The following is an 80,905-nucleotide window of genomic DNA, read 5'->3' on the forward strand; positions in this document are numbered from 1 at the left end:
CTACCTGATTTTCGGTCAATTTTGCCACATAATCCCAAATCTCAATCGGCTCATCAATTTCAATTTCGGTAATGTCCGTCATTCCATTACCAATGCTGTTTTTAAATTCTATTTCTGTTAATTCTTGCGTCATTTTGGACATTATGCACAACTTTATAATATACTAACTTTTATTAACCATATCCAGCATACAAGTCAAGATATACGGACTTTTCACTTGTTAAACTCTTGTAAATCTAATTAAACTTTCATAAAAAATGATAAGTATGTCTAGTAGTTTTTAATGTATTTAGCCACCAAAAAGCTTTCTGTCTTCGGTTAGATATCATCAAAAATTTAGATATTCCACATCAAAATCACCGCCCAAAAGAGATCTTATAACCTCTGGATCACCATTAGTATAAAATTCATTTTTAGCGGGTATTAAGCTTGTGTTTAGTAAACTATTCTCGTTAAGAATAGCTTGAGTTTGTCGCGCTACAGCTGCACCAGAGTCAATGATTCTTACGTGATTAGGAAGTAATTCTGAGAGTATAGGGGTTAAATATGGGTAATGCGTGCATCCTAAAACTAAATAATCAATATTGGCCTTAATCATAGGCTCTAAATAAACGGTTAAAAGCGATTTCATGGTTTCCGAATGTAATTTTCCACGTTCAATAAGTTCCACAATGCCTTTGCCTTCACGTTCAATAACGTTTATATGTTGTGCAAACTCACCCGAAGTTTTAGAAAATAACGCACTACTTAATGTGCCTTTAGTAGCTAAAATACCAACCGCATTGGTTTTTGTGTGTAGCGCTGCAGGTTTAATAGCGGGCTCAATACCTATAAAGGGTACGTTATAGTGTTGTCGTAAATAATTAATGGCGTTAGTTGTTGCTGTATTACAAGCTACAACAATAAGCTTACAGCCTTTTTTAAGTAAGAGTTCGGTGTTTTTTATACTTAATGCTGTAATGGTCTCTTTACCCTTTGGGCCATAAGGCGCGTTTACACTATCTGAAAGATATATGGTATGTTCATGAGGTAATAATTGGTGGATTTCCTTCCAAATAGAAGTGCCACCAACACCAGAATCGAAAATACCAATAGGATTAGAACTCATAGGTAACAAAAATAAAAAAGCTACTTCGTTAAAAGCAGCTTTAAGTAAGTTATTTATGTGGGTAGATTAAATCCCTAAAGATTTTTTTACATCATCTAGTAAGTTTTTGCCATCTGCCATGATAGTAACACCTTGAGAGGAGTCTAATACATATTCATAACCTTGTGCTCTTGCTACTTCTAAAATTTTAGCTTTAGCTTTCTCTGTAATAGGCTTTAATAAATCAAACTCTTTTTTCTGTAAATCTTGTTGTGCTTTTTGCTGGTATTCACGGATACTTTGCTCCATAGTTTGCACCTCTTTTGCACGTGTAGTGTTTTCTTCCTTAGTTTTTGTTGCAGCTTCTTTATCATAAAGCTCCACTTTCTTTTGGAATTCTGCTCCTAAACTTTGTAACTCTGTTTGATACGTTTTAGAAAGTGTTTCTAATTGTGTTTTGGCTTGTGCCATTTCTGGCATAGCTTGAATTAGTTCTTGGGTGTTTATATGTGCAATTTTGCTTTGCGCCCCAACAAAACTAACCATACCTATACATAAAGCAGTTGCGAATAAAATTGATTTTAAATGTTTCATTTTCAAAATAGTATTAATGTGTTATAATTTTAGTTTATTTATTATTGTTTATGCTGTCTCTTTGTTTTTGTTTTGCCTCAAGTGCTTTTTTTCTATCTTCTATAATTTTCTTTTTCTTTGCTTCAAGAGCCTTTTTACGAGCTTCTCTTTCGGCTAACTTCTTTTTTCTGTTTTCTTCTATTAGTTCTTCTCTCGTTTTAGCCGTGGTATCTGTTGCTGTATTAGTAGTGCTGTCTGTTTTTGTAGCTTCATTATCTGTATTCGAGGCTGTTGCTTTATTTCTAGCATCTATTTTAGCTTGTTTTGCTTTTTCACGATCTTCTAATATTTTTTGGCGTCTTGCATCAGCTTCTTTTTTCTTAGCTTCTCTTGCCGCTAGTATTTCTTGTCTGCGTTTTTCAACTGCACTTTCTCTAGCAGCTTTTTTCTCTTCTAGAGCTGCTTCTCTAGCTTCTTGTTCTTCATTAATTTCTGGTACTGCTTCTTCTGCTTCAGCAGCTTTTCGTTCTGCCTTATTTTGCGTTTGTCTTCGTTTTGAAGATCTTGTTATAGCTCTTAAAACTTGTTCACTTATATCAAAACGTTCTGCCGAATATAACATTACTACATCTGCCGACTTATCAAAAATAAAATCATATTTCCTACTAGATGCCATATCTTGAACTGCAGCAAAAATTTGATCTTGTATAGGTTGCATTAATCGTTTTTGTTGAATAATTAAATCACCATTAGGGCCAAATCGTTTTTGTTGATAATCTAAAATTTCCTTTTCTTCAAAGGTGATATCTTCTTCACGTTCTTCAATAAGCTCGTTTGTTAATAGTACCTTCTCGTTACTTAAATCTTTACGTTTTTGAGAAATTTCAGAAAGTTTACCTTGAATTTCATTTTTCCATTTTTGAGCCTTGGTGTCTAATTGAGACATAGCTTCTTGGTATTCAGGAACGTTTTCTAAAATATACTCCGTATCTATATACGCTATACGTACACCGCGTTGTGCATTAACAGAAACGCTTAGCATAACAACTAATATCAATAAAAAAAGAACGTTTTTTTGCATCTGTGTAATAGTTTAATTTATAGTTTTATAAATTCTAAAAACGACAGATGATTTATGTTTTCCTGTCACTCCTTTGAATTGTATCTCCAAAATTAACGAAATTTAATCTTAAAAATTTTAATTCTCATTCAAATCATCAAAAGGTTATTAGAAAATATCGTGCCAAAGTATAATTTACATTAGAATTGTTGTCCGATTATAAAGTGTGTTTCCCAAGCACCACTTGATCCTGGTTGCCCTGGTATGTCATCAAAACGATGGCCAAAGTCTATACCAAGTAGTCCAAATGCTGGCATAAATATTCTTACACCTAAACCTGCAGAGCGTTTAATTTCAAACGGATTAAAGTCTCTAAAGTTATTATATGAGTTTCCGCCTTCTAAAAATCCTAAGGCATAAATTTTTGCAGAAGCTTTCAATGTTACGGGATATCTTAACTCTAAAGAGAATTTATTATAAATACTTCCACCATCTTGTGTAGATAAGGATTGGTTAGGGTATCCTCTTAACTGTACTATCTGTCTACCATCTAGCGCAAAATTTCCTAAACCATCACCACCTACAAAAAAGCGTTCAAAAGGAATAACACCTCTGTCGTTATTGTACGCACCTAATAAACCAAATTCTACACTTGGTCTTAATACAAAGTTTTTGGTTAATTCTGTATACCAATCTGCTTTAAAGTTGATTTTGTAAAATTCTAACCAATCAAAACGTTCTTGGTCTATTTCACTTATTCTTGCAGAAGCTTCGTTTCCTGCAGCAGTTTCTTGAGCTGTTGGATTTTGGTTTGTTCTTAAATTATTAATTATTTGTCGGTTTTCATTTTGTTCGTCTAGTAATGCTGAATAATCTACACCATCAAATAGAGACCAAGGCGGTGAAAACTTAGCTGTAACAGAAAAATTAGATCCTCCTGTTGGGAAAATAGGATCTATACGTGTGTTGTTTCTGGTTAATCCAAAAGTATATGATAAGTTTTTTGAACTACCATCACCAAAGCTAAACAACTGTGTATTAAAGTTATTTAAGTCATATACTTGATAACTTAAAGCTTGAGACAAGGTGAAAAAGTTATCAGGTACTGTTAGTCTTTTAGCTAAACCTAGCGTTATCCCTGTAATATTAAAACTTCTACTTCTGTCAGGCCTTCTGTTTCTCACGTTAGGATCAAATGCATTAAACTGAAATTGTTTAGTATGCGATAATGATACAGAAAATTGTACAGGACGTTTACCGCCTAACCAAGGTTCGGAAAATGAAAAACTATAGGTTTGGAAGAATTGACTAGCTTGTAAACGTAGTGCTAGTTTTTGACCATCTCCCATTGGAACTGGCCTATACGCTTTTTTATTAAAAATATCCTTAATTGAGAAGTTATTGAAAGATAACCCAAGTGTACCTATAAAGCCACCACCACCGTAACCACCTTGTAATTCAATTTGACTAGATCCTGTTTCTTTAACAGAAAATTCCATGTCAATGGTTCCTTCATTAGGATTAGGGTTTTTAAAATCAGGTGCAATTTCTTGGGCATCAAAAAAGCCCAATTGCCCTAGTTCTCGAACTGTTCTAACTACATCAGCTTTACTGTACAATTGTCCAGGTCTTGTTCTTAACTCACGGTAAACAACATGGTCATTTGTTCTGTCGTTTCCAATAACCGAAACATTATTAAAATAGGCTGGTTTTCCTTCAGAAATTCTAATTTCTAAATCTATAACATTGTTTTCAGCACTAACCTCAACAGGACTTATTGATGAAAATAAATATCCATTGTTTTGATATAAGTTTGCAATATCATCACCATCAGGCTTACTATTGTCCTGTATGCGTTTTTGTAACATAACGCCGTTGTAGGTTTCGCCTTCTTTAATTCTTATATATCTGTCTAATTGCTCGTCTGAGTAAACAGTATTTCCTATAAAATTAATTTTGCCAAATTTATAAAGATCACCTTCTTCTACTTTAATATGTAACGATATGGTTTTATCATCATTTACACTTATACTGTCTGAAAGTATACGTGCATCACGGTACCCGTTTTCGGCATATTTGTCTACAACACTAGCTAAATCTGCTTGATATGCTGAATCTATAAATTTAGAACGTTTTAAAATCCGTAGGCGGTTAATTTTTTTAGTGCTTTTCATAGCTTTTCTAAGCACTTTTTCTTTTAAAGCAGAATCTCCTTCAAATATAATATCTCTAATTTTTACCTTTTCGCCTTTATCAATGGCCACTACCATATTTACCCTTGCTTTTTGTATGGTGTCTTTTATTTCAATAGTATTTATGTTAACTTTTGCATTATAAAAACCATCTTTTCTGTATTTTTTCTCTAGGAAGTTTTTTGTAGTGGTTATTAGGTTTTCTGTAACTTTTACTCCTTTTTTAAGTTTGTTGTCTTTTATAATACCTTCAACCTTACCTTTTTTTACACCAGTAACTTTCACGTCAATTAGCTGTGGTAAATCAGACAACTTAATTTCTAAAAAAGCCGTATTTCCTTCTACATTTTTAAGGTATATTTCTATATCGCTAAAAAGTTTAGATCCCCATAGTTTTTTTATGGCATTTGCAATAGTTTCTCCGGGTATTTTAATTTGTTTTCCCTTTTTTAAACCAGAGTATGCTACAATAGTTTGCTCATTAAAGCTGGTGTCTCCAGTGGCTGTAACACCACCTATAGTATAGGTTTTGCCATTCTCAAATTCTATATCCTGTGCTTGTAGAGTAAAGCTAAGTGCAATAAAACATATTGCAAGGTATTGTTTTAGGTAAGTTTTCAAAAGAAATGTATTAGCTAAGTTGTTCACTTGTTTTCCCAAATCGTCGTTCTCTTTTTTGATATTCTATAATAGCTTTATACAAGTCTTGTTTTGTAAAATCTGGCCAAAGGGTATCTGTAAAATACAACTCTGCGTAAGCTATTTGCCAAAGCAAAAAATTACTAATACGTTGTTCTCCACTTGTTCTAATAAGCAAGTCTACGTCTGGTAAATTTTGCGTGTAAAGATGCTTATTTATAATGGATTCATCAATAGCTTCGGGCGAAATTATGTTATTTTTAACTTTATTACTAATTTCTTTAACAGTGTTTATTAATTCCTCTCTAGAGCCATAACTTAATGCTAAAGTTAAGGTCATCCTTGAATTATCCTTAGTATTGTCCATAACTTCAGATAGTTCTTTATGAACCTTTGTTGGTAGTAGGTTTAAGTTACCAATAGCTGTTAATTTTATGTTGTTATCTTGAAGTGTTTTTATCTCTTTTTTTAATGATGAAATTAACAATTTCATCAATGTTTTTACTTCTAGTTTTGGGCGTTTCCAATTCTCTGTAGAAAATGCATATAGTGTTAAATTTTGTATACCTAATTCTGCTGAGGTTTCAACAACATGTCTTACCGATTTTGTACCATTTTCATGTCCAAAAGCGCGCAACATGCCTTTTTGTTTTGCCCAACGCCCATTGCCATCCATAATTATAGCAATGTGTTTAGGTAAAGCTTCAAGTAATATATCGTTCTTTAAATCCATTAGTTAATACAATAGCAAGGGTTTTCTCCAAAGGTATAGGTAAGGGTAATGCCCGAAAATACATACCAGTCGTTATTATTTATGTTTCCAAAACGGAACTGTTGTCTAAAATCTGCATCAGGGATACTACCATCAATTTCATCAGAAAAAGTATAGCGCGCACCAACTTCTAAACCTATAATAAATTTATCAATTAAGCGTGCTTTAAAGCCTAAAACCATGGGTATACCATACGCCCAACTTTCACTATTTTCAGAAGTTAGAGTACCGTTACTAAAAAAGTTATTATCGTGCCTTGCTATGCTTATACCAGTATATAAGTAGGGAGTTGCAACGGGTTTTCCACTATGTAAGTTAAAATCTAAAAAGGTAAATTCCATACCTGCCGAAATTTCAAAAATACTATTATTAAAACTAAAACCGCGTTGTTGTCGCCTAGGGTCGTCAGAATTTAAATCAATGCCTTCAAGTTCAGAAAAAATCATAGAAACCCTGTAGGAATGTCTAGAACTTCTATTCCACTTATAAATTGCGCCAAAAGCCGCTTGGTTTGGAGAAATATAATCAGTAGCGCCAACATCTCCAATAAAGTTACTGCCTCCCACAAATACACCAATTTCATTGATTTGAGAGAAGCTGAGTTGTAGCGTTAACAAGCTAATTATTAATACGTTTACGTGCCGCATAGCTATTTAAAGTTTGCAAATATAATAAATAAGACGAGCCTATTACAATTTGATTGAAATAGTATAGGTGTAAAACAGATTTTATGTGCAATTATTGTTTATTAATACATTTAGGGTGCCTACCTACCCACGGTATCGCTGGTAAGTGAATCCCCAAGTTGTGGACTATCCACTGTAACACCTAGCACATTACTATCTGCTAGTAATACTACTTAAATCTAATTACGATTGTCTTCACCCCAAAGCATTTTTTTACGAAGGGTTTTTAAAAAGCTTTCATCTAATAAGTCAATCATTTTAATTTTAAAGTCCGCTTTTCTTATAGTTATAATTGTACCGTTATCTAATGTTGCTATTCTAGAGTCTAAAGACACTAAATGTTGCTCCTCACGACCACTAACTCTTAATTGAATTTCGGTAGAATCTGGTATAATTAAAGGCCTTGCGCTTAAATTATGTGGCGCAATAGGTGTTAAAACAAAACTATTTGCACCAGGGGTAATCACTGGGCCGCCACAACTTAAAGAGTAACCTGTAGAGCCTGTTGGTGTGGATACAATTAAACCATCACTCCAGTATGATGTTAAATATTGCCCGTCTAAAAGTGTTTCTACAGTAATCATAGAAGTCGTGTTTTTTCTACTTACTGCTATTTCATTTAATGCAAAATTTAACTCTAAGATATCACTATTTTCAGGTGCTGTTTCTACACTAAGCAAACTGCGTTCAGAAATTTTATACTTACCATCTATAATGTTTTGTACCGCTTTCTCAATATCTTCAACTTGTATGGTTGCTAAAAAACCTAGTCTTCCTGTATTTATCCCAACTATAGGTATATCTAACTCCATTACAAAAGTTATGGCTCTTAAAATAGTGCCGTCTCCACCAATGCTTACCAGTAAATCAAACGATTCGTCTAGTGTTTCAAAGGTTTCAAATGTGCTGTAAAATTTACGTTTTGTAGAAACAGATTTTATAAGTTCAGAAAATTCAGCTTCTATAAAAATATCTACATCTTTTTTTGATACATAGTTTAAAAGTGTATCTACAGATGTAAGTGTGTACTTATTATTAAAACGTCCAAAAACGGCTAACTTCATAATTACATGTTTAAATATTTATTCAAATAATCTGAACGCTCTTTTAAGCTTTGTGTAAAACTATCTTCTTCGTGTCCTGAGGCTATATTGTAACTATAGCGTCTAAAGGTTTGTATAACATCATTTAAACTGGTATTACTTATTTTTAAAGTAACCTGTACAATATCGTTTTGCATTTTAGAGATAAATGCGCCTAAGAGTTTTCCATTGTTAGATTCTACAATCTGACTTATTTCACTAAACGAATAATCATTAATACCTTTTTCAACCACTAAAACACCACCAGCTTCATAAAAAAATGGAGATTCATTAAATAAGCCAATAACATCATTAAGTTCATAATACCCAATATAATTTCCTTTTTCATTTAATACAGGCATAATATTGGCTGAGTTTTTAGCGAAAGCTTCTAAAACATCTAGCCACATTGTACTTTCTTTAACATAAAAATCCTCTAAACTATATAAATAATCACTTATCAATTTTTCACTATCAAAACAATGTACATCAGTCTCAAAAAAAGTGCCTGCAAAAACATCATTAGTGTCTTTAATAGGAATATGCGAATATGTAAGTTGGTTGAAGAGTTCTTGAAGTTCTCCTATTTTACTCCCACTACTTAAGGGTTTTATGTCGTTTATTAAAAATTCTTGAAGTCTCATGAATAAGGTTTAATACAATGCAAATTAATCAAAAAAAAGCTACTTAAGCCTGTTCTAGTTTGTATTTTTGTGCTTTAAAACATAATTAATGGCAAAGTTAAGTGTAAATATTAATAAGATTGCAACATTACGAAACTCTCGTGGTGGCGATGTGCCAAATGTAGTACAATTTGCAAAAGATGTACAGCGTTTTGGTGCAGAAGGTATTACAATACATCCACGACCAGATGAGCGACATATTCGTTATCAAGATGCGCGAGATTTAAAACCAGAAGTTTATACAGAATATAATATTGAAGGAAACCCAATTCAATCATTTATGGATTTGGTATTAGAAGTGAAACCAACGCAAGTTACTCTTGTACCTGACGCAGAGGATGCTATAACAAGTAATGCAGGTTGGGACACTGTTAAGCATAAAGATTTTTTAGTTGATGTGATTACAGAGTTTAAAAATAATGGGATAAGAACATCTATTTTTGTAGATCCTGTTTTACAGCAAATTGAAGGTGCGAAAGCTACAGGTACAGACAGAATAGAGTTATACACTGAGGGTTTTGCGCACCAATACGGTTTAGGTAATAAAAATAGTATAAAAGCATATACAGAAAGTGCAGTTTTAGCAAATTCATTAGATTTGGGTATTAATGCAGGACACGATTTATCACTAGAAAATATTAAGTTTTTTAAAGAAAACATCCCTGGGCTTTTAGAGGTTTCAATAGGGCATGCTTTAGTTGCTGAAAGTTTGTATTTAGGTGTGGAAAATGTAGTGCAAATGTATTTGCAAAAATTAAAATAAATTTAGCGTATTCGTGATAGAGAAACATATTTTACATTCAAATATATTAGGTGCAGGAAAACCATTTGTAATTCTACATGGGTTTTTAGGTATGAGTGATAATTGGAAAACTCACGGGAAAAATTTTGCCGAATTAGGATATGAAGTGCATTTGGTAGACCAACGTAATCACGGACATAGCTTTCATGATACAGCTTTTAATTATGAGGTGCTAGCAGAAGATTTAAAAAATTATTGTGAAGCTAAACAGCTTGAAGATATTATTCTTTTAGGCCATTCTATGGGTGGCAAAACCGCCATGTTATTTGTAACAGAATACCCAGAATTTGTATCAAAGTTAATAGTAGCCGACATTTCTCCAAGATTTTATCCTGTACATCATGATAGTATATTAAACGGATTAGCTGCGTTAGATTTTAATGAATTAAAAAGTAGGGGAGCAGCTGATAAGGCTTTGAGTAGCTATGTTTCAGAGGCTGGTGTTCGACAATTTTTATTAAAAAACTTGTATTGGGTAGAAAAAGGAAAACTTGGGTTGCGTATCAATTTAAAGGTGTTACAACATGAAGTTGCAGAAGTTGGAGAGGCTCTACCAAGCTATGCCAGATTTAAAAAAGAAACCCTGTTTGTGCGCGGAGACCGCTCAGAGTATATAGGAGCTGAGGATGAACGTATTATAAAAAATCATTTTTCAAATGTTGAAATTGCAACAATTTCAAATGCTGGCCACTGGTTACACGCTGAGAATCCTAAAGACTTTTTTGAAGCTGTATTAAATTTTGTAAATTCATAATCAAAATTAAAAACTATGAAGTTAATTTTAAAATTATTACTGAATGCCATAGCTGTTTTTATATTAGCACACTTACTCTCTGGTATAAATGTAGAGGGTTATGTTGGCGCTATAATAGTTGCTATTGTACTTTCTATCTTAAACTTACTTGTAAAACCTATTTTGGTAATTTTTACATTACCAGCTACAATAGTAACACTAGGGCTTTTTCTGTTGGTTATTAATGCCGTAATTATACTTATAGCAGATAAACTTATAGATGGTTTTTCAGTAGCTAATTTTTGGTGGGCACTTATTTTTGGTGTGTTACTGTCCATACTTCAATCTATACTACATTCGCTTTTAAAAGAAGATAAAAAATAGCTTAAAATCAGGCAATTAAAACTTTGTTGGGATGCAAAAAATATTATATTTTTGCATCCCAATTTTAATTAAGAAGCATAGGGGATTTAAACCCTATTATTAAACGCCTTAAAGGCTCATATTATTACTATGAATATTACAAGAGAAAACGTAGATGCATTAAATGCGGTAGTAAAAGTAGATATCGCTAAAGAAGATTATAGCGATAAAGTTGAAAAAATCTTAACAGACTACCGTAAAACAGCTAACATACCAGGATTTAGAAAAGGGCACGTGCCAATGGGAATGGTGAAAAAGCAATATGGTAAAGCAGTATTGGTAGATGAGGTAAACAAGTTGTTGCAAGATGCGTTAAATAAATATCTTACTGAAGAAAAACTAGACGTTTTAGGGCAACCATTACCAAAACCTCAAGATGATATAAATTGGGATGAAGATGGTTTTTCTTTTGAATTTGAATTGGGCTTAGCACCAGAATTTGATGTGAATTTAAAAGGAAAAAAATCAATTACGCATTATAATATTGTTGCTGATGATAAAATGATTGATGAGCAAATAGAGCGTATCCAAAAGCAATATGGTAAATTAGTACCACAAGATATTGTTGAAAAAGATAGTGAGATTACAGGTGCTTATAAAAACGAAGAAAGCGACATTGATAATACTGTAACGCTTACTTTAGATAAGTTTAAAGGTAAGGCAACAGCTAAGCAATTTGTTGGCGCAAAGGTTGGTGATGTTATTGTGCTACAAACAAAAGGATTGTTTGAAGATGATCATGATTTAATGCATGCATTAAAAATAGAGCATGGTGATGCTCATGGTTTAGACATTGAAGTAACATTTACAATCTCTGGAATTAACAAAAGAGAATTAGCAGATTTAGATCAAGAATTATTTGACAAGTTATTTCCAAATAAAGATGTAACATCTGTAACAGAATTAAAAACTAAAATAAAAGACGATGCTGAGAAGCAGTTCAAGCAACAATCTGACCAAAAGTTATTAAATGATGTTACTGAATATTTAGTAGAAAACACAAAATTTGATTTACCTGCGGAATTTTTAACAAAATGGATGCAAACTGCTGGTGAAAAAGAAATGGATGAAGCACAGGCAAAGGAAGAATATGAGAAATCTGAGAAGAGTCTAAGATATCAGTTGATAGAAGGTAAATTGATACAGGATAATAATGTTGAAGTCACTGTTGAAGATATAAAAGGACATGCCAAAGAAATGATTAAAGCACAAATGGCTCAATTTGGACAGATGAATCCAACAGATGAAGAGCTTGAGGGTGTTGCTGCAAGAGTGCTTGGAAATCAAGAAGAAGCTCGTAGAATTTCTGAACAATTAATAAGTCAAAAATTAATTGGAGTCTATAAAGAAAAAGCAAACTTAAAAGTAAAAGAATTGAGTTACGAAAAGTTTGTTAAAGAAGTTTACGGCGACAAATAATCAAATAATAATTCATTATATTTATGCGCTTGAATTATTTATAATTCAAGCGCATTTTATTTAAAAATATCTTACAATTAAAACGATAAGCCCTACTATGGATTACGCTAAAGAATTCGAAAAATTCGCAACAAAAGATCAAGGTATTAGTAGCACATATTACAATAAAATTATTAGTAGTATGTACCCTACCAATCTTACTCCAAATATTATAGAAGAGCGTCAAATGAATATTGCAATTTTTGATGTGTTCTCACGTTTAATGATGGATCGTATCATATTTCTTGGCACAGGAATTAACGATCAAGTAGCAAATATTATTCAAGCACAACTGCTGTTTTTAGAAAGTGTTGATGCTTCAAAAGATATACAAATTTACATCAACTCTCCTGGAGGTAGTGTTTATGCAGGTTTAGGTATTTATGATACGATGCAATTTATTAAACCAGATGTAGCTACTATTTGTACAGGAATGGCAGCTTCTATGGGAGCAGTATTATTATGTGCAGGCGAAAAAGGTAAGCGAAGCGGATTAACACATTCAAGAGTTATGATTCACCAACCAATGGGTGGTGCGCAAGGTCAAGCTAGTGATATTGAGATTACTGCAAAAGAAATTTTAACCCTTAAGGAAGAACTTTATCAAATAATTAGTAAGCATTCGGGGCAAGATTACGACAAAGTATATGAAGATAGTGATAGAGACTATTGGATGAAAGCCGACAAAGCTAAGGAATACGGCATGATAGACGAGATATTAGCAAGGAATTAAATAAAATCGTACTTTTACCAGTCCTAACGGTTGTAAAAATTAAAATTTATAGCTCTCAAATTTAATTGATTAATGGCAAAAGAAGAATTAGAATGTTCGTTTTGTGGTCGAAAAAAGCCAGAAACTAATTTATTAATAGCAGGTTTAGATGCACATATTTGCGATAGGTGTATAGAGCAAGCGCATGGTATTGTTGTAGAGGAATCTAAACAAAACGATACGAATGATTTGTCTGCTGAATTAAAACTTAGAAAGCCACAACAAATTAAATCGTTTTTAGACGAGTATATAATAGGTCAAGAGCTAACTAAGAAAGTGATGTCTGTTGCGGTATACAATCACTACAAACGTTTGTTACAGCCGCCTACTAATGACGATATTGAAATTCAAAAAAGTAATATTGTAATGGTTGGGCAAACCGGTACAGGTAAAACATTAATGGCTAAAACTGTAGCTAGAATGTTAAATGTGCCTTTAGCAATCGTTGATGCTACAGTACTTACAGAAGCAGGTTATGTAGGAGAGGATGTAGAAAGTATTTTAACGCGTTTATTGCAAGCAGCAGATTATAATTTAGAAAAAGCAGAAAAGGGTATCGTTTTTATAGATGAAATAGATAAAATTGCTCGTAAAAGTGATAATCCCTCTATAACAAGAGACGTTTCTGGAGAAGGCGTACAGCAAGCATTATTGAAACTTTTAGAAGGTACAGTTGTTAATGTACCGCCAAAAGGTGGAAGAAAACATCCTGATCAGAAATTTATTGAAGTGAATACTGAAAATATTTTGTTTATAGCAGGTGGCGCTTTTGATGGTATAGAGCGTGTTATCTCTAAGCGTTTAAATATGAAAGCTGTTGGTTACGCCGCATCAATGTCTGACGATGTTGTAGATCAAGAAAACTTATTACAATATATTATCCCTAAAGATTTAAAAGATTTTGGGTTAATTCCAGAGATTATTGGAAGGCTTCCAGTATTAACACACATGGATCCTTTAGACGCTAATACGCTAAGAGCAATTTTAACCGAGCCTAAAAATGCCATAATAAAGCAGTATAAAAAACTGTTTGCTATGGATGAGATTGAGTTTACCATAACTGATGGTGCTCTTGGTTTTATTGTAAATAAAGCTATAGAATACAAATTAGGTGCAAGAGGTTTACGCTCTCTTTGCGAAGAAATTTTAACAGATGCCATGTTTGAGTTGCCTAGTAGTAATGACAAGAAGTTAAATGTGACTAAAAGCTATGCCGAAGATAAGCTAACAAAAATAACGCTTAAAAAGCTAAAAGCAGTGTCTTAAGTATAAAGCCATATAAAATATACCTTAAAGCATTCTAATTTATTTAGGATGCTTTTTTACTTTTACCAAAAGTGAAACAGATGTGGAGATTTTTATTGAAATTATTTAAATCAGATACATCCAAAGCGTATCAAGATCCCATGAAAAAATTTTTAATTGTTGGTTTAGGAAACATTGGCGAGAAATATGAAGAAACACGTCATAACATAGGATTTAAAATCCTAGATCACTTAGCGAAAACTGAAGATTTTAGTTTTGAAACCCTAAAGTTAGGAGACGTTGCTACTTATAAATTAAAAGGGAAAACGTTTGTGTGTCTTAAACCTAGTACGTTTATGAACCTTAGCGGAAAAGCTGTTACATATTGGTTAACTAAAGAAAAAATACCTTTAGATAATCTTTTAATAATTACAGACGATTTAAATTTATCTTTTGGAAGCATTAGGTTAAAAACCAAAGGAAGTGATGGTGGACATAATGGTTTAAAAGATATTCAGGCTAAATTAAATACTACAAAATATAACCGATTTAGATTCGGGATTAGTGATGCATTTAGTAAAGGACGGCAAATAGATTATGTTTTAGGAGAATGGAGCAAAACAGAGCAAAGAGCATTACCAGAACGTTTAGATACTGCAGTAGAGCTAATAAAATCTTTTGCCCTAGCAGGTGTAAATAATACTATGAATAGTTTTAATGGGAAATAACACTTTTACTTTATAGCTATTCGTTTTACAAAAGTTCTAGTCTCATCACTTAAATACAAAATATACATACCAGATTGAGCATTTCGTAGATTTATAACTTCGTCTAATTTAGAAGTTTGTTTAAATTCTTGTTGATGTATCAATCTTCCTCTTACATCAAAAACTTCAATTTTTATATCTTTTCTGGCATGGGCAGCATCTACTTTTATAGTAAATTCCCCACCACTTGGGTTTGGGAATAGCTTGATATCTTCAAAAGAAAACTCTGTAACTTCTAGAGGTGCGCTTGTGGTTTGGCATACTTCAATAAACCAAGAATTTAATATCCCTGTATCTCCCGGAGCAAAATCACCAATATCAATAGTCCAATCTCCTGAAACAGTTTCGCTATTGAATAATTCTAAAACATCATTTATTGATTTTTGGGATATATTATTTGAGCTGTTAAAACAATTATAGCTAATGGCATTATCATCAAAAACACCTATTATATTTTCTTCAGAATCGCAATCATCTGACGTTTTTAATACAACTTCAGTATTACTAGGGCTTGTTATAACAATACCTAAATCTCCTATATAGCTATGTGTGATATTCATACCTATATTAATATCTTCTATGGTAGCACTGTCAGAAATAGTTATGGTGTGGCTTTGCGAAAAACTACTAGTATTATCAGTAATGTTAATACCTAAATTATCAGATGAGCTGTATTGCGTACATGTAGTGCTAACATTAAAATCAATAGAAAAGTCTTCAGAGTTAATGGCAAAAAAATTATTATTTGTAGGTGCAATCATAATTCTACAAGACTCTGCAGGCGTATTTGGCACGGTAAGAGTATGACTTCCGTTATTAGAAATATCGCTCACAATTTCAGTATAAGTTACGCCACCATCTACAGATAGTAAAATATTTACATTGGATGCTCCAGGTAAGGTGTTTGTGTTATTTACATTCCAAGTTATAGTTTCTGAAGTGCCGCTAGACCATGATATATTCGGTGTGTTTTGCGATGTTATTTCAAAAGGTCCAAAAGTAGGATCAAAAGTTATACGCATATCATCATGATTATTATTTGCGCCTCCTAATCTATTGTCCCTTACGGTTAATCTAAAATCTGCAGTTCTACTTACATTTGGTGCTTTTTCCCATTGGTTAGCATTTACTCCAAATTTTAAATCAGATAAATTCGGAATATATCGTGTTGGGCTTGTGTTGGGAGGAAAAGATCGTACTAAAACAGCATTGCTATCTCCAGAATTTGGATTGGGATAAATGGTATTAGCATTATTTTCATTGATTTGCTCCCAACAATAGGTAAGGTTGTCCCCATCACTATCACTACCAATTCCATTAAGCTTAAATGCAGTACCAATAGGTAATGTTAAGTCAGGTCCTGCATCTGCTATTGGTGTTGTATTGCCAGTATTAGTTTCTGTAGCACAAGTTGTTGTTTTTATAAAATTTGTAACCTGTTCAATAGATATGGCATGAAAATAAGGGTCGCTATTTAACTGGATGTTTGCAGATGCCGCAATACCAGCATAACCCATTACAGATGTGCCGCTTCCAGGTTCCATTTGTACATTTGTGCCCTCATTACCATCATGTGTCCATGTGTGGTTTGCACCAAATTGGTGTCCTAATTCATGCGCTACTAAATCAATATCAAAATTAAAACCACCTGGGTTGTCATCTGACGCGTACGCACTTCCTTTTTGTCCGTTAGTACATACACACCCTATGCATCCTGCATTACCATCAAAACCAATTGCAGATAAAAGGTGTCCAACATCATAATTAGCACTTCCAATTTCAGTATCTAATGTATTCTGTACCTCATTACTATAGTTATTAAACCCAGAATAAGGATCAGTATTTGAATTTAGGTAAATAACCTCATCATTATCAGCAGCAAGTTGTAAGGTTACATTAAAGTCGTTTTCAAAAACTGCGTTTACATTGGTTAATGTAGCAGCTAAAGCAGCATTAACTAGTGGTAAAGTGCCACCGTGAAAGCTAGAATATTCTCCAGTTACAGAAAGCGCTAATGTATAAAGCCTATGTATGCTGTCATCAGCGTCTTTTAAACTACTATTTTTGTTTGTTATAGTGGTGGCAACATCTAAAGTTTCACAATTAAAATCACCAATTTTACCTAAATCAGCTTTATCTTTTACTGAAAACTGTGTTGGTTTTCCTGGGTAAGGTTCAAAAACTTCCGTGCGTGTTTTTCCTAAAATAATACCGCAAAGGCCTTTATAAGGTGATATGCTAAACCTAAGATAAGCTGTGAGGTTGTCAATACCATACCCAATATAAGATTTAATTTCAGGGTATTTAGCTTGTAGGTCTGGATGCATTACAGAAGATTCAATAATGCGATAAGTTTCTAATTCACCTTCTATGTTTGGAAAATCAATTGTTATAGAAGTTGCTTTTGAAGCATATTTATCTGACGCTTTTTTAAGTGTTGCGCTTAACGCTTCATAATCGAATTGATAAGTACGGGTTGGCGTATCTAAAGCTTGTTCTAATTTATTTTCTTTTCGCTGATTTTCAACCTTTTCAAAAAAGTTGTTTTGCGAAAACATTGAAAAAGCAGTTAAAAATATGGCGGTTGTAAAAACATAATGTAGTTTTGTTTTCATAACTGTATTGGGGAATCTTTTAATAACAAATTTAGCTTATTTTAATGACATTAACAATTCTTAATAAAACCTATGGGTAAGGTAGTAAAAATTGAAAAGCATATTGCCTCGTCACCCTCAATCGTAACTATAGGAACTTTTGATGGTGTTCATGTTGGACATCAAAAAATATTAAACCGACTTATAGCCTTAGGAAATGAAGAGGAGTTAAAATCAGTTATATTAACTTTTTTCCCTCACCCTAGAATGGTATTGCAAAAAGACTCTAATATTAAATTGATAAATACTATAGAGGAACGTAGAAAAATTTTAGACACATTAGGATTAGACTATCTATTAATAAAAAAGTTTACAAAAGATTTTTCAAGGTTATCTGCTGAAGCATTTGTAAAACAAGTTTTGGTAGATAAACTAAATGCCAAAAAGGTAATTATTGGATACGATCATAGATTTGGGAGAAATAGAAATGCTGATATTAATGATTTAATTAAGTACGGAAAGGTATTTGGGTTTAAAGTAGAGCAAATTTCTGCACAAGATATTAACGAGGTTGCTGTAAGCTCTACCAAAATTAGAACAGCACTTTTAGAAGGCGATATTTTAAAAGCAAATAAATATTTGGGCTATCCATTTATGCTCACGGGTAACGTTATTAAAGGCAAAGGTATAGGGAAACAGTTAGAGTATCCTACGGCTAACATAAAGATAGAGGAAGCTTATAAAATAATCCCGAAACAAGGGGCGTATGTCGTATCATCTCGTATTGATGATAAGGTTGTATATGGTATGATGAATATTGGTATGAATCCTACTGTTAATGGTAATAGCGAATCTATAGAAGTGCATTTTTTTAATTTTGAAACATCTATTTACGGCAAAAATATACAGATTGATATTTTAGGTCGTATTCGGGATGAGCATAAATTTGAGTCTATTGAGGCTTTAAAATCTCAACTTAAAAAAGATAAATTATTTTCATTGAATTTTATTAATAATTACAATGCTTAATAATTGGTTGTTTAAACATATTGATAATGCACAATTAGTAATTTTTAGAATATGTTTTGGCTTACTTTGTTTCCTAGAATCTTTTGGGGCAATACTTACAGGATGGGTAACACGAGGCTTAGTAGCACCTAAATTTACATTTACATTTATTGGTTTTGAGTGGTTGCAGGTGTTTCAAGGTCAAGGTATGTACGTTTATTATAGTATTATGGCCGTTTTTGGCTTACTAATAATGGTAGGTTATAAATACCGCATTAGCATGATAAGTTTCACTCTATTGTGGGCAGGAAGTTATTTAATGCAAAAATCATCTTATAACAATCATTATTATTTGCTAATGCTTATAAGTGCTATCATGGTGTTTATGCCAGCGCATCATGATATTTCTGTAGATGCAAAACACAACGCTTCTATTAAAACTAATGCAATGCCTAATTGGTGTAAATGGGTGTTTATTATTCAGCTATTTATTGTGTATACTTATGCTTCTGTTGCAAAGTTGTATCCAGATTGGTTAGATGGTACAGTCATTGAAGTTTTAATGAAAGGTAAACGAAACTATTATTTAGTTGGAGATGTATTACAACAAAAATGGTTGCAAAATATACTACTGTGGGGCGGTGTATTTTTTGATGGATTAATTGTGCCGTTATTATTATTTAAACCTACCAGAAAGTGGGCATTTATTATATCTATTGGTTTTCATTTATTTAATTCAATAGTCTTTCAAATAGGAATTTTTCCTTATTTAGCTTTGGCGTTTTATCTGTTTTTCTTTCCACCAAAAACCATTAGAAATATATTTTTAAAAACACGGGTTTTCTATAGTGATGCAGAGGTTAAATATCCAAGTTTTAAAAAAGGATATACAGCTTTATTTCTATTATTTTTTAGTATTCAAATAGTGTTGCCATTACGACATCATACTTTTAAAGATGATGTATTGTGGACTGAAGAAGGCCATCGTTTATCGTGGCGTATGATGCTTAGAGCTAAATACGGTAAGATTACATATATAGTACAAGATAAAGAGACACAAGAAAAGCAAACTATTGCTTTAGATGATTATTTAACAAAAAAACAGCAACGTAGCGCCAGTACAAAACCTGATGTAATTTGGCAATTTGCACGTTATTTAAAAGAGGATTTTAAAGCCAGAGGACAAGATGTAGCAGTTTATGTAAATAGTAAGGTAAGTGTAAACGGAAAGCGTTTACAACAATTTATAGACCCCAATATTGACATTGCTAGTCAGCCATGGAAACCCTTATCACATAGCGAATGGATTTTACCTTCAAAAAGAGAGTAAGTCTAGCAGTATTTCTTAAATTTGTCGCTTAAAATTTGCAAAATCATGCTACAAGTTCCATTTATTAGAGACAACAAAGCAATTGTTGTTGAGCGTTTAGCAAAACGTAATATTGATGCCGCTAAATTGATTGATGAGGTTATTGTTTTAGATGAAAAACGAAGACGTCTTCAAACAGAATTAGATCATACTTTAGCAGAGTCTAATACATTGTCTAAAGAAATAGGGCATTTGTTTAAATCAGGAAAAGTAGAAGAAGCAAATGTATTAAAAGCAAAAACAGGAGCATTAAAAGAAACCTCAAAAACACTTACTGATCAGTTAAATACAACAGCTGAAAATTTGCAAGAAGTGTTGTTTCAAATTCCAAATGTACCTCATGAATCTGTTCCAGAGGGTAATTCTGAAGAAGATAATGAGGAGATATTTAAAGCAGGCGAAATTCCAACCCTTCATAAAGGCGCACAACCTCATTGGGAGCTTGCGAAAAAATACGACATTATAGATTTTGAGTTAGGAAATAAAATAACAGGTGCAGGTTTTCCTGTATATAAAGGCAAAGGAGCAAGATTACAACGTGCATTAATTGCTTATTTTTTAGATAAAAATACGGCAGCTGGGTATACCGAATACCAATTACCGCATTTGATAAATGAAGCCTCTGGAATAGGTACAGGACAATTGCCCGATAAAGAAGGGCAAATGTATCATGTTACTGAAGATAATTTGTATTTGATACCTACAGCGGAAGTGCCAGGAACTAATATTTTTAGAAATACAGTTTTAAACGAAACAGATTTGCCTGTCGGAATTACTGGATATACGCCTTGTTTTCGTCGTGAAGCAGGAAGTTATGGTGCACATGTAAGAGGTTTAAATAGGTTACACCAATTTGATAAAGTAGAGATTATAAGGGTAGAGCATCCAACCAAGTCTTACCAAGCTTTAGATGAAATGGTAAATCATGTAAAAGCTATTTTAGAAGACTTAAAATTACCGTATAGAATTTTACGATTGTGTGCAGGTGATACTTCGTTTGCGTCTGCATTAACTTATGATTTTGAAGTATTTTCAACCGCTCAAGATAGATGGTTAGAAGTATCTTCTGTATCAAATTTTGAAACCTTTCAGGCTAATCGCCTCAAATTAAGATTTAAAAATACCAACGGTAAAAATGAATTGGCACATACCTTAAATGGCAGTTCTTTGGCTTTACCAAGAATTTTGGCAGGAATTTTAGAGAATTATCAAACTGAAACTGGAATTTTAATTCCAGAGGTTTTAAAACCATACACTGGATTTGATATAATTTAGCGTATTTTTTCCTTCAATAAATAATAAATAATCGATTAAGTGTTTGTTTTTAAAGCTGTTTAACGATTATTGATTAATTTTCTTTGTGTTTCAGGTTATATTTTACAATTTTATGGTATCAAATCTTATTAACCTACTTAACATGAAGAATATTCTTCGCTTAATTCTATTTATAGCACTTGTTTTTATTGGCAGTTTAGTATTGTATTCAGATTTTAATACGGAAAAGTCTGATAATAAAGCAATAGCAGTTGTTAAAAAATAAAGCTAGCATTTAAAATAGAACTCTAATTTACTTTTCGTGAGTTTACAATTTTATTGTTATTTACTTAAGTAAAACCTAAAACATGAAAAACTTTTTTAGTTAAAAGAGTTGTCCCCAATCGAGTGATACTATCGTTTAATTTCGGTAGTTAAATTAATAAAATATTGATTTGATTGGTTATGCCCGAATGCAATATTCGGGCATTTTGGCGTTTAATATTATAGTGTTAACTTTAATGATATTCAGCGTGAGTTTAGAGTTGTGCATTTACTTTTTGCTGAATTAATAGTGCTGTGTTTTTAATATATCTTCGTTATATTTACCTCATGCGAATAATTCTATTTTTATGTTTACTTATATCATCAGTTTTGGTGGCACAAGACGATGTTTTGGCAAAAGAATATTATAAAAATGGTAATTTTGAAAAGGCTTTAATTGGATACCAAAAGCTGTATTCTAAATCAAAATCTAACATTACTTACATTAAACAAATTGTTGATATTCATCAGCAACTTGAGCAATATAAAAAGGCTGAGGCATTTTTACTCGAGATAATAGGTAGAACTAATTATCCAGCATTTTATGTTAATCTAGGGTATAATTATCAATTGCAAGATATGCCCGAAAAGGCCAACGAAAACTTTAATATTGCAATAAACAGTTTATCTGTAAACCCTAATAATGCATATGCTGTTGCACGAAGTTTTCAAGATTACGCACTGCTCGATAAGGCTGCAATTACCTATGAAAAGGCAATGGAATTAAAACCAACACTTAATTTAAAGCTGCCTTTAGCACAAATTTATGGCGAAAATGGAAACATTGAAAAAATGATGTTAAACTACGTAGATTTTGCCCAGAATAATCCAGTTTCAATAAATAATATTAAGCGTGCATTAAATAGTTTTATAAGCGAAGATAGTAATGCTGAGAGTAATGTAATTTTACGAAAATTACTCATCAAAAAAATACAACAAGAACCTAATGTATTGTGGAATGAGCTTTTAAGTTGGTTATTTATTCAGCAAAAAGATTTCAATAAAGCATTTGCCCAAGAAAAAGCTATTAATGCTAGAACTCAAGACGGGTTAGTGCGTATTATGAATTTAGGTAAAATTGCCGAAAAGGACACCGCACTAGACACAGCAACATCAATATATAATTATGTAATTGAAAATGCTCAAGATAGTGATACTAAACTTATGGCGTTTTACGATATGCTTCAAATTAAAACAAAGGAAGTACAACCAGACGATTTTAAAGATTTGCAGAATACTTATTTAGAGCTTTTTGATACCTACGGAAAGTTTGCACAAACACTAAATTTACAAATAGCGTATGCTCATTTTTTGGCCTTTTATATGAATGAAACTGATGTAGCTACTGCATTTTTAGAAGACGCACTAAAATTACCGCTTAATGCTACACAAAAAGCTGAGATTAAATTAGAACTAGGAGATATTTTGGTGCTAAAAGAGGCGTTTAATAAGGCGTTAATATACTATACCCAAATTCAACGAAATTTAAAGAATAGTGAGGTGTCTCAAATGGCGCGTTTTAAAGTGGCAAAAGCAAGTTACTATAAGGGCGATTTTAAATGGGCTGAGTCTCAACTAAAAATTTTAAAATCGTCAACCTCTCAATTAATAGCAAATGATGCTTTAGATTTAAAATTGTTGATTACAGATAATAAGTATGAAGATTCTTTGCAAACAGCATTAAAGCGTTATGCTAAAGCAGATTTGTTGGCGTTTCAAAATAGAAATAATGAGGCAATTGCATTATTAAATACAATTATAGAAGAGCACAAAACAGAACCTATAATTCCACAAGCATTATACAAGCAAGGGCAGCTTTTTGAAATCCAAAAAAAGTATGATAACGCTGCTGTAAATTATCAAAAAATAATTGATAATTACAATGATGGTATTTTGGTAGACAATGCCATTTATAGTCTTGCTGAATTATACTTGTACCATTTAAATATGCCAGAAAAAGCACAGGAGCTTTACAAAGTTTTGGTATTTAATCATGCAGATAGTATTTATTTTGTAGATGCAAGAAAACAATTTAGAAAGCTTCGTGGTGATGCTATTAATTAATTTATAATTTCATAAAAATGAGTTTTGATTTTAATGAGATTATAGGTTTTGGAGCTGCAGTTTTAACTACTATTGCCTTTTTACCACAAGTGTTTAAAACTTGGAAAACAAAAGATGCGTCTAGTTTATCTTTGCCTATGTTAATTTTATTCCTAATAGGCATTTTACTTTGGCTAATTTATGGTATTGTAAAGCATAGTCCTTCTATGATTTTTGCGAATGCTATTACAGTAGTGTCAACCCTATTATTGCTGTATTTCAAAATAAAATATACGAAGTAATCCTGTTTAATTTAACTATTTTGGTTTATAGCATATCTCTACGTCAATAGGTTTTAAATCAATATCTATTATAGAATTCTTAATGTATTGTTAAATTAAGTATGAAAAATTTATAAATAACAATGTATTTGTGTTTATTTTCAATTCAATGTTTTAATATTGCAACTTGTTTAAAACATATTAGATAATTAAAAAATTGATATATGAAAATTGGTGTTCCTATTGAAATAAAAAACAACGAAAATCGTGTAGGGATGACACCTTCTGGTGTTTTCGAATTAACAAAAAGAAATCACGCTGTGTACATTCAAAAAAATGCAGGATATAATAGTGGTTTTTTAGACGAAGATTATATAGATGCAGGTGCAACCATACTTAACACTATAGAAGAGGTTTACAGTATAGCTGATATGATTGTTAAGGTAAAAGAACCTATTGAAAAGGAATATAGTTTGATTAAGGAAGACCAAGTTGTATTCACCTATTTTCATTTTGCTTCAAGTGAAGTATTAACAAATGCTATGGTTGATAGTAAAGCTATTTGTATTGCTTATGAAACTGTAGAGGATAATGATGGTGCTTTACCGCTATTAATACCAATGTCTGAAGTTGCAGGAAGAATGTCTATCCAACAAGGTGCTAAATATTTAGAAAAACCTATTATGGGGCGTGGTATTTTATTAGGAGGTATCCCAGGAGTACCACCAGCTAAAGTATTAATATTAGGTGCAGGTATTGTGGGGATACAAGCAGCACGTATGGCTTCTGGTTTAGGAGCAAACGTATTTATTTTAGATATTAACATGAAAGCATTACGCCATGTAAGTGAGGTAATGCCAAATAATGTGATAAGTGAATTTTCTAGTGAATATAATATAAGAAGACATATTAAAGATGCCGATTTAATTATTGGTGGCGTTTTGATTAAAGGCGCAAAAGCCCCAAAGTTAATTACAAAAGAAATGCTTAAAGATATGCAACCAGGAACTGTAATGGTTGATGTTGCGGTAGACCAAGGTGGCTGTTTTGAGACTACAAAGCCTACAACACACCAAGATCCTACCTATATTATTGATGATGTTGTACATTACAGTGTAGCAAATATGCCTGGTGCAGTACCTTACACCTCTACTATGGGGTTAACTAATGTAACATTGCCTTATGTAATTAAACTTGCAGATATGGGTTGGGAAAACGCATGTAAAAAACATACAGATCTTGCCAAAGGACTTAATGTAGTAAAGGGAAAAATAGTATACAAAGAAATTGCAGAAGCGTTTGATTTAAAGTTTGAAGAACTTTAAAATTCGTTATGACAAAATTTCATATTATAAAAGTGGTGTAATTATTGTTATCTTTATTTCGAATTTAAAAATGAAATTATGTTTGGATATTATATATTAATTGGAGCCGTAATGCTTGCAAGTTGGGCTGTAAGTAATACTTTAAAACGCAAGTTTGCAAAATATTCTAAAGTTCAACTTAGAAACGGTATGAGTGGTGCTGAAGTAGCACAAAAAATGCTAGCAGACCATGGGATTTCTGATGTAGAAGTTATTTCTACACCAGGGCGCTTAACAGACCATTACAATCCTAAAAATAAAACAGTTAATTTAAGTGAAGCGGTATATAACCAAAGAAATGCTGCTGCAGCTGCAGTTGCAGCTCACGAAGTTGGGCATGCAGTACAACATGCACAAGCCTATAGTTGGTTACAAATGCGCTCAACCTTAGTGCCTATGGTAAGTGTAACTTCTGGAATGTCTCAGTGGTTAATTATTGGGGGTTTAGTTTTAGGTGGTGCTGCTGGTTTAGGTTTAGGCTGGTGGGTTGCTGTAGCTGGTTTAGTAATGATGGGAGCTGCTACATTATTTAGCTTTGTAACATTACCTGTAGAGTACGATGCTAGTAACAGAGCTTTAGCATGGTTAAAGAATAAAAATATTGTAACCCCAGACGAGTATAAGGGTTCTGAAGATGCACTAAAATGGGCAGCAAGAACGTATTTAGTGGCTGCAATAGGTGCGTTGGCTAACTTACTGTATTGGGCACTTCAAGTATTTGGAAGAGATTAATTTTAGAAATACATTTTATAAAAAGCTCTGAGTAAATTCAGGGCTTTTTTATTATTTTAAAGTTTAAGTTATAACATGAATATGTCTAATCCGCAAGAATATTATAATACACATTTAGAAAAATACAAATTAAAATCTAAAAAGCTATACACACAAATGGCTACTCTAAGTGTATTACGTTTAATGGTATTTTTAGCAACTAGCATTGGTATTTATTTTTGCTTTTCTTTTTGGCAAATAGCTGTTTTAATTGGTGTAGTTGGTACAGTATTATTTATTTATGTATTATCAAAGCACACGGATACTAAAAAACAAAAACAATTTTACGATGCTCTAGTAAAAATAAATACTGATGAAATTACTATTGCATCAGGCGATTTTCATAATAGAGCAGATGGTTTAGAGTTACAAGACTCCAAGCATTATTATAGCTTAGATATCGATTTATTTGGAAAAGGTTCCTTTTTTCAATTTATAAATAGAACAAGTATTTCAGAAGGTGAAGTAGAACTAGCAAATGCATTAAAAGCAAATGCTATAGATAATGTGGAAACTAGGCAAAAGGCAATACAAGAGTTAGCATTAAAACCCAAATGGCGACAATTTTACAGTGCTAATGCTAGTTTGGTTGCTGTTGAAACTTCAGCAAATTCTATTATAAAATGGTTAGAGTGCTATAAATCTTTTTTACCAAAATTAATAAAGTGGGTGCCTTTAGTTTTTACCACAATTACAGTATTGATAGTTGTGTTAACGGTAGCAGAAATTGTAAGTCAATTACTCATTGGCTATTGGTTGTTTTTTGGTTTAATACTTACGGGATTATATGTTAAAAAAATTAATCAATTGTCTGTAAACGTAGATAAGGTTAAAGATACATTTAGGCAATATGCTATGTTGTTAGATTTAATTGAGAATGAAACTTTTAAAACAAAATTATTACAGCAAAAGCAACATCAAATCACATCAGATAAAGAAAAAGCATCTGTAATATTTAAAAAACTATCCAAGTCGTTAGATGCGCTCGATAATAGAAATAATATTATTGGTGCTATTTTTGGAAATGGTTTGTTTTTAACCGATATAAAAAACACGTATCGTATTGAGCAATGGATAGCCCAATATGGTACAAAAGTTACAGACTGGTTTAATGCCGTATCGTTTTTTGATGCTTATAATTCCTTAGCTAATTATACGTTTAATCATCCAGTATTTGTGTTTCCAAGTATTGCTAAAGATCGTAAAACTCTTGAAGTGAAAGCATTAGGACATCCGCTTATTGATACACAAAAAAGAGTAAATAGTGATGTTAGTATCACTGGCGAGCAGTTTTTTATAATTACTGGCGCAAATATGGCAGGAAAAAGTACGTTTTTAAGAACAATTTCTTTACATATTGTTATGGCAAACGTTGGGTTACCCGTTTGTGCAACATCTAGTGTGTACTACCCTGTAAAGCTTATTACAAGCATGAGAACATCAGATTCGTTAACAGATGATAGTTCTTATTTCTTTTCAGAATTAACCAGATTAAAATTTATAGTAGATACCATTAAAAACGAGCCTTACTTTATAGTGCTAGACGAAATATTAAAAGGCACAAATAGTACAGATAAAGCTATAGGTTCTAAAAAGTTTGTGGAGAAACTTGTAGCTACTAATGCAACTGGTATTATTGCAACACACGATTTAAGTTTGTGCGATATGGCTAAGGAATTAGATGCTGTGAAAAACTACTATTTTGATGCCGAAATTATAAATGATGAATTGTACTTTGATTATAAACTAAAACAAGGGATTTGTAAAAATATGAATGCTTCCTTTTTGTTGAAAAAAATGGATATCGTTTAATCTGTGATGAACGTGTAATTGTGACTTTATATAGACAGGTAGTGTCTAATTTATAAAGGATTACAGCTTATGAAAAACGTGAAGAGATTTGTATTGTTATTGCTATTAATTTTAACAGGTTCTATAGTATTTGCTCAAGAAGTAAAAGTGAATGATAACGTTTACGAAATAAAAAAAGACTTAATTTTTATAAATGATGTAGATGTTACTAATACGTTGTCAGAGGAAGAGAAATCTAAAATTTTAGCTGCATTTGAGCAAAAGAAGTTAGATATGGCTAAAGCTAAGTTATCTAAAGAAAAAATTGATAAGGCTGAAAAAGCACAAGAAAGGGCTGAGAAACAACAAAAGAAAGCGGAAAAAAAGCAAAAGAAAGCCGAAAAAGAAATGAAGCAAAAAGTTAAGGCCCAAACCAATTATGATAAAGCTATTAAAACTTACGAGGACGCTACAACTAAATACGAAAAATTAAAAAAGAAAGGTAAACTTTCGCCTATTGACGAAGAGAAATGGTTAGAGAAGATAGAAAAGTTGAATTCTAAAATAGAAAAAACGAAAGCTAAATTAAAATAAGACTTTTGCGGTATTTGCATAATATCTAGTTTGTTACTTTTAAAATAAGTAATATCTTAAGAGTCCAAAAAAACTTTAGTTTTATGGACTTTTTTTTGTGATAAAATATTTAATCGTTAGAATTTAATATGCAAGACGACTTAAAAATAGCACTAATACAAAGCGATTTAGTTTGGGAAAACCCAGAGCAAAATCGCTTAAATTTCACTAAAAAAATAAATACTATTTCTCATAGTGTTGATGTTATTATTCTTCCTGAAATGTTTACTAGTGGTTTTACAATGCATCCTAAAGATGTTGCCGAAACTATGGATGGTATTACGGTATCTTGGATGAAAAATATGGCCAGTAAAATAAATGCTGCTATTACAGGAAGCATAGTAATTAAACACGGCGAAAATTATTTTAACCGTTTATTATTTGTAACACCCACTGGCGAAATAATGTACTACGATAAACGCCACACATTTACTTTAGCAGGGGAAGATAAAGTATACACAGCAGGAAGCAAGAAAATTGTTATTACGTACAAAGGGTGGAAAATTTGCCCACTAATTTGTTATGATTTACGGTTTCCAGTTTGGGCAAGAAATACTGAGGGTTATGATGTTTTAATTTATGTAGCCAATTGGCCCAAACCAAGAATTGATGCTTGGAATGCCTTACTTAAAGCTAGAGCTATAGAAAATATGAGCTATTGTATTGGTGTAAATAGAGTAGGTTTAGATGCTGAAAATAACACATATAATGGCTGTTCTGCAGTGTATGATGTTTTAGGTGAAAAATTAACAGACTTACAATTAAACCAAGAAGATATTCAAATGGTGAATTTGAGTAAAAATCATATCAATATTTATAGAAATACTTTAAAGTTTTTAGAGGATAGAGATGATTTTAGTCTTTTAAAGTAAAACTGGTTTCTTGTTCCCAACCTGCGCGTACTTCATCAATTTGCGTTTCAGAGTGTTTTACAACCTCTGGTTGAGTTTTAAGAAGGTAATTACCAGTATCAAATACTTTATTTCCGTTAGAATCAAAAATCACCCTAATAAAATAATTTCCAGGACTAATATTCAAAAAATCAAATACTCTCTCTTCAGTGGCGTATTGTTCATATTTAATCTCGCCTTTTTCGGTGGTTAGTTGCACAATTATAGGGTAAACCGCATTAAAAATATTTAAACGTAAATTACCATAGCTATCCTGCTTTCTTGTGCTTAGAGAGTATCTAATAGTGTCATTTGTATTACTAAAAAAATCGGTAAAAGCTTCAGGTAGTACTTGTATATTATAAGAGTTATCCTCTGTTTTATCAAAACCTAAAGTGTAAGCATTATTTAAAGTATCAAAAGACTTTACAGAAAATTCGATAGGTAAAGAGTCTTTGTCCATCATCGAAATTTTAGAAGCATCAAATCTTACAAACGGAATATTTCCAGAAATTTTAAAATCTTCATCATAACTAATAGTTCCGCTAGGTGTTGCTTCTAATATTAAAGAATCACGTTCTTTGTCTTTAATTCTTACCGTATAAGATTTAGTAACTTGTGGATGTTTAATATTTAAAACTAGCGAGTCTAATTCTAGTTTTGGGGTGTACCAATAGTATAAAGTATCTGTTTTTTTGTCTTTAGTAATTTTATAGTCAAAATCTTCAGGTACTTCAGACTCTAAAGTAAACTTTACACCTTCAGGATCGCCTTCATAACCAATCATTATTTTTTCTCCGTTTACAAGTAATGGTCTAGTAGGTTTGAAATCATTAATTTCATTAAACAATTTTAAATTATAAGTACTATCAGTGGGCAATGTTATAAACTCTTTTTTAAAAGCAATCTGATCTGATTTTTGCTGAAATTTATTATCTCCATTTTTATCTTTCAAAGCTACTAACATATACTTGCCAGCTTTAGCATTTTCAATGGTATAAGTAGTAAGGCTATCTAGTGTGTTAGTAATGTATTTTGGTGTTTCTTTGTACACTATAGAATCTGTGAATGTAGAGTCTACTTCAAATAACATTACAGAAACAAAGGTTTCTGGTTCTCGTAATAAAGCATCTGTAATGGTTCCAGATACTGTTAAAGAATCTATAGTATTTCCTGTAGAAAATACATAACGATAATAAGTATAAGGGTTGCCTTCATTATTATCCTCTATACTATTACCAAAATTAAAGGCATAGGTAGTATTTGGCGGTAAAGTATCATATATTCTTATTCTAATCATTTTACTGGCGCTACCTAAAGGTGTAATTTCAGGTTGCGTTTTCATTGGTGGCGAAATAATTAATTGTTTCTGTAAATTTTTAATTTTGATGTATTCGTCAAAAACAATTTTTATTTCTTTTTCCTTAAAATTAGTAGAGTAGTTTTCTGGAGATGTGCTTACAATTTTAGGTGGTGTAATATCTTTGTCTCCACCTTCTGGCGTACCTCTATTGGCACAGTTTATAAAAATACAGCCTATAATTACTGCTAAAAGAAAGTTAAAAAACGTGTTACGCATTACTTTAATTAAATTTTAAGCAAACCTACATAAAATTTACCTTAAAATTAAACGTAAAATTTACTAAGCTATTGCCATGGTAGCAATACTTATTTTTATAATTTTTGCTTGATTTAGTGCTGAAGTGCAAGCCTCTAAAGTAGCACCGGTAGTAATAATATCATCTACTAAAAGCACATGTTTGTTTTCTATTTTTAAGATGTTTTTTACAGCAAACAATTCATTATTATTTTGCCATCTTGCTAAACGTCCTTTGGTGGTTTGCGATTTGGTATTCGATATTTTTACCAAAACATCATCTACATACTCCGCATCAATAGCATTTGCAATTTGTTGCCCAAATTTAGTAACTTGGTTGTACCCTCGCTTTTTAAGTTTTTTTGCATACATGGGCACAGGTATTACCATATCAATAGCCTTGTAAGCTTCAATTTGAGCCAATTCTCCACCCAACCAATCGCCTAAAAGTTTACCAATATGCTCATAGCCTCTGTATTTTAAACCGTGTATCAATTGTTGTACAGGGCCATCTTTTTCAAACCTAAACAATGCCGTGGCATGCTCTAGTTTTGCTCTACCTCTCAAAACTTTTTTAACACTATCGTTATTATTAAAATGAAAATCAGTAACCGGTAAATCATGCCTGCAATCAATACAAATAGTGTATTCATTATCAGAAAGATGATGAGAACAGGCGTAACACACCCTTGGAAAAAATAGATTAATGAGGGATTTCAAAATTTAAATATCTATTAAAATTACAAAATGCAGGAAATAATAGCAAGATAAAGTTAAAAATAACTAATATTTTTTAAAATGCTAATTATCTGAATATCAATACATATATGTTTATAAATTTTTTTTTAAATAAAATGATTACTCTAAACTATCTCATGACTGTGCCAACTACTTATTAAACCAATATTTAGGTGGAGGCCAATTTACACTTGGCGAAAATTACTATGGTTCGGCAGGAGTACCAGAATTTAATAGCCCGTTCAATCCAAATATAGCCATTGGTACAAATTTAAATGCTATTGCCAAACGCGATGAGTTTACCTATTTAAATAATGTATTAGCAGCACTATTAAACGATAGCGTACATAGGCCAGAATATAAAGGGCAAATTATAAGGGAGGTTTTTCAGGCTAACAATATAAATATACCATTAGGTTTAGATAATGCAACACTAGCCAATTACTTTAATTTTGAACCTACAGAAGCAGACAAGATACGTATTGATCATGCCAGAGGGCATGGCGTGAAAAGCAATTTAGATCAATATTTAAAAGATCTCAAGGCATTTCATGAAGACGTACAAGATATGTTACAAAATGCACCATCGGGTATGGATCAATTGGCCTATGTAGATTATGAAAATAGGGTAGCAGAAGTATTAAATTTTACCAATGATGATGGCGCAATGGCTATTGCCGATATGTTTACCAACGAGATAGCCAGAAATAATTTTTTAAAGCTACAACACCACCAAGCAATTACTGATAGTGCTCATGATATTCTAGAAACAGGATTTGCAGAAGGGTTGGAGTTTACCAAGATGGTAGATCGAGACCCCGAAGGATTGCGGCTTGTAAATCAAGAAGTAGCAGAAATATCTGCTATAGATGATATTGCCGAAGATATAGGAGAAAATGGTAGCAGTTTTTGGCCTCAAAATGCAGAAGAATGGCAGGCTTTTGGTGAGATGATGGTGCCCTTACTTGGTGAAATATTAATAGGCTTTACCCCTGCAGGCGATTATTACGACCTTTTAAACTCCATAGATTCAGGTGACGTATTAGGTGCTTCTTTAGCTATTGGTGGTATAATAATTAGTTCTACAAGTTTAGGGCCTATAAAAGGTGCTATAAAAGGTGCTAGGGCTTTTAGGAAAGCTTTAAAGTTATATCGTAAAGTAAGAGGTGTTTTAGGGGCAGTGAGTAAAGTTACTAAAAAAGGATATCAAGTTGTAGTTGAAGCAGGTCAGTTAGTTTTAAAGAAAGCAGGTGAAGTTATTGCCAGAGGAGATGATGCTGTTAAAAAACTTTTAAGAGCACTAGATAAAACTTTAGATGCTATTTATGATACTCAAAAAGGTGTGATAGATAAGTTTAGAGGAAACACTATAAAAGGTGCAAGTAGAAATGCTAAAGGTGTTTTTGGAGAAGTTGCTACAGATGTTAAATTTGCAGAGAATGGATTTGAAGCATTACATATTAGAAAAGGACAAAATGGAGATTTGCTAGATGGTTGGGGAGAATCTGGTATTGATCATGTATTTAGAAAAGATGGAAAGTTTTATATTATTGAATCTAAATATGGATCGGCTAGATTAGGAAATACTTTGGATGGTAAACAAATGAGTGATAATTGGATTAGAGGTGGAACAAGGTTGTTAGATGCAGTTGGACCTGGTACAGCAAGCGATATTTTGCGTGATGGATATATACGGGTTTTATCTACTGTGACTGAAAATGGAACAACTGTATTAAAAAAATTAGATAGATTTGGTAATGTAATTGGGATTTTTACGTTTAATTGATTTATGAGAGATACAATAAAGGGGCTTGATTATTTTAGAAATTATATAGCTAACGGTAGTATACTGCACAAAAAGCGTGTTAAAGAAATATCTCAGAAAAAAGTACCAAAAGAAAGAATAGAAATAGTAAAAGCAGATATGTCCAAAAATCAGCTTTACATCTGTATTGCAAAATATTCAAGTGGATATCCAGTAGTAAATCTTTTAGAAGATTATTATTCTGCTGTCTATTTAAGCTATGAAGGATGGAAGGGGAAAGGATCTTGGAAAATTAATGATGGTGAAATTGATTTAAACCAATATGGAATAAGTGCATATAATCAAATGTTAAATATGTTGTCTTTAGGATATTTATTCAATATTCCTTCTGAAAAATTTCAGACTTTAGTGGAAATAATAGATAGAGACGGAATTAAGGATGAATTATTTGAATTTATTATTTCTGCAAAACTATCTGATAGACAACCAATAGAATCAGAAAGTTATCAAAGGTATTTTGGTATTCCAGAAGCTTATAGCAGACTAAGAAACATTATTGATTTACCTAACAAAGAGGAAGCAGCAGAACAAATGGATATGTATTTAAAAAAAGATTGGTATAATATACAAAAGGATACGGGGGTTAAAGACCTACATAATAGTAGACATGATATTTATTATGGTTACTGGAGTTTTGAGGCTGCTGCAGTGGTTAAAATTATGGGGCTAGACGATAGCAGTTTTATTGATAACCAGTATTATCCAAAAGATTTAGTGCATCCACCAATGGAAGAGCCCAAGAAAAAGGGTTTTTTAGGCAGGTTGGGGCTATAAGATTATAATACTTTGACAATTTTAGCACCGAAGCCTAAAAACTTAGGTGTTTTTTTTAATGCCCTTAGAAAATAGAAAATAGAAAAAATGAAAAAACAAATAGTACTGCTTGCTTTATGTGTGGCAAGTGTATGTAGTAGCCAAGAAAAAGAAGAACGGTTTACTATAACAAAGGGGAATTGGCTGTTAGGTGGCTCCATAAATTACAGCTCACAAAAGAATAAAGAGGTTTCTGGAAACACAGAAACAACAGGTACAAGACTTATTGTGTCACCAAAAGTAGGTTATGCAATTAATGATAATTTGGTTATTGGTACAGGTATAGATTACCTACATGCGAACGGGCAAATAGCCCCTGAAACACAGTTTAGTGTCCCAAATTCAAAAAGCAATTTTATAGGTTTATCACCTTTTATAACAAGGTATTTTAACATTACTAAAGCATTACTTTTTGATGTAGAAGGGCAATTTAGTTATTCGGTTGGAAAAACAGAAAATACAGATATACCTTTAAGCTTAGATAGTACGTTTTTAGCAATAAATATAATTCCGGGTATTACGTATAGCATTAACAACAATCTAGCTTTTAAACTTAATTTAGGCGGGTTAAGCTATTTGAGGTTTAAAGCTGAAATTGAATCTGACTTCTCTGATACTAAAGAAACTCAGGATAGTTTCGGATTTAATTTTCAAACGTCTAATCTAAGCGTTGGTGTAATCTATGTTTTGCGATAAACCAACAAAAACAAGTAAAATCAATAAATTTAAAATCATGAAATTTCATATATACCTATTAGCTTTATTAACTACTACTTTAATTTACAGTCAAGAAGAAGAAAAATTCACTATTACTAAAGGCACTAAAGAAATAGGGTTGTCGTTAAATTACAGTTACCAAAAAAGTAAAGAAGATGGTACTGATGTAAACCCAGTTACACATAATTTTTTAGTTGCGCCATCGGTAGGTTATGCTATAAAAAATAATTTAGTAATTGGTGCTGAAGTTAGATTTTCTGCACTTAGAGAAACAACAGATGTTGAGGCATCTCGAAGATTTTTAGGTCCCGATTTACAAACTTATGGCATTGGCTTCTTTCCTTATATTAAAAAATATTTTAGTATCAGTAAAGCTTTATTGTTTAACTTACAAGGACGTGTTGGTTATGAAGCTATTTCACAGGAAGATTTCAATACAAATCAAACTATAGAAGCAAATCAATTTAGCTTAGGAATAACGCCTGGTTTTACATTTAGTTTAAATAATAAACTGGCATTTGTAGCAGATTTTGGGTTTATAGGATACTCTAGCACAAAAAATGAAGATTCGAGAAATTTTGTTCGAGATAGTAAGCGAGAAAATTTTGATATAAGATTTAATGCATCAGATCTATTGGTTGGGTTAGTTTATTTTATAAAATAGTGATGCCGTTTAATATTTAGGAAGTCTTTTGTTTTAAAACCAAATATTTCTATTATTCTCATAAATAAGTTCATTACACTTTTATATTTTTGCAGCTATGGCAAATCAAGACGATACATTTAAGAAGGTTATTTCGCATGCTAAGGAATATGGTTATGTATTTCAAAGTAGTGAAATTTATGATGGTTTAAGCGCAGTTTACGACTACGCACAAAACGGTGCAGAATTAAAAAAGAATATTAGAGACTACTGGTGGCGTGCCATGGTACAGATGAATGAAAATATTGTAGGTATAGATGCTGCAATTTTTATGCATCCCACGACATGGAAAGCCTCTGGGCATGTAGATGCGTTTAACGACCCTTTAATTGATAATAAAGATTCTAAAAAACGCTATCGTGCCGATGTGTTAATTGAAGATTACTGCGCTAAAATTGAAGCGAAAATTGATAAAGAGGTAAAAAAAGCAGCAAAACGCTTTGGAGCTGCTTTTAATAAAGAAGAGTTTTTGTCTACAAATGCTCGTGTTGTTGGTTATCAAGAAAAGATAAATACTATTTTGTCTAGAATGGCAAAGTCTTTAGAAAATGAAGATTTGGCTGATGTGAAAGCGTTGATAGAAGAACTAGCCATTGCAGACCCAATGACCGGAAGTAAAAATTGGACGGATGTAAAGCAGTTTAATTTAATGTTTGGTACAAAGTTAGGTGCATCTGCTGAAACTGCGATGGATTTATATTTAAGACCAGAAACCGCACAAGGTATTTTTGTAAACTTTTTAAACGTACAAAAAACAAGCCGTTTAAAAATTCCGTTTGGTATTGCGCAAACAGGTAAAGCTTTTAGAAATGAAATTGTTGCAAGACAATTTATTTTTAGAATGCGTGAGTTTGAGCAGATGGAAATGCAATTTTTTATTAAACCTGGCACCCAAGGGAAATGGTATGAGCATTGGAAAGCGCATAGAATGAAGTGGCATTTATCATTAGGTTTGGGCGAAGAGAATTACCGTTTTCACGACCATGAAAAGTTGGCACATTACGCCGATGCTGCTGCTGATATTGAGTTTAAATTTCCTTTTGGATTTAAAGAACTTGAAGGTATACATTCTAGAACCGATTTTGATTTAAAAGCCCATGAAGAACATTCGGGTAAAAAATTACAGTATTACGATAACGAAGATAAAGAGAGTTATACACCGTATGTGTTAGAAACATCTATAGGTTTAGACCGTATGTTTTTAGCTGTTTTTTCTAATGCGTTAGAAGAAGAAGATTTGGGCGATGGTAAAACACGAACGGTTTTAAAATTGCCATCGGTTTTAGCGCCAACAAAAGCAGCAATATTTCCATTATTAGCTAAAGATGGTTTGCCTGAAGTAGCAAAACAAATTGTTGAAGACCTAAAGTGGGATTTCAATGTGATTTATGAAGAAAAAGATACAGTAGGAAAGCGCTATAGAAGGCAAGATGCTAATGGTACACCATTTTGTATCACAGTAGATCATGATACGTTACAAGATAATACGGTCACCATTCGTCATAGAGACACCATGGCGCAAGAACGTGTTAAAATTGATGATTTAAGAGCCATTATTAAAAAAGAAGTTGATGTACGTCATTGGTTAATGAAAATGAAGTAATACTATCTTTGAAAAAAGAAATAAAGAGCAATAAAAAAATGCCTTAACAGAATTGTTAAGGCATTTTTTTATTTGTAATCTGTAATAGATGTTAAAATCTATACCCTAAATTTATACCACCTTTACCTATAAATTCAAAGTCTTGCTCATTATTATTGAATAGGTTTCTACCTAACCCAACACCAATTTCGGCTATAAAACCACTTTTTGTAACCCATTTTCCACCTATACCAATACCTAAGGCAAAATCAGTAGTTTCATTTGTGGTTATCCTGCTATCAAAATCATTATTATTAAAAGCAAAAGTATCTGTTGAGTTTAGCATTCCAAATCCTTCTACGTAAAATCCTGAAGCATATTTTTTTCCAAAATAAAAACGGTAATAAGGCGATATAAAATAGTTTACATCGTCTACATCATCATCAATAGGAAAAAAAACTGTGATACCCGCACCAGATTCTTCATTTAAAGTTCTTTCGTAAGTCAACTCTAATGCTCCAACAATTAGGAAGAGTCCGTTTAGTTTTAGTTCATTAAAGTTAGTTGAAGTATCGCTAGTATTAGTTTTACTATCCTTTGCTTGAGAAAAAGAAGTATTAAAAGCAAATAACGCTAAAAGCGCTAAAAGACATATTTTTTTCATATTTGTTATAGATTAGTTAGCTGTTACGATAACATTATTTATAATGTTTTATTGCAAAGTATTGTAAGTTTTTTAAATTATATTTTAACTTGACGTTGTATCAACTGCGATAAAGAAATAAAAGTTTCTGTACGCGATACACCATTCATTTCTTGTATGGTATTTAATGTTTGCATTAGGTGATCATTACTTTTACAAATTACTTTTAAAAATACATTCCAGTTACCCGTGGTGTAATGGCATTCTAAAACTTCGGGTACTCGCTTTAAAAGTTTAATGATTAATGGTGCATCTGCAGCCTTGTCAAAATATACACCAACAAAAGCCATAGTATCAAACCCTAAAACTTCTGGGTTTACAACAAATTTAGAGCCAGCTAAAAGGCCAGATTTTTCTAATTTACGCAAGCGTTGATGAATTGCTGCTCCAGAAATACCAACGTTTCTAGCAATTTCTAGTATTGGCGTACGCGCATCTTCCATTAAAGTACGCAGTATTTTTTTATCTATACCATCAATTTCGGTCTGTTTTTTTTTAGCCATAAGTATTATAAATTAGAAGGTAAAAGTAGTAATTTGATTTCAAAAAGAAATATTTTTTTAACGTATAGTATTTGCGTTAAATAGTAAGTTTCTAGTTTAGGCTACTCTTACAGAGCAACTGCTAAAAAACTACCCTTTTTACATAACTTGCATGCATACCTCTGGTTAGGTAAGTTGCCTAAATAAAAAGATTGCATCAAATGTATTGCTACTAAACTTAAAAACCTTTCGCAAAGTGGCTATAGTTAAGTAAATTTGAGAAACTAAATTTATGTGTAAAAAATGACTAAAATTATATTAATTACAGCAGCAGTTATGGGTATGTTTGCCATTATTCTTGGGGCATTCGCATCTCACGGACTAAAAGCACATTTGTCTCCTGATAACCTTCAAACTTTTGAAACTGGCGTGCGCTACCAAATGTATCATGCACTATTTTTACTTTTTGTGGGCAGTTCTTCACTTGTTGCACCGCAATACAAAACCATAATTTTTTACCTTGTAATTGCTGGTGTTATTTTGTTTTCTGGTTCTATTTATGGTCTTGCAACTAATGCGTTATCAAATTTTGACTTTAAAAAAATAGGATTTATAACTCCGATTGGCGGGTTGCTTTTAATTATATCTTGGATTGTAGTTATTGTGAATTTCTTAAAAATAAAGTCTTAAAATTAAAAATATTATATTTTTGATTTGAATATTTATCATAGTTTTGTGTAATAATCAATCAACAAATCATTTAAATTAATTTCTGTAAACATATGATGTCTTTAGAGCAATATGGTATAAAGAGTACAAAAATACATTATCAATTATCTTCCGAAGATTTACAACGTATCACTATAGAAAAGGGGCAAGGTGTTAAAGCTTCTTCTGGTGCTTTAGCTGTTAATACGGGTGAATTTACTGGTCGGTCTCCAAAAGATAGATTTATAGTTAAAGATGCAATAACAGAAGATAAAGTATGGTGGGGTACAATTAATATTCCTTTTTCTTCTGAAAACTTTGATAAGCTTTATGATAAAGTTGTGGAATATTTATCTAATAAAGAGGTATTTGTTAGGGATTGTTATGCGTGTGCAGATGCTGACTATAAATTAAATATTCGGGTGATTAATGAGTATCCTTGGAGTAATATGTTTGCCTACAATATGTTTTTAAGGCCAACAACTGAGGAGTTAGAGCAGTTTGAGGCACAATGGACAGTAATAAATGCACCGAGTTTTATGGCAGATGCTAATGTTGATGGCACACGTCAACATAATTTTGCCATTTTAAACTTTACAAAAAAAATTGCTTTAATTGGAGGTACAGGGTATACTGGTGAAATTAAAAAAGGGATTTTTTCAGCATTAAATTTTATACTTCCTGTAGAAAAGAATACGTTACCAATGCATTGTAGTGCTAATGTTGGTAAGGCTGGTGATACAGCTATTTTCTTCGGATTATCTGGTACAGGTAAAACTACGCTTTCTACCGATGCTAATCGTAGCTTAATTGGCGATGATGAACACGGTTGGACTAATGAGAATTCTGTTTTTAATTTTGAAGGTGGTTGTTACGCTAAAGTGATAAACCTATCAAGAGATAAAGAGCCTGAAATATATGACGCAATAAAGCCTGGTGCTATTCTTGAAAACGTAATTTTAAATGATGCAGGCGAGGTTAATTTTGAAGATACATATATTACTCAAAATACAAGAGTAAGTTACCCTATTCATCATATTGAAAATATAAAAGTACCATCTGTAGGTAAGAATCCTAAAAACATATTCTTTTTAACTGCCGACGCCTTTGGCGTTATACCACCTATTTCTAAATTAACGCCAAGTCAGGCTGCGTACCATTTTATTTCTGGTTATACAGCTAAAGTAGCTGGGACAGAAGCTGGTATAAAGGAGCCTCAACCTTCCTTTTCAGCATGTTTTGGTGCTCCCTTTATGCCTTTACATCCTGCTAAATACGCAGAAATGTTAAGTAATAAAATGATAGCTGCAGGGGTTAATGTGTGGTTAATTAACACAGGTTGGACTGGTGGACCTTACGGCGTTGGAACACGTATGGAATTAAAATATACGCGTGCTATGATAAATGCGGTATTGGACGGTGATTTAGGGTTGTACAATTATGATGATTATCATATACATTCAGTATTTGGTGTAGCGCAACCTAGAAGTTGTCCTGGTGTACCAACCAGTGTTTTAAGTCCAAGAGCAACTTGGAATGACGATAAGGCATACTATACTACAGCTTTTAAACTCACCAATGCATTTAGAGAAAATTTTAAAAAGTTTGAAATGCACTGTAGTGAAGAAATAAGACGCGGAGGCCCTCAGCGTTATGCGTTTTAAATATTATTCTAAAATAATCAGCTCTTTTATGATTCCTTCATAGTTAGAAAGTTTGGTTTTACCTAGAACTCTTTCAATAAATGTTTTATAAAAAGTAAGAAAGCCGATACCGTGCATTCTTCTTTTATCATAATAATATCTTGAAAGATCAGTACCAGCTAACCAAATATCTTTTTCTGAATTTATAAGTATTGGATAAAAACAGTTATCATCAAATTGTGATATGTTGAAACGTATCAATGCCCATTTAGTGTCATATTTTATGTTGATATGCTCTCCTATCAAAAACAGCCAAAGAAGAAATGCGTTATCAGATTTTTTTATTTTTTTCATAATACAATCTGTAATAATCTCAATATTTTTTGCTTTCGAAATGTCCAATTTTCCTGTTTCAATCAATTGAAATAAACTACCAAGTTTAGCGTTTTGAGCTTTATTTATTTCGAGAATAAAACTTTGATTGTTGCAGACAACTTTACTTTTAAAAAACATAACTTCGATTTGTGTAAATTTAGTTTTTTTCAAATAAAAAAAGAGATGGCTAATAGCCATCTCTTTTAATATATGATTAAATAAAAAGTTTATTTCCCTTTATTAACCTTATCAATATATTTTTCTAATGCCATTGTCATAGAAGGAGTTTCAGGCGTTGGTGCAGAGATATCTACACGTAATCCTTTTTCTTCAACAGCTTTTATAGTTGTATTACCAAAAACAGCTATTCTAGTTTCATTTTGCTGAAAATCAGGAAAATTTTTAAATAATGATTCAATTCCAGAAGGGCTAAAAAACACTAAAACATCATAGTAAACATTAGCTAAATCTGATAAATCGCTTACCACAGTTTTATAAAATGTAGCTTGTTTCCAATCTACGCCTAATCCATCTAATGTAGCAGGAACAAGAGGTTTTACCTTATCAGTATTTGGTAATAAGAATTTTTCATCCTTATACTTTTTAATTAAAGGTGATAATTCTGCAAATGTGCGCTTACCCACATAAATTTTACGTTTTCTATAAACTACGTATTTTTGAAGGTAGTAGGCAACAGCTTCTGACTGACAAAAATATTTCATAGAATCTGGCACTTTAAAACGCATTTCGTCAGCTACTCTAAAAAAGTGATCAACCGCATTTCTACTTGTTAAAATAATAGCAGTATAGTTGTGTAAGTCTATTTTTTGATGCCTAATTTCTTTTGCTGGTACACCTTCTACGTGTATAAAAGGTCTAAAATCTATTTTTACTTTCTTCTTCTCTTCTAAATCAAAGTAAGGAGAGTTCTCAATTTTAGGTTCTGGCTGAGATACTAAAATGGTCTTCACTTTCATAGTTTCAAAATAGTTTAATTATGTGCCAAAAACCGCGTAAATAATTACATAGGGTGCGATTTCGAGAGCGCAAAGATACAAAATAAAATAGAAAAAATTAGTTTTTATAGTATTTTGATACATTTTGAGTGTGGTTATTAAACCACTAATATTAACAATACCTAGTAAAATAATTACAGTGTAAATTATAGTTTGATTAGGTACAATAGTATAAATTAAAATAGCATTAATTGGTAGTAATAAAAGGCCTAAATAATTTTTATAACTTATTTTTTGAAAGATATACGCGCCTATAATAGTTTCAATTTCAAAAAGGCTAGCTAATAGGCGCTCAAAGAGTACTTTTGCCAACATAAAAATACTAATACCTACCATTAATTTAATAATTAAGTTAGTGTTTATTTCTATAGTGTTTGTTATGTTTTCAAAACACAATAGACAAAATATAGCGCTTGAAATAACTAGATTTAAAAATAATAAACCATCGTAGTAATCTAAAAATTTTTGGTCTTTACCATATATCTTTAAATATTTAGAGTTACTAATAACCAAAATAAATTCTTGAAAGCGTTTTGGAGCTATACTTTTGGCTAAGGCAATAGCTATCAAACACACAAGGAGTAAAATAGTATACAGTGTATATGATGGTACTTCTCGAAGCATGGGTTAAAATTATCATAAATTTTACACAAGTGACGAATTATTACGAAGTTTTTAAAAAAAATAATAGCTTAAAAATGTACATTTGTCCCTATTATTAGTTTACATGAAGGACGCTGTTGTAATAATTCCAACGTATAATGAGATTGAAAATATAGAGCTTATCATTAAGGCTGTATTTTCACAATCTAGAGCAATACATATTCTTATAGTAGACGATAATTCTCCAGATGGTACTTCGGATAAGGTAAAAGCATTACAAAATCAGTTTCCTGGAAGATTACATTTAAAACAGCGTAAAGAAAAATCAGGATTAGGTACTGCTTATATTCTTGGATTTAAGTGGTGTTTGGTTAGAGATTATCTCTATATTTTTGAAATGGATGCAGATTTTTCGCATGATCCTGAGGATTTAATACGACTATATGAAGTTTGTGAAAACGGAAAGGCAGATATGTCCATTGGTTCCAGATATAAAACAGGTGTTAATGTTGTAAACTGGCCTATGGCTAGAGTTTTAATGTCATATTTGGCATCTAAATATGTGAGGTTTATTACTGGAATGAAGATTGCTGATACAACAGCAGGATTTGTATGTTATAAACGCCATGTATTAGAAACCTTAGATTTAAGACGTATAAAATTTATAGGCTACGCTTTTCAAATTGAAATGAAATTTAAAACCTACCTTAAAGGTTTTAAAATAGTAGAAGTTCCTGTGATTTTTACAGATAGAACAAGAGGTGCATCTAAATTAAGTTCTGGGATTATTTCTGAAGCAGTTTTTGGAGTTATTTCAATGAAATTAAAAAGTTTATTTAAAAGAAAATAAATACAATGAAGCTAAAAAGAACACTTATAAAAAATGCTAAGATTGTAAACGAAGGCACTATTTTTAATGGTGATATATTAATTGAAGGCGAATTTATAAAACAAATTAATGCTTCTATTAGTGCAAAATGGGCAGATGTAACAATAATAGATGCTGAAGGCAAATATGTATTACCTGGTGTTATTGACGACCAAGTCCATTTTAGAGAACCTGGGCTAACTCATAAAGCAAATATTGCAACAGAATCTAAAGCGGCTTTAGCTGGCGGGATAACTTCTTTTATAGAAATGCCCAATACCAATCCACAAACCACAACAGTTGAAAAGCTTGAGGAAAAATTTGAGATAGCATCCAAAACATCCTTAGCAAATTACTCATTTATGTTTGGTGGCACTAATGATAATTTAGATGAGATTTTAAAAGTTGACGATACTACTGTAGCTGGTTTAAAATTATTTTTAGGCTCTTCTACAGGGAATATGTTGGTTGACGACCCTAAAGTTTTAGAGAAAATTTTTAGAAGTACAAATATGGTGATTTCTGTACATTGTGAAGATGAAGCCACAATTAGAGAAAATTTAAAGACATATGTTGCACAATATGGCGAAGATATTCCTTTAGAAAAGCATCCCATCATAAGAAGCCAAGAGGCATGTTATCTTTCATCGTCTACTGCAATAAAATTAGCTAAAGAAACTGGTGCAAGATTGCATGTATTCCACTTATCAACAGGAATAGAGACCAACTTGTTTACCAATACCATACCTTTAAAAGATAAGAAAATAACAGCCGAGGTTTGTATACATCATTTATGGTTTTCAGACGAAGATTATAAGAAAAAAGGCACGCATATTAAGTGGAATCCTGCTGTTAAAACCGCTGATGATAGAGATCAATTATGGGAGGCGTTACTAGACGATAGAATAGATGTGATTGCTACCGACCATGCCCCACATACTATAGAAGAGAAAAATAACGTTTATACAAAAGCGCCATCTGGTGGTCCATTAGTGCAGCATGCATTGCCTGCTATGTTAGAAATGTATCACAAGGGTAAGATTTCAATAGAAAAAATAGTAGAAAAAATGTGTCATAATCCAGCTATTTTATTTCAAGTAGAAAAAAGAGGTTATATAAAAGAGGGATATTATGCAGATGTAGTGTTGGTAGATTTAAATAATCCTTGGACTGTACAAAAAGATAATATTTTATATAAATGTGGCTGGTCGCCTTTTGAAGGTGCAACGTTTAAATCTAGAATTACACATACCATTCTAAACGGTAGTTTAGTCTATCAAAATTTTAAATTTTCAGAAGTAAAAGCGGCTAAAAGATTAACATTTTCTCGATGATATATAAAAAAATATTAGTTCTGTTTTGTGTTTTAGTAGTACTGTCTTCCTGCTATAAGTATAATAAACCAGAGGAACCTGATAATCTTATTTCTGAAGAAACCATGGTTCATGTTTTACTAGATTTAAAACTTATTGGAGCAATTACAGGAAGAGATAAAAAAGTTTTAGATAGTGCTAAAGTGTCAACAGACGCTTACATCTATAAAAAATATAACATAGATAGTTTACAATTTGCACAGAGTAATGCATACTACACCTATTATATGGAAGATTATGCCGAAATTTATGTAAAAGTAAAAGATAGCTTATCTAAACTCAAAGTACATTATAAAGATTTAGTTGATAAAGAACGTTTAGAGCGAGATACTGCAGATTCATTAAAAGCTATCAAACTAGAGTTGGAACAATTAGATATAGATAGTGATTTGAATATTGAGGACACTAAGCTTATTGCACCTGTTTCAAATAGAGATTCCCTGTCTTTATAATTACAGTTTCAATAGGCTCAAATTTGTAGTCTAAAGCATGTGTTAATTTTAAATTACTATACTTAGTTTCAGTACTTAAAGAGGCTGCTAATTGTTTGGTAAGCCCTCTTCGTTTTCCTGTAAGTTTTTGTTTTAACCAATCTAATCGCCAACCAAATGCTAATAATAATGGTGTAGCTAGTTTTTTTGGCGGTTTTACGTTTAAAGCTTTAGCTGTAGTTTGCAAAAATGTTTTATAAGACCAATTTTCAGAAACTAAAATATATTTTTCATTTTTAATATCACTTTCTAGTATACGTAACATAATATTAACAACATCATTTACGCTAACTAAGCCTACAGTTCCAGAGGTATAATACGTAATGCTATTATAAACTTTTTTAAAGATACTCCCAGACCCATTACTCCAAATTCCACCACCAATAATTACACCAGGGTTTACTATAACCGCATCAAGACCTTCTTGAGTTCCTCGCCATACTTCCATTTCTGCACCATATTTAGTAATAGCATATACGCTATTGTCGTCTTCAGGATTCCAATGAGTTTCTTCAGTTATAGATTTGTTTTTTAAAGGCTTGCCTAAAGTTGCAATAGAACTCACGTAACATATTTTTTTTACGTGGTTGGTAAGGCAAAGGTTAACCACATTTGCAGTTCCGTCAATGTTTGCACGTCTTAATTGCTGGTATCTATTAGGTTCAAAAGATACAAGTGCAGCACAATGATATACAAAATCTATATTGTTAAGTGCTTTATCTAAATCAGGAATATTTAAAATATCGGCTTTTACCCATTCAATCTTATTAAAAAGAGATTGATAAGTTTCAGTATAACTAGAAAACACGCGCTTTACGTTCTCAAGTTTGTGTTTAGTTCGGTAAATTGCCCTAACACTGTTGTTATTAGAAATTAATTTGTAGAGTAAATGTGCGCCTACTAAACCTGTGCCTCCAGTTACTAGAATCATACTACAAAAATAATGAATATCTAACGTTTTAGCCTTTAATTTTTATAGTTTCAGTGGTTGATTATGTTTTGAGTTTTGTTTTAAGCAATGAAACATTGAATATCTTTTTTTTAAATTAAGTATACTTTTATCTGTCCAAAGAATTATATATAATCACGCACTATTTATAACTGTATTTTTATATTTGCGCTAGTTTTTTAAATTTATAGAAAATGATAAGCAATTTTGTAGAAGAGTTAACATGGAGAGGCATGATACATACAGTGATGCCTGGTGCTGAACAACATTTAATGGAGGGTATGAAAAGTGCTTATGTAGGCTTTGATCCTACGGCCGATTCTTTACATATAGGAAATTTAGTACCAATTATGCTTTTGGCACATTATCAACGTTGTGGCCATAAACCAGTAGCTTTAGTTGGTGGTGCAACCGGTATGATTGGAGATCCGTCTGGTAAATCTAGCGAGCGTAACCTTTTAGACGAAAAAACATTGCGCCACAACCAAGACGCTATAAAAGCCCAATTAGCACATTTTTTGGATTTTGAAAGTAATGCTGATAATGCTGCGGTTTTGGTAAATAACTATGACTGGATGAAAGAATTCTCTTTTTTAGAATTCATTAGAGATGTGGGCAAGCATATTACTGTAAACTATATGATGGCAAAAGATTCTGTAAAAAACAGAATATCTTCTGATGATTCTGATGGTATGAGTTTTACAGAATTTACCTATCAGTTAGTACAAGGTTACGATTTTTTGCATTTATATAGAGATAATAACTGCTCTATGCAAATGGGCGGTAGCGACCAATGGGGAAATATTACCACAGGTACCGAATTAATTCGTCGTATTGCTAGTGGAAAAGGATATGCAATTACATGTCCGTTAATTACAAAATCTGACGGTTCTAAATTTGGAAAATCAGAAGGTGGAAATGTATGGCTTGATGCCAATAGAACGTCACCTTATAAGTTTTATCAATATTGGTTAAATTCTAGTGATGAAGATGCTGAGAAGTACATTAAAATTTTCACCTTTTTAAATGAAGATGATATTAACGCACTTATTACCGAGCATAACGCAGCACCGCATTTGCGGGTTTTACAAAAACGTTTAGCTGAAGAAATAACAACAATGGTACATTCTAAATCAGACCTAGAAAATGCTATTAAAGCGAGTAATATTCTCTTCGGAAAATCTACTAGTGAAGATTTAAAAGCACTTAACGAGCAAACGTTTTTAGATGTGTTTGAAGGTGTACCACAAACTGAAATTAATGAATCTGAGATTTTAGAAGGTGTTGATATTATCGCTGCACTTGCTGAAAAAGGAGGCTTTTTAAAATCAAATAGTGAAGCCAGACGTGCACTTAAAGAAAACTCAATTTCAGTAAATAAAGAAAAAGTAAAAGAGGATTACAAAATTACTAAAGCAGATTTAATAAATAATAAGTTTGTATTGCTACAGCGTGGTAAAAAAAATTACTTTGTTTTAACTGTTAAATAAAACAAAGCCCAATCGAGAGATTGGGCTTTTAAACTAACCAACTTACTAAAATTAATCTTTCTTTATTCTTAGCTCTAACTTTGTCGTACCCTTTTCCAGTTACTTACAAAGTTTTTAATTATTTTTTTAATTTTATAGTTTCCCAGTTTTTATCGGCTGTTTCAATGATCTTATTTTGATTTTCTTCAAGCCATAATTTTAAGGTATTTGTGCCCCACGCATTATAGAATAAGTAAAGCTTATTGTTTTTTATTAAATATGATTTTGGATTTATAGAAACCTTATCACTTTTTAAAGCTACAGCATAAGCACAATAACCACCATATTGCGGCACGTATTGTTCTGGTTGCTTTAAAAATAAATTAAGATGTGCTTTTGAAGAAAATTTATAAGCAACACCATCAAAAGTGGTTTGGAATGTTTTGTCTCCTTCTTCTGCTTTGTTGGCAAAGTATGCTACTACGTCATATCCATTGGCGGCAAATCCTTTTTTTGTGTTATAATCTATAGTTTGAGAAAATACCGCAGTACTAAGTATAAGGAAAAGAAAAGTTATTTGTTTCATAGTGTATAAGTTTATAAATAAGTCGTAATCATACTAATTAACTTAATCGTATTATAGCTATAGCACCATTAAGTTACAGCCTCTAATGTCAGATTGATCAAAACGCCCAATAACTTCAAATGTGTTATCATCAAAAACTCTTCCCAAATCTTGTGTGGCAATAAATGAACATGAATTGGTATTTGCTAAATCTACAATATTTAATCCTCCAGCTTTTCCGTGCGTTTGCAGCGTTAAAGGGTCTTCTGTATCTCGTGTTAACACTTTCATCCAAGGTGGTGTTTTAAAAATACCATTTCCATCAGAATAGGCTTGACTTAGTAGTTCGGTCATACCATACTCGCTATGTATAGTATCAACTCCAAAGCCAGATTTAAGAATATGGTGTAGCTCTGTTCTAATTAGTTCTTTTCTACGACCTTTCATACCACCAGTTTCCATAATAATGGTATTGTTTAGTTTAAATTTATAGGTTTCAACCAAATCTACTAAGGCAAATGAAACTCCAATTAACAATATTTTTTTTCCAGATGAATCAAGACTAACAAGTGTGTCTTTTAATTCTGAAATATTATCTAAATAAAAACCACTTTCTTTAGATTTTGATTTTATAATTAAATCATTCACCATATATACTAAAGATGATCCTTTGCGTTCTAGGTACGATGGTAATAGCGCTAAAACCGTATAGTTTTCTATGTCTCCGTAAAAGTAATTAAATCCTTTTGTGAAACTTTTTGTGTAAATGTCTAAGTTAGAAACATAATGTTTGCTAGTTGTACCACCTGTAGTTCCAGAGCTAGTAAATAAAGTTGCTGTGTCTTGGGGGTTACATGTTACTTTTCTAGTTTTAAAAAATTCTATAGGTAAAAAAGGGATATCGCTTATTTTAGTTACATCACTTGGGTGCGTGTATAGTAAATCACAAAAAGAACGGTATACTTTATTGTTTGCAAATTGATATTTAAAAACATCTAGAGCAATAGAATTAAACTCTTGCTCTGTTTCTATATTAAAAACTATATCTGTATTTTTTAACATCTAAAGTAAAGTAATCTAATTTTTAGTTAAATTTTAAGTAGGAAACTACAAAAGTATGTAAAATTAAAAAGCGTTGCTATATGCAACGCTTTTTAAATAATGGTGTGTAAAATTAATTATTGAACTACTATTTTTTTTGTTGATGTAGTATTGTTTTGGGACACTTCTAAAATATAAACGCCACTTTTTAAAGTAGAAATATTTAATTTATTATTGCTTATTTGTTTGCTTAAAACCTGATTACCAATAATATCAAATATTTTAATATTTAATTTAGTATTAAAATTGCTAACTATACTTATAAATTCTTCTGATACTGGATTTGGATAAATAGTAAAGCTAGCAATATTATTATCGTTGATAAAAAGCGTACTTCTCATAAAAGTTGCAATTGGAAAAGTTGAGTTGCAACTTTCGTTAGATGTACAATTGTCTACAGCATTAATGCCACTAAAAGACCATTCGCTTAATGTGAAATTAGTATTAGGACCACTGTCGTTATTGCGGTAAGCCCATCCATCAAGATACTCCCAATCTTGATTTGTACCATCTGTATTGATATCTCCAAAAATATCAACAACACTTTCAGCACCTTCAAAAAAAGACGTTTCATCATAAAATAACTCTATGGCATCATCACCGTTAATAGAAGCTACATCAGAAGTAAAATTTGCTGCAAAATTAAAATAAGCTAAAAAGTCAAATGCACTTGATGAAATATAAATAAATTCACCAGCACTGGCTGAACCAAGTAATTCTAATTCTGGGCCATCAGAACCGTCACCATTATTGGCAGAACCCACAGCGTATCTTGTAAGTGCTGGTATATCGTTAATAGCATATAGTTCTATAACTTTAGGAGATCCTCCTGTTAAAGGGCCATCAAACACACCAGTTATAATAAGATCTGTTTGACTAAAACTAGTTAAACAAGTTAAAAAAGCGAAAGCTACAATGTAATGTTTTTTCATAATCTAGATTTTTTTTTTAAATGATTAAGCAAAATTATAGTGAATAATATGATTATCAACAGTGTCGTTTAATTGTTGTTGTTTTAATTATAATGGCATAACCGTATATTAACTTTGTAGCCGTTTTAACTATTACTAGATAGATATTGCTTCAATAAAAGATATAAATGTGAAATGTTACGATAGATAAACTTATCGTGTTTTTATCAAATATTTAAATACATAAGTTTACTTGTCTACTACTAGTAATTGTGATAAAGTCTTATGATGTAGTGTTGATGTGGATTGCCTAATTGATAGATTCGTTTTACTTTGAATATTGTATATGATGAGGTTATTATTTATTTCAAAGGAAATATTTGAATTCCCGCTAAGGATTCTGTAAAAGACTATAGATTGACTTGAAACTATTATAAAATAAAACAGATGTATTACTATAATTCAATTAAAGGCTATTTCTTTTTTCTATAATGCTTCTGTAGAGATAGTTAAAATTATCTAAGCAATTATTTTATTACTAATTTTCGTGTTTCACTTATAGTATCTTCTGTAATTTTTAAGATATATACACCTGATTTTAAGTCTGAAATATCTAGTGCTTTTCTTGTAGAAACGGTTTTCTTAACCTGTGTGCCTAACACATTATAAACTGCAATTTTTTTAAGTGCTGTTCTATTATTACTTGTTATAAAAATTGTAGATACACTATTTTTAACAGGATTTGGGTATACAGATAAACCCTCAATACCTTTATCTAAGGTTGTAGAAAACTGATTGTTTTGAGCAAATACTTTCTGGATAGGTAAGCTCAAAAATACGATGAAAACTAATAATAGGTAGATGTTCTTCATAAATGGGGTATTATATAGAATAAAAGTATTACAAATACATCAAAAGCCATACCAAAATAATGTTAAAGATTTATGTTTTACATCGAAAAATCGTGCATTAGTAATACGACAGTGTTACCATTTTGTTATTAATCATCCAAAGTTTGTTAATTATCGGTAATAGTATTTATATTTACTTTGAAACTAAATCAAACAAATCCTAATGAATAAAAAGGATATTAAAATTCTTCTTGTAGACGATGAACCAGATATTTTAGAAATAGTTGGTTATAATTTATCAAACGAAGGGTATCAAGTTATTACAGCTGAAAACGGAGTAGAAGCTGTTAAAAAAGCAAAAAAAGAATTACCACAGTTAATAATTCTTGATGTAATGATGCCAGAAATGGATGGTATAGAAGCGTGTGAAAACATAAGAAAACATCCTGATTTAAAAGATACAGTTATTACGTTTTTAACTGCAAGAGGAGAAGATTACTCTCAGGTGGCAGGTTTTGATGCTGGTGCAGACGACTATATTACTAAACCTATTAAGCCTAAAGTATTAATAAGCAAAGTAAAAGCACTTTTACGTCGTTTTAAAGAAGATGTTAAAGACACGGTTAAAATTGGTAATCTTGTAATTAATAGAGATGAATACAAAATTGTATTAAAAGGAAACGAAATTATCTTACCAAGAAAAGAATTTGAATTATTATCTTTATTGGCGTCTAAACCAGGTAAAGTTTTTAAACGTGATGAGATTTTAGATAAAGTATGGGGTAACGAAGTTGTTGTTGGAGGACGTACTATAGATGTACACATACGTAAATTGCGAGAAAAAATTGGAGACAAAAGTTTTAAAACCGTTAAAGGAGTAGGCTACAAGTTTGTAGAATAATGGAAGTAAAATTTAAAAAATCTTATAAGTTTGCGATAAATACATCGCTTTACACTACCATATTTTTTACACTCTTAATGAGTGTTTTTTTATATTACTATTTTACATTTAAGTGGTTACCAATTTTAATTTTTGGTATAGTTTTCTATGTTTTTTCTTTTTTAATCATCCAATATCGTGTAGAACGTTATATATACAGGCGTGTAAAAACTATTTACGATGATTTAACACTTTTAGAATCTACAAGTTTAACCCGAGGTGCTATTACCACAGATATGGCTACCTTAACTCAAGAAATTGACAAATTTGCCAGGGATAAAAAATTAGAAATAGAAACACTTAAGGTGCGAGAACAGTATCGTAAAGAATTTTTAGGTAACGTATCACACGAATTAAAAACACCACTTTTTACAATTCAAGGCTATATTTTAACGCTTTTAGATGGTGCTATGGATGATGCAAAAATCAGAAAAAAATATTTAAAACGTGCTAATAGTGCTGTAGAACGCTTAGGTTATATTGTAAGCGATTTAGATTTAATCACCAAGTTAGAAGCCGGAAATTTACGTTTACAACCAGAGGTTTTTAATATTATAGAGCTAGTAAACGAAGTATTTGGAATGGTAGAAATGCGCGCTAACGAAAAGAAAATAACACTTACGTTTGATAGAGACTATGATAACCCCATAATGGTTCGTGCAGATAAAGAGCGCATTCAACAAGTGCTAGTTAACCTTATTATCAATTCCTTAAAATATGGGCGCATAAAGGGCACTACAGAAGTTAGTATAGAAAATTTAATTAAAAACAAGGCCATTGTTAGAGTAACAGATAATGGCGAAGGCATTGAAAAAAACCATTTAGCCCGATTATTCGAAAGGTTTTATCGTGTAGATAAAAGTGGCTCCAGGCGCGAGGGTGGCTCAGGTCTAGGACTTTCTATAGTAAAGCATATTATCGAAGCGCATGATGAACGTATTTATGTAGAAAGCGAATATGGCGTAGGTAGCGAATTCTCCTTTACTTTAGAAAAGGCTAAATAAATCGGCGTAATCTAATGTTGTATTAAAGCTCTTAAGGCCTTTGTAGTCTGATGTTTTATTCAGTAATAAAATATTAAAATCTTCTTGCTTACAACTAGGTACAAAACCTTGGTCGTTAAGTCGTTTTGCTAAATATTCCTGTTCTGTTTGTCCTGGTGTAGGAATAAAAAATGCCTTTTTCTCTAGTTTGGCTAAATCCATAATGGTAGTATAACCAGATCTAGATAACACTATTTTACTACTATTAATTGTTTTTTCAAGACGTGCAGACGTCATAAAATTATAAAGTGTTACGTTATTTTTCTGCACTATACTTTGGTGTTTCTCAGGGATACCTTGTACAAAAACAACTGTTCCTTTAAAGGTTTTAAGAGCTTTAAGAAGCCTATCTTCCAATATCGAGCGTTGTGGTTCAGGGCCAGAGAGCAATACCAATAAATCAATAGTTTCATCAATATCAATTTTGGTAAATCTACTTATGGGGCCAATATATTTTGTGGTAATACTAAGTTGTTTTTTATGCCCTAATTTACCCGATAAATTTAAATCACTCTCCGCATCAGGTACCCAACATTCATTAAAACGAGATATATAGCTGTCGTGTAATTTTGTGCTTAACCAAGTCATATTACCGCTCAAAACATGCAGTTGGTGCGTTATAAAGGCGCAAGGGATTTTTTCATGATGAACACCCAGTCTATTGTCAGAAATAATTCCACTAATCTTATGCGTTTCAACAATACCTGCAACAGCCTTTTTTTCAGCCTTAATAGCCTTTAAAAGTTTAGGAGAATCCTTAATTAGCTTCAATTTAAAATATTTTCCTTTTTTAGCGTAGCTTATATTGTAAGACGGCAGTTCAATAGATGAAAACTCTGGAAACTCCTTTCTTAACAATGTTAAAGCAACACCATCACTGGCAATTATAGGCTCAAAACCGTCGGTAAATAAGGCTTTAATTATTGGTATACATCTAGTGGCGTGCCCTAAACCCCAATTTAACGGTGCAATAAGTATTCGTTTTTTCATTAAAATTATTTGGGCGTGCCCCAAAAAGGGTCGGGCTTTCGGCAGTCGCTTTTTTGTGTTGCATAGGTGCAACAACACAAAAAGAGCTTCAATAAATGCCTCAATCCCTCACGCAGGTTTAGGTTAATACCATGTTTTTATTAGAAATAAGCAGTAAAATCATCATATGTTTTTGTGTCAATTTCAAATAAAAAATGAATGTAATCAAAAGTAAAGATACTAACCTTGTATTATATTTCCTTAATATTAAGAAATTTTCAATTTCAGTAAAAAGTCAATTAAAATTAATACTCACTTTAAAATATAGATATAAAACACAGCTCTAAATAAAGGATGTCTAAAAAAGAAATTCTCTATTTTTACCAATTCAAACTAAATAATAGTAAAGATACTTTGGGAAGTAAAAATAAACTAAAACGGTTTAAGGAAAACGATACCTTTGCCAATGTATTTCAACCTTCAAGAGAAGAGTTAGTTAATGGAAACTATACCCTAAAAGGCGAGTGGAATACAACTTTTTTTAAAAATAAAAACCCTATCGTTTTAGAATTAGGCTGCGGAAAAGGGGAATACTCAGTAGCACTGGCTCAAAAATATCCTAATAAAAATTTTATTGGAGTAGATATTAAAGGCGCTCGGTTTTGGCGAGGTGCAAAAACAGCTTTAGAAGATAATTTACCTAATGTTGCTTTTTTACGCACACAAATAGAGCTTATAGATTACGCATTTGCAGAAAATGAGGTAGACGAAATTTGGATTACCTTTCCAGACCCGCAAATAAAATATAAACGTACAAAACATAGATTAACCAATTTAGTGTTTTTAGAGCGTTATAAGCATATTTTAAAGCCAGATGGGATAATGAATTTAAAAACAGATAGCGAATTTATGCATGGTTATACTTTAGGGTTATTACACGGTGCAGGCCACCAAGTATTATACGCTAATCACAACGTTTATAAACAGGAGGGAAGTCCAGAGGAAGTAACAAGTATACAAACATTTTACGAGTCGCAATACTTAGAAAAAAATAAACCAATTACCTACATTAAGTTTAAAATAAATTAATACATGAGTTTAACTCTTATCTTTTTTTTAGGATTATTTTTTGCGCTTGTAGGAGTTATTCCTCCAGGGTTGTTGAATATGACAGCTGCAAAAATTAGCCTAAAAGAAGGACATGTTAGGGGTATTGTATTTTCCATAGGTGTTTGTATTGTTGTATTTGCACAAACCTATTTAGCTGCAATTTTTGCAAGATATTTAAGTAAAAACCCTGAGGTAATTGATATTTTAAGAAGTGTAGCACTAGTTATTTTTATACTAATCACCATATATTTTCTATTTATCGCAAAGGCCTCATCAAAACAACAAATTAAGCCTAAAATAAAAAGTAAGCATAGTCGGTTTTTTCAGGGCATGCTTATGTCTGCTATTAATGTATTTCCAATTCCTTATCAAGCGTATATGACGATTACTTTAGCATCTGTTGGGTGGTTAAATTTTGAGCAAACAAGTATTGTGTCTTACGTTATAGGAGCAGGTATGGGTACATTTGTAATGTTATACATATATATATTCTTTTTTGACAAAATAAAGAGTAAGACATTTACATCTCAAAAAAACATGAATTATATTATAGGTGGCATTACAGGAATTATTTCCGTTATCACCTTAATTAATGTGATAAAAGATTGGTAAAATGAAACCAGAAACCTTAAGTTTTTTTGATAAAGTTTATGAAGTGGCCAAACAAATTCCACATGGTCGCGTTACAAACTATGGTGCTATTGCTAAATATTTAGGAGCCGCCAGAAGTGCAAGAATGGTAGGTTATGCTATGAATGGCTCACATGGTAAAAACGTGCCAGCGCACCGGGTGGTAAACAGAAAAGGTTTATTAACCGGTAAGCATCATTTTGAGGGTACTAATTTAATGCAGCAACTATTAGAAAGTGAAGGCGTTGTGGTAAAAGAAAACCAAATTCAAAATTTTGATGAGGTGTTTTGGGATCCTGCTGTAGAATTGTAATTATTTCCTAATTTTTTAAAAATTTACAAATATTTGTAATTCTCAATCCATAACAAAACCCAATAACTAAATCAATAAAACTTCTAATATCTAGTTATTGCCTTCAAGCTTTATTGCCTATCTTTGTAATTAGAATGATTCTGAATAATAAACATGAAACTTAATAAAGAAGATATATTAAAAGCCCTAGAAACCATTACTGTACCTGGAGAAGGACAAAACATGGTAGAAAGTGGTGCTGTAAAAAATGTAGTTACGTTTGCTGATGAAGTAATTGTTGATATTACGATAACAAACCCTAGTTTACAAGCTAAGAAACGTACAGAAGTTGATATCCTTAAAACCATTCACGAAAAAGTGTATGAAAAGGCAAAAATTACTGTAAATATAAAAGTCGAAGCACCAGAAAAACCAAAAGCTAATGTTATTAAGGGAAAACCAATTCCTGGAATTCAAAATATAGTAGCAATAGCCTCAGGTAAAGGCGGTGTAGGTAAATCTACAGTTACTGCAAATTTAGCAGTGTCTTTGTCTAAAATGGGCTTTAAGGTTGGTATTCTAGATGCTGATATTTATGGGCCATCTATCCCGATTATGTTTGATGTTGCTTCTGAGAAACCTTTAGCTGTAAACATTGACGGTAAATCTAAAATGAAACCCATAGAGAATTATGGTGTAAAAGTATTATCTATTGGATTTTTTACACAACCAGACCAAGCTGTGGTATGGCGCGGGCCTATGGCAGCAAAAGCTTTAAATCAAATGATTTTTGATGCACATTGGGGAGAATTAGATTTCCTATTGTTAGATTTACCTCCTGGTACTGGAGATATTCATTTAAGTATTATGCAATCGCTTCCAATTACAGGAGCAGTTGTAGTAAGTACACCGCAAAACGTAGCTTTGGCCGATGCTAAAAAAGGAGTGGCAATGTTTCAGCAAGAAAGTATAGATGTGCCTGTTTTAGGAATTATTGAAAATATGGCGTACTTTACACCTGAGGAGTTACCAGATAATAAGTATTATATTTTCGGTAACGCTGGTGCTAAACATCTAGCAGAAGATTTAAAAGTGCCTTTTATTGGAGAAATTCCGTTAGTACAAAGTATTCGAGAAGCTGGTGATGTTGGTCGACCTGCGGCTTTACAAACAGCAACACCTTTAGAGAAAGCTTTTGAGGTAATAACACAAAATGTAGTACAAGAAGTTGTAAAGCGTAATGATAATTTACCACCAACTGAAGCAGTAAAAATCACCACAATGGCTGGATGTTCAGCTGTGAAAAAATAAATCTATTTAATCTTTTTTTATTAAAAGTTACATAGGAAAACATAAGACATGACATCAGAAGAACTAAGAGAAAAAGTTGAAATAGCACTAGAAGAAATTAGACCATTTTTACAAAGTGACGGTGGTGATATCTCTTTATTATCTATAGAGGACGATAAATTAGTAAAAGTACAATTACAAGGTGCATGTGTGGGCTGTAGTGTTAACCAAATGACATTAAAATCTGGTGTTGAAATGACCATAAAAAAACATGCGCCACAAATAGAGCAAGTTGTTAATATAGAGGTGTAACTATAATTAAATTCTGCAAAACTTTCAGTTTTATTCATGTTTTTGTAATGAACACCCTAAAAACCTTCAATAAAATTAGATATTTCACAAATTTTATAAATCCTAGTAAATTAGTAGGATAAACATTTAAAAGTTTAAATTACATCACTTAAATTTGCGGCACGAATTATGTTACGCTCCATAGCGTAGCACAAACAGTAAAGTATGCAAGACATAAACATAAAAATAACAGATAGAGATGGTGTAACCCACGATATTGTAGCGCCAACTGATATGGCCATGAATTTAATGGAAGTAGTGCGCTCTTATGAGTTGGCACCAGAAGGCACTATTGGTGTTTGTGGCGGTATGGCTATGTGTGCCTCTTGCCAGTGTTATGTGCTAAGTGAAACTGAATTACCTGAAATGGGTGACGACGAAGAAGCCATGTTATCTGAAGCTTTTGATGTAAAAGATACTAGTCGCTTAGGTTGTCAAATTCAAATGACTCCTGAGATGGAGGGTTTAGAGGTGGAGTTAGCACCTGAGAGTTAGTCTAATCTTGTGACTTTACAATTTATTTAGTGTCATATAATTGTATGATATTAATAAAAATTTTTAAAGACAAATTCAATACTTATAGATTTTTTTTAAAGTCTAATAATCAAATAATTTTTTTTAGTGAGCCGTTTTTATCCAAACAGATATGTCTAGATAAAATAGATTTTTTAAGAACTCATTCTAGGGTAATAAAAAACTATAAAAAGTTAAAAGCACAATGCGGGAGTTATTATTTTGTGTATAAAAATCGCAACAATGGCGAGATAATTGGGACTAGCGAAAGTTATTTAGAAGCTAGTACTATGGAACACTCCATTACATTGATGAGAATGGGTATTAGTAAAGTTGAAATAGATAGAGAAGTCTATATAGTTTAGTAGTTAAAATAGTAAAGTATTAATCACGAACAGTTTTTAATATAACTCACAGCTACTTTTACTAGAGTTTTTCAGTCATTTTTCCAATATTTATTTTTTCAGCTCTTGTAAAAGTTATGTCTCTTACATATTCCATTTTTTTCCATAAGTAGGTGTTACCTTTAAGACCTTTTGTAATTTTCATTCGCCTATTTAATCGCTTAATTTCTTTTTCTGTAGCTTTCCTTTTCTCTCCTAACACACCGTAAAGTTTCACTGCTGGATAATCATAAAATTCATTTTTAAATAATGATTTTAACCAAAAAAACCATCCGCTATTTACTCCTAAAAGGCATACGTTTGGATTTGTGGTAGCGTGTTTTGGAAGTTTTTTAGTGAATTTTTCAAAATAAAAACCTGTTTGATTATCATTTAAAAAAAAAGTTCCAATAGGAGTGACAGTAGGATTGTTGTCCGAATTTACAGAAGCAATTGAAATATAGAAGTTTGAGCTAAAACTTTTATTAAAGTGCTTTCTTATTTTATGCCATTCGTATACTAAATCCATCATCTTAATTTTTTATTATTTTTTAAGTTTACTACCCAACTTAAATATAATTTTATTAGAATAAGCTTTATTACTAACGAAATGTAAGTTATTGTTTTTTTAGTAAAGTCAAGAATGAAAATACATGCTTGTAATTATAATATTACCACCAAACTAAAAATACTTTATTTAGTAAGCCATTCTTAAATTTTACCCAAACGAGTGATGCATATTTTTGCTTAAAAAAATCTTTAGCTATAAAAGTAAAAGATTCAAAGTTTGACCAATCAACATTAATATGTGGTGTTATCAACCAATTTTTTTTATTAGGTAAGTAAAATTTACAATCTTTAAACTCATGCAATTCATCTGCTCTTATATAAAACCCAACCACGCAATCATTATTTAGGGTGAGAAGTCTGGTATTTTGGTGCGCTAATGGTAAAAATAATTGCGCTTTAAAATAAACGTGTTGTGATATGTTTTTTGATTTTAAATCTATTGTTTTAAGGTAAGATTTGCAATCGTCAGCATAGAGTAATGGTAATTGCTTATCTCTAAGCTTTTCAAGTTTTTCAATTAAAGAATCTTTTCTATTGGGGCCAATAAAATGATCAATTTCAGAAGTTCCCACTGTGGCATCATACACATAAAATTTATAGATTATTTCTAGATGAATGGGTTTTCCATCTTTTAATAGCAAACAATCTAACTCGCCTAAAGTCAGTTTATCTTTTTGAATTTGAATATTCTCAGCTAAAATAGAAATATTATGTTGTTGCTTTAACTCAAAAGATACAAAACGCTCTACATATTTTCCAAGGCGTAGGTTTTCATCTAAATTAATAGCTAGTTTATGAAGAGTAGTATTAATTTCAAATTGAGTTAAATTAAAAAGAGGATTTTTTTTCCATAATAAAGGGGTGTTTAAAAAACCTTCGTATCTTTTTTGGAGTGTATTTCTCATATTGCTAACTGTCTTTTCTTTAAAACAGAAATCCATACTATAAGCTAAAAACGACATAGAAATTTATCCTGTTTCGTAATCTGCTAAATTTCTAGGGCCTTCTAATACTATTCTAACAATTTGTAGCGTGCCATCATCTCGAGTAGCTATTTGCCATTTTATTAACGAAATAGCACCGTTTTCAATCTCTAAACCTGTAATACTCCTTGGATGTACACAACTACCGTCGTTAAAAAAAGCAATGTCGCCAGGTTCTGGGAAACGCGGTCTGTGTGTGTGACCGAAAATGGTAAGTAAATTATTGTTTTGGGCAATCCATTTTTTGGCACGTTTCTCAACTTTTATAAGCTCTTTGTAGTTTTTTGCAGGACTTGTAGGGTCTGCTATTCCCATAACATTTAAGGGTTTCCAAAGAATTCTAACCAAAAACCTACTCCATTTCCAAAATAAATAGTTCCACCAATCGGCTTGATGTCCGTGTGTTAAGAATAATTCTTGCCCAGTTAAACAGTGTTTTAAAACAATACCTTCATGATATGTTATATCTCCAAAAAGCTCTACATCTTTACCAACTTTTGGATCAAAATAGGTGGATAAATGTTTCTTTACATACTCAGGGTTTCTGTAAACCATATCATGATTACCCCAAATCATGTGTAAGCGATTATCCTTATGGAATAACTTCATAAGCATATACACATTTTTATGTGCATTTAGAATAGATTCAAAAGTTAAGTTTTCCCAAAGCTCGTCACCATCTCCTAATTCACAATAATTAAAACCTTCAGCATAATAATGTTTTAAAGCATGAAAGTAAATATTACGGTTATTCGCAAAATCGTCAGCAAAACTATTATCACCACGATGACAGTCGCTAAATAATATAAATTTACTATCGTCATCAAAATCGATAACTTTAGCATTGGCGTAGGCTTTATTTAATCGTTTTTTAGAAGAAAACATTAATGTAAATGTAAATAAAAAAAGTGTTTCTAATTTGAAACACTTTTTTTAATATCGTTATTCTATTATTAATGTGTGGCGTACTGTATACCAAATGTTAAGTTATAATTCTGTTTTAATTGAATGCCGTTTAAATCTTGGTATAACGGCGTAGTAATTTCACTAGCAAATCTTAACCCTTTTAAACCACCATTTTTAATCATGTAATTAACTCCAAACCCAGAATTTATAAACGTGCCACCAGAGTTTGCGGTATCTGCTGTGGTTACCATCATTGGGTTTATGAGCGGGTTAGCCCTACTAATTTCATCAACAAGAAGCCCTTGTAATCTTACCGAAAAGCTTAGGTTTTCTCCAGCTCTTGCTGCAATCCAGTTATTAAAACTATAACGATTACCAAATTTGTAATCTTGATCGTTGTTATTAATATTAATAAAGCCAGTAAGTTGGTGCCCCCAAGAAAATAAATCGCATTGTCCTAGATAAGTTAAACCAAGTTTTGTGCCAAAAGAACCCGTTCCTGTTTGCATTGGGTAAGGCAATTGTACAGCATTACCCATAGAAACAGGTAACACGTTTTTTTCCTCAATACTTCCTGTTGGTATATTTATACCAAATTGTGCATGCATTGCTTTTCTGTTTTTATTAAAAATACTGTAAAGTGCATTTACCATAACATCACCAATGCCACTGGTATTAGTATTAAACCTATTACCATTTCTCATTTGTAAATTCATATCATTTTCAATGTAATTAGCCATAGCCATCAAGGTTATTTTATCAGATGGGGCATACATGGCTCCTAGCATATGCATCTGCATTACCATATCCAAAGGTGCAACCATAAAATTAGCATGTGCATCGGCAGTAGTTGCATCTTCAGTTCCTTGCCTTAAATTTCTCATATCCATAGTCATATAACGATAAGAAAACATGAATTCTCCCTTATGGTGCGTATGGTCTGCCATTACAGAAATAGGTGCGTGTCCATCGGGTCTGCTGGAAGACCATAAGCTAGAATCTGAATTGTGAGTATTATGATTTTCGTTTTGTGCAAAAGTTAATGATGTAGCCATATAAAGTATAACAACAAATAATATATTTTTCATCGGTTTTTTTAAAATTTAGTATTAAGTATAATTATTTGGGCAATTGCCTATCTACGGAATCGCAGGCAAGTTGCCACAAGGGTTGGGCTATCTGCTATATCATTCTGCGAAGTAGTCCCAAATGTGTTTTGGGATCTCATCTTTTAAAGAACTATTGGTTTTTAGTGTACATCTTTAGTTCATTAATACTCGCACAAAGGATGTAACTTCTATCCCAAACGCAAAAAAAATCAAGTATTTAAATTATACTAAATCAGGAGGTTGGTAAGCGTAGTCATTATAATCAAAATAATAGAATACGCGGTATGGAGTAGTTTTTAGTTTTTTGTAGTCTTCAATATTATTTAAAACTTTAATATTACAAATATTTACAAAACCTATAGGATAGTTTTCTAAAGATATACTTAACGATTTAAGAGGATTGTTTTCTTGTTGCTTTTCAATTTCTTTAACTAAATGGCACTTACCATTACATTGCAGTTGTGGTTTATCTTTATTAATACACAAAAACTCTGCAATATAGTCTTGGTTTAAAATATATTCAACATAAGGTTGTACAGGTTTCAACATAGCAAGTATGTAGAGACAAACAAAATATGTAGCAATCCATCTATGCAAGACTTTTTTTTGCAAATATAGTTTTCACCTATATGTCAAACAAAAAAATCTGGGTGATATTAGTTATAATAATCACCCAGATTAACTAATGATAACTAAAAAAAATTACTTGTTATTAAATTGTTTTTCTACAGAGAGGATCGGCTCCAATTGTGCCAATTAGACGATCTAAATAATTGTCTGATTTTACCTTATTGTATTGTGTTTTCACAAATGCTAATCTATCTTCAATATTCATTTGAATTATTAAATCCTTATTATTTGTATCATTTATAAAATCTTCTAAATACGATATCTGAGATTCATAGAATTTAATATCTTTTTGCTGCTTTAATTTCAAACGATTAATATACCAGTCGCTATTTACAACATAATCTCTATCAAAAAATTTACGCAATTCAGGATCGCTAATATCTTTACCTTTATATTCGCCATAAGCCATAATGTGTAATAATATTTGTAAAGGTGGAATAGCAGCATCAATACTACCATCTTCAAAATAGTTAAGTGCAACTTTTTGTTGGGCTTCGGTAATATTGTTAATACCGTCCACAAAATCCTCCATACCTTGTAGTTCTGGTTTTAGCATTCTTTCACCAAATACAGCAGTAGGTTCATCAAAAATTCTATTTAAACAATGTAATGCAAATGTTTTGGTAATTCTGTATCCTAATCTACTTGCTAATACTTTTTCGCCTTTATAATCAAAATCTTCAAGTTTTTCAAGCGAGCCATTTTTAATTAAGTTTTTTGGATCTCTATCCTCAGGCGCCATTCTAGCCCATATTTCTGGGATTAATAAACTTACGTCATGGTCTATTTTGTTTTCAGCACCAACATAACCAGCAGCGGTACTAAATCCGTTAGATTCTGTTAGAATATGTGATAGTAAAGCGTTATTTAAATCTGTTGTTGGCGTTAGCATATTAAACGGTGCTTTGGTTAATGCACCCTCAGATCCAGCTCCAGTAGTTGAAGGTGATTTACCAGTTAAACTACAAATGAAATCCATAAATAATTCTGGAGTTTCTTGATAGTGAATAGGGTTGTAAACCGCCAATGGCCTAATACCAGCTTTTTTATCAACTGGGTTGTTTCTTCGTCCGGGTAAAACGGCATTTACAGTATGAATTACAGGGTCTTCTAATTTAATTTTACGTTTTAAGCGCACACCCATATCTGAAATATAAGAAGCTTCTGTTTCGTTATAAAATTTATTTGGCTCTAAATACCGAGGGTTTTTAGTAGGCAAACCATCTTCAATAATTCTCGGGTGCGATGGCAAAACAAATTGTATATCGTCCTCATCACTATCAATAATCTCTTTTATGAAATCTTGTACAGGTTGTGTGTATTTGTCATAATTAATAGTGTCTTCATAGATATCGATAGCGTCTTTTTTAGTTAACATTTCGTAGTTAGTTAAAAATCTACCATTTGAAATTATATCTAATTCAGCACCTTTATCATAACCTCTTACAATGGCTTCGTCCGGTCTTTGGAATAAATGTGCTTCACAGTTTGTTAGAATTTTTACACTTTTATTTTCGTATTCAGGATTTAAATCTTTAAACTGATTTTTAGGTAATGTTATAGAAGCTGAGATATCATCCTCTGTTTGAATTTTTTCAGATGCAGAAAAATCCGAACGTAATTTGTTTAACATCCAATTACCTTGTTGGTTAAACCCAATACGCACATAACTACCTACAACAGGGTTATTATTGTATAGGAGAGAGGTGCCTTTTTCACCATTAATTATATCTACAGACATTAAGTCTTTCCAGTTAAGATTTGCACCATGAGCTTGTCTAAATAGTCGTTTTACGAATAGCACCAAAGAGCGAATATGTACAGGAATGTTTTCTAACCATGTATTAAATTCATCAGAGTTTTCTTCTGATGGTGTTAATAGTTTTACAACTGAACCCAAAGTTCTTTTTTCACTTAAAAAGGATCTAGATTTTGGCCTGTTTGGATCTTTATCTCTCCATCTTGTTGAGTAATTAAATTCAATAATTTCATCAGCTTTTTTAAAATCTTCTTCTATGTTGTGAATATTAAATCTACCATAGGTAATGGCATTTTGCATTGATTTAGAAATCTCAGATTTACCACCACCAGACACCGTACAAGGTTTATGGCAAAATACGCCTTCTGGATAAGTTTCTACCATGCGCCATAGGTTGATAGATTTGTGTTTTTCTAACCTTAGCTTATTTCCAGAAGGGTGTATATAGGTTTTAAAAGGTGATAACTTTAATTTTTGTGCTTTGCCTTTATAGCTCCAAGAGATACTATTAGTATTTATATCGAAATAAGACGACTCTGGTATGTAAAGTATATTAGGATAGGAATTATCTACCGCGTAATTTTCAGGTTTTATTGTAATACGATCTCCTAATATGTTTTTTACATCTTCAAAAGTATGATCTAGTCCATAATATTTGTTGTAGTCATTACAATTTACAGTATCACCCATAACACGTCTAGCATAAGCTATAGCGCCACCAGCATGTTCTTCTTCTAAAACACCATATAAATTGGCAGAATAACTAATTTGGGTTTTAATCTCTTTTTTAGAATATCCGTAATAATTATCGGCAATCAAAGTTATAACCACCCCGCTGTCGTCTCTACAGGTAATTTTAAAGGCGCCACCATCATTATAAAGCTCATGTTCTTCTATCCAGCACATACCATCTTTTTTCTGGCGATCTGTAGCAGCATCAAAATGCGGAAGACCTACATCTTTCTTTTTAAGTTTTAATAATTGAGGTGCAAGAATGATACATCCTGTATGTCCTGTCCAGTGTTCTGGATCTAATGCAGCATCATTATGTGCTAAATTAGGGTTGCCTGCATTACCAAAAATATTTTCAACAAAATCCAAATTACTTACTAAAGAACCAGGCGCAAAAAATCTAACTTCTAATCTTTTTTCGCTAATAGCACCTTTTACCTCAGGGCATACTACTGGCCTTAAAAGCATAGAAACCATAGTGTGGGCTTTATCTTCTTGGTTTGATGTAAATGGAAGTATATTTAATTCATTTGAAGGTTTAAAAGCTTCATTGATAAAATGTGCTAGTACTACTTTAGGTACTTCTTTTTTATCTAATGGCACTGGAAGAGGCCCTTCAACAATATGAAACGTCCCTTTGGTTGTTCTTTTGTCATGTAATGGGTTGTTTAAAATGCCTTGCTTTAGTCGTTTTGAGTTTACTAAATTGCTTTTAAAAGAATTGCCGTCAGGTGGTAAACTAGCCTCTCTTGCTTGTCCTTTTTTAGAAAGTATTAATGTATTATTTGGTAATTTATAAGATTTATTTATCGATACATCTTTTAAATAACCGTCTATAAAATTTTGAATTCTTGCATCAGCAGGTGCTAAATGATCTGCCAAAAGTCTTGATTTTTCTTTAAGACTCATAATTAGCGGACGTGTTGTTTTTTCAAACTCTGGATCGCAAAATTTTTCAGTACTATTCGCTTTGTCTTTAAAAACGGGTTGTCCTATTGAAGCTAATTGTAGATTAATAAATTGAATGATGTCTTTTCTTGATGTTTCCATAATAATCTAACTTTAATTTTGCTCGTATACCTTGTTAAGGTTTGAAACAAAGTTAAGTTTAGAGGTACTGAAAAAACCTGTCAAAAGTCATGTTACCATTAATTTTTTTACGATAACGATGTAGTGTTAAAAACTGCTGTTAATGAGATAATAAGTTTTGCTACTTAAACCCATTCAACCCCGTAATATCTAAGCCAGTAATTAATAAATGAATATCATGCGTGCCTTCATAAGTAATTACACTTTCAAGGTTCATCATATGGCGCATAATACTATATTCACCTGTAATACCCATGCCACCAAGCATCTGTCTTGCTTCTCGGGCAATAGTGATAGCCATATCCACATTATTACGTTTTGCCATAGAAATTTGTGCTGAGGTTGCAGTATCATTTTCGCGCATTACGCCCAGTCTCCATGCTAAAAGTTGGGCTTTAGTGATTTCTGTAATCATTTCAGCAAGTTTCTTTTGTTGTAGTTGAAACTGCCCAATGGGCTTACCAAATTGCATACGCTCTTTGCTATAACGCAATGCCGTATCATAACAATCCATGGCAGCACCAATAGCGCCCCAAGCTATACCATATCGTGCAGAATCTAAACAGCCTAATGGCGCACCTAAACCAGATTTATTAGGTAATAGGTTTTCTTTAGGCACTTTCACATTATCAAAAATAAGCTCACCAGTAGCTGATGCACGAAGCGACCATTTGTTGTGCGTTTCTGGGGTTGTAAAGCCTTCCATACCGCGTTCTACTATAAGTCCATAAATTCTACCTTCTTCGTTTTTTGCCCAAACTACAGCTACTTGTGCAAAAGGCGCATTACTAATCCATAGTTTTGCACCATTTAAAAGGTAGTGATTGCCCATATCTTTAAAATTAGTCGTCATGCCTCCAGGGTTACTTCCATGATCTGGTTCGGTGAGTCCAAAACAACCCATCCACTCACCACTGGCTAATTTTGGCAGGTATTTTTGACGTTGCTCCTCATTCCCATATTTCCAGATAGGATACATCACTAAAGACGATTGTACGGAAGCTGTGGAGCGCACGCCAGAATCGCCTCGTTCAATTTCTTGCATGATTAAACCATAACTAATTTGGTCTAAACCTGCACCGCCATATTCCAAAGGGATATAAGGCCCAAAAGCACCAATTTCTGCTAAACCTCCAATAATGTGTTTTGGGAATTCTGCTTTTTGAGCATACTCTTCTATAATGGGGGATACCTCACGTTTTACCCATTCTCTAGCTGCACCTCTTACTAGTTTGTGCTCATCAGTAAGAAATTCATCTAAATTATAATAATCTGGTGCTTCGAATAGATCTGGTTTCATTCTACGTGATTTTTAAATAAGTTTTATCTCAAATTTAAATAATCTTTCATCATGATACCGTATTTTTACAGGTAAATCTTTATTTCTCTTTACCTTACTTTGTAAGTGCTTTTAGTATTAAGCACTTTAATACATAATTTAAATTAAACTTATGTCACTTTTTAAAGTCTAACTGAAATAACCACTTATCATTTTCAGAGCGGTTTAATTTAAAGTCTACAAAAATGAAAATTTTTTTTAAAAGTATTTTGATGTGTTTCATAGTATTAATGAATGTCCAAATTCTTTTTTCGCAAAACAACAGACCTAATATTTTACTAATAATTGCCGATGATATGGGTATTGATTCTACACCAGGTTTTGGTATTGAAGAAGATCTACCTGTCACACCAACATTGAATGCGCTACGCGAGAATGGATTAGCGTTCACCAATTGTTGGGCGGCACCGCAATGTACTCCAACTCGAGCTGCAATTATGTGCGGTAAATATGGTGTTAAAACAGGTGTCATGAGGCCACCTTTAAAACTGGACCCAATACATACATCAGTATTTACTAAAATTGAAGAAGATAGTGATACAGATTATAGTATGGCGGCTATTGGTAAGTGGCATATAGGAGGTAATGATCCGAGTGATTACAGTCATCCAGCAGATTCAGGTGTGCCTTATTACGAAGGATTATTTACAGCGCAAGTGGATGATTACTACAGTTGGACAAAGGTGAATAATGAAGGCAATGAAGAACAAGTTGATGACTATTACACTACACATATAACGGATAGTGCCATATCTTGGGTAGGCGAGCAAACTCAACCTTGGTTTTTATGGTTAGCGCATGCTGCACCACATGTTCCTTTTCAAGTCCCACCCGCAAATACCTACACAACCAATCCTGTTGATGATAGATCAACCTATTTGGCAACGATTGAAAATATAGACTATGAAACCAATAGACTTTTGAATAGTATGGATAGTGAAACTCTTGAAAATACCGTAATTATTTTTATTGGAGATAATGGAACGCCTGGTCGTGCGAATGAGTACTTTCCTAGTGGACATGTAAAATCTTCATTATATGAAGGCGGTGTGAGAGTTCCAATGATTATTTCTGGTAAGTCTGTAGAACGCGTTAACGAAGTTGAAGAAAGCCTGACACAAGCTACCGATTTACATGCAACTATATTAGAATTAGCTGGTGTTGAGGTGCTAGGAGGAACATTTAATAGTTTTAGTCTTAAACCAGCATTATCATTCGAAAATCAAATTCCAAGAGCAGTCAATTATATAGATTTTGAAAGTGGTGGGGCTCAATCCTGGGCCACTAGAGATGATACTTATAAATTGATTGAAGATGAAAATGGGAATCAGGAGTTTTATAATATTGTAGCCGATTTAAAAGAAGAAAACGATTTGTTATTAGGTACACTTTCCGCCCAACAACAAAACATAAAAACCCTACTTGAAGAAGCGGCTCAGGTATTTAGAGGAGATTGGGCATGTAATGATGGTATTCAAAATGGAAATGAAACGGTTATTGACGATTGCGATAATAATTGCGGGGTTACAGATGTTTTATCTTCAGATTATATAGACTGCTGCGGCACACCTTCAAGTCCAAGTGTTTATTACGAATTTATTGAGGGTACCCAAAGGGTAGTGTATTCTAATAATTATCCAAACCATGATTTTTGTTATGTTTCTACAAGAATTCCAGAACCGTATTACAGAGATTATCGTTTCGATTTGATTCCAGAATTGTCTAATGAAATTACAAGTTTAACAAGAACAAATGGCAGGCCGGTTAACTTTTTTGGTATTAGTATAAATGGCGTATATATGATGCCGGCTCCAGCAACCCCTTTTATTTTTGTAAATGAAAATACAGGTCAGTACAATTGGGATTGGGTTTTTGAACCCACAACCAACGTTGGTCAAGGTCGTGATTTTGTGGGTTTAGATTGTGCTTCTGCCCATGTTAATCCTAATTCGGGATATCATTATCATGGTAATATGTTTGAATTTGTAGAAACCATTGAACCTGGAATCTCTACTACAACCACAATACCTGAAGTACCATTACATGTAGGTTGGGCGTCCGATGGATTTCCTATTTTATATAAGTTTGGGCCAGATAAGGATGGAAATATCAAAGCATTATTGCCTAGTTTTCAACTAAAAAGTGGTTTAAGACCTGGAGATGGCATTGAAGCGCCCTGTGGTCCATATTCCGGAAAATACACCAATGATTTTGAATATATCGCTGGTAAAGGCGATTTAGACGAATGTAACGGTATTGAAGCTAATATCACTTTAAACACCATAAGTAATGGCGAACAAACTTTTGAATATTATTACGTGGTAACTGAAGACTTTCCTCAAATTTCAAGATGTATGAAAGGAAATTTTAGCGATGATTTTATAAGTGCGTCGCCCTCATTAAATGGTGATGTAGATAACGATAATGATGGCTTTGTAAGTGTTTATGACTGTGATGATACTAATGCGAATATAAATCCATTAGCCACAGATGATCCTAATACCGCTATTGATGAAAGTTGTGGTAATGCTTTAAGTACTCAAACATTCGATTTAGAACAAGCGGGTTATTACCTCACTAGCAATCCGAATGACGGCAATTTTTCTATAATCTCAACAAATTCATATGCTTTTAATACGCAATTATATTCCTTGACTGGCAAATTATTGAGCACAAATACTGGTTTAGGAGTTTTAGAGTTTATAAATATTGGGCCTTCAGGTATGTATCTTTTAAGTATTTTTAAAGATGAAAATAAAGTTGGAACAGTTAAAATTATAGTGAAATGAGGTTTTTAATACTGTCTTTTTTGTTACTGATTAATATGAATGATGATACCATTCATGATTCTGTTAAAGCGACCTTTAATGTTATAAAAAAAGGTCATGTGATCATGCTCGAAATTGACTTTAATACTCATGATTTTTTGAAAGTAAATCACTCTGAAGGTCCTACTATTTCTAAAGATGTGTTTGCAGACTATTTAAACAACACGACGAGTTGGGAAATTGATGGTGTAGATATCACACCTCGAGTATTAAGCATAAAATCCAATGGACATCACACTAAAATTGTTTGCTTTTTATCTAAAGCCTCAAAAAGCGATATCCAATCCATTAATATTACAAATCAATTTTTAATGGATGTAGAATCCCATATTAATGTTATTAAAGTGGATGTCAATAAAACGTTTAGAGATTTTAAAATGGATAAAAATCGGCAGGAGCTATCTATTACATTTTCAAATAAAAATCCTTAGTCAACTCAATATATTCTTTGGTGTATTTATGCCTTTCGGTTTCAATAATCAATTCTTTTATTATGGTATCGTTTTTATGGTATGAGAACTCAATAAGGCTTCGTTTTATAGCACTAGTAGGATTACCTTTAACATGTAGAATACGATTAGGAAAAAGATCAATAAGACTTGCTTCTTCAATAAATTTTTCTTCTTCTTTAAAAGGAATAACAATAGAAAATTTTCCTTTATTGGATAATAACATAATAACTGCAAAAATGATATGTTCCAGTGGCATAGCATCGCTAAAACGTGCTAAATCTCTAGACTTGTCTAGCGTTTTATAATCTTCAGAATAAAAAGGAGGGTTGCAAATGATAAGGTCAAATTTTTCATCTACAGCTTCAATATATTCTAATAACGATGCGTGAAAACAAAATAGCCTGTCATTCCATCGTGAGTTTTCAAAGTTTTCAGCGCATTGTTCAAACGCATCGTCATCAATTTCTATAGCTTCAATTTGTTGCGCATTACTGCGTTGTGCTAGCATAAGACTTAGAATTCCTGTGCCTGCCCCAATATCTAAAATGTTAAAGGGGTGATGTTCAATAGATGTCCACGCACCTAACAGCACACCGTCTGTACCAATTTTCATAGCACATTGATCTTGCTCAACAGAGAATTGTTTAAATTTAAATTGTTTTTTAGACACGATTATTCTTCTAAGTATAAATCAATTAATCCTTCAGGGGTTTCAACTAGAATGGTGTTATTATCTCTGTCTACTTTTACAATAAATTCGTCATTCATCGGGATAAGAATTTCAATACCATCTCTATCAATTTCAAAAAGTGATTGCGCAGTGGAGTCGTTTATGGATTTTAATTCACCTACTGTTCCAAAATTCACATCTTCAATCGTGAATCCAATAACTTCATGAAAGTAAAATTTATCGCCTTCTAATTTTGGTAACAAATCTAGCGGTAAATACAAGCCGCTTTTCATTATGGCATCAGCATCAGCTTCAGCATCAACATCTTCAAATTTTATACGTAGCAGTTCAGATTTATGCAATTGAGAGCTTTCAACAAAAAAAGGAACGAGATTATTTCTTAATTCTAGAAATATAGCATCTAGGTTTTCGTAAATTTCAGGTTGATCCGTATCTAACTTAGCTAACACTTCACCTTTAAAACTGTATTTTTTTACAATTTTACCTAAATAAAAACAATCTTCTTTTTTCATGACAAATATTTTCTTGTCATCCTGAACTTATTTCAGGATCTCATTATCATAATCTATTTATAAGATGTTGAAATAAATACAGCAGGTGCAAAAGTATTTCAAACAAAAAACTCCGATATTGCTATCGGAGTTTAAAAGTATAAAAAATTATTTTTTTATTCTTCTTCGTTTGAAGCAACAGGAGCATCTTCAGTCGCTTCCTCAGCTTCTTCAACAACAGGAGCAGCTGCAGCTATTCTTGCTTCATTAACCGCTTTTTCAGCAGCTAAAGCTTCAGCTTTCGCTTTTGCTTCCGCATCAGATAATCCATCTGCTTTCGCTTGTATTTTTGCTTCTTTTTCTTCTAACCAAGCTTTAAATTTCTCTTCAGCTTGCTCTTCAGTTAGCGCCCCTTTTCTAACACCACCTGCAAGGTGATTTTTTAACATAGCACCTTTGTAAGATAATAAAGTTTTAGCAGTATCCGTTGGTTGTGCACCATTCTGTAACCACTTTACAGCACCATCAACATTTAATTCTACAGTTGCTGGGTTAGTGTTTGGGTTGTAAGCACCTAATTTTTCAAGGTATCTACCATCTCTTTTAGAGCGTGAATCCGCTGCTACGATCCAATAAAAAGGTTTTCCCTTTTTACCGTGTCTTTGTAATCTAATTTTTACTGGCATAATAATTAATTATTTGAGGTTCCCGACCTCTGTTATTAATTGAAAAATTCCTTGAAGTTTTTGCTTCAAGGTTTCAGTTGTAATTGTAATTCCCGAGACATCGGGAATCTCAATAAAGCATTCGAACTATTTTAAATAAATGAAAACAAATTCTTTATTGAGGGCGCAAATATACCTTATTTTTTTAAAAACAAGTGCTTTATTAAGAACGAATTTAAAATAAAAGGCAAACTGGTTCAGGAACTTTATAATCGTGCAAGTAAGTAAGTGTGCCAGCATTTTTATCAATACTAAAAACGGCAATATTCTCAGTCCTCATATTGGCAACCAATAAAAATTTACCTGTTGGATCTATAGTAAAGTTACGCGGCCAATCGCCATGAACAGGCATGCTTTGTATTTTGTTAAGCTTTCCGTTTTTGGTATTACGTTTAAAAACAGCAATAGTATTTTCTCCACGATTAGAACCATATATAAAACGCTCATCTTTAGATATGTGAATATCTGCACATTTATTGAATTCTGTAAATCCAGGCTCTAACGTATTGTCTTCATCAATTTGTTTAAAGCCTTTTTTAGTTCTTTTAATGGTAGTAATCGTAGCACTATATTCGTTAATTAGGTAAATAAACTTGCCATCTTTGGTGAGTTTAAAATGCCGTGGACCAGGATTTCCCTTGGTTTGAATAATCGCGTCAGATTTTAGTTTATAAGCATCGTTTTCTAATATGTATTGGTATACCGCGTTTCTACCTAAATCTGCCACAAATAATTCATCTTTAAAAAATACAGCAGAATGGGCATGAGCTTCCCTTTCTTTTATGTTATGATTAAAAACCTGAGATGCCTCGGCTAAACTACCATCTTCATTCACTGGATAAATAGCAATAGTACCACCAACGTAATTTGATACAGAAACTGCCTTACCATCGTCTCTTATCGAAATATGGCAAGGTCCTTTGCCTTCACTTTGCACTCGAGTTAACAATACTAAACTACCATCATCATGTATCTTATAGGAAGAAATGAATCCACCTTCACTACCATTAGTAGAGTACAAGTATTTTCTATTTGGCGAATAGGTTAAAAATGAAGGATTATCAATGGTTATGGCAAGTTGTAGATCACTTAATTTACCAGTATTTGTGTTGAAATTTAGTTGGTATATACCTTTACTATCTCCTTTAGTGTAGGTGCCAACATACAACTGAGAAGTTTGAGAAAAACAGTGAAAAGAGAATATAAATGCAATAATGTAAATAAATGATTTCATGCTAATGTTAAATATTAAACATCAAATTTATGATAAATTATCTTAAATAATAGCTTATAGTGTTAATCCCTCTTAAAACTATGACAAAACCTGTTAAAACGCTTGACAAAACAGGAGTTTGAGCTTATATTAAGAGTGTACGATGTGAAACAATACGCATCTTTAAATAACCTATTGAAATTTAAAAATGAAAATGATAATATGAATTACACCGAAGAAATTTCAAACAAATTAAATGAATTATTAATTAAGAATTATGATGCTGAAAAAGGGTATTTAAATGCCTCTGATAATGTAGATAGTTCCACATTAAAAATATTTTTTAAGCGAAGAGCTACAGAACGAAGTGAGTTTGCAAAAGAATTAAGAACAGAAATATTGCAATATGGTGAAGAACCAAAAGATTCTGGAAGCTTTTCGGGAACGGTACACAGAAACTGGATGAGCCTAAAATCACTTTTCTCATCAAATGATGAAGAAGCTATTTTGGAAGAAGCTATAAGAGGCGAAAAGGCAAGTTTAGAAGAGTATGATGAAATTTTAAAAGACAAAACGTTACCGCCAAGTATTGATACCATGTTGTTTAAACACAGAAATGCCATTCAATCGGCAATCAATACAGAAAAAGTACATGAAGAGTTAGTATCATAAGATATTAAATTTCGGTTAAGAAAACGCAACCCCTCGGGTTGCGTTTTTTGTTTACAACTGTTTATAACTTCATTTTAAAAAAGTATAAATTCTACCTATTTTTATATGCTGATTAATTTCTAACAATTAAATAAAAAATCCCTCCAATTAGGGAGGTTAGCAAGGGAATGTACTTAATTTTTGATACAGAAACTACTGGATTACCAAAACGATGGGACGCACCAATTACAGATACTGATAACTGGCCAAGGTGTATCCAAATCGCATGGCAATTGCATGATGGTATGGGAAACTGTATTGAAAGTCAGGATTATTTGGTAAAACCAGAGGGTTTTAATATTCCGTATGATGCTGAAAAAATCCATGGTATTTCTACGGAGTTAGCCGATGAACATGGTATACCATTAGCTGAGGTTTTAGAAAAATTTAATGAAGCTTTAGGAAAAACTAAATTCGTTGTCGGGCAAAATGTAAAGTTCGATTTAAACATCATGGGTGCTGAGTTTGTTCGTGGCGTTGTTGAAAACCCATTACAAGACCTCCCTGTTTTAGATACATGTACCGAACATACAGCTGGTTTGTGTCAGATTCCTGGAGGACGTTATGGGAAATTTAAATTACCAACATTAACGGAGTTACATGAGTTTTTATTTAACGCACCTTTTTCAGAAGCGCATAATGCTACTGCCGATGTAGAGGCAACCACACGTTGTTTTTTGGAGTTGATTCGTTTAGGTGAATACACCAAAGAGCAGCTAGATGTTCAGCCTGATTATTTCGAGAGTTTTAAAACTGAGAATCCAGATACCATTCAGCTTATTGGTTTAAAGCACATCAATCTTAAGAAAGAGAGTGCTAAAATCCGCGAGCGTATTGAAAAGGCAAAATCTAGTATTTCTTCTGAAGCTATTCAGAAAAATGCGTCCGATTTAGCCGATGTTAATTTTGTGCATTTACACAATCATTCTCAGTTCTCGGTATTACAATCCACCATGAGCGTTTCAGATATTGTTGCAGCAGCAGCAGAACACAATATGCCAGCTGTGGCATTAACCGATCATGCGAATATGATGGGTGCATTTCATTTTGTAAATGCTGTAAACAAAGCCAATAAAGGCATTAAAGAAAAAATAGCTGAAGCCGAAGCAAACGGAGAAACTACTGATGCTAAACCAATAAAACCCATTGTGGGCTGTGAGTTTTTTGTGTGTGAAGACCATACGGATAAAAGCAGAAAAGATAACGGGTATCAAATTGTACTACTAGCTAAAAATAAAAACGGGTATCATAATTTGGCAAAATTATCGTCACATGCTTTTGTGGATGGCTTTTATTATTTGCCAAGAATTGATAAAAAACTGATTCAGCAGTATAAAGAAGATTTAATTGTACTTACAGGAAATTTATATGGTGAAGTGCCAAGTAAAGTGCTAAATATTGGTGAAAATCAAGCAGAGGAGGCCTTAATTTGGTGGAAAGAAGAATTTGGAGACGATTTGTATGTGGAGCTCATGCGTCACAATCAAGAAGATGAAGATCGTGTAAATCCAACCTTGATAAAACTCGCAAAAACACATGATGTTAAGTTAGTTGCTTCCAATAATACCTATTACAGAAAACAAGAAGATGCTAATGCACATGATATTTTATTATGTGTGAAGGATGGTGAAAAACAAGCAACACCAATAGGTCGCGGTCGTGGGTATCGCTACGGATTGCCAAATCAGGAGTACTATTTTAAGTCTTCTGAAGATATGAAAGCCTTATTTCGTGATGTTCCAGAAGCCATCAAAAATGTACAAGAGGTGGTTGATAAAGTGGAAGCTTTTCAATTGGCACGTGATGTATTATTACCAGCTTTTGATATTCCAGATGAATTTAAACATGAAGAAGATTTAGCAGATGGTGGTAAACGAGGAGAGAATGCCTATTTAAAGCATTTAGTGTATGAAGGGGCCAAAAAACGTTATAGCGAACCCTTATTAGAAGAGGTTACAGAACGACTCGATTTTGAGTTAAGCGTTATTGAAAATACGGGCTATCCAGGGTATTTCTTAATTGTTGAAGATTTTATTCGCGAAGCTAGAAATATGGATGTTTCGGTAGGGCCTGGGCGCGGTTCTGCGGCAGGTTCTGTGGCCGCATATTGTCTTTGGATTACCAATATAGATCCCTTAAAGTACGATTTACTTTTTGAGCGTTTCTTAAATCCAGATCGGATTAGTATGCCCGATATTGATATTGATTTTGATGACGAAGGTCGAGGTCGGGTCATGGATTATGTGATTGAGAAATATGGCTCCAATCAAGTAGCGCAAATTATTACCTATGGCACCATGGCAGCTAAATCGTCTATTCGTGATACAGCGCGTGTATTGGATTTGCCATTGTTTGACGCCGATAGAATTGCAAAGTTAATCCCCACCATGTCTAAATTAGGGAAGATTTTTGGTTTAGATGAAAAGGCACTTGGAAAGAAATTTAGAGCCGAAGATTTAGAGAAAGTTAACGAACTTTTAAATATCGCCGATGGTAGCGATTTGCAAGCTGAAACGGTAAATCTCGCAAGAACGCTTGAAGGCTCGGTCAGAAATACAGGAATTCATGCCTGCGGTGTGATTATTACGCCCGATGATATTACCAAATTCGTACCAGTTTCTGTGGCGAAAGATTCCGATTTGTACGTTACCCAGTTTGATAACTCTGTAGTGGAAGATGCAGGATTGTTGAAAATGGATTTTCTCGGATTAAAAACGCTAACCTTAATTAAGGACACTGTTAAAATCGTAAAAGCAAAGCATGATATTCAACTTGATCCTGAGAGTTTTCCTTTAGATGATGAAAAAACGTATGAGTTGTTCCAACGTGGTGAAACCGTTGGTGTATTTCAGTATGAATCTCCCGGGATGCAAAAGCACCTCCGTGATTTAAAACCTACAGTTTTTGAAGATTTAATTGCCATGAATGCCTTGTATCGTCCTGGACCGATGGAATATATTCCAAGTTTTGTTCGCAGAAAACATGGTGATGAGGAAATAGAATACGATTTACCAGCCATGGAAGAATACCTAAAGGAAACTTACGGTATTACGGTGTATCAAGAGCAGGTGATGTTGCTCTCGCAGAGTTTAGCAGATTTTACCAAAGGTGAAGCCGATGTTCTTAGAAAAGCGATGGGTAAAAAGCAGATTGCCGTACTTGATAAAATGAAGCCTAAATTCATTGAACAAGCCAGTGCAAACGGACATGATGCTAAAATTTTAGAAAAAGTTTGGAAAGACTGGGAAGCCTTTGCCAGTTATGCCTTTAACAAATCACACTCCACATGTTATGCGTGGATTGCTTACCAAACGGCATATTTAAAAGCACATTATCCTGCGGAATATATGGCAGCGGTATTGTCTAATAATATGAATGATATTAAGTCGGTTACCTTTTTTATGGAAGAATGTAAGCGAATGAAGTTAGATGTTTTGGGGCCAGATGTTAATGAGAGTTACTACAAGTTTTCGGTAAATAAAGATGGTGCAGTACGTTTTGGTATGGGAGCGATAAAAGGTGTTGGCCATGGTGCAGTAATGACGATTGTGGATAACCGTAAAGAAGACGGGCATTATAGTTCTATTTTCGATTTCGCAAAGCGAATTGACTTAAGAGCTGCTAATAAAAAAGCTTTTGAGAATTTAGCTTATGCGGGTGGTTTTGATGGTTTTGGCGATATACACAGGGCGCAATATTTTCATGATGATGGCGATGGCATTACCTTTTTAGAGAAAGCGATAAAGTTTGCCCAAAAGTATAAAGAGAATAAAAATTCTGCCCAAATAGATATGTTTGGTGAGCAGAGTAGTGTGCAGTTTTCTGAACCCGAAGTACCACCTTGTGAAGAGTGGGGTACCATGAAAACCTTAAGTAAAGAGCGCGAAGTGGTTGGCGTTTATATCTCTGGGCATCCGTTGGATGATTTTAAAACCGAAATGAAAACTTTTTGCAATGCCACGGTGGGCATGTTTAATACTTTAGAGCCTTATGTGAATCGAGAATTAGTATTTGGTGGAGTGGTAACCGATGTACAACACCGTGTGAGTAAACAAGGTAAAGGTTGGGCATTATTTACTATTGAAGACTATACTGATAGCTACGAGTTTAGAATTTTTGGAGAAGAGTATTTAAAATACCGACACTTTTTATTGCAAAACAATTTTGTATTTGTAAAAAGCTTTGTGCGTGAAGGCTGGACAAATAAAGAAACAGGAAAAAAGAGCGACCCAAGATTACAGTTTAATAGTTTTCAGTTGTTGCATGATGTGATGGAACAATATGCTAAAAAGTTATCGATACAAGTTGATATTAAAGATTTAACCGAACAAAAAATTATTGCTTTGAAAGAACTGTTGCACATGCATCCGGGAAATCAGGCGTTGAACTTTTTAGTGTATGATATGAAAGAAAAGATGAAATTAAGTATGTCTAGCAGACGACAGAAAGTTAAGGTGTCTCAGGAATTATTGAGTGCTTTAGCGGCTCAGGATGTTAGGTTTAAGTTGAATTAATTTTTGTTATTTTGAAGTTGAAACACATATGAAAAAAATCAGTTTTGTCATTTCAACTTTAGTTTTCAATTTAATGTTGAGTGCTCAGATTGTCGATTTTGGAAAGTTCCCATCAGAAAAGAATGGAGAAAAACCAATTGCTACATCTGACTTGCTAAAATCATTAGACTGGGAAAATCTGAGGACATTTAGTGACTTAAATGAAGGACATTATGCTTACGAACAAAAAGACAGTTTACTTACCGAGTACAAGTATGTACAACAAGGTCATGTCTCTTATTTTAAATTGACAAGTTTTAACGGTAAAGTATTGGAATATCGCAGTCATATATCAAGCATATCTAAGGAAACTAACACGAATTATTTTGATAAAAATGCTTGGTTAGAATATGCTCATACATATTTGCCAAACTTAAAGGACTCGTTAAAGTTAACTGTAGCTGAACCAAAGGAACTATTAAAAGCTTACTACAAATTAATAGGTGTAGGTACTAGAGACGAATATGGTTGGATTTGTGAATACTCATCTGCAGGAATGGCAACTGAAAGAAGACAAGCTACCATTCCGTTAATCAGACATGGACGGAGAGACTTATTAGAACAAATAGTTGATTACCCTAATATTCAAGTTCAATTATACGTTACAGACGCTTTGATTTATGATGACCTACAAAATAAAAAGTATATAGAAAACCAAAAAAGCGAACTTGCTAAATTGACTAGTGAACGTGATAGCTTAAAATCTAAAAAAATATTGGACTGGCAGATTGAATCATTAGATAATAGAATTGCTAATAATAAGGAATATACAGAACAGCTCGAAATGGAACTTTTAAGTAAAAGTGATTGGAACAGAATTTATGCTTTAAGAGATAGTAATCAAAAAGTAAAAACGTGTGGAAATAATGGTTCATATAAAATTTACGGAAATTCGACTACAGAATTATTAAGCGAAAAAGCTATATCAGAAATAGAGAAAAGGTATTTTGAACTGAAAAATTTAGGATATTTTCGATAATAAATACGTGTGGCAACAATGGTAATCGTTGCGCAAAGCTCAAAAAAACGTAAATCTCAACTCAAAAGCACCTTTTTAAGGGGCTTTTGAGTTGAGAGACAGTCAATTCTTAGTAAAAATTGATAGTTGTAAAAAGTCTCATTTTAAGTCTCATTATAACTTTTGTGTTTAAAACAAAGTGACGTACTGTTCTTGCATCACTTTTTACTGTTTTTCTTATAAACTTTAAGTACTTTTTAAGGTTA

General features: G+C 32.4%; 75 protein-coding genes. 42 read left to right on the forward strand and 33 right to left on the reverse strand.

Annotated features, from left to right (window positions below; genetic code table 11):
• Positions 1 to 328: 328 nt before the first annotated feature.
• The 8 genes from murI to ACKGJY_RS14705 form a co-directional block, all read right to left on the reverse strand.
• Positions 329 to 1,108, reverse strand: a complete 780-nt coding sequence (murI, locus tag ACKGJY_RS14670) for a glutamate racemase (RefSeq protein WP_413974653.1) — start codon at positions 1,106 to 1,108, stop codon at positions 329 to 331.
• Positions 1,109 to 1,174: 66 nt separating this feature from the next.
• Complete coding sequence (locus tag ACKGJY_RS14675; RefSeq protein ID WP_413974654.1) at positions 1,175 to 1,681, reverse strand: OmpH family outer membrane protein; 507 nt, start codon at positions 1,679 to 1,681, stop codon at positions 1,175 to 1,177.
• Between the two features lie 34 nt (positions 1,682 to 1,715).
• Positions 1,716 to 2,741 carry an OmpH family outer membrane protein gene (locus ACKGJY_RS14680; protein ID WP_413974655.1) on the reverse strand — a complete coding sequence of 342 codons (1,026 nt, stop codon included), beginning with the start codon at positions 2,739 to 2,741 and terminating at the stop codon, positions 1,716 to 1,718.
• 179 nt (positions 2,742 to 2,920) lie between these two features.
• Entirely contained in the window at positions 2,921 to 5,533 is a 2,613-nt protein-coding gene (bamA, locus tag ACKGJY_RS14685) for an outer membrane protein assembly factor BamA (RefSeq protein ID WP_413974656.1), read from the reverse strand.
• A 10-nt stretch (positions 5,534 to 5,543) separates the two neighbouring features.
• Complete coding sequence (locus ACKGJY_RS14690) at positions 5,544 to 6,284, reverse strand: isoprenyl transferase (RefSeq protein WP_413974657.1); 741 nt, start codon at positions 6,282 to 6,284, stop codon at positions 5,544 to 5,546.
• Positions 6,284 to 6,970: a DUF6089 family protein gene (locus tag ACKGJY_RS14695; RefSeq protein ID WP_413974658.1), complete on the reverse strand. Its 687-nt coding sequence runs from the start codon at positions 6,968 to 6,970 to the stop codon at positions 6,284 to 6,286. The genes ACKGJY_RS14690 and ACKGJY_RS14695 overlap by 1 nt, the downstream gene beginning before the upstream one ends.
• A gap of 218 nt (positions 6,971 to 7,188) precedes the next feature.
• The gene (locus ACKGJY_RS14700) at positions 7,189 to 8,073 is read right to left on the reverse strand and encodes an NAD kinase (RefSeq protein WP_413974659.1); all 885 of its coding nucleotides are present in this window, start codon (positions 8,071 to 8,073) and stop codon (positions 7,189 to 7,191) included.
• Positions 8,074 to 8,075: 2 nt separating this feature from the next.
• Positions 8,076 to 8,735, reverse strand: coding sequence for a CBS domain-containing protein (locus tag ACKGJY_RS14705; RefSeq protein ID WP_413974660.1), 660 nt, complete (start codon positions 8,733 to 8,735; stop codon positions 8,076 to 8,078).
• Positions 8,736 to 8,823: 88 nt separating this feature from the next.
• Between ACKGJY_RS14705 and ACKGJY_RS14710 the strand changes: the two genes are divergently transcribed.
• The 7 genes from ACKGJY_RS14710 (at position 8,824) to pth (ending at position 14,935) form a co-directional block, all read left to right on the forward strand.
• The gene (locus ACKGJY_RS14710; protein ID WP_413974661.1) at positions 8,824 to 9,537 is read left to right on the forward strand and encodes a pyridoxine 5'-phosphate synthase; all 714 of its coding nucleotides are present in this window, start codon (positions 8,824 to 8,826) and stop codon (positions 9,535 to 9,537) included.
• A gap of 13 nt (positions 9,538 to 9,550) precedes the next feature.
• Complete coding sequence (locus ACKGJY_RS14715; RefSeq protein ID WP_413974662.1) at positions 9,551 to 10,330, forward strand: alpha/beta fold hydrolase; 780 nt, start codon at positions 9,551 to 9,553, stop codon at positions 10,328 to 10,330.
• Between the two features lie 15 nt (positions 10,331 to 10,345).
• On the forward strand, positions 10,346 to 10,693 hold the full coding sequence (locus ACKGJY_RS14720; protein WP_413974663.1) for a phage holin family protein: 348 nt from the start codon (positions 10,346 to 10,348) through the stop codon (positions 10,691 to 10,693).
• A 129-nt stretch (positions 10,694 to 10,822) separates the two neighbouring features.
• A complete protein-coding gene (gene tig / locus ACKGJY_RS14725; RefSeq protein ID WP_413974664.1) occupies positions 10,823 to 12,151 on the forward strand; it encodes a trigger factor in 1,329 nt (442 codons plus the stop codon).
• Positions 12,152 to 12,248: 97 nt separating this feature from the next.
• Positions 12,249 to 12,923: an ATP-dependent Clp endopeptidase proteolytic subunit ClpP gene (gene clpP, locus ACKGJY_RS14730; protein WP_413974665.1), complete on the forward strand. Its 675-nt coding sequence runs from the start codon at positions 12,249 to 12,251 to the stop codon at positions 12,921 to 12,923.
• 72 nt (positions 12,924 to 12,995) lie between these two features.
• Positions 12,996 to 14,228 carry an ATP-dependent Clp protease ATP-binding subunit ClpX gene (gene clpX, locus ACKGJY_RS14735; RefSeq protein WP_413974666.1) on the forward strand — a complete coding sequence of 411 codons (1,233 nt, stop codon included), beginning with the start codon at positions 12,996 to 12,998 and terminating at the stop codon, positions 14,226 to 14,228.
• An 80-nt stretch (positions 14,229 to 14,308) separates the two neighbouring features.
• Entirely contained in the window at positions 14,309 to 14,935 is a 627-nt protein-coding gene (pth, locus tag ACKGJY_RS14740; protein WP_413974667.1) for an aminoacyl-tRNA hydrolase, read from the forward strand.
• Between the two features lie 5 nt (positions 14,936 to 14,940).
• Here the strand turns inward: pth and ACKGJY_RS14745 are convergent, their stop codons facing one another.
• A complete protein-coding gene (locus tag ACKGJY_RS14745) occupies positions 14,941 to 17,589 on the reverse strand; it encodes a reprolysin-like metallopeptidase (protein ID WP_413974668.1) in 2,649 nt (882 codons plus the stop codon).
• Positions 17,590 to 17,661: 72 nt separating this feature from the next.
• Here ACKGJY_RS14745 and ACKGJY_RS14750 point away from each other — a divergent pair, with 72 nt between their 5' ends.
• The 11 genes from ACKGJY_RS14750 to ACKGJY_RS14800 all read left to right on the forward strand — a co-directional run bounded on the left by ACKGJY_RS14750 (position 17,662) and on the right by ACKGJY_RS14800 (position 29,278).
• The gene (locus ACKGJY_RS14750) at positions 17,662 to 18,597 is read left to right on the forward strand and encodes a bifunctional riboflavin kinase/FAD synthetase (RefSeq protein ID WP_413974669.1); all 936 of its coding nucleotides are present in this window, start codon (positions 17,662 to 17,664) and stop codon (positions 18,595 to 18,597) included.
• Complete coding sequence (locus tag ACKGJY_RS14755) at positions 18,590 to 19,906, forward strand: HTTM domain-containing protein (protein ID WP_413974670.1); 1,317 nt, start codon at positions 18,590 to 18,592, stop codon at positions 19,904 to 19,906. Before ACKGJY_RS14750 ends, ACKGJY_RS14755 begins: the two co-directional genes overlap by 8 nt.
• A gap of 45 nt (positions 19,907 to 19,951) precedes the next feature.
• On the forward strand, positions 19,952 to 21,220 hold the full coding sequence (serS, locus tag ACKGJY_RS14760; RefSeq protein ID WP_413974671.1) for a serine--tRNA ligase: 1,269 nt from the start codon (positions 19,952 to 19,954) through the stop codon (positions 21,218 to 21,220).
• 142 nt (positions 21,221 to 21,362) lie between these two features.
• Positions 21,363 to 21,485, forward strand: coding sequence for a hypothetical protein (locus tag ACKGJY_RS14765; RefSeq protein WP_413974672.1), 123 nt, complete (start codon positions 21,363 to 21,365; stop codon positions 21,483 to 21,485).
• 326 nt (positions 21,486 to 21,811) lie between these two features.
• Positions 21,812 to 23,587: a tetratricopeptide repeat protein gene (locus tag ACKGJY_RS14770; RefSeq protein WP_413974673.1), complete on the forward strand. Its 1,776-nt coding sequence runs from the start codon at positions 21,812 to 21,814 to the stop codon at positions 23,585 to 23,587.
• 17 nt (positions 23,588 to 23,604) lie between these two features.
• Positions 23,605 to 23,868, forward strand: coding sequence for a SemiSWEET family sugar transporter (locus tag ACKGJY_RS14775; RefSeq protein ID WP_413974674.1), 264 nt, complete (start codon positions 23,605 to 23,607; stop codon positions 23,866 to 23,868).
• 203 nt (positions 23,869 to 24,071) lie between these two features.
• Complete coding sequence (ald, locus tag ACKGJY_RS14780) at positions 24,072 to 25,172, forward strand: alanine dehydrogenase (RefSeq protein WP_413974675.1); 1,101 nt, start codon at positions 24,072 to 24,074, stop codon at positions 25,170 to 25,172.
• A 78-nt stretch (positions 25,173 to 25,250) separates the two neighbouring features.
• Positions 25,251 to 25,943: a zinc metallopeptidase gene (locus tag ACKGJY_RS14785; RefSeq protein ID WP_413974676.1), complete on the forward strand. Its 693-nt coding sequence runs from the start codon at positions 25,251 to 25,253 to the stop codon at positions 25,941 to 25,943.
• Positions 25,944 to 26,018: 75 nt separating this feature from the next.
• On the forward strand, positions 26,019 to 27,794 hold the full coding sequence (locus ACKGJY_RS14790) for a MutS-related protein (RefSeq protein ID WP_413974677.1): 1,776 nt from the start codon (positions 26,019 to 26,021) through the stop codon (positions 27,792 to 27,794).
• Between the two features lie 78 nt (positions 27,795 to 27,872).
• Entirely contained in the window at positions 27,873 to 28,367 is a 495-nt protein-coding gene (locus ACKGJY_RS14795; protein ID WP_413974678.1) for a hypothetical protein, read from the forward strand.
• A gap of 128 nt (positions 28,368 to 28,495) precedes the next feature.
• Positions 28,496 to 29,278, forward strand: coding sequence for an amidohydrolase (locus ACKGJY_RS14800; RefSeq protein ID WP_413974679.1), 783 nt, complete (start codon positions 28,496 to 28,498; stop codon positions 29,276 to 29,278).
• Here the strand turns inward: ACKGJY_RS14800 and ACKGJY_RS14805 are convergent.
• Together ACKGJY_RS14805 and ACKGJY_RS14810 are read right to left on the reverse strand one after the other, a co-directional pair.
• Positions 29,262 to 30,875: an Ig-like domain-containing protein gene (locus ACKGJY_RS14805; RefSeq protein ID WP_413974680.1), complete on the reverse strand. Its 1,614-nt coding sequence runs from the start codon at positions 30,873 to 30,875 to the stop codon at positions 29,262 to 29,264. The two genes, ACKGJY_RS14800 and ACKGJY_RS14805, sit on opposite strands and share 17 nt — an antisense overlap.
• Before the next feature lie 63 nt (positions 30,876 to 30,938).
• Positions 30,939 to 31,613 carry a ComF family protein gene (locus ACKGJY_RS14810; RefSeq protein ID WP_413974681.1) on the reverse strand — a complete coding sequence of 225 codons (675 nt, stop codon included), beginning with the start codon at positions 31,611 to 31,613 and terminating at the stop codon, positions 30,939 to 30,941.
• A 523-nt stretch (positions 31,614 to 32,136) separates the two neighbouring features.
• On the opposite strand from ACKGJY_RS14810, the gene ACKGJY_RS14815 reads away from it, so the two are divergent.
• The 5 genes from ACKGJY_RS14815 to ACKGJY_RS14835 all read left to right on the forward strand — a co-directional run bounded on the left by ACKGJY_RS14815 (position 32,137) and on the right by ACKGJY_RS14835 (position 37,292).
• The gene (locus tag ACKGJY_RS14815; protein WP_413974682.1) at positions 32,137 to 33,417 is read left to right on the forward strand and encodes a hypothetical protein; all 1,281 of its coding nucleotides are present in this window, start codon (positions 32,137 to 32,139) and stop codon (positions 33,415 to 33,417) included.
• A 3-nt stretch (positions 33,418 to 33,420) separates the two neighbouring features.
• The gene (locus ACKGJY_RS14820; protein WP_413974683.1) at positions 33,421 to 34,230 is read left to right on the forward strand and encodes a PoNe immunity protein domain-containing protein; all 810 of its coding nucleotides are present in this window, start codon (positions 33,421 to 33,423) and stop codon (positions 34,228 to 34,230) included.
• 87 nt (positions 34,231 to 34,317) lie between these two features.
• Positions 34,318 to 34,965: an outer membrane beta-barrel protein gene (locus tag ACKGJY_RS14825; RefSeq protein WP_413974684.1), complete on the forward strand. Its 648-nt coding sequence runs from the start codon at positions 34,318 to 34,320 to the stop codon at positions 34,963 to 34,965.
• A 37-nt stretch (positions 34,966 to 35,002) separates the two neighbouring features.
• Entirely contained in the window at positions 35,003 to 35,650 is a 648-nt protein-coding gene (locus ACKGJY_RS14830; protein ID WP_413974685.1) for an outer membrane beta-barrel protein, read from the forward strand.
• A gap of 97 nt (positions 35,651 to 35,747) precedes the next feature.
• Positions 35,748 to 37,292, forward strand: a complete 1,545-nt coding sequence (locus tag ACKGJY_RS14835) for a glycine--tRNA ligase (RefSeq protein ID WP_413974686.1) — start codon at positions 35,748 to 35,750, stop codon at positions 37,290 to 37,292.
• 91 nt (positions 37,293 to 37,383) lie between these two features.
• On the opposite strand, the gene ACKGJY_RS14840 is transcribed toward ACKGJY_RS14835, so the two are convergent.
• Positions 37,384 to 37,935, reverse strand: coding sequence for a DUF3575 domain-containing protein (locus ACKGJY_RS14840; RefSeq protein ID WP_413974687.1), 552 nt, complete (start codon positions 37,933 to 37,935; stop codon positions 37,384 to 37,386).
• Positions 37,936 to 38,012: 77 nt separating this feature from the next.
• Positions 38,013 to 38,477, reverse strand: coding sequence for an Lrp/AsnC ligand binding domain-containing protein (locus tag ACKGJY_RS14845; protein WP_413974688.1), 465 nt, complete (start codon positions 38,475 to 38,477; stop codon positions 38,013 to 38,015).
• A 282-nt stretch (positions 38,478 to 38,759) separates the two neighbouring features.
• Between ACKGJY_RS14845 and ACKGJY_RS14850 the strand changes: the two genes are divergently transcribed.
• Together ACKGJY_RS14850 and pckA are read left to right on the forward strand one after the other, a co-directional pair.
• Positions 38,760 to 39,146: a DUF423 domain-containing protein gene (locus ACKGJY_RS14850; protein ID WP_413974689.1), complete on the forward strand. Its 387-nt coding sequence runs from the start codon at positions 38,760 to 38,762 to the stop codon at positions 39,144 to 39,146.
• A 95-nt stretch (positions 39,147 to 39,241) separates the two neighbouring features.
• On the forward strand, positions 39,242 to 40,828 hold the full coding sequence (gene pckA, locus ACKGJY_RS14855; RefSeq protein WP_413974723.1) for a phosphoenolpyruvate carboxykinase (ATP): 1,587 nt from the start codon (positions 39,242 to 39,244) through the stop codon (positions 40,826 to 40,828).
• Positions 40,829 to 40,831: 3 nt separating this feature from the next.
• Here the strand turns inward: pckA and ACKGJY_RS14860 are convergent, their stop codons facing one another.
• From ACKGJY_RS14860 to ACKGJY_RS14870, 3 genes are read right to left on the reverse strand one after another with little or no spacing between them, the layout of a single operon-like run.
• Complete coding sequence (locus tag ACKGJY_RS14860; protein WP_413974690.1) at positions 40,832 to 41,353, reverse strand: hypothetical protein; 522 nt, start codon at positions 41,351 to 41,353, stop codon at positions 40,832 to 40,834.
• A 56-nt stretch (positions 41,354 to 41,409) separates the two neighbouring features.
• Positions 41,410 to 42,159: a uroporphyrinogen-III synthase gene (locus ACKGJY_RS14865; RefSeq protein WP_413974691.1), complete on the reverse strand. Its 750-nt coding sequence runs from the start codon at positions 42,157 to 42,159 to the stop codon at positions 41,410 to 41,412.
• Positions 42,160 to 42,177: 18 nt separating this feature from the next.
• Complete coding sequence (locus ACKGJY_RS14870) at positions 42,178 to 42,822, reverse strand: DUF4271 domain-containing protein (RefSeq protein WP_413974692.1); 645 nt, start codon at positions 42,820 to 42,822, stop codon at positions 42,178 to 42,180.
• A gap of 103 nt (positions 42,823 to 42,925) precedes the next feature.
• Between ACKGJY_RS14870 and ACKGJY_RS14875 the strand changes: the two genes are divergently transcribed.
• The 3 genes from ACKGJY_RS14875 to ACKGJY_RS14885 are packed head-to-tail and all read left to right on the forward strand — an operon-like array spanning position 42,926 to position 45,494.
• Entirely contained in the window at positions 42,926 to 43,651 is a 726-nt protein-coding gene (locus tag ACKGJY_RS14875; RefSeq protein ID WP_413974724.1) for a polyprenol monophosphomannose synthase, read from the forward strand.
• A 5-nt stretch (positions 43,652 to 43,656) separates the two neighbouring features.
• Positions 43,657 to 45,003 (forward strand): dihydroorotase, encoded by a 1,347-nt coding sequence (locus ACKGJY_RS14880; protein WP_413974693.1) that lies wholly within the window; start codon positions 43,657 to 43,659, stop codon positions 45,001 to 45,003.
• On the forward strand, positions 45,000 to 45,494 hold the full coding sequence (locus tag ACKGJY_RS14885) for a DUF4296 domain-containing protein (RefSeq protein ID WP_413974694.1): 495 nt from the start codon (positions 45,000 to 45,002) through the stop codon (positions 45,492 to 45,494). The genes ACKGJY_RS14880 and ACKGJY_RS14885 overlap by 4 nt, the downstream gene beginning before the upstream one ends.
• Here the strand turns inward: ACKGJY_RS14885 and ACKGJY_RS14890 are convergent.
• Positions 45,454 to 46,464, reverse strand: a complete 1,011-nt coding sequence (locus tag ACKGJY_RS14890; RefSeq protein WP_413974695.1) for an NAD-dependent epimerase/dehydratase family protein — start codon at positions 46,462 to 46,464, stop codon at positions 45,454 to 45,456. The two genes, ACKGJY_RS14885 and ACKGJY_RS14890, sit on opposite strands and share 41 nt — an antisense overlap.
• A 212-nt stretch (positions 46,465 to 46,676) precedes the next feature.
• Here ACKGJY_RS14890 and tyrS point away from each other — a divergent pair, with 212 nt between their 5' ends.
• On the forward strand, positions 46,677 to 47,972 hold the full coding sequence (tyrS, locus tag ACKGJY_RS14895) for a tyrosine--tRNA ligase (protein ID WP_413974696.1): 1,296 nt from the start codon (positions 46,677 to 46,679) through the stop codon (positions 47,970 to 47,972).
• Between the two features lie 118 nt (positions 47,973 to 48,090).
• Here tyrS and ACKGJY_RS14900 read toward each other — a convergent pair whose 3' ends face one another.
• The 4 genes from ACKGJY_RS14900 to ACKGJY_RS14915 form a co-directional block, all read right to left on the reverse strand.
• Complete coding sequence (locus ACKGJY_RS14900; RefSeq protein ID WP_413974697.1) at positions 48,091 to 48,537, reverse strand: YHS domain-containing (seleno)protein; 447 nt, start codon at positions 48,535 to 48,537, stop codon at positions 48,091 to 48,093.
• A gap of 57 nt (positions 48,538 to 48,594) precedes the next feature.
• The gene (locus tag ACKGJY_RS14905; protein WP_413974698.1) at positions 48,595 to 49,578 is read right to left on the reverse strand and encodes an acyl transferase; all 984 of its coding nucleotides are present in this window, start codon (positions 49,576 to 49,578) and stop codon (positions 48,595 to 48,597) included.
• 116 nt (positions 49,579 to 49,694) lie between these two features.
• The gene (locus ACKGJY_RS14910) at positions 49,695 to 50,549 is read right to left on the reverse strand and encodes a T9SS type A sorting domain-containing protein (RefSeq protein WP_413974699.1); all 855 of its coding nucleotides are present in this window, start codon (positions 50,547 to 50,549) and stop codon (positions 49,695 to 49,697) included.
• Positions 50,550 to 51,055: 506 nt separating this feature from the next.
• Positions 51,056 to 51,400: a T9SS type A sorting domain-containing protein gene (locus ACKGJY_RS14915; RefSeq protein WP_413974700.1), complete on the reverse strand. Its 345-nt coding sequence runs from the start codon at positions 51,398 to 51,400 to the stop codon at positions 51,056 to 51,058.
• Positions 51,401 to 51,602: 202 nt separating this feature from the next.
• Between ACKGJY_RS14915 and ACKGJY_RS14920 the strand changes: the two genes are divergently transcribed.
• Both ACKGJY_RS14920 and ACKGJY_RS14925 read left to right on the forward strand, forming a co-directional pair.
• Positions 51,603 to 52,280 carry a response regulator transcription factor gene (locus tag ACKGJY_RS14920; protein WP_413974701.1) on the forward strand — a complete coding sequence of 226 codons (678 nt, stop codon included), beginning with the start codon at positions 51,603 to 51,605 and terminating at the stop codon, positions 52,278 to 52,280.
• A complete protein-coding gene (locus ACKGJY_RS14925) occupies positions 52,280 to 53,323 on the forward strand; it encodes a sensor histidine kinase (protein ID WP_413974702.1) in 1,044 nt (347 codons plus the stop codon). Before ACKGJY_RS14920 ends, ACKGJY_RS14925 begins: the two co-directional genes overlap by 1 nt.
• On the opposite strand, the gene ACKGJY_RS14930 is transcribed toward ACKGJY_RS14925, so the two are convergent.
• On the reverse strand, positions 53,306 to 54,352 hold the full coding sequence (locus ACKGJY_RS14930) for a glycosyltransferase (protein WP_413974703.1): 1,047 nt from the start codon (positions 54,350 to 54,352) through the stop codon (positions 53,306 to 53,308). The genes ACKGJY_RS14925 and ACKGJY_RS14930 overlap by 18 nt on opposite strands.
• 393 nt (positions 54,353 to 54,745) lie before the next feature.
• On the opposite strand from ACKGJY_RS14930, the gene trmB reads away from it, so the two are divergent.
• From trmB to ACKGJY_RS14960, 6 genes are all read left to right on the forward strand, one after another.
• Entirely contained in the window at positions 54,746 to 55,420 is a 675-nt protein-coding gene (trmB, locus tag ACKGJY_RS14935; protein ID WP_413974725.1) for a tRNA (guanosine(46)-N7)-methyltransferase TrmB, read from the forward strand.
• Between the two features lie 3 nt (positions 55,421 to 55,423).
• Entirely contained in the window at positions 55,424 to 56,053 is a 630-nt protein-coding gene (locus tag ACKGJY_RS14940) for a lysine transporter LysE (RefSeq protein ID WP_413974704.1), read from the forward strand.
• A 1-nt stretch (position 56,054) separates the two neighbouring features.
• Positions 56,055 to 56,384 (forward strand): MGMT family protein, encoded by a 330-nt coding sequence (locus tag ACKGJY_RS14945; RefSeq protein ID WP_413974705.1) that lies wholly within the window; start codon positions 56,055 to 56,057, stop codon positions 56,382 to 56,384.
• A 153-nt stretch (positions 56,385 to 56,537) separates the two neighbouring features.
• Complete coding sequence (locus tag ACKGJY_RS14950; protein WP_413974706.1) at positions 56,538 to 57,674, forward strand: P-loop NTPase; 1,137 nt, start codon at positions 56,538 to 56,540, stop codon at positions 57,672 to 57,674.
• Between the two features lie 48 nt (positions 57,675 to 57,722).
• The gene (locus ACKGJY_RS14955; protein ID WP_413974707.1) at positions 57,723 to 57,965 is read left to right on the forward strand and encodes a NifU family protein; all 243 of its coding nucleotides are present in this window, start codon (positions 57,723 to 57,725) and stop codon (positions 57,963 to 57,965) included.
• Between the two features lie 204 nt (positions 57,966 to 58,169).
• A complete protein-coding gene (locus ACKGJY_RS14960; protein WP_413974708.1) occupies positions 58,170 to 58,499 on the forward strand; it encodes a ferredoxin in 330 nt (109 codons plus the stop codon).
• 444 nt (positions 58,500 to 58,943) lie between these two features.
• Here ACKGJY_RS14960 and ACKGJY_RS14965 read toward each other — a convergent pair whose 3' ends face one another.
• The 7 genes from ACKGJY_RS14965 to ACKGJY_RS14995 all read right to left on the reverse strand — a co-directional run bounded on the left by ACKGJY_RS14965 (position 58,944) and on the right by ACKGJY_RS14995 (position 67,978).
• Positions 58,944 to 59,432 (reverse strand): pyridoxamine 5'-phosphate oxidase family protein, encoded by a 489-nt coding sequence (locus tag ACKGJY_RS14965; RefSeq protein WP_413974709.1) that lies wholly within the window; start codon positions 59,430 to 59,432, stop codon positions 58,944 to 58,946.
• A 139-nt stretch (positions 59,433 to 59,571) separates the two neighbouring features.
• Positions 59,572 to 60,375 (reverse strand): DUF1853 family protein, encoded by an 804-nt coding sequence (locus tag ACKGJY_RS14970; RefSeq protein WP_413974710.1) that lies wholly within the window; start codon positions 60,373 to 60,375, stop codon positions 59,572 to 59,574.
• Positions 60,376 to 60,438: 63 nt separating this feature from the next.
• Entirely contained in the window at positions 60,439 to 61,338 is a 900-nt protein-coding gene (locus tag ACKGJY_RS14975; RefSeq protein ID WP_413974711.1) for a serine/threonine protein phosphatase, read from the reverse strand.
• Positions 61,339 to 61,406: 68 nt separating this feature from the next.
• Positions 61,407 to 62,447, reverse strand: coding sequence for a transporter (locus ACKGJY_RS14980; RefSeq protein WP_413974712.1), 1,041 nt, complete (start codon positions 62,445 to 62,447; stop codon positions 61,407 to 61,409).
• A gap of 243 nt (positions 62,448 to 62,690) precedes the next feature.
• The gene (locus ACKGJY_RS14985) at positions 62,691 to 63,017 is read right to left on the reverse strand and encodes a hypothetical protein (protein ID WP_413974713.1); all 327 of its coding nucleotides are present in this window, start codon (positions 63,015 to 63,017) and stop codon (positions 62,691 to 62,693) included.
• A gap of 163 nt (positions 63,018 to 63,180) precedes the next feature.
• Positions 63,181 to 66,639 (reverse strand): hypothetical protein, encoded by a 3,459-nt coding sequence (locus ACKGJY_RS14990; RefSeq protein WP_413974714.1) that lies wholly within the window; start codon positions 66,637 to 66,639, stop codon positions 63,181 to 63,183.
• A gap of 160 nt (positions 66,640 to 66,799) precedes the next feature.
• Entirely contained in the window at positions 66,800 to 67,978 is a 1,179-nt protein-coding gene (locus ACKGJY_RS14995; RefSeq protein ID WP_413974715.1) for an acyl-CoA dehydrogenase family protein, read from the reverse strand.
• A gap of 224 nt (positions 67,979 to 68,202) precedes the next feature.
• Here ACKGJY_RS14995 and ACKGJY_RS15000 point away from each other — a divergent pair, with 224 nt between their 5' ends.
• A complete protein-coding gene (locus ACKGJY_RS15000; RefSeq protein ID WP_413974716.1) occupies positions 68,203 to 70,806 on the forward strand; it encodes a sulfatase-like hydrolase/transferase in 2,604 nt (867 codons plus the stop codon).
• Positions 70,803 to 71,276, forward strand: coding sequence for a DUF6702 family protein (locus ACKGJY_RS15005; RefSeq protein WP_413974717.1), 474 nt, complete (start codon positions 70,803 to 70,805; stop codon positions 71,274 to 71,276). Before ACKGJY_RS15000 ends, ACKGJY_RS15005 begins: the two co-directional genes overlap by 4 nt.
• Here ACKGJY_RS15005 and ACKGJY_RS15010 read toward each other — a convergent pair.
• From ACKGJY_RS15010 to ACKGJY_RS15025, 4 genes are all read right to left on the reverse strand, one after another.
• Entirely contained in the window at positions 71,251 to 71,910 is a 660-nt protein-coding gene (locus ACKGJY_RS15010; RefSeq protein ID WP_413974726.1) for a tRNA1(Val) (adenine(37)-N6)-methyltransferase, read from the reverse strand. The two genes, ACKGJY_RS15005 and ACKGJY_RS15010, sit on opposite strands and share 26 nt — an antisense overlap.
• A gap of 59 nt (positions 71,911 to 71,969) precedes the next feature.
• Positions 71,970 to 72,500, reverse strand: a complete 531-nt coding sequence (rimM, locus tag ACKGJY_RS15015) for a ribosome maturation factor RimM (RefSeq protein ID WP_413974718.1) — start codon at positions 72,498 to 72,500, stop codon at positions 71,970 to 71,972.
• A 155-nt stretch (positions 72,501 to 72,655) separates the two neighbouring features.
• Positions 72,656 to 73,165 (reverse strand): 30S ribosomal protein S16, encoded by a 510-nt coding sequence (locus tag ACKGJY_RS15020; RefSeq protein ID WP_413974719.1) that lies wholly within the window; start codon positions 73,163 to 73,165, stop codon positions 72,656 to 72,658.
• 214 nt (positions 73,166 to 73,379) lie between these two features.
• Positions 73,380 to 74,438 carry a lactonase family protein gene (locus ACKGJY_RS15025; protein WP_413974720.1) on the reverse strand — a complete coding sequence of 353 codons (1,059 nt, stop codon included), beginning with the start codon at positions 74,436 to 74,438 and terminating at the stop codon, positions 73,380 to 73,382.
• Between the two features lie 201 nt (positions 74,439 to 74,639).
• Here ACKGJY_RS15025 and ACKGJY_RS15030 point away from each other — a divergent pair, with 201 nt between their 5' ends.
• The 3 genes from ACKGJY_RS15030 (at position 74,640) to ACKGJY_RS15040 (ending at position 80,660) form a co-directional block, all read left to right on the forward strand.
• The gene (locus ACKGJY_RS15030; RefSeq protein ID WP_413974727.1) at positions 74,640 to 75,089 is read left to right on the forward strand and encodes a ferritin-like domain-containing protein; all 450 of its coding nucleotides are present in this window, start codon (positions 74,640 to 74,642) and stop codon (positions 75,087 to 75,089) included.
• 167 nt (positions 75,090 to 75,256) lie between these two features.
• Entirely contained in the window at positions 75,257 to 79,642 is a 4,386-nt protein-coding gene (dnaE, locus tag ACKGJY_RS15035; protein ID WP_413974721.1) for a DNA polymerase III subunit alpha, read from the forward strand.
• A 28-nt stretch (positions 79,643 to 79,670) separates the two neighbouring features.
• Positions 79,671 to 80,660: a hypothetical protein gene (locus tag ACKGJY_RS15040; RefSeq protein ID WP_413974722.1), complete on the forward strand. Its 990-nt coding sequence runs from the start codon at positions 79,671 to 79,673 to the stop codon at positions 80,658 to 80,660.
• The last annotated feature ends 245 nt before the right edge of the window (positions 80,661 to 80,905 follow it).

Origin of the sequence: Hyunsoonleella sp. 2307UL5-6 (assembly GCF_047345485.1) — a bacterium.
Taxonomy (GTDB): domain Bacteria; phylum Bacteroidota; class Bacteroidia; order Flavobacteriales; family Flavobacteriaceae; genus Jejuia.

Bases quoted from the DNA above. Each gene is read 5' to 3' on its own strand.
- murI (WP_413974653.1), bottom strand. From the start codon at position 1,108: ATGAGTTCTAATCCTATTGGTATTTTCGATTCTGGTGTTGGTGGCACT.
- ACKGJY_RS14675 (WP_413974654.1), bottom strand. From the start codon at position 1,681: ATGAAACATTTAAAATCAATTTTATTCGCAACTGCTTTATGTATAGGT.
- ACKGJY_RS14680 (WP_413974655.1), bottom strand. From the start codon at position 2,741: ATGCAAAAAAACGTTCTTTTTTTATTGATATTAGTTGTTATGCTAAGC.
- ACKGJY_RS14690 (WP_413974657.1), bottom strand. From the start codon at position 6,284: ATGGATTTAAAGAACGATATATTACTTGAAGCTTTACCTAAACACATT.
- ACKGJY_RS14695 (WP_413974658.1), bottom strand. From the start codon at position 6,970: ATGCGGCACGTAAACGTATTAATAATTAGCTTGTTAACGCTACAACTC.
- ACKGJY_RS14700 (WP_413974659.1), bottom strand. From the start codon at position 8,073: ATGAAGTTAGCCGTTTTTGGACGTTTTAATAATAAGTACACACTTACA.
- ACKGJY_RS14705 (WP_413974660.1), bottom strand. From the start codon at position 8,735: ATGAGACTTCAAGAATTTTTAATAAACGACATAAAACCCTTAAGTAGT.
- ACKGJY_RS14710 (WP_413974661.1), top strand. From the start codon at position 8,824: ATGGCAAAGTTAAGTGTAAATATTAATAAGATTGCAACATTACGAAAC.
- ACKGJY_RS14720 (WP_413974663.1), top strand. From the start codon at position 10,346: ATGAAGTTAATTTTAAAATTATTACTGAATGCCATAGCTGTTTTTATA.
- tig (WP_413974664.1), top strand. From the start codon at position 10,823: ATGAATATTACAAGAGAAAACGTAGATGCATTAAATGCGGTAGTAAAA.
- clpP (WP_413974665.1), top strand. From the start codon at position 12,249: ATGGATTACGCTAAAGAATTCGAAAAATTCGCAACAAAAGATCAAGGT.
- clpX (WP_413974666.1), top strand. From the start codon at position 12,996: ATGGCAAAAGAAGAATTAGAATGTTCGTTTTGTGGTCGAAAAAAGCCA.
- pth (WP_413974667.1), top strand. From the start codon at position 14,309: ATGTGGAGATTTTTATTGAAATTATTTAAATCAGATACATCCAAAGCG.
- ACKGJY_RS14745 (WP_413974668.1), bottom strand. From the start codon at position 17,589: ATGAAAACAAAACTACATTATGTTTTTACAACCGCCATATTTTTAACT.
- ACKGJY_RS14750 (WP_413974669.1), top strand. From the start codon at position 17,662: ATGGGTAAGGTAGTAAAAATTGAAAAGCATATTGCCTCGTCACCCTCA.
- ACKGJY_RS14755 (WP_413974670.1), top strand. From the start codon at position 18,590: ATGCTTAATAATTGGTTGTTTAAACATATTGATAATGCACAATTAGTA.
- serS (WP_413974671.1), top strand. From the start codon at position 19,952: ATGCTACAAGTTCCATTTATTAGAGACAACAAAGCAATTGTTGTTGAG.
- ACKGJY_RS14765 (WP_413974672.1), top strand. From the start codon at position 21,363: ATGAAGAATATTCTTCGCTTAATTCTATTTATAGCACTTGTTTTTATT.
- ACKGJY_RS14770 (WP_413974673.1), top strand. From the start codon at position 21,812: ATGCGAATAATTCTATTTTTATGTTTACTTATATCATCAGTTTTGGTG.
- ACKGJY_RS14775 (WP_413974674.1), top strand. From the start codon at position 23,605: ATGAGTTTTGATTTTAATGAGATTATAGGTTTTGGAGCTGCAGTTTTA.
- ald (WP_413974675.1), top strand. From the start codon at position 24,072: ATGAAAATTGGTGTTCCTATTGAAATAAAAAACAACGAAAATCGTGTA.
- ACKGJY_RS14785 (WP_413974676.1), top strand. From the start codon at position 25,251: ATGTTTGGATATTATATATTAATTGGAGCCGTAATGCTTGCAAGTTGG.
- ACKGJY_RS14790 (WP_413974677.1), top strand. From the start codon at position 26,019: ATGAATATGTCTAATCCGCAAGAATATTATAATACACATTTAGAAAAA.
- ACKGJY_RS14800 (WP_413974679.1), top strand. From the start codon at position 28,496: ATGCAAGACGACTTAAAAATAGCACTAATACAAAGCGATTTAGTTTGG.
- ACKGJY_RS14805 (WP_413974680.1), bottom strand. From the start codon at position 30,875: ATGCGTAACACGTTTTTTAACTTTCTTTTAGCAGTAATTATAGGCTGT.
- ACKGJY_RS14820 (WP_413974683.1), top strand. From the start codon at position 33,421: ATGAGAGATACAATAAAGGGGCTTGATTATTTTAGAAATTATATAGCT.
- ACKGJY_RS14825 (WP_413974684.1), top strand. From the start codon at position 34,318: ATGAAAAAACAAATAGTACTGCTTGCTTTATGTGTGGCAAGTGTATGT.
- ACKGJY_RS14830 (WP_413974685.1), top strand. From the start codon at position 35,003: ATGAAATTTCATATATACCTATTAGCTTTATTAACTACTACTTTAATT.
- ACKGJY_RS14835 (WP_413974686.1), top strand. From the start codon at position 35,748: ATGGCAAATCAAGACGATACATTTAAGAAGGTTATTTCGCATGCTAAG.
- ACKGJY_RS14840 (WP_413974687.1), bottom strand. From the start codon at position 37,935: ATGAAAAAAATATGTCTTTTAGCGCTTTTAGCGTTATTTGCTTTTAAT.
- ACKGJY_RS14845 (WP_413974688.1), bottom strand. From the start codon at position 38,477: ATGGCTAAAAAAAAACAGACCGAAATTGATGGTATAGATAAAAAAATA.
- ACKGJY_RS14850 (WP_413974689.1), top strand. From the start codon at position 38,760: ATGACTAAAATTATATTAATTACAGCAGCAGTTATGGGTATGTTTGCC.
- pckA (WP_413974723.1), top strand. From the start codon at position 39,242: ATGTCTTTAGAGCAATATGGTATAAAGAGTACAAAAATACATTATCAA.
- ACKGJY_RS14865 (WP_413974691.1), bottom strand. From the start codon at position 42,159: ATGAAAGTGAAGACCATTTTAGTATCTCAGCCAGAACCTAAAATTGAG.
- ACKGJY_RS14870 (WP_413974692.1), bottom strand. From the start codon at position 42,822: ATGCTTCGAGAAGTACCATCATATACACTGTATACTATTTTACTCCTT.
- ACKGJY_RS14875 (WP_413974724.1), top strand. From the start codon at position 42,926: ATGAAGGACGCTGTTGTAATAATTCCAACGTATAATGAGATTGAAAAT.
- ACKGJY_RS14880 (WP_413974693.1), top strand. From the start codon at position 43,657: ATGAAGCTAAAAAGAACACTTATAAAAAATGCTAAGATTGTAAACGAA.
- ACKGJY_RS14885 (WP_413974694.1), top strand. From the start codon at position 45,000: ATGATATATAAAAAAATATTAGTTCTGTTTTGTGTTTTAGTAGTACTG.
- ACKGJY_RS14890 (WP_413974695.1), bottom strand. From the start codon at position 46,464: ATGATTCTAGTAACTGGAGGCACAGGTTTAGTAGGCGCACATTTACTC.
- tyrS (WP_413974696.1), top strand. From the start codon at position 46,677: ATGATAAGCAATTTTGTAGAAGAGTTAACATGGAGAGGCATGATACAT.
- ACKGJY_RS14900 (WP_413974697.1), bottom strand. From the start codon at position 48,537: ATGAAACAAATAACTTTTCTTTTCCTTATACTTAGTACTGCGGTATTT.
- ACKGJY_RS14905 (WP_413974698.1), bottom strand. From the start codon at position 49,578: ATGTTAAAAAATACAGATATAGTTTTTAATATAGAAACAGAGCAAGAG.
- ACKGJY_RS14910 (WP_413974699.1), bottom strand. From the start codon at position 50,549: ATGAAAAAACATTACATTGTAGCTTTCGCTTTTTTAACTTGTTTAACT.
- ACKGJY_RS14915 (WP_413974700.1), bottom strand. From the start codon at position 51,400: ATGAAGAACATCTACCTATTATTAGTTTTCATCGTATTTTTGAGCTTA.
- ACKGJY_RS14920 (WP_413974701.1), top strand. From the start codon at position 51,603: ATGAATAAAAAGGATATTAAAATTCTTCTTGTAGACGATGAACCAGAT.
- ACKGJY_RS14925 (WP_413974702.1), top strand. From the start codon at position 52,280: ATGGAAGTAAAATTTAAAAAATCTTATAAGTTTGCGATAAATACATCG.
- ACKGJY_RS14930 (WP_413974703.1), bottom strand. From the start codon at position 54,352: ATGAAAAAACGAATACTTATTGCACCGTTAAATTGGGGTTTAGGGCAC.
- ACKGJY_RS14940 (WP_413974704.1), top strand. From the start codon at position 55,424: ATGAGTTTAACTCTTATCTTTTTTTTAGGATTATTTTTTGCGCTTGTA.
- ACKGJY_RS14945 (WP_413974705.1), top strand. From the start codon at position 56,055: ATGAAACCAGAAACCTTAAGTTTTTTTGATAAAGTTTATGAAGTGGCC.
- ACKGJY_RS14950 (WP_413974706.1), top strand. From the start codon at position 56,538: ATGAAACTTAATAAAGAAGATATATTAAAAGCCCTAGAAACCATTACT.
- ACKGJY_RS14955 (WP_413974707.1), top strand. From the start codon at position 57,723: ATGACATCAGAAGAACTAAGAGAAAAAGTTGAAATAGCACTAGAAGAA.
- ACKGJY_RS14960 (WP_413974708.1), top strand. From the start codon at position 58,170: ATGCAAGACATAAACATAAAAATAACAGATAGAGATGGTGTAACCCAC.
- ACKGJY_RS14965 (WP_413974709.1), bottom strand. From the start codon at position 59,432: ATGATGGATTTAGTATACGAATGGCATAAAATAAGAAAGCACTTTAAT.
- ACKGJY_RS14970 (WP_413974710.1), bottom strand. From the start codon at position 60,375: ATGAGAAATACACTCCAAAAAAGATACGAAGGTTTTTTAAACACCCCT.
- ACKGJY_RS14975 (WP_413974711.1), bottom strand. From the start codon at position 61,338: ATGTTTTCTTCTAAAAAACGATTAAATAAAGCCTACGCCAATGCTAAA.
- ACKGJY_RS14980 (WP_413974712.1), bottom strand. From the start codon at position 62,447: ATGAAAAATATATTATTTGTTGTTATACTTTATATGGCTACATCATTA.
- ACKGJY_RS14985 (WP_413974713.1), bottom strand. From the start codon at position 63,017: ATGTTGAAACCTGTACAACCTTATGTTGAATATATTTTAAACCAAGAC.
- ACKGJY_RS14990 (WP_413974714.1), bottom strand. From the start codon at position 66,639: ATGGAAACATCAAGAAAAGACATCATTCAATTTATTAATCTACAATTA.
- ACKGJY_RS14995 (WP_413974715.1), bottom strand. From the start codon at position 67,978: ATGAAACCAGATCTATTCGAAGCACCAGATTATTATAATTTAGATGAA.
- ACKGJY_RS15000 (WP_413974716.1), top strand. From the start codon at position 68,203: ATGAAAATTTTTTTTAAAAGTATTTTGATGTGTTTCATAGTATTAATG.
- ACKGJY_RS15005 (WP_413974717.1), top strand. From the start codon at position 70,803: ATGAGGTTTTTAATACTGTCTTTTTTGTTACTGATTAATATGAATGAT.
- ACKGJY_RS15010 (WP_413974726.1), bottom strand. From the start codon at position 71,910: ATGAAAATTGGTACAGACGGTGTGCTGTTAGGTGCGTGGACATCTATT.
- rimM (WP_413974718.1), bottom strand. From the start codon at position 72,500: ATGAAAAAAGAAGATTGTTTTTATTTAGGTAAAATTGTAAAAAAATAC.
- ACKGJY_RS15020 (WP_413974719.1), bottom strand. From the start codon at position 73,165: ATGCCAGTAAAAATTAGATTACAAAGACACGGTAAAAAGGGAAAACCT.
- ACKGJY_RS15025 (WP_413974720.1), bottom strand. From the start codon at position 74,438: ATGAAATCATTTATTTACATTATTGCATTTATATTCTCTTTTCACTGT.
- ACKGJY_RS15030 (WP_413974727.1), top strand. From the start codon at position 74,640: ATGAATTACACCGAAGAAATTTCAAACAAATTAAATGAATTATTAATT.
- dnaE (WP_413974721.1), top strand. From the start codon at position 75,257: ATGTACTTAATTTTTGATACAGAAACTACTGGATTACCAAAACGATGG.
- ACKGJY_RS15040 (WP_413974722.1), top strand. From the start codon at position 79,671: ATGAAAAAAATCAGTTTTGTCATTTCAACTTTAGTTTTCAATTTAATG.